General features: G+C 70.0%; 101 protein-coding genes (2 of these 101 cut by a window edge). 40 read left to right on the top strand and 61 right to left on the bottom strand.

The features are described 5' to 3' along the window. Positions 1 to 284, top strand: partial view of a hypothetical protein gene (locus tag PA27867_RS07375; RefSeq protein ID WP_066594888.1) — the 3' portion only. Its footprint begins 247 nt before the window's first position; only the last 284 of its 531 coding nucleotides appear in the window; its start codon lies off the left edge, out of view; its stop codon occupies positions 282 to 284. Positions 285 to 296: 12 nt separating this feature from the next. On the opposite strand, the gene uraH is transcribed toward PA27867_RS07375, so the two are convergent. Next, positions 297 to 641 carry a hydroxyisourate hydrolase gene (gene uraH, locus PA27867_RS07370; protein WP_066594886.1) on the bottom strand — a complete coding sequence of 115 codons (345 nt, stop codon included), beginning with the start codon at positions 639 to 641 and terminating at the stop codon, positions 297 to 299. Further along, positions 638 to 1,189 (bottom strand): 2-oxo-4-hydroxy-4-carboxy-5-ureidoimidazoline decarboxylase, encoded by a 552-nt coding sequence (gene uraD, locus PA27867_RS07365; RefSeq protein WP_066594884.1) that lies wholly within the window; start codon positions 1,187 to 1,189, stop codon positions 638 to 640. Before uraD ends, uraH begins: the two co-directional genes overlap by 4 nt. Positions 1,190 to 1,405: 216 nt before the next feature. Between uraD and PA27867_RS07360 the strand changes: the two genes are divergently transcribed. After that, positions 1,406 to 2,158 carry a nucleotidyltransferase family protein gene (locus PA27867_RS07360; RefSeq protein WP_066594882.1) on the top strand — a complete coding sequence of 251 codons (753 nt, stop codon included), beginning with the start codon at positions 1,406 to 1,408 and terminating at the stop codon, positions 2,156 to 2,158. Positions 2,159 to 2,292: 134 nt separating this feature from the next. On the opposite strand, the gene PA27867_RS07355 is transcribed toward PA27867_RS07360, so the two are convergent. The 5 genes from PA27867_RS07355 to PA27867_RS07335 all read right to left on the bottom strand — a co-directional run bounded on the left by PA27867_RS07355 (position 2,293) and on the right by PA27867_RS07335 (position 8,541). Next, positions 2,293 to 3,138 (bottom strand): MurR/RpiR family transcriptional regulator, encoded by an 846-nt coding sequence (locus PA27867_RS07355; protein WP_236900867.1) that lies wholly within the window; start codon positions 3,136 to 3,138, stop codon positions 2,293 to 2,295. Then, positions 3,135 to 4,472, bottom strand: a complete 1,338-nt coding sequence (locus tag PA27867_RS07350) for an allantoate amidohydrolase (RefSeq protein WP_066594876.1) — start codon at positions 4,470 to 4,472, stop codon at positions 3,135 to 3,137. Before PA27867_RS07350 ends, PA27867_RS07355 begins: the two co-directional genes overlap by 4 nt. Further along, on the bottom strand, positions 4,469 to 5,686 hold the full coding sequence (locus PA27867_RS07345; RefSeq protein ID WP_084020840.1) for a pyridoxal-phosphate-dependent aminotransferase family protein: 1,218 nt from the start codon (positions 5,684 to 5,686) through the stop codon (positions 4,469 to 4,471). The genes PA27867_RS07350 and PA27867_RS07345 overlap by 4 nt, the downstream gene beginning before the upstream one ends. 124 nt (positions 5,687 to 5,810) lie before the next feature. Further along, positions 5,811 to 7,466, bottom strand: coding sequence for an AtzH-like domain-containing protein (locus PA27867_RS07340; RefSeq protein ID WP_084020838.1), 1,656 nt, complete (start codon positions 7,464 to 7,466; stop codon positions 5,811 to 5,813). Further along, positions 7,459 to 8,541, bottom strand: a complete 1,083-nt coding sequence (locus PA27867_RS07335) for an acetamidase/formamidase family protein (protein ID WP_066594875.1) — start codon at positions 8,539 to 8,541, stop codon at positions 7,459 to 7,461. The genes PA27867_RS07340 and PA27867_RS07335 overlap by 8 nt, the downstream gene beginning before the upstream one ends. A 219-nt stretch (positions 8,542 to 8,760) precedes the next feature. On the opposite strand from PA27867_RS07335, the gene PA27867_RS07330 reads away from it, so the two are divergent. Continuing rightward, on the top strand, positions 8,761 to 9,477 hold the full coding sequence (locus tag PA27867_RS07330; RefSeq protein WP_335582786.1) for a YoaK family protein: 717 nt from the start codon (positions 8,761 to 8,763) through the stop codon (positions 9,475 to 9,477). 96 nt (positions 9,478 to 9,573) lie between these two features. Here the strand turns inward: PA27867_RS07330 and PA27867_RS07325 are convergent, their stop codons facing one another. Genes PA27867_RS07325 through PA27867_RS07315 form a run of 3 tightly spaced genes read right to left on the bottom strand, consistent with a single transcriptional unit; the run spans position 9,574 to position 13,847 of the window. Next, positions 9,574 to 10,218 (bottom strand): hypothetical protein, encoded by a 645-nt coding sequence (locus tag PA27867_RS07325; RefSeq protein WP_066594874.1) that lies wholly within the window; start codon positions 10,216 to 10,218, stop codon positions 9,574 to 9,576. Between the two features lie 17 nt (positions 10,219 to 10,235). Beyond that, the gene (locus PA27867_RS07320) at positions 10,236 to 12,326 is read right to left on the bottom strand and encodes a primary-amine oxidase (protein ID WP_066594873.1); all 2,091 of its coding nucleotides are present in this window, start codon (positions 12,324 to 12,326) and stop codon (positions 10,236 to 10,238) included. 45 nt (positions 12,327 to 12,371) lie between these two features. Continuing rightward, positions 12,372 to 13,847 (bottom strand): APC family permease, encoded by a 1,476-nt coding sequence (locus tag PA27867_RS07315; protein WP_066594867.1) that lies wholly within the window; start codon positions 13,845 to 13,847, stop codon positions 12,372 to 12,374. A gap of 225 nt (positions 13,848 to 14,072) precedes the next feature. Here PA27867_RS07315 and PA27867_RS07310 point away from each other — a divergent pair, with 225 nt between their 5' ends. Together PA27867_RS07310 and PA27867_RS07305 are read left to right on the top strand one after the other, a co-directional pair. Beyond that, positions 14,073 to 15,590, top strand: a complete 1,518-nt coding sequence (locus tag PA27867_RS07310) for an APC family permease (protein WP_236900866.1) — start codon at positions 14,073 to 14,075, stop codon at positions 15,588 to 15,590. Continuing rightward, positions 15,587 to 16,279: an IclR family transcriptional regulator gene (locus PA27867_RS07305; RefSeq protein ID WP_066594865.1), complete on the top strand. Its 693-nt coding sequence runs from the start codon at positions 15,587 to 15,589 to the stop codon at positions 16,277 to 16,279. The genes PA27867_RS07310 and PA27867_RS07305 overlap by 4 nt, the downstream gene beginning before the upstream one ends. Positions 16,280 to 16,383: 104 nt before the next feature. Here the strand turns inward: PA27867_RS07305 and PA27867_RS07300 are convergent, their stop codons facing one another. Next, positions 16,384 to 17,310 carry an HNH endonuclease family protein gene (locus PA27867_RS07300; RefSeq protein ID WP_066594863.1) on the bottom strand — a complete coding sequence of 309 codons (927 nt, stop codon included), beginning with the start codon at positions 17,308 to 17,310 and terminating at the stop codon, positions 16,384 to 16,386. Positions 17,311 to 17,384: 74 nt separating this feature from the next. Here PA27867_RS07300 and clpS point away from each other — a divergent pair, with 74 nt between their 5' ends. Together clpS and PA27867_RS07290 are read left to right on the top strand one after the other, a co-directional pair. Next, positions 17,385 to 17,669 carry an ATP-dependent Clp protease adapter ClpS gene (gene clpS, locus PA27867_RS07295; protein WP_066594861.1) on the top strand — a complete coding sequence of 95 codons (285 nt, stop codon included), beginning with the start codon at positions 17,385 to 17,387 and terminating at the stop codon, positions 17,667 to 17,669. An 82-nt stretch (positions 17,670 to 17,751) separates the two neighbouring features. After that, complete coding sequence (locus PA27867_RS07290) at positions 17,752 to 18,267, top strand: DUF2017 family protein (RefSeq protein ID WP_084020835.1); 516 nt, start codon at positions 17,752 to 17,754, stop codon at positions 18,265 to 18,267. Between the two features lie 88 nt (positions 18,268 to 18,355). Here the strand turns inward: PA27867_RS07290 and PA27867_RS07285 are convergent, their stop codons facing one another. From PA27867_RS07285 to PA27867_RS07270, 4 genes are all read right to left on the bottom strand, one after another. Continuing rightward, complete coding sequence (locus PA27867_RS07285) at positions 18,356 to 19,672, bottom strand: glycosyltransferase (protein WP_066594857.1); 1,317 nt, start codon at positions 19,670 to 19,672, stop codon at positions 18,356 to 18,358. Beyond that, a complete protein-coding gene (locus PA27867_RS07280) occupies positions 19,669 to 21,888 on the bottom strand; it encodes a glycosyltransferase (protein ID WP_066599336.1) in 2,220 nt (739 codons plus the stop codon). The genes PA27867_RS07285 and PA27867_RS07280 overlap by 4 nt, the downstream gene beginning before the upstream one ends. A 294-nt stretch (positions 21,889 to 22,182) precedes the next feature. Further along, positions 22,183 to 23,103, bottom strand: coding sequence for an SDR family NAD(P)-dependent oxidoreductase (locus PA27867_RS07275; protein ID WP_084020833.1), 921 nt, complete (start codon positions 23,101 to 23,103; stop codon positions 22,183 to 22,185). A 146-nt stretch (positions 23,104 to 23,249) separates the two neighbouring features. Continuing rightward, positions 23,250 to 24,626: a glutamate decarboxylase gene (locus PA27867_RS07270; RefSeq protein WP_066594856.1), complete on the bottom strand. Its 1,377-nt coding sequence runs from the start codon at positions 24,624 to 24,626 to the stop codon at positions 23,250 to 23,252. Between the two features lie 172 nt (positions 24,627 to 24,798). On the opposite strand from PA27867_RS07270, the gene PA27867_RS20940 reads away from it, so the two are divergent. Beyond that, on the top strand, positions 24,799 to 25,071 hold the full coding sequence (locus PA27867_RS20940; RefSeq protein ID WP_066594854.1) for a hypothetical protein: 273 nt from the start codon (positions 24,799 to 24,801) through the stop codon (positions 25,069 to 25,071). A 7-nt stretch (positions 25,072 to 25,078) separates the two neighbouring features. Next, positions 25,079 to 28,519 (top strand): DNA polymerase III subunit alpha, encoded by a 3,441-nt coding sequence (locus tag PA27867_RS07260; RefSeq protein ID WP_066594852.1) that lies wholly within the window; start codon positions 25,079 to 25,081, stop codon positions 28,517 to 28,519. A 27-nt stretch (positions 28,520 to 28,546) separates the two neighbouring features. On the opposite strand, the gene PA27867_RS07255 is transcribed toward PA27867_RS07260, so the two are convergent. Then, positions 28,547 to 30,883, bottom strand: a complete 2,337-nt coding sequence (locus PA27867_RS07255; protein WP_066594849.1) for a transglycosylase domain-containing protein — start codon at positions 30,881 to 30,883, stop codon at positions 28,547 to 28,549. Positions 30,884 to 31,207: 324 nt separating this feature from the next. Here PA27867_RS07255 and PA27867_RS07250 point away from each other — a divergent pair, with 324 nt between their 5' ends. Further along, complete coding sequence (locus tag PA27867_RS07250; RefSeq protein ID WP_066594847.1) at positions 31,208 to 31,801, top strand: hypothetical protein; 594 nt, start codon at positions 31,208 to 31,210, stop codon at positions 31,799 to 31,801. Positions 31,802 to 31,858: 57 nt separating this feature from the next. Here the strand turns inward: PA27867_RS07250 and PA27867_RS07245 are convergent, their stop codons facing one another. The 7 genes from PA27867_RS07245 to PA27867_RS07215 form a co-directional block, all read right to left on the bottom strand. After that, a complete protein-coding gene (locus PA27867_RS07245) occupies positions 31,859 to 33,679 on the bottom strand; it encodes a cellulase family glycosylhydrolase (RefSeq protein WP_084020827.1) in 1,821 nt (606 codons plus the stop codon). 171 nt (positions 33,680 to 33,850) lie between these two features. After that, the gene (locus PA27867_RS07240) at positions 33,851 to 34,336 is read right to left on the bottom strand and encodes an aromatic ring-opening dioxygenase LigA (RefSeq protein ID WP_066594845.1); all 486 of its coding nucleotides are present in this window, start codon (positions 34,334 to 34,336) and stop codon (positions 33,851 to 33,853) included. A 218-nt stretch (positions 34,337 to 34,554) separates the two neighbouring features. Continuing rightward, the gene (pflA, locus tag PA27867_RS07235; RefSeq protein WP_066594843.1) at positions 34,555 to 35,448 is read right to left on the bottom strand and encodes a pyruvate formate-lyase-activating protein; all 894 of its coding nucleotides are present in this window, start codon (positions 35,446 to 35,448) and stop codon (positions 34,555 to 34,557) included. A gap of 46 nt (positions 35,449 to 35,494) precedes the next feature. Further along, positions 35,495 to 37,762 (bottom strand): formate C-acetyltransferase, encoded by a 2,268-nt coding sequence (gene pflB, locus PA27867_RS07230; RefSeq protein WP_066594840.1) that lies wholly within the window; start codon positions 37,760 to 37,762, stop codon positions 35,495 to 35,497. Positions 37,763 to 38,024: 262 nt separating this feature from the next. Then, entirely contained in the window at positions 38,025 to 39,050 is a 1,026-nt protein-coding gene (locus PA27867_RS07225; protein ID WP_236900865.1) for a sucrase ferredoxin, read from the bottom strand. Continuing rightward, positions 39,047 to 40,294, bottom strand: a complete 1,248-nt coding sequence (locus tag PA27867_RS07220) for a cupin domain-containing protein (protein WP_066594835.1) — start codon at positions 40,292 to 40,294, stop codon at positions 39,047 to 39,049. The genes PA27867_RS07225 and PA27867_RS07220 overlap by 4 nt, the downstream gene beginning before the upstream one ends. Next, positions 40,294 to 40,548, bottom strand: coding sequence for a BatC protein (locus PA27867_RS07215; RefSeq protein ID WP_066594834.1), 255 nt, complete (start codon positions 40,546 to 40,548; stop codon positions 40,294 to 40,296). The genes PA27867_RS07220 and PA27867_RS07215 overlap by 1 nt, the downstream gene beginning before the upstream one ends. A 161-nt stretch (positions 40,549 to 40,709) precedes the next feature. On the opposite strand from PA27867_RS07215, the gene PA27867_RS07210 reads away from it, so the two are divergent. Genes PA27867_RS07210 through PA27867_RS07200 form a run of 3 tightly spaced genes read left to right on the top strand, consistent with a single transcriptional unit; the run spans position 40,710 to position 43,488 of the window. Beyond that, positions 40,710 to 42,170 (top strand): ferric reductase-like transmembrane domain-containing protein, encoded by a 1,461-nt coding sequence (locus tag PA27867_RS07210; protein WP_084020825.1) that lies wholly within the window; start codon positions 40,710 to 40,712, stop codon positions 42,168 to 42,170. Continuing rightward, complete coding sequence (locus PA27867_RS07205; RefSeq protein WP_066594833.1) at positions 42,167 to 42,682, top strand: FMN-binding protein; 516 nt, start codon at positions 42,167 to 42,169, stop codon at positions 42,680 to 42,682. Before PA27867_RS07210 ends, PA27867_RS07205 begins: the two co-directional genes overlap by 4 nt. Before the next feature lie 35 nt (positions 42,683 to 42,717). Beyond that, positions 42,718 to 43,488, top strand: a complete 771-nt coding sequence (locus PA27867_RS07200; RefSeq protein ID WP_157109156.1) for an FAD:protein FMN transferase — start codon at positions 42,718 to 42,720, stop codon at positions 43,486 to 43,488. Positions 43,489 to 43,491: 3 nt separating this feature from the next. Here PA27867_RS07200 and PA27867_RS07195 read toward each other — a convergent pair whose 3' ends face one another. Then, positions 43,492 to 44,880 carry an FAD-binding oxidoreductase gene (locus tag PA27867_RS07195; protein ID WP_208857309.1) on the bottom strand — a complete coding sequence of 463 codons (1,389 nt, stop codon included), beginning with the start codon at positions 44,878 to 44,880 and terminating at the stop codon, positions 43,492 to 43,494. Positions 44,881 to 45,103: 223 nt separating this feature from the next. After that, positions 45,104 to 45,841, bottom strand: coding sequence for a DUF72 domain-containing protein (locus tag PA27867_RS07190; protein ID WP_066599313.1), 738 nt, complete (start codon positions 45,839 to 45,841; stop codon positions 45,104 to 45,106). Between the two features lie 126 nt (positions 45,842 to 45,967). Between PA27867_RS07190 and PA27867_RS07185 the strand changes: the two genes are divergently transcribed. Next, entirely contained in the window at positions 45,968 to 46,927 is a 960-nt protein-coding gene (locus PA27867_RS07185) for a hypothetical protein (RefSeq protein ID WP_157109155.1), read from the top strand. A 58-nt stretch (positions 46,928 to 46,985) separates the two neighbouring features. Here the strand turns inward: PA27867_RS07185 and PA27867_RS07180 are convergent, their stop codons facing one another. Then, positions 46,986 to 47,831, bottom strand: a complete 846-nt coding sequence (locus tag PA27867_RS07180; protein WP_066594830.1) for an SDR family NAD(P)-dependent oxidoreductase — start codon at positions 47,829 to 47,831, stop codon at positions 46,986 to 46,988. 178 nt (positions 47,832 to 48,009) lie between these two features. Here PA27867_RS07180 and PA27867_RS07175 point away from each other — a divergent pair, with 178 nt between their 5' ends. Together PA27867_RS07175 and PA27867_RS07170 are read left to right on the top strand one after the other, a co-directional pair. Further along, positions 48,010 to 48,681 (top strand): GntR family transcriptional regulator, encoded by a 672-nt coding sequence (locus PA27867_RS07175; RefSeq protein ID WP_066594828.1) that lies wholly within the window; start codon positions 48,010 to 48,012, stop codon positions 48,679 to 48,681. Between the two features lie 89 nt (positions 48,682 to 48,770). Further along, on the top strand, positions 48,771 to 49,970 hold the full coding sequence (locus PA27867_RS07170) for an MFS transporter (protein WP_066594826.1): 1,200 nt from the start codon (positions 48,771 to 48,773) through the stop codon (positions 49,968 to 49,970). A 52-nt stretch (positions 49,971 to 50,022) separates the two neighbouring features. Here PA27867_RS07170 and PA27867_RS07165 read toward each other — a convergent pair whose 3' ends face one another. From PA27867_RS07165 to PA27867_RS07150, 4 genes are all read right to left on the bottom strand, one after another. Further along, entirely contained in the window at positions 50,023 to 50,427 is a 405-nt protein-coding gene (locus PA27867_RS07165; RefSeq protein WP_066594824.1) for a phage holin family protein, read from the bottom strand. 174 nt (positions 50,428 to 50,601) lie between these two features. Continuing rightward, positions 50,602 to 52,482, bottom strand: a complete 1,881-nt coding sequence (locus PA27867_RS07160; RefSeq protein WP_084020823.1) for a carbohydrate-binding domain-containing protein — start codon at positions 52,480 to 52,482, stop codon at positions 50,602 to 50,604. A gap of 75 nt (positions 52,483 to 52,557) precedes the next feature. Beyond that, complete coding sequence (locus tag PA27867_RS07155; protein WP_066594822.1) at positions 52,558 to 53,334, bottom strand: VTC domain-containing protein; 777 nt, start codon at positions 53,332 to 53,334, stop codon at positions 52,558 to 52,560. Then, positions 53,331 to 53,948, bottom strand: a complete 618-nt coding sequence (locus PA27867_RS07150; protein WP_066594819.1) for a DUF4956 domain-containing protein — start codon at positions 53,946 to 53,948, stop codon at positions 53,331 to 53,333. Before PA27867_RS07150 ends, PA27867_RS07155 begins: the two co-directional genes overlap by 4 nt. A gap of 203 nt (positions 53,949 to 54,151) precedes the next feature. Here PA27867_RS07150 and PA27867_RS07145 point away from each other — a divergent pair, with 203 nt between their 5' ends. Both PA27867_RS07145 and PA27867_RS07140 read left to right on the top strand, forming a co-directional pair. Next, complete coding sequence (locus PA27867_RS07145) at positions 54,152 to 54,433, top strand: hypothetical protein (RefSeq protein WP_066594818.1); 282 nt, start codon at positions 54,152 to 54,154, stop codon at positions 54,431 to 54,433. A gap of 77 nt (positions 54,434 to 54,510) precedes the next feature. Beyond that, on the top strand, positions 54,511 to 54,930 hold the full coding sequence (locus PA27867_RS07140) for a hypothetical protein (RefSeq protein ID WP_066594817.1): 420 nt from the start codon (positions 54,511 to 54,513) through the stop codon (positions 54,928 to 54,930). A gap of 87 nt (positions 54,931 to 55,017) precedes the next feature. On the opposite strand, the gene ppsA is transcribed toward PA27867_RS07140, so the two are convergent. Further along, positions 55,018 to 57,438 (bottom strand): phosphoenolpyruvate synthase, encoded by a 2,421-nt coding sequence (ppsA, locus tag PA27867_RS07135; RefSeq protein WP_066594816.1) that lies wholly within the window; start codon positions 57,436 to 57,438, stop codon positions 55,018 to 55,020. A 123-nt stretch (positions 57,439 to 57,561) separates the two neighbouring features. Between ppsA and PA27867_RS07130 the strand changes: the two genes are divergently transcribed. Next, positions 57,562 to 58,104, top strand: a complete 543-nt coding sequence (locus tag PA27867_RS07130; protein WP_066594812.1) for a GNAT family N-acetyltransferase — start codon at positions 57,562 to 57,564, stop codon at positions 58,102 to 58,104. Between the two features lie 23 nt (positions 58,105 to 58,127). Then, a complete protein-coding gene (locus tag PA27867_RS07125; protein WP_066594810.1) occupies positions 58,128 to 59,666 on the top strand; it encodes a maltokinase N-terminal cap-like domain-containing protein in 1,539 nt (512 codons plus the stop codon). On the opposite strand, the gene PA27867_RS07120 is transcribed toward PA27867_RS07125, so the two are convergent. Together PA27867_RS07120 and PA27867_RS07115 are read right to left on the bottom strand one after the other, a co-directional pair. Further along, entirely contained in the window at positions 59,663 to 60,454 is a 792-nt protein-coding gene (locus PA27867_RS07120; RefSeq protein ID WP_066594808.1) for an MIP/aquaporin family protein, read from the bottom strand. The two genes, PA27867_RS07125 and PA27867_RS07120, sit on opposite strands and share 4 nt — an antisense overlap. Positions 60,455 to 60,546: 92 nt before the next feature. Next, entirely contained in the window at positions 60,547 to 62,256 is a 1,710-nt protein-coding gene (locus PA27867_RS07115) for an AMP-binding protein (RefSeq protein ID WP_066594806.1), read from the bottom strand. 108 nt (positions 62,257 to 62,364) lie between these two features. Here PA27867_RS07115 and PA27867_RS07110 point away from each other — a divergent pair, with 108 nt between their 5' ends. Then, entirely contained in the window at positions 62,365 to 63,411 is a 1,047-nt protein-coding gene (locus PA27867_RS07110; protein ID WP_066594805.1) for an ATP-dependent DNA ligase, read from the top strand. A gap of 18 nt (positions 63,412 to 63,429) precedes the next feature. Here the strand turns inward: PA27867_RS07110 and PA27867_RS07105 are convergent, their stop codons facing one another. Further along, positions 63,430 to 64,488 (bottom strand): DNA topoisomerase IB, encoded by a 1,059-nt coding sequence (locus PA27867_RS07105; protein WP_236900904.1) that lies wholly within the window; start codon positions 64,486 to 64,488, stop codon positions 63,430 to 63,432. 304 nt (positions 64,489 to 64,792) lie between these two features. Here PA27867_RS07105 and PA27867_RS07100 point away from each other — a divergent pair, with 304 nt between their 5' ends. Next, the gene (locus tag PA27867_RS07100) at positions 64,793 to 66,058 is read left to right on the top strand and encodes a monooxygenase (RefSeq protein ID WP_084020821.1); all 1,266 of its coding nucleotides are present in this window, start codon (positions 64,793 to 64,795) and stop codon (positions 66,056 to 66,058) included. Here PA27867_RS07100 and PA27867_RS07095 read toward each other — a convergent pair whose 3' ends face one another. Further along, complete coding sequence (locus PA27867_RS07095) at positions 66,059 to 66,274, bottom strand: hypothetical protein (protein ID WP_066594804.1); 216 nt, start codon at positions 66,272 to 66,274, stop codon at positions 66,059 to 66,061. Positions 66,275 to 66,511: 237 nt separating this feature from the next. Here PA27867_RS07095 and PA27867_RS07090 point away from each other — a divergent pair, with 237 nt between their 5' ends. Then, positions 66,512 to 66,925 (top strand): ASCH domain-containing protein, encoded by a 414-nt coding sequence (locus PA27867_RS07090; protein ID WP_066594803.1) that lies wholly within the window; start codon positions 66,512 to 66,514, stop codon positions 66,923 to 66,925. Positions 66,926 to 66,952: 27 nt separating this feature from the next. On the opposite strand, the gene PA27867_RS07085 is transcribed toward PA27867_RS07090, so the two are convergent. Both PA27867_RS07085 and PA27867_RS07080 read right to left on the bottom strand, forming a co-directional pair. Continuing rightward, positions 66,953 to 67,387 (bottom strand): hypothetical protein, encoded by a 435-nt coding sequence (locus tag PA27867_RS07085; RefSeq protein WP_066594802.1) that lies wholly within the window; start codon positions 67,385 to 67,387, stop codon positions 66,953 to 66,955. A 9-nt stretch (positions 67,388 to 67,396) separates the two neighbouring features. Further along, on the bottom strand, positions 67,397 to 69,136 hold the full coding sequence (locus tag PA27867_RS07080; protein ID WP_066594801.1) for a PspC domain-containing protein: 1,740 nt from the start codon (positions 69,134 to 69,136) through the stop codon (positions 67,397 to 67,399). A 114-nt stretch (positions 69,137 to 69,250) separates the two neighbouring features. Between PA27867_RS07080 and PA27867_RS07075 the strand changes: the two genes are divergently transcribed. The 3 genes from PA27867_RS07075 (at position 69,251) to PA27867_RS07065 (ending at position 72,860) form a co-directional block, all read left to right on the top strand. Further along, complete coding sequence (locus PA27867_RS07075) at positions 69,251 to 70,615, top strand: ATP-binding protein (RefSeq protein WP_066594794.1); 1,365 nt, start codon at positions 69,251 to 69,253, stop codon at positions 70,613 to 70,615. Beyond that, positions 70,612 to 71,301: a LuxR C-terminal-related transcriptional regulator gene (locus tag PA27867_RS07070; RefSeq protein WP_066594784.1), complete on the top strand. Its 690-nt coding sequence runs from the start codon at positions 70,612 to 70,614 to the stop codon at positions 71,299 to 71,301. Before PA27867_RS07075 ends, PA27867_RS07070 begins: the two co-directional genes overlap by 4 nt. 104 nt (positions 71,302 to 71,405) lie before the next feature. Continuing rightward, positions 71,406 to 72,860 carry a CotH kinase family protein gene (locus tag PA27867_RS07065; protein ID WP_084020819.1) on the top strand — a complete coding sequence of 485 codons (1,455 nt, stop codon included), beginning with the start codon at positions 71,406 to 71,408 and terminating at the stop codon, positions 72,858 to 72,860. 3 nt (positions 72,861 to 72,863) lie between these two features. On the opposite strand, the gene PA27867_RS07060 is transcribed toward PA27867_RS07065, so the two are convergent. Then, on the bottom strand, positions 72,864 to 73,598 hold the full coding sequence (locus PA27867_RS07060; protein ID WP_066594782.1) for a glutamine amidotransferase: 735 nt from the start codon (positions 73,596 to 73,598) through the stop codon (positions 72,864 to 72,866). A gap of 187 nt (positions 73,599 to 73,785) precedes the next feature. Between PA27867_RS07060 and PA27867_RS07055 the strand changes: the two genes are divergently transcribed. After that, entirely contained in the window at positions 73,786 to 74,625 is an 840-nt protein-coding gene (locus PA27867_RS07055; protein ID WP_066594780.1) for a thymidylate synthase, read from the top strand. After that, entirely contained in the window at positions 74,615 to 75,160 is a 546-nt protein-coding gene (locus PA27867_RS07050) for a dihydrofolate reductase (RefSeq protein ID WP_269465867.1), read from the top strand. Before PA27867_RS07055 ends, PA27867_RS07050 begins: the two co-directional genes overlap by 11 nt. Here the strand turns inward: PA27867_RS07050 and PA27867_RS07045 are convergent. From PA27867_RS07045 to PA27867_RS07015, 7 genes are all read right to left on the bottom strand, one after another. Beyond that, the gene (locus tag PA27867_RS07045) at positions 75,157 to 76,170 is read right to left on the bottom strand and encodes a CPBP family intramembrane glutamic endopeptidase (protein WP_066594778.1); all 1,014 of its coding nucleotides are present in this window, start codon (positions 76,168 to 76,170) and stop codon (positions 75,157 to 75,159) included. The two genes, PA27867_RS07050 and PA27867_RS07045, sit on opposite strands and share 4 nt — an antisense overlap. Positions 76,171 to 76,221: 51 nt before the next feature. Beyond that, a complete protein-coding gene (gene ligD, locus PA27867_RS07040; RefSeq protein WP_066594777.1) occupies positions 76,222 to 77,250 on the bottom strand; it encodes a non-homologous end-joining DNA ligase in 1,029 nt (342 codons plus the stop codon). 87 nt (positions 77,251 to 77,337) lie between these two features. Next, entirely contained in the window at positions 77,338 to 79,233 is a 1,896-nt protein-coding gene (locus tag PA27867_RS07035; RefSeq protein WP_420480698.1) for an amino acid transporter, read from the bottom strand. A gap of 198 nt (positions 79,234 to 79,431) precedes the next feature. Further along, the gene (locus tag PA27867_RS07030; protein ID WP_157109154.1) at positions 79,432 to 80,154 is read right to left on the bottom strand and encodes a hypothetical protein; all 723 of its coding nucleotides are present in this window, start codon (positions 80,152 to 80,154) and stop codon (positions 79,432 to 79,434) included. A 9-nt stretch (positions 80,155 to 80,163) separates the two neighbouring features. Then, positions 80,164 to 80,604 carry a VOC family protein gene (locus tag PA27867_RS07025; protein ID WP_066594771.1) on the bottom strand — a complete coding sequence of 147 codons (441 nt, stop codon included), beginning with the start codon at positions 80,602 to 80,604 and terminating at the stop codon, positions 80,164 to 80,166. A 130-nt stretch (positions 80,605 to 80,734) separates the two neighbouring features. Next, positions 80,735 to 82,207, bottom strand: a complete 1,473-nt coding sequence (locus PA27867_RS07020) for a lipase family alpha/beta hydrolase (RefSeq protein WP_066594769.1) — start codon at positions 82,205 to 82,207, stop codon at positions 80,735 to 80,737. Positions 82,208 to 82,267: 60 nt separating this feature from the next. Continuing rightward, complete coding sequence (locus PA27867_RS07015) at positions 82,268 to 83,143, bottom strand: alpha/beta hydrolase (protein ID WP_066594768.1); 876 nt, start codon at positions 83,141 to 83,143, stop codon at positions 82,268 to 82,270. 217 nt (positions 83,144 to 83,360) lie between these two features. On the opposite strand from PA27867_RS07015, the gene PA27867_RS07010 reads away from it, so the two are divergent. From PA27867_RS07010 to kduI, 3 genes are all read left to right on the top strand, one after another. Then, on the top strand, positions 83,361 to 83,657 hold the full coding sequence (locus tag PA27867_RS07010) for a hypothetical protein (RefSeq protein ID WP_066594765.1): 297 nt from the start codon (positions 83,361 to 83,363) through the stop codon (positions 83,655 to 83,657). 75 nt (positions 83,658 to 83,732) lie between these two features. Next, complete coding sequence (locus PA27867_RS07005; protein WP_066594763.1) at positions 83,733 to 84,767, top strand: glutathione S-transferase family protein; 1,035 nt, start codon at positions 83,733 to 83,735, stop codon at positions 84,765 to 84,767. 59 nt (positions 84,768 to 84,826) lie between these two features. Next, on the top strand, positions 84,827 to 85,678 hold the full coding sequence (kduI, locus tag PA27867_RS07000) for a 5-dehydro-4-deoxy-D-glucuronate isomerase (protein WP_236900864.1): 852 nt from the start codon (positions 84,827 to 84,829) through the stop codon (positions 85,676 to 85,678). Between the two features lie 44 nt (positions 85,679 to 85,722). Here the strand turns inward: kduI and PA27867_RS06995 are convergent, their stop codons facing one another. After that, the gene (locus PA27867_RS06995; protein WP_066599293.1) at positions 85,723 to 86,484 is read right to left on the bottom strand and encodes an SDR family oxidoreductase; all 762 of its coding nucleotides are present in this window, start codon (positions 86,482 to 86,484) and stop codon (positions 85,723 to 85,725) included. 116 nt (positions 86,485 to 86,600) lie between these two features. On the opposite strand from PA27867_RS06995, the gene PA27867_RS06990 reads away from it, so the two are divergent. Both PA27867_RS06990 and PA27867_RS06985 read left to right on the top strand, forming a co-directional pair. Then, positions 86,601 to 87,503, top strand: coding sequence for a 3-methyladenine DNA glycosylase (locus PA27867_RS06990; RefSeq protein WP_236900863.1), 903 nt, complete (start codon positions 86,601 to 86,603; stop codon positions 87,501 to 87,503). Positions 87,504 to 87,543: 40 nt separating this feature from the next. Next, the gene (locus PA27867_RS06985) at positions 87,544 to 90,111 is read left to right on the top strand and encodes a cation-translocating P-type ATPase (RefSeq protein WP_066594753.1); all 2,568 of its coding nucleotides are present in this window, start codon (positions 87,544 to 87,546) and stop codon (positions 90,109 to 90,111) included. Between the two features lie 18 nt (positions 90,112 to 90,129). Here PA27867_RS06985 and PA27867_RS06980 read toward each other — a convergent pair whose 3' ends face one another. Beyond that, positions 90,130 to 90,834, bottom strand: coding sequence for an NAD(P)H-hydrate epimerase (locus PA27867_RS06980; RefSeq protein WP_066594751.1), 705 nt, complete (start codon positions 90,832 to 90,834; stop codon positions 90,130 to 90,132). 260 nt (positions 90,835 to 91,094) lie between these two features. On the opposite strand from PA27867_RS06980, the gene PA27867_RS20935 reads away from it, so the two are divergent. The 5 genes from PA27867_RS20935 (at position 91,095) to PA27867_RS06960 (ending at position 93,862) form a co-directional block, all read left to right on the top strand. Further along, positions 91,095 to 91,265 carry a hypothetical protein gene (locus PA27867_RS20935; protein WP_167550827.1) on the top strand — a complete coding sequence of 57 codons (171 nt, stop codon included), beginning with the start codon at positions 91,095 to 91,097 and terminating at the stop codon, positions 91,263 to 91,265. A 58-nt stretch (positions 91,266 to 91,323) separates the two neighbouring features. Continuing rightward, positions 91,324 to 92,286: a 1-phosphofructokinase family hexose kinase gene (locus tag PA27867_RS06975; protein WP_208857308.1), complete on the top strand. Its 963-nt coding sequence runs from the start codon at positions 91,324 to 91,326 to the stop codon at positions 92,284 to 92,286. Between the two features lie 21 nt (positions 92,287 to 92,307). Next, positions 92,308 to 92,622, top strand: a complete 315-nt coding sequence (locus tag PA27867_RS06970) for a hypothetical protein (protein ID WP_066594749.1) — start codon at positions 92,308 to 92,310, stop codon at positions 92,620 to 92,622. 97 nt (positions 92,623 to 92,719) lie between these two features. Next, the gene (locus PA27867_RS06965) at positions 92,720 to 93,226 is read left to right on the top strand and encodes a hypothetical protein (RefSeq protein ID WP_066594747.1); all 507 of its coding nucleotides are present in this window, start codon (positions 92,720 to 92,722) and stop codon (positions 93,224 to 93,226) included. A 3-nt stretch (positions 93,227 to 93,229) separates the two neighbouring features. Further along, positions 93,230 to 93,862: a TetR/AcrR family transcriptional regulator gene (locus PA27867_RS06960; protein WP_066594746.1), complete on the top strand. Its 633-nt coding sequence runs from the start codon at positions 93,230 to 93,232 to the stop codon at positions 93,860 to 93,862. A gap of 92 nt (positions 93,863 to 93,954) precedes the next feature. Here the strand turns inward: PA27867_RS06960 and PA27867_RS06955 are convergent, their stop codons facing one another. Further along, positions 93,955 to 96,198 (bottom strand): HelD family protein, encoded by a 2,244-nt coding sequence (locus PA27867_RS06955; RefSeq protein WP_066594744.1) that lies wholly within the window; start codon positions 96,196 to 96,198, stop codon positions 93,955 to 93,957. Positions 96,199 to 96,389: 191 nt separating this feature from the next. On the opposite strand from PA27867_RS06955, the gene PA27867_RS06950 reads away from it, so the two are divergent. Continuing rightward, positions 96,390 to 98,567, top strand: a complete 2,178-nt coding sequence (locus PA27867_RS06950) for a glutamine synthetase III (protein WP_066594742.1) — start codon at positions 96,390 to 96,392, stop codon at positions 98,565 to 98,567. Between the two features lie 74 nt (positions 98,568 to 98,641). On the opposite strand, the gene PA27867_RS06945 is transcribed toward PA27867_RS06950, so the two are convergent. The 7 genes from PA27867_RS06945 to PA27867_RS06915 all read right to left on the bottom strand — a co-directional run bounded on the left by PA27867_RS06945 (position 98,642) and on the right by PA27867_RS06915 (position 106,728). Then, entirely contained in the window at positions 98,642 to 101,212 is a 2,571-nt protein-coding gene (locus tag PA27867_RS06945) for an ATP-dependent Clp protease ATP-binding subunit (protein WP_066594740.1), read from the bottom strand. Positions 101,213 to 102,021: 809 nt separating this feature from the next. Then, positions 102,022 to 102,621 carry a lipoprotein gene (locus PA27867_RS06940; protein WP_066594739.1) on the bottom strand — a complete coding sequence of 200 codons (600 nt, stop codon included), beginning with the start codon at positions 102,619 to 102,621 and terminating at the stop codon, positions 102,022 to 102,024. 33 nt (positions 102,622 to 102,654) lie between these two features. Further along, entirely contained in the window at positions 102,655 to 102,972 is a 318-nt protein-coding gene (locus tag PA27867_RS06935; RefSeq protein WP_066594738.1) for a carboxymuconolactone decarboxylase family protein, read from the bottom strand. 212 nt (positions 102,973 to 103,184) lie between these two features. Further along, positions 103,185 to 103,970, bottom strand: coding sequence for an ATP-binding cassette domain-containing protein (locus PA27867_RS06930; protein WP_066594737.1), 786 nt, complete (start codon positions 103,968 to 103,970; stop codon positions 103,185 to 103,187). Next, a complete protein-coding gene (locus tag PA27867_RS06925) occupies positions 103,967 to 105,010 on the bottom strand; it encodes an ABC transporter permease (RefSeq protein WP_066594735.1) in 1,044 nt (347 codons plus the stop codon). Before PA27867_RS06925 ends, PA27867_RS06930 begins: the two co-directional genes overlap by 4 nt. Next, complete coding sequence (locus PA27867_RS06920; RefSeq protein WP_236900862.1) at positions 105,007 to 106,002, bottom strand: substrate-binding domain-containing protein; 996 nt, start codon at positions 106,000 to 106,002, stop codon at positions 105,007 to 105,009. Before PA27867_RS06920 ends, PA27867_RS06925 begins: the two co-directional genes overlap by 4 nt. Before the next feature lie 144 nt (positions 106,003 to 106,146). Further along, positions 106,147 to 106,728, bottom strand: a complete 582-nt coding sequence (locus PA27867_RS06915; protein ID WP_066594733.1) for a DinB family protein — start codon at positions 106,726 to 106,728, stop codon at positions 106,147 to 106,149. Positions 106,729 to 106,795: 67 nt separating this feature from the next. Between PA27867_RS06915 and PA27867_RS06910 the strand changes: the two genes are divergently transcribed. Further along, positions 106,796 to 107,281 (top strand): DNA alkylation repair protein, encoded by a 486-nt coding sequence (locus tag PA27867_RS06910; RefSeq protein WP_066594732.1) that lies wholly within the window; start codon positions 106,796 to 106,798, stop codon positions 107,279 to 107,281. On the opposite strand, the gene PA27867_RS06905 is transcribed toward PA27867_RS06910, so the two are convergent. The 6 genes from PA27867_RS06905 to PA27867_RS06880 all read right to left on the bottom strand — a co-directional run. Continuing rightward, positions 107,278 to 108,246 carry an NAD(P)-dependent alcohol dehydrogenase gene (locus PA27867_RS06905; RefSeq protein WP_066594731.1) on the bottom strand — a complete coding sequence of 323 codons (969 nt, stop codon included), beginning with the start codon at positions 108,244 to 108,246 and terminating at the stop codon, positions 107,278 to 107,280. The two genes, PA27867_RS06910 and PA27867_RS06905, sit on opposite strands and share 4 nt — an antisense overlap. After that, on the bottom strand, positions 108,243 to 108,509 hold the full coding sequence (locus PA27867_RS06900; protein ID WP_066594729.1) for a helix-turn-helix transcriptional regulator: 267 nt from the start codon (positions 108,507 to 108,509) through the stop codon (positions 108,243 to 108,245). The genes PA27867_RS06905 and PA27867_RS06900 overlap by 4 nt, the downstream gene beginning before the upstream one ends. Then, positions 108,503 to 108,901, bottom strand: a complete 399-nt coding sequence (locus tag PA27867_RS06895; protein WP_066594727.1) for a hypothetical protein — start codon at positions 108,899 to 108,901, stop codon at positions 108,503 to 108,505. The genes PA27867_RS06900 and PA27867_RS06895 overlap by 7 nt, the downstream gene beginning before the upstream one ends. Before the next feature lie 134 nt (positions 108,902 to 109,035). Further along, complete coding sequence (locus PA27867_RS06890) at positions 109,036 to 109,404, bottom strand: VOC family protein (protein WP_335582785.1); 369 nt, start codon at positions 109,402 to 109,404, stop codon at positions 109,036 to 109,038. A 33-nt stretch (positions 109,405 to 109,437) separates the two neighbouring features. Then, positions 109,438 to 110,286, bottom strand: a complete 849-nt coding sequence (locus PA27867_RS06885; RefSeq protein ID WP_066594722.1) for an alpha/beta fold hydrolase — start codon at positions 110,284 to 110,286, stop codon at positions 109,438 to 109,440. Between the two features lie 45 nt (positions 110,287 to 110,331). Further along, on the bottom strand, positions 110,332 to 113,507 hold the 3' portion of the coding sequence (locus tag PA27867_RS06880) for an ATP-binding protein (RefSeq protein WP_066594713.1). 292 nt of this gene lie beyond the right edge of the window; 3,176 of the gene's 3,468 nt are visible here — the last part of the coding sequence; its start codon lies beyond the right edge, outside the window — the gene reads right to left on this strand; the stop codon is at positions 110,332 to 110,334.

Raw genomic sequence — 113,507 nt, 5'->3', positions numbered from 1 at the left:
GGGCGCATCCGGCCACCCACATCACCGCCGCCGGGGTGTTCTGGACGGGTGTCGTCCTCACCCTCGCCGGCCTGTTGGTGGGAGCCTCCCTCGACAGCTGGATGAGCTCGCTCGTTGCGCAGGGACGCCCCAGCATCGCGCTCGACGCCCTCAACCTCGTGGTCAGTCCGCTGCGCAACGTCATCGTTCCGCTCGGGCTGGCCTTACTGCCCGCCTCCGTGCTGATGAAGAAGCTCGAGGCCCGGGTTCCGGCCGATGAGTCGGCCCGGGCGACGGCGGACTGACCGGCCGCCGGCTCAGCTGCCGCGGTACGTGGAGTAGGCGAACGGGCTCAGGAGCAGGGGCACGTGGTAGTGGGCGGACTCGTCGCCCAACTCGAAGACGATGGTCACCTGGGGGTAGAACGTGGCCTGGTCACGAGCGGCGAAGTAGCTTCCGGTGTCGAAGGTGATGCGGTAGCGGCCGGCCGACACGGCTTCAGGCCCGAGGTCGCCGATACGTCCGTCGGAGTCGGTCTGCGCCGACGCCAGATCATGCCAGTTGTCACTCACCTGTTGTTCGAGACGAACACCCACAGCGACGGCGGGCCGGCCGGTCACGGCATCGAGCACGTGGGTGGTGATGTGGCTGCGCGGACTCATCGGGGATCGCCCGATGGCGTTGCGGAGTCGGAGGCGTCGGTTTCGGGCACCGAGACATCCTGCCACTGCACGGCCAGAACTCCCAAACGGATGAGCGCGATGTCCCGCAGCTCGGAGCCGACGATGGCGGCCTCGGTGTCATCGTCCAGGTCCACCCGGCGGTGCAGTTCGGTCAGGATCTCCTGGCGGGTCCGCCCGGCGGCACGGATGAGGAACACCCTGTCGAACCGCTCCTCGTAGACGCGATTGCCCTCCGCGAGAGCCGCGGCGAGGCCCGCGTCATCCGCGTCTGCCGAGGCCTGCTCGCTGCGTGAGAATCCCGCGGCGCGCGAGGTGCCCCGCGGTTTCTCGCCGATCCGCGGATGCTCCGCCATGGCCTCGTCGATCTCGGCCCGGGTCAGCGGCGTGGCTGCGGTCCGCGCCGTCTCAACCAGGCCGGCGACCGAGCCGAACGGCGCTTGGGCGGCAACCTCGTCCACCCACCGGCCAACCGCCAGGCAGGCCCGGAGGATGTCGCGCAGCTCGTCGCCGGTGGGGATCGTGGTCATGGGTGCCTCCGGGCGGTGACGGTTCGGGTGGGAGCGGTGCGGGTGTGAGCTGTTCGGGTGGGAGCGGTGCGGGTGGGAGCTGTGCGGGTGGGGACAGCGCGGGTGATCGAAACGCGGGTGTAGACACCAGGGCGGGCACGGGTTGAGGTGGCGAGGGAGCGGTGATCGGATAGCAACCCGACCGGGTTCCGGTGCGCACCCCGTACCATGGCTGGCATGCAGACCGACAGAGACCGCCGGGTGGCGGGATTGCTCCTGGCCGCGGGCGCGGGCTCCCGGTACGGCGGACCGAAGGCCTTGGCGGTCGACGGAACCGGTGTGTCCTGGCTCGTCCGAGCCGCGCGTGCGCTCGAAGCCGGAGGCTGCGATCCGGTGCTGGTGGTTCTCGGCGCGGGCGGGGCCGAGGCCGAGGAGCTCCTGCGCGACTCCACCGCCCGGTTCGACAGCCCGGACCGACTGGTCGTCGTGCATGCCGACCGCTGGGCCGACGGGTTGGCGGCGTCGCTGGACGCCGGGCTGGCCGCGCTGCAGGAGTCCGAACCGGCGGTCACGGCCGTGGCGATGGTGCCGGTGGATGTTCCCGACCTCGACGCGGCGACGGTGGCACGGCTGATCGGCGAGATCGATGTGGCGGGGAGCTCCAGCACGGCGGCCTCGGGCACGAGCGCTGGCTCGGCACAGCCGATTCGCGCTGCGTCAGCGGGCGGGGCATCGACGGAGGGCGCAACCGCGTTCGCGGGCAGATCCGCTCGATCGGGTGGTGTGACGCCGCAGACCCTCAGGCAGGCGCACTTCGGCGGCCGGCCCGGGCATCCGGTGGTCATCGGCCGCAGCCACTGGGCGCTGCTGCGATCGAGTCTGAGCGGCGACACCGGCGCACGGCCGTACCTCGTGACCCACGGCGTGCTGGCGGTGCCCTGCGACGACCTGGGCACCGGCGACGACGTGGATACGCCGGAATCGGCGTAACGGCCACGCGAGGCACAGCGGAACCCCGCTCCCGTCACAAGCTCCGACACCAACGCCGACGCCATCACCGTCGGCCGGTCATGCTGCGTCGGCCGGTCATGCTGCGCCGGGCTCACGGTCTCACCAGGCGCACGTCACCACGGCGCTTCGAGTTCGTCGAGGTCCTCGTAGACGCTGGTGATCGCTGCGATCCGGGTTCGGCTCTCACGCACCTGCGCACCCATCGCTCCGGTGGCGAGCAGGTTCACCAGGCTCATCGCGGTGGCGTAGCTGTCGAACGCGGAGACCGAGTCGACCGGGCATTCGAGCCAGTGCGTGGCCTGGTCGGAGTATTTGCGCGCCGAGGAGTCCGCGATCAGCACCAGCGGCACGTCGCGGCGGCGGATCGCGGCCACGATATCGCCGAATCCGGCCACCCGCCGGCGAAAGCCCATCAACACCACCACGTCGCGCGGCCCGAGCCCCGCGAGTTCCTCGCCGAGCGACTGGCCGGGCAAGGGGGCCAGCCGCACGTGGTCGCGGGCCTGCACGAGCTGCTGGCGCAGGTGCAGGGCCAGCGGGTAGCTGTTGCGCAGCCCCACGATCACCACGTTCTGGGCCGAGTGCACCAGTCGGGCGGCGGCGTCCAGCCGGCCGTCCTCCAGGGTCAGCAGCAGGCGCCGCAGGTTGTCGTGTTCGGCCTCGGCGTGCGCCGCCAGCCGCGAGGGCGTCCCGGCGGATGCCCCTGGACCGCCGAGTGGGGCCCCCAAGCTGCGGAGGGCCCTGGCGTGCTCGCGCACCTCGGCCGAGTCCTGGAAGCCGAGACGGCGGAACAGCCGCGAGACCGTGGCCTTGGACACCCCGCTGAGGCGGGCCAGCTCCGACGCGTTGTACACGGCGAGATCGCTCATGTGGTCGAGGATGAAGTCCGCGGCGCGCTGTTCCTGCGGCGACAGCTCACCGTAGCGGCCGTCGATACGCTGCCCGATGTTCATGGTCATGCCTGCGCCTCGTGCCGTCCGGTGTCCTGCTCTCCGTCGTCACGCTGTCCGGCATCATGGTGCGCCGCCAGCTCGAGCACCGCCGCCTCGAAGGCGTCCAGTGCCCGGGCCACGTCCGCCTCGGTGACCGACTCGTCGGGGTGGTGGCTCACTCCCCCGGCGCAGCGCACGAACAGCATGCCGATCTCGGTGATCTGGGCGACGGCCATGGCGTCATGCCCCGCCATCGACAACAGCTCAAGCGGTTCGGGGTTCTCGGTCGACGCATCCGTGGCACGGATGCCGGCGGCGATGACCCCGCGCAGCCGGTCGCTGCAGTGCGCGGCGGGCGCCGCATGGGTCTGGTCGACCGCGACGTGCAGGCCGCGGGTCGCGCAGATCTCCTCCAGCAGGGACTCGATCTGCTGCCAGGCCCGGTCACGGTCGGCGTCGAACCGGCCGCGCAGGTCGAGACTGAACTCGACCCGGCCGGCGATCACGTTGACGGCGTCAGGGAACACCTCGAGGTGTCCCACCGTGGCGATCAGGTCCGCGGCGCGGGCGAGCTTCTCGATGGCCACGATGGCCTCGCTCGTCCCGGCGAGGGCGTCGCGGCGGTGCGTCCACGGTGTGCCCGAGTGACCGGCCTTGCCGGTGATGGTGATCTGGAAGCGTCGGGCGCCCGCGATCGAGGAGACGATGCCGAGCGGCTGGTCGTGCTCCTCGAGCACCGGGCCCTGCTCGATATGCGCCTCGAGGTAGCCGATGACCTCGTTCGAGGTGCGGGCGGCACCGCCGATGGCGGCCGGGTCCAGGCCGAACGCGACGAAGGCGTCGTGCAGGGTCGTGCCGGCCTCGTCGGTAAGCTCCCACCAGGCGTCCAGCCAGGTTCCGGCCAGGGCGCGGCTGCCCAGCAGAGCGGTGCCGAACCGGGTGCCCTCCTCATCGCCGAAGGCCACGACCTCCAGGGCGAACGGCAGGCTGCGGCCGCTGGACGCGATTCGTTCCACCACGGCGATGGCCGTGAGCACGCCGAGGATGCCGTCATACCGACCGGCCGACGGCACGGTGTCCAGGTGCGAGCCGAGCAGCAGCGCGGGAAGGCCGGGCGTGGCACCCTCGAGGCGGCCGCACTGGTTGCCCGCCGCGTCCTGCCAGCTGGTCATGCCGGCCTCACGCATCCAGCCGGCCGCGAGGGCGTTCACCGCGGTGTGCTCGGGCGAGAGGTAGACCCGCTCGATCAGGCCGTCGGGCAGGCTCGAAAACCCGGCCAGCTCGTCGCAGCGCTCCAGCACGGCGGCCGCGCTGGTGCGCTCGCTCCCGTTCAGGCCCGCACTGTCCCCCGGCCCGCTCATGCTGGCCCGGTCTCCGCAACGGATGCGGCTCGAGCCGCATCCTGGTAGACCTCGTAGGCGGCGCCGACCCCGCCACCACCGGTCACGCCGGCGCCGGCTCGGCGCAGCACCTGCTCGAGGGCGGCCAGGGTCGTGAGCACGGTGTCCTTGCGGGCGTTGTAGCCCATGGTGCCGATGCGCCAGACCTTGCCGTGCAGCGGGCCGAACGAGGTGCCGATCTCGATGCCGAAGTCGTTCAGCAGTTCGCCGCGCACGGCGTCCCCGGTCACGCCCTCAGGGATGTGCACGGCGACGACGTTGTTCATCCGGTGCTCCAGGTCGCCGAAGACGGCCAGGCCCAGCCCCTGCACCCCCGCGAGCATGGCGGCGCCGTGCAGCCGGTGCCGCTCCACGGCGGTGTCGATGCCCTCGTCCACGAGCAGCCGGGCGCATTCGCGGGCGCCGTAGAGCATGGTGGTGGCCTCGGTGTGGTGGTTGAGCCGCTTGGGACCCCAGTAATCGAAGATCATCGACAGGTCGAAGTAGTTGGAGCGGATCGGGTGCGCGCTCACGGCGTCGCCGGCCTCGCGGATGCCCGCTTCGATGCTCTTGCGGGCGTTGATCACCAGGGCCGCACGCGGGGAGAAGGTGGCGGGGGCCGAGCCGGAGGGGCCGCCCAGGCACTTCTGCAGGCCGGCGGTCACGGCGTCCAAGCCCCAGGCATCCGCCTCGAAGGTGTTGCCTGCCAGCGACGCGGTGACGTCGGTGTAGAAGAGCACACCGTGCCTCGCGCAGATGTCGCCGAGCTCATCGAGCGGCTGGGCGACGGTGGTGGACGTGTCACCGTGCACGATGGCCAGCAGCGCCGGCTTGGTCTCGCGGATAGCCTGCTCGATCTGGGCGGGCGTGAATACGGTGCCCCACTCGATCTCCCGCACGTGCACCTCGGCGCCGGCGCGTTCAGCGATCTCGCGCAGCAGATGGCCGAAGCGCCCGAAGATGGGCACGAGCACCCGGTCACCCGGGCTGATCAGCGAGACCAACGCGGCCTCGATGCCGGCCCGGGAGGTGCCGTCGATGAGCACGGTCTGTTCGTTGGCGGTCTTGAAGACGCCCCGGTACAGCTCCATGGTCTCGTTCATATACGCCGTCATGGACGGGTCGTACTGGCCCACGAGTTGGGCCGACATGGCGCGCAACACCCGCGGGTCGGCGTTCACCGGGCCGGGGCCCATCAGCAGACGCGAGGGCGGATTGATCGGAAGACTGGAAATGGCTGTTTCACCCCTCGGCAATTCTGAACCAAATGTTTCAGATCCCCAGTTTACGCAACAGGTGTTTCAGCCATGTTTCGCGCGGTCACCCACCCGCGGCCAATTCCGCCCCCACATCGACGAGGGCGAGGTCGCTGTATCGCGGACCCACCAGGCAGAGCCCCACAGGCTTGCCGTGAACCTCGAACAGTGGCACGGACAGCGCCGGATATCCGCCGATCCCGGCCAGGCTCGTCATGGTCAGCGTCGCCGTGCGGGTCGCGTCGATGGTGGCCGCGTTCGCGTGCCGCGACGGCGCCGTCGACGACGCCGAGGGCAGCAGCAGGATGCGTCCGTCGAGCACCGCGTCCAGCCGGGCGCGGGCGGCGGCCATCGCGACGCGAGCCTCGGCCTCGGCGGCCGGGTCGGTGCGGGACGCGATCTCGAACCGGCTCGCGACCGCGGCGCCGAGGGCGCCGGGGTGCGCGGTGACCCAGTCCCCGTTGCACCTCCACGCCTCTGCCGTCTGGATCGCCCGGAAGATGCGCAGGGCCTCGGCGAGGTCGCCCACGTCGACGAGGTCGGGTTCGGGCAGCAGCCCGGCCCGGATGAGGCGGTCCAGCCCGGTCACGAAAGCGGCCTGTACGTCGTCGTCGGCGGCGAAGACCAGCGCCGTCGACACGGCGAAGCGGGCCGGTGGATTCGTCAGTGCATCCTCCGGTGCGGCGGTCGGTGCGGCGGTCGGTACGAGGGCGACCTGCCGGGCGGGATCGAGCGACGCGGCGGCGGCGGCACGCAGCACGGCCGGGGTGCGGGTGAGCCAGCCGACGGTGTCGAAGGTCGGTGCCAGTGGCAGCAGGCCGGTGCGGTCGACGGCGTCGTGGGTGCTGCGGAGTCCCCAGAGTCCCTGGTACGACGCGGGCACCCGGATGGATCCTGCGGTGTCGGTGGCCAGACCGATGCTCGCCTGGCCCAGGGCGACGGCCGCGGCGGGGCCGCTGGACGAGCCGCCGGGCAGTCCGCCGGGCACCCGCACGTTGGGCGGGGTGCCGTAGTGCTCGTTGTCGCCGGCGATGCTGTACGCGAATTCGTCGGTCTGGGCGACACCCCGCACGCTCGCACCGGCGCCGAGCAGCGCGGCGACGGCCGGGGCGGTCACGGTGGCCGGCGTGGCCTCGCCGAGGTACGCCGGGTTTCCGGCGCCCACCGTGAAGCCGGCGAGGTCGAAGAGGTCCTTCACGGCAACCGTCTCGCCGGCGAGCGGGCCGGTGTCGGTGGCCGCGGGAACCAGCGGGGTGCCCACCAGGCGCCACACCGTGGGGTTGACCGCGGCCGGCGGCGCGGCCACCTGGGCCACCTCCACCCGCCAGGAGTCCGTGTCGCCCTGCACCCAGAGCTGGGTGACCAGGCCGGCGCCGCCGGCATCCGGGGTGTTCACCGACACGATCACGGCGTGCCGCGGGTCGATCACCCGCACGTGCAGCGAGCGGATGCCGCGGGCGAGCGTGCCGCTGCGCGCCCCGCGGAACCCGCTGATCGCGTCGTGGCCCACGAGCAGCCCGGTGGCGTCGCCGCGCAGTGTGCTCTCCCCCGGCGCGAAGTAGGCGTCGAGAGCCGCGAGGTCGTTGCGGGCGAGGGCGTCCTCGTAGCCGGTGAAGGCCTCGAGCAGTCCGTCGGGCAGGTCGCCGGTGACGCTCGTGGGCGTGACGGCGGCGGGCCCGGCAACAGCCGGCCCGGGAACGGTGGTGCGCGGCTCAGACATCGAAGTCCGCCACCCGGATGCGCGCGTGCACGCCGGCGACCAGGTCGACCACCTGCGAGATGTTGAAGTCGGTCGCCGCGCTCAGGTACGCGTAGGCGAGGGTGCGGTCCATCCCGAACCGCGCCGCGAGAAGGTCGATCGCCGCGCGCACGCATTTCCGCACGGCCTCGTCGAGGTCGGCGTCCATGCCGGTGGGCACCAGGAACTCGGCCGTCTCGGCGAGCGGCCCGACCAGCTCGCCGAACGCGGCCACGGCGTCGGCCTGCGTCACCACGTCGAACCGGATGGTCACCCGCAGCGACGCCTCCATGGCCGTGAGGGCCACCTCGCCGTCGCCCTGGGCGAAGTGCGGGTCGCCCACGTAGGCCAGCGCGCCTTCCACCTGAACCGGCAGGTACAGCGCCGAGCCCACGGTGAGCAGGTTGATGTCGATGTTGCCGCCGTGCGAACCGGGCGGCACGGAGTGTGGGCGCTCATCGCCGGCGACGGCGACGCCCATGATGCCGAGGAACGGCCGGAGCGGGAAGTGCACGCTCCGCTCCCCGCCCGGCACGAGCGGCAGGGTGCCCACCCGGCCCGCCGGGCCGTCCTCCAGCGCCGCGAACACGCTCACGTTGCCGTCGCCGAGCGGGTACTCCCCCGGCAGGGCGCCGCGACCGTGCCGGTTGGAGATCACGCCGTACGGCACCCGCGGGGTGGCCTCGAGCACGGTCATCTTGAGCAGGTCGCCCGGGCTGGCGCCGCGCACATGGATCGGACCGGTGACCAGGTGCGGCCCGTCCACCCGGGGGTCGCGCAGGCTGAACGAACCGGCCAGCCGCACGGCGTCGTCGAGCACCGCGGCTCGTTCCACGCCGTGGCCGGCGAAGAAGACCACCGGGTCACGGCCCTGGTCTTCGAGCACGCCCTCGTGGCTGACCGTGTCGATGGTGACCTCGGTGCCGCTCTCGATCACGAGCGCCGGCGCATCCGTGGCACAGGGCAGCCGCCCCCACAACACGGTGTCGGGCGTGGCGGGCAGGTACTGCGCGGCGCGGATGTGCCCGGTGCCGGGCTGCAGGATGTCGAATGGCATGGGACGCCTTTTCGGATCGAGGGTCGGGAACCGGTTCGGCGCCGGACGGCCGGCGCATCCCCGTTGGTCGAGAGTAGCGCCCGTTTTGCGCCCGCTCCGACCAGCCGCTACCGTGACAATTCCCGACCGGGCTCCGTTCCGTCCCGGGTGCGCCTCACCCCGGCACCCGTTCCCGAACCCATCTCGCACGCTCGCGTGTCCACACCGATAGGACCACTCGTGGCCTCCACCCCCGTCCTCCACCGCCTGCGCAGCAAGCCCGACCACCTGCACCTGGGCCTGATGCTCGCCCTCACCTTCTCCACGGGTGTGGCGGATGCCGTGGGTTACCTCGGCCTCGACAAGGTGTTCACCGGCAACATGACCGGCAACGTCGTGATCCTGGGCATGGCCATCGCCGGCGCCGACGACCTGCCCGTTGTGGGCCCGCTCATCGCCCTGTTCACCTTCATGGTGGGCGCCGCGATCGGCGGCCGGGTGCTGCGCCACGTGAAGTTCGGGTGGACCACCGAAGCCACCGCGCTGTTCGGCGCGGTCGGCGTGATCATGGCCGCGCTCGCGATCATCCTGTTCGTCGTGGGCGGCAAGCCGCCGGCGCCGTTCGACCTGTTCGTCACCGGCTTCCTGGCCGCCGTGATGGGTCTGCAGGCCGCCGTGGCGCGCCACATCGCGGTGAAGGACGTCACGACCGTGGTCGTCACCTCCACCATCACAGGCTTCGCGGCCGACTCCCGCTTCGGCGGCGCCAAGAACCAGCCCTGGTTCCGCCGCCTGGCGGCCATCGTGCTGATCCTGGCCGGCGCCGGCGTTGGCGCCCTGCTGCTCATGGTGCACATCGGCTGGGGCATCGCCCTCACCGCCGCGATCACCCTCACCGTGACCGCCATCGGCCACGCGGCCGGCCGCCCCCACCATGCCCCAGCGCCGGTTGCATAACTACTGCTCGATTCCCCACCGGGCCTGAAAGACAGCCGTTTCGGGCCCGTCGGTCGAGAATTGCCGGAGTTATGCTCCAGCCGGGGCGGGTGGCGGTCAGCCGAAGGGCATCACTGCCATCGCGGCCGTCATGACCGACATGCTCAGCAGGGTTCCGCGCTCCGGCCGGTTGCGCTGACCGACGAGCACCATGGCAGCGGCCGCGACCACGAAGAGGGCCCCGGCGACGCACACCACGGCGACGAAGATCGAGACCGAGTGCGGATGCGTCATGCCGCCCAGGCCCGGCGACGTGGCCGTTCCCCCGGCCATAGTGCCGCACAGGGCGATCTGGCCGGCCACCACCACCAGGCCGAGCTGGTGCAGCAGGTGCAGGTGGCGAGGTCCGTCGGTGGTGACAGCGGCCCGGGACTCGGTGGCCGTAGCGGCGGCAGCCGGGACGACAGCGGCAGGGTACGCGGTGGCCGGAACGGCGCCGCCCGGGCCGACCTCGTGGCCCACCGCCGCACGGCCTTCACGCCACCGCGCGGCACCCGCGGCCACCATCGCCCAACCCACCAGGATGGTGGTCCACACCAGCGGGGCCAGGCCGATCAGGCCAAGGGCGAGGTCGGCCATGGCCGCGGCCATGAGCACCGTGCCGCCCACGGCCGTGACCGACCGGGTGCGCCGGCTGCCGAGCACACAGCACAGGCTCGACGCCGCCGCCACGATCATGATCAGGTGCAGGGCCGAGATCACGGTGTGCTCCTTTCCGGTTAGGCGTCGTGGGCCGCGTGGCCGGCGCACGCGCAGGCGCCCGCCGCCGGTGCCGGGGCAGTCGATGCATGCGCCGCGTGTGACTCGGGCTCGCCGCCGTGCGAGCAGTGCGACACCGGCTCGCTTGCGGGCACGTTGAGAGTGGGGTTCCGGGCGAAGAAGCCGTACGGCTTGAGCGTGAACTTGGCGTAGTCCACCGGCATCACCGGCCAGTCCTCCACCCGCGGGAAGTGGGTGGGGCCGAAGGTGTGCCAGAGCACGATGTCCTCCCCGTCGATGGACGCGTCATCGGCGATGTACGTGGTGATGCCGTCGCCGCCCGGGTTCTGGTGCACGAAGTCGCCGGCGGCGTACTGCTCCGCCGGGTCGTACTGCGTCACGAAGAGGTGCTTGGTGGCGAACTCGGCCCGCTGGGCGATCGACGACTGCGGGTCGGCCATGAGAGTGGGGTTCGCCTCCGGCAGCAGGGCGTAGCCGGTGGGCCGGCCCATCCGGTTGGTCTTCTCGGTGTTCACGATGTGCCAGGACCGCGCGACGGAGGCATCGGCGACACGGCCCGAGCTTGCCTCGCCGGTGAGCCGGGTGCTCTTCATGGTGAAGGCGTTGCCGTGTTCGTTGCCCGGACCCATCGGCAGCCGAACGGCCTCGATCTCATCGACGGCGTTGGCCAGGCCGTCGACCGTCATGTCGAGCCGCGCGCTGAAGAGGTGCTGGTGGTACGGGGCACCGAGCCCCGGAGCGACCTCGCTGGCATACGGGTAGTCTGCTCCCGCATCGTGCGTGGAGCCAGGGGCGGCAATGCCGGGGTACGCCGACGTGAAGAGCACGCCGGTGAGCTTGGCCTCGCACTCGATGGTGCCGTCCAGCGACAGATACCAGTAGAAGCCGTAGTCGTAGTTGCCCACGGTGGTGAAGAAACTGATCACCAGGCGGCGCTGGCGGCGCACCTCATGGGCGCCGGTGAACAGGTCGCTGTGCTTCCACAGCGTTCCCACGTCCTCCTCGTGCATGCAGATGCCGTTGGGGATGGTGAACGGGTTGCCGAGTTCGTCGGCGAGCACGGCGTCGAAGTACTTGATCTCGCCCACACAGTCGCAGCCGAGCGCGAGCGAGTTGGTGTAGCGGCCGAAGAGGTACTCTCCGGTGTCGAAGTAGTTCTGCCAGAACCGCACCGGCGACGGGTCGCCATAGGGCACGAGCATCTCGTTGATCGACGCCCGGTAGATGATCGGGCGTTCCTCGCCGGCATCCGTGAACGACAGCTGACGCAGCACCAGTCCCTCGCGGGTGTCGAAGCCCACCTGGAACTTCCAGTTCGCCCAGGTGACCCACTCGCCGTCAACGGCGAAACTCGGCCCCTCCGGCTGGCTGATCACGATGGGCTTGAGGGTGGTGAGAGGTTCGCCCTGCACGGCCGGGTCGTTGAAGTTGCCGCCCTCGGCCGGGATGGCCACGGTGGCCGCGTCGATCAGCCGGGTGATGGTGCCCGCCGCCGTGTCCACATAGGCGCAGAGGCCGTCGACGGGGTGCGCCCACGGGTGGTCTGTCGGGTAGTCCTGGCGGAACGCCAACACCCGCACGATCCGGCGGCCGATCTCCTCCGGCAGGTCGTAGTAGCCGGCCGAGAGTGGCACGACGACCACCTCGTCGATGGTCGTGCCCCGCTCGGCCAGCGCCGCGACCCAACGCGGGTCGGCGTTGACGATGCCGGCGATGGCCTCGAACTCGGTGTCGAGGATCGGCAGTTGCCCGGCCGAGCCGTCGAGCACGTGGGTGCTCTCGATCACGCCGGCGCCCAGCGACACGATGTTGTCGGTGGAGCGACCGGTCGCCATGTCCAGCAGCATCACCCGGGCCTTCCGGTCGGGCAGCGGCCCGGTGCCGGCCTGCCAGGCGAGCACGTCCCGCTTGTGCGGTTCGGCCAGGCCCACATAGGCGAACCGGGTCGTGTCGGTGAAGTCGTCCGCGTTGATGACGATGTCGCGGATGGCGGTGAATTCGGCCATCGTGAGGCTGCCGAGCGGATGCGGCGCGGCCGGGACGGTGCTGGCACCTGAAACTGTGTGCAGGGAAACGTCGGAGAGAGTCATGCTGGGTCCTGTCTGGTGAGGCGGTGGAGGGGTGAGAACGGCAGGTCAGGCGCCGATGGCCTCGGTGATCTGGGCGTACACGGCAGGGCGGTTGCGCCGGAGCCAGAGGGCCTGCAGGAGTCCGGCCAGCGGGAAGAGCACGATCAGGCCGAGCAGCACCGCGGTGAGCACCCCGAAGGCCGGCTCGCCGGCGGCGTTGACGTCGCCGATCAGGAACGGGAAGTTCAGGCCGATCATGGTGGCCGACACGAGCAGGCCGACGAAGCCGAGCGACGGGGCGATGACCGTGTTCCAGAGCCGGCGGTCCCGCTTGGTACGGGCGAAGTACACCACCACGGCGATGCTGGTCACGGCCATCAGCAGCGCCACCGACAGGGTGGCCACTCCGGAGAACCAGGTGAAGACCTGCAGAATCGGGTCAAGGCCCAGCAGCGCGAAGAGCACCACGAGCAGGCCGGCGGTGACGGTCTGCACGACCGAGGACACGTGCGGGGCGAAGTGCTTGGGATGCACGGAGGAGAGTACGTCCGGCAGCACCTTGGCGGTGGACATGGAGTGCTGGTAGCGGGTGATGACGTTGTGGAACGACAGCACACAGGCGAGCATGCTGGTGATCAGCAGCACGTTCATGACGAGCTCGCCGACCGAACCGAGATACTTCAGGGTGGTGATCAGGATCATCGCGCCCGGGTCTTCGGCGGCCTGGGCCACCACTCCGTCGGGGCCCCACGCCATCACGAGGGCCCAGGAGGCGAGCGTGTAGAAGACGCCGATGCCGACCACGGCCACGTAGGTGGCCCGCGGGATCGTGCGGGCCGGGTCCTTGGCCTCGTCGCGGAAGATCGCGGTGGATTCGAAGCCGATGAAGGCGGCGATGGCGAACATCAGTCCTACCGAGGGCGAGCCGCTGAGCACGTTGTTTGGTTCGAACGGGGCCAGCGAGAGACCGTCGGCGCCGCCGGCGATCACCACGGCCGCCACGAGCACCAGCACGATCCCGACCTCGCCGATCAACAGCACGCCGAGCACCTTGGAGCTCAGGTCGATGTGGCGGTAGCCGAGCACGCCCACGAGGGCCACGACGGCCAGGGAGTACAGGTACCACGGCAGGTCGGGCCCGCCGACCCCGGTGACGGTGACCGAGAGGATGTAGCCGACGTATCCGTGCACCGACACCTGGATGGTCGTGTAGGTCAGGAGGGCCAGGAACGCTGTGGCCAGGCCGGCGGGCTTGCCCAGGCCGTAGTTGACGAAGGTGAAGAAGGCGCCGGGCTTGGGTACGTGCCTGGTCATCGCGGCCAGACCCACCGCGAAGAACAGCAGCACGATCGCGGCGATCGCGAACATCGCGGGGAACCCGACGCCGTTGCCGAGCAGGATGCCCAGCGGCGCCGCTCCCCCGATCACGGTCAGTGGTGCTGCGGCGGCGACCACCATCAGCACGATGGCGGTGACGCCCAGCGAGCCGGTGAGCGCGCGCGGCGGAATGGTTCCGGCGGTGGTTTCTTTCGTTGCGGTCATGTCGACTCCAGACTGGGTGGATGCGGGTATGCCCAGCCTGACCGCGGCCTGTTGCCGCCTCGTCACCCGGAGGTAAAAGGCAGCGAGCGGCCGAATGAGACCACGCGTCGCGGGTTGTCTCATTTGGGCGATACACCCCGGAAACACCGGCGTCGCGGCGCGGCAATCGCGGCTGGCTAGCGTGGGGTCCTGCGCATTCTGGCGCAGTGGACGATGAGGTGAGGCATGAGCGCCACGGAGATGTCAGCCCTGGGGCGGGCGATTGAGAACCCGCAGCCGGTGGCCGGGATCGAGTCCCGCTCCCCGGTTGACGGCCTCGACCGGCGCAGCGTCGGTTTCATCGACGTGCTCTCCCAGTCGGTGTCCGCCGTCGCACCCTCAGCCGCGGCCACGACCATGCCGCTGCTCGTCGCCACCGTCGCCGGCGGCGCCACCGTCTGGGCCCTCGGCGCGGCGATGCTCCTGGCCCTGCTCGTGGCCGGCACGGTCAACCAGTTCACCCGCCGGATCGCCGCCACCGGATCGCTGTACACCTTCGTGGCCCACGGCCTGGGTACCACGGCGTCCTTCGTCACCGGAACGGCGTTGCTCGTCGGCTACGGCTTCGTGGCCATGTTCGCCCTCGGTGGGGCCGGGTACTACCTCGCTATTCTCGCGGCACGGCTGTGGCCCGCTCTCACGGGGAGCCTGCTCGTGCCCGTGCTGCTGATCCTGGCCATGGCCGTCGCCTGTATGGTCCTGCTGGCCAGGGGTATCCGGGTGTCGACCCGGGCGACGCTGCTGGTGGAGTGTGTCTCGGTGGTGATCATTCTCGCCCTTGTCGTGGCGCTGCTGGTGGTGCAGGGTTCTGCGCTCGACTGGTCGGTGCTGGACATGTCAGAAGTGCGACCCTCCGATTTCGCCGTCGGCGCCGCCCTGGCGCTCACGGCGTTCGTCGGATTTGAGAGCTCGGCCACGCTGGGGGTCGAAGCCCGGCGTCCGTACGCCACGATCCCCCGCGCGGTGACCTGGACCGTGATCGGCTCCGGCGGCCTGTACCTGCTGGCCGCGCTCAGCCAGCTCGTCGGGTTTGCCTCGGTGGGCGGCAGCATCACGGCCAGTGCGTCCCCGGTCAACGACCTCGCCGCCGCGTACGGCATCGACGCACTGGGGCTGCTGCTCGACGTGAGCATCGCCGCGTCGTTCCTGGCCTGCGCGATAGCGTCGATCACGGCGCTCGTGCGGGTGTTGTTCTCGATGGGCCGGGAGGGGGTGCTGCCGAGCGCGTTCGGGCAGAGCCACCGGCGGCACCGCACCCCGTTCATCGCCATCGTGGTCACGGTTCCGGTGCTCACCACCGGCCTGATCGGCACTATCCTGCTCACGGGCAGCGTCTGGCGGGCGATGGAGATCTTCATCGTCGGCGCGGCCGGCGGCTACATCGCGGCCTACATCCTCGTCTGCGTCGCGGCCCCGGTGTTCCTCTGGCGCATCGGCGAGCTCACTCCCTGGCCGGTGCTGCGCGCCGGAGCCGCTGCCGTACTGTTGAGCGCCGTGCTCGTGGTGTACCTCGTCGTGGAGATCGGCTCTGCCCGGTTCGCCGGCGTCTGGGTGTTCCTGGCCGTCATGCTCGTGGGCACCCTGTTTGCGGTGGTTCGCCGGATCCGCCGGCCCTGGCTGCGTGACACCGTCGGCGTCTACGACGTGCCGGTGTCGACGGACATCCTCGGCGCCGCCCTCGCCGACAACCGGGCCGCCCCGTGAGCGGCGAGGCCGCAGACCTGCGGGCACGCCAACCCAAGGCCATCCACAGCGCCCTCACCGTGCTCGAGGAGGTCGCCCGGTGCGGCGCCGGTGTCACGGCACGGCAGGTGTCCGACAACCTCGGCCTCCCGCGAGCGACGGCCTACCGGCTGCTCAACCTGCTGGTGCAGGACGAATACCTGGTGCGGATGCCCGACCTGCGCGGCTTCGCCCTCGGCCGGAAGGTCGCGGAACTGGCGAAGTTCGTGGCACCGCCCCGGCCTCCGGAGGCTGTGCGGCTCATCGTCACCGACCTCAGGGAGCGCATCCGCGGCGGCGTGCACCTCGTGCGCTATGACGGGAACGGCCTGCAGGTGATCGACCCGGACCCGGACTTCCCCCCGACGCTCCCGGCCACAGGCCACCGGCCGCTGCACGAATCGGCCATGGGCCGGCTGCTGCTGGCCGAGCGGCACTCCCCCGGGGCTCTGGAGCCCGGGGTGACCGAGGTGCAGGAACAGGGGTTCGCCCGCCAACTGGATACGTTGAGCACCGGATTCGGCTGCCTCGCGGTGCCGATCCGGGACCGGGACGGCACCCTGGTGGCCGCGCTGTGCCTGGCCGCGCCGCGGGCCCGCATCGAAGAGCCCGGCGAGCACCTGGTCCTCCTCCGGCAGGCCGCCGTCGCCCTCGCCCCGCTCCTGGCCTAGCCTCGTTCCTGCAGATTTCCGGCAGCACCGCCGATTCGGCCTGTGTCAGGCCGTTCCCGCCGAAATTGCAGGAGTTGCTCACGGGGCGAAGGCGGCGGGCGGGATCAGGCGGGGCAGGTCTCCAGCACGGCCGTCATCGCGGCGCGGTCTTCGGGGGTGACACCGAGGTCGTAGGCCACGAAGACCGGAACGAGCTTGTCGATGTACCAGCACTGCAGGGTCGTGTCGGCGGGCAGGTCGTCCCAGACCACGCGCTGCCCCAGGTCGTGCCGGTCGGAGACGTCGGGGTAGAAGCCCGGCAGCCAGTCGCTCGGCAGCGAGTCGGACTTCGACGAGTTCTCGGTGCCCTTGACCGCCAGCAGGTTCACCGGGTCGTTGGCCAGGGCCTGCCGCTTCTCGGCAGTCCAGGACTCTCCCCCGGTGGCGTAGACGGCCTTGAGCGGCAACAGGTGGTCGATCTGCACCAGGGCCGAGGTGTCCTGCCCGCGCACGAAGTCGATCGTCTCGCCCGTGTATGGGTCGGTGAGGGTGCCCGTGTACACCCGGCAGGTCGCCGGGTCGACGTCTGCGGCGACGAGGTCGCGGGTGAGGATGTCGTTGCGGGTGTCGCAGCCGTTCTGGTCGAAGTCGAACGCCCAGGCATCGCCGAACAGGGCCGTGCGGTTGCCCGCGTAGCTGCCGTCGTCGCTCCAGACGGCGTCGGGCAGAGCCGCCACCAGGGCGAGGGCCTCGGTGCCGGAATAGGTCGGCGCGCTGTTCGACGGTGCCGCGCTGACCGGCGCGGTGTTCGGGGGCACGGTGCTCTTGGGTGCACGGTCGCCGCCGGCGGGCTGGGAGGTGGCCTGCGCATCCGGGGCCGCAGTGTCCCAGCCGATGGTGGGAGCGGCCTGGCCGGTGGAGACGTAGCCGACGGCCCAGGCGATGGCGATCGCCACGACCAGGGTGATCAGCAGATTGGGGGTGCGGCGGGTCCAGCGTGGACGGCGGCGGGGTCGGCTGATGCGGGGACTGACGGTGGGGCGGCGGCTCATTGCGGGTGTCTCACGATGTCCCCATCCTGCCATGGGGTGGTGGAACTCTCGGCCCGCACATGTGAGGCTTAAGTGTGCCCACCACCGACGAAAGACTGCTCACCCGAGAGGCCGTCTCCCTGGACCGGCCCTGGGTCACCGTGGTCTGGGACGACCCGGTCAACCTGATGTCCTACGTCGCCTACGTCTTCCGCAGCTACTTCGGGGTGCCGGCCGCCGAGGCGGAACGCCTCATGCTGCAGGTGCACAACAACGGCCGCGCGATCGTGGCCACCGGCAACCGGGAATCGATGGAGCGGCACGTGGAGGCCATGCACGGTTACGGGCTCTGGGCCACGCTGGACCGGGCCGACGAGTGAGCATCGAAACTCACAACCGGGGTGAGCGTCTGCGCCCGGTCTGCGCGAAGACGCGCGCCGCGCGCCGCCGGACGGTGACCTGATGGACTTCCGCCGCGAGGACTCCGGCATGGTCTCGGCGATGTTGGAACCCGTCGAAGCCGACCTGCTCCGCCAAGTGGCCGGGCAGCTGATCAGAATGCTCGAGAGCATCGACACCGACGACCCCGGTTCGTTCAGCCTGACCAATGTGAGCCGGCTCCTGCCCGCCGCCTACCCCGATGACCCCGAGGCCAGCGCCGAGTTCCGCCGGTTCACGGCCGACGGCCTGCTCGAGGGCAAGATCGGCAACGCCCGCTCGGTCATCGCCCTTCTCGGTGCCGAAGCGCAGGATGCGCCGGGGCACGATCCGCTGCCGGTTCCCGTGGTGCTCGACCCGGCCGGCGTGCAGTCGTGGCTGCGCACCCTCACCGACCTCAGGCTGGTGATCGCCGAACGCCTGCAGGTCGACGACCGGGGCATCCCCCGGCTGCACGACGACCAGAGCGGCTTCCTGGGCGAGGTCTACGACTGGCTCGGCATGGTGCAGGAGTCACTCGTGTACGCCATCGACGCCTAGGACCCGGCAGCTACTCCGCCGAGTACCCACGCGGAGGACCCGACGCGGAGGACGAAGCGTCGAGATGCACGACGGGTCCCGTACCGCGTCAGGCCGCGCGCGGCACCGTCTGCAACGCCGTGTAGGCGCGCTGCGGCCCCGCGCCACCGGACAGCGCCGCGCTGAGCGCCTGCAGTCGCTCCTGGGGTTCGCCCGACAGCCCCAGCAGCGTCACGGCGGCCTGCCGCAGCGCATCCGGTCCGGCCGTGTTGGGGTCGAGGGAGAGCCCGAAACCGGCGTCGTCGAGGGCCGCGGCTCCGGCGAACTGGTCGGTGGAGAATGGCAGCACAAGCAACGGCACACCGGCCGTCATGGCCTCGGTGACCGAGTTGTTGCCGCCGTGGGTGACGGCCAGGGCCGCGTGCCCGAGCACCGTCACCTGGGGCAGGAACGAACGCACCAGCCAGGAATCCGGCAGCGGGCCCAACTCGGCCGCGTCGGTGGAGCCCACGGCGATCGCCACCCGCACATCGAGACCGCGCAGGGCCTCCGCCACGCGGGCGAGGACGTCGCCGCGCACCGACAGGAAGCTGCCGAAGCTGACGTACACCAGCGGGCGGTCGTCGCCGGAGGCCAGCCAGGCGGACACTTCTGGGTCGTCGGCCTCCGAACGCACCGCGGAGCCGAGGAAGGCGTGTTCGGGCAGAAGCGCGGTGCGCTCCGCCGAGTGCAGCTCGGCCGGATAGTTCAGCAGGAGCACGTCTCCGGTCTCGGTGAAGGCGTCGCCGCTGGGCGGGGCCGTCGGGTCCAGCTGCAGCAGGGCATCGTTCCACTGCAGCGTGAAGTCGTCGCGCACCCGTTCGCAGAGCAGCCGTAGCTGCACGAGCTCGAGCGGGTCCGGGGTGAACGCCTCCGGCCAGGCCGACGGGTAGCCGTAGACCTCGTCGCCCACGGGCAGGGCGGTGGGATGCCCGAGAACGACGTCGGCGTGCCGCACTCCGGCGCTGATCAGGGCGAGCCGGGCGCTGAACGCCAGGTGGTCGACGATCACCTGGTCGGGCTGCACCTCGGCCACGATGCGCTGCACCTCGCGGGCCACGGCCACGGGGTTCCAGAGCAGGTCGCTGCTGCGGGCCTCGGCCTGGAACCGGAGGGTTTCCACCAGGCCCACCCGGGTGGCGTCGAAGAAGCCGCGCAGGGCGTCGTCCTCGCCGGTGGGCTGGTCCTCGGCGCGGATGGTGCCGGGGTTCGACCCGCGGCCCAGCTGCAGGTTCACGCGTTCGAAGCCGAAGTCGGCCACGATCCCGGCCGTGGCCGGTCCGCTGGCCACCACCACACGCTCACCTCTGGTGCGCCAGGCGGTGCCGAGGGTCGCGAGCGGGAACAGGTGCGACGCGTAGTCGGGGCTGATGATCAGGAGGGTCATGAAGCGCTCAACGCCCAGTCGAGGGCCTGCTGCGCTTCGGCCACCGCGTGGTAGACCTCCGCAAGAGTGCCGGCCATGGCCTGGATGGCGAAGGTCCCTGCAACCATGTCGGCGGCGCGCTGGGCGAATTCCTCGCCGAACGGGCCGGCTGCGAGATCGAGCGCCTGGGTGATGCCGTCCGAGAGCTGGGCAGCGTCGGCGGTGTTCACCAGGATGCCGGTGGTGCCGTCCTCCACGTAGGTCGCCGGTCCGCCCGCGTCAGGCGCCACGACGGTCAGTCCCGTCGCCATCGCCTCGAGCAGCGCGATGCCGAACTCTTCCTTCATGCTCGCGCACACGTAGACACCGTTCGGCGCCGCCAGTCCGGGCCGGCCGTAGCGGGCGGCGGCCAGCCAGCGGGCCACCGCGTCGTTGGCCCGGTGTCCGGCAAGCAGCAGACCGTGTCCGGCTGCGGCGTCCAGGGGCACCGCGGTGCCGATCAGGTTGAGCTGTCCGCGTTCGTCGAACGACGGGTTCTCGAGATCGCCGCCCACGATCAGCAGGTTGCACCGCTCGCGCAGGGCCGCATCGTCGGCCCAGGCGTGCACGAGAGTGGCCATGCCCTTCACCCGGTGCAGCCGGCCCACCGTGACCGCGAGCGGCAGGTGCCGCCGGTGCTCGGGCAGCGTGGCCAGCAGGGCGTCGAGGTCAGCGAAGTCGGCCGGGTCAGCCGTGATCGCCGTGGCCACCGACCGCTCGATCACGGTGAGGTCGATGCCCTCCGCGACCACGGAGTGACGCTCGGGGTGCGCCGTGATGTCGATGCCCACGAGTTCGCGCATGTCCCGCTCCAGTTCGGGGCGCGGGAAGAGCACGGTGTGCGCGGCGTCGGCCGCGATCCGCTGCACCAGCCGGGCCCGGAACCAGAAGTGTTCGACCTCGTCGACGGCGCCGAAGTTGGCGCGCGTGAGCGAGCCGGCGGCATCCATCGCGTTGATCACGCTGTGCGGGTCTGGTGCCACCGTGAAGACCACCGGGATCTCCAGTTCACGAGCCACGGAGGAGGCCGCAAGGGTGCCCACGTCCGCCATCCTGAGGTGCAACACGTCGACGCTGCCCGCGGCGCGCAGAATCCGGCGGATGCCGCGCTGCACTGCCACGCGCCGCGGCCAGGCATCGGCCGAGGAGATGGGCGCCCCGAGGAACGGGACGGTCGCGAAGGCGTGCCCGGAGAGCGTCGAGCTCACCTCGGGCAGGCAGGCCAGGGCGTCGGCGGGGCCGCCGCGCGACAGGGTCAGCACGCGGTCGACGCTGCTGCCGGTCCGGTCGCTGTCGAGCTGTACTGAATCGAGCGGGTGGGCATCGACCTGGTTGGCCGGGGAGTAGGCCGCGCCGCCGCCGGCCACGAGGGCGTCGCCCAGGCGCACCAGCAGGGTGGCGATTCCGCCGTTGTCACCCGAGCCCACCTGGCTGAGTTCCCGGTCGATGTCAGCGTGCAGGAACAGCTGAGCCACGGTCTGCCCGCTGCTCCACGGCGCGCGCGGGTAGGCGGGCACGGTGAGGTCCAGCAGGGCGAGGCGGGCCACGTCGGCGAGGTCGTCGTCGCCGCGGGCCAGGTCGGTCACGACGGCGACGTTGGCGTCGGTGGCCGGGGAGTCGCCCAGGGCGGCCACGGCCGCGGCCCGGGGGTCGAGGGCCTCGGTCGGGTCGGCCGCGATGCGGCGCAGCATCCGCTGCGGGATGCGGCCGCCGATGAGGCCGATCGTCTCGACGAGACGGGCACGGGCGGCCGGCTCGGCGACACCGAGCATGGCGCCCTCGGCGGCCAGGGCCACGTGGTCGGGGGCGGACGCCGCCCACTGCTCGAGGGTGCGCTGGGCGATCATCCCGGAGAATCCACCGGCCACCACCATGCGGAACAGCCCGGCGATGGCGTCAAAGCGCGGCAGCCGGGTGCCGAAGGCCCAGGCGGCGTGCTCGCGCAGGAACGCGGAGTCGTGCTCGAGCAGGGAGACCAGCACGTCGTCGGCGGATTCGTCGAAGACCTGAGCCAGGGCATGCACGGCCGCGATGGCGGTGAGCTGGTCGGTCGGATCGAGCGCGGCCTGGGCCAGCAGCCTCACGGCGCGGTTGCCGCCGTCGCGGGTCGCGGCGATGGTGAGGTCGTCCGCGCAGCGGATACCGGCCAGGATGCCGCCTGCCTGTCGCATCGAATCCAGCGTCGTGTGAGTTCCCACGGTGTCTCCCTCTTGGCGGCGGGCCGCCATCATCGGGCGCAACAGGGCCCGCGCCGGTTGTGAGGCACCGGGGTGGCAACGCTGCCCTCCGTGGTGACCCGTCGATTTCTCACGTCATCGATCATGCCGATCGAGTGGTTCGTCTTCTGTTCGGAGCCGTCCCCGAAAGAGGCTGCCCCGGAGCGATATTCTGCCACGTTGCCGGGGTTCGCGAGCGGTCGAATCCAATTGATCAGGGCATTGGCAGGTTGCCCGCCCCACGGCCGGGAATCGCACGGAGGAACCGACCTTGCTTCAGAACACGATTCCGGCCGACGCCGTCAGGCCGCCGTCCACCGCGAGGGTCGTGCCCGTCACGTACGACGCCGCCGGCGAGAGCAGGAAAGCTATGACCGACGCGACCTCGCGGGCATCCGCGAGCCGGCAGAGCGGGATGCGCCGCGAGAAATCCCGGCCGAAGATCTGATCGGACAGGTTCTCGTCGCCGAGGTCCGCCCGCACCAGGCCAGAGGCCACATTGTTGATACGGATGTCGCGGGCGGCATAGGTCAACGCCGACGACCGCACGAGGTCGATCATCGCGATTTTCGAAGCGTGATAGGCCCAGTTGCCCGGATCCGCGAGCAACCCGGCCACGGAGGCCGTCGCAACGATGCTGCGGTGCCCGTCGAGCGAGAACCCCTCGACGGCCGCCTGGATACCCAGTGCGATGCTGTTGAGGTTGCGGGCAAGCAGATGCTCGCCCTCGGCGATGGAGCCGGGCATCTGCAGCGTGCGGGAGCTTCCGATGTCGGCCAGGAGCACGGCCGCATCGAGCCGGCCGAAGGTCTCGATTGCGTGGGATACGGCGAGGCGAGCGTCGCGCTCGGTACCCATGTCTCCCACCGACACCACGTGCCGATCACCCAGGAGCGCGGTCTCCTTGGCGTCGACTCCGGCCACTGCGTAGCCGTTCTCCAGCAGCCGGGCGACCACGGCACGGCCGATGATCGAGCCGGCTCCGGTGACAAGGGCCACCGGAGCCGGGGGCGTGGATTCCTCGTCGGTCGCGCTGACCGTACCCGGTGACGTGACGCGTGCGGCTTGGGCGACCGGTCCGGCCGAGGCGGCAGTCCGTGTCTCTGTCGGGGACTCCGCCTGGTCCTGGGTCTGAGTCTGGGACTCCGCCTGGGGCTGCGCCTGGGCCTGGGCCTGGGTCTCGCTGTCGATTGTCATGTGTACCTTCCAACAGGGCTGCTTGGTACTCGGTGCGCCCTAGAGAAAATGCTACGCCGCACCAGCTGAGAGTGGGGTCAGGTGGCACAGATAGCGAGTAGGCCGGTCACAACGATTCGGTACGTCTGAGGTTCGGCCCCGCCGGGTCAGTGGGTGAAGCCGGGCTGGTGTTCCTCCACGGGCATGGGCCCGTCCAGCCGGTCGAGGTACGCGGTCTCTTCGCTGATCGCGGTCAGCAGCCGCGAAGCGAGGTCGAGACTCAACCCGTTCCGCACCACGATGCGCTGCACGATGCGGTCCGACAGGTCGTCGGGCATCGGGTACGCGGGCACCAGCCAGCCGCGCGCGCGCAACCGGTCGGACAGGTGGAAGAGGTTCCACTTGTCGGTGTGCCCCTCGGCCAGCCGCCACGCGAACACCGGGATGTCGGAACCGTCGCTCACCAGGGTGAACGCACCGTGCTCTGCGATGCCCTTCGAGAGGTACATCGCCACGTCCTGGGAGGCCTGTTGCACCAGCCGGTAGCCCTCGAAGCCGAGCCGCAGGAACAGGTAGTACTGCAGCAGCACCTGGGCTCCGGGCCGCGAGAAGTTGAGCGCGAGGGTCGGCATGTCGCCGCCCAGGTAGCTCACCCGGAAGATCAGGTCCTCCGGCAGCAGGTCGGGGCTGCGCCAGACCACCCAGCCCAGCCCCGGGTAGACCAGGCCGTACTTGTGCGCCGAGGTGCTGATCGAGTGCACCCGCTCCAACCGGAAGTCCCACACCAGGTCCGGCTGCAGGAACGGGGCGATCATGCCGCCGGATGCCGCATCCACGTGGATGGGAACGTCCAGTCCCGTGCGCGTCTGGATCTCGTCGAGGGCCGCGGCGATCTCTTGCACCGGCTCGTAGATGCCCGTGTAGGTCACTCCCATGATGGCGACGACCCCGATGGTGTTCTCGTCGACATAGTCGGCCAGGTCGTGGCCGTCCAGGCACGGATGCTCGTCCGTCACCGGTACCAGACGCATCTCGACGTCCCAGTAGTTGCAGAACTTCTCCCAGCAGACCTGCACCGCACTGCTCATCACCAGGTTGGGTTTCTCCGTTGAGAGCCCGGCAGCGCGACGGGCCTGTTGCCAGCGGCGCTTGAAGGCCAGCCCGCCGAGCATGCAGGCCTCCGACGACCCGATCGTGGAGGTGCCGATGGTGGTGCGCGGCTCTGGCGCATGCCAGAGGTCGGCGATGATGTGCCAGCAGTAGTCTTCGATGGCCGCCGTCTGCGGGTACTCGTCCTTGTCGATCATGTTCTTGTCGAAGGACTCGGTGTACAGCCGTCTGGCCTGGTCGTCCATCCAGGTGCTCACGAAGGTGGCCAGGTTGAGCCTGGAGATGCCGTCGAGCTTGATCTCGTCGTGGATGATCTGGAAGGCCGTGTCCGGCCCCATCATGGTGTCACCGAGCGTATATCGCGGGGCGAGCGTGGCCTCCCCCGGCCGGGCGAACAGTGGGTTGACCTCGAGGAACTCTGGATTCGTCGACATGCAACATAGAGTGCCCCCACCCCGCCGCCCGGTCTACCCCGAACCGGCATCCTGACCGGACCGGCGTGCCCGACCTGGCCCGGCCGGCCGGGTCCGCTGGCATGTGTCGGAGGAGTGACGTACACTCCGATTGTCGAACATTTGTTCGAGCTTCCAGTTTCGAAAGGCTGCCATGCCCCAGATCATCGACACCGCGGTGCAGGTCGAACTCTCCGCAGACGGCGACCCCCTGGCCTTCGTCTGGGATCGATTCGAACACACCATCATCGGCCAGCCGCAGGCGGTCTTCACCCGCACCCGCTGGTGGGAGGACGCGGGCACCCCCACCCGGATCGACACCGAACTCTGGCGGGTGGATGCCGCGCGCGGCGGCGAGGACCAGCACCGTTACGACCTGCGCCACGATGCCGACGGCACCTGGGTGCTCTCGCTCGACTGGGGGTGATGCGGCCGTGAGTTTCCCGCACCTGCACGTCGCCAGCGCCTACTCCACCCACTACGGGGTGACCCTGCCCGAGGCCCTCGCCGGGCAGGCCGCAGCCGACGGGGCGACCTTCCTGGCCGTCACCGACCGTGACGGCCTCTACGGAGCGGTGAAGCATGTGCGCGCCTGTGTCGCGGCGGGCATCAGCCCGGGCCTCGGCGCCGAGCTCGCGGTGCACCACGACGACGACCTCGGTGCGCTCGGCCGGGTCGTGGTGCTCGCGCACGGCGGCGGCACCGGGCGCGGCTACGCGGCCCTGTGCCGGGCGGTGTCCAGCGCCCACGAGACCCCGGTACGGCTGGCGGGCCAGCCGCCGAGCATCTCCCGGCGCCGGCTGGCCGAGCTTGCCGGCCTGAACTCACTGACGGTGCTGCTCGGCCCGCTGTCGGATGTGGGCTTGGCGGTGGGACGCCGGGACACCCCGCAGGCCCGGGCCGGCCTGGCCGACTGGGTGCGCGAAATGCCGCCCGGGTCGCTCGTCCTCGAGGTGGTCTGCCACCTCGCCGAGCCGGGCACCCCCGGCAGCGTCGCGCCAGCCACCCGCATGCTCGCCCTGGCCGAGTACGCCCAGCTGCCGGCGGTGCTGAGCAACGCCGTGCGCTACGGAACGCCCGACGAGGCGGTCACGGCCGACCTCGCCGACGCCGCCCGGCATCTCACCCCGCTCGCCCAACTCGGCGGGTCGCAGGACACCGAGCTGCAGGTGAACGGGCAGGCCTGGCTCAAACCCGCCGCGGCCATGCGCCAGGTGGCCCGTATGGTGGTCGACGCCGGCCAGCACAGCGACGGGGCCCTGGCCCGGCTGCTGCGGGACACCCACGACCTGGCCGAGCGCTGCGTGCTCGACCCGGTCGCCGACATCGGTCTCGGCCGCCCCCGGATGCCCGAGGCGAGCGTCATCGGCATCACCGGAGACCCGCTCACCGAGCTGTGGGCGCGCGCCCGGAGCGGCATCGACGAACGGTACACCGATGCGGGCCGGCCGGCCCTCGGCGCCGCCCACGACAGGCTCGCCCACGAGATGGCCACCGTCGAGAGTCTCGGTTTCGCCAGCTACTTCCTCACCGTCGCGAAGGTGGCCGACATCGTCCGCGGCATGGGCATCCGCATCCAGGCCCGCGGTTCCGGGGTGGGCTCGGTGCTCAACTACGCCCTGCACACGTCCTCGGTCGAGCCCATCGGCAACGGCCTGCTCTGGGAACGCTTCCTCTCCCCCGAACGCCAGACCCTGCCCGACATCGACCTCGATGTGGAATCGTCCCGGCGGCACGACATCTACCGCACGATCTTCCAGACCTTCGGCGGCGCCCGGGTATCGCTCATGTCGATGACCAACGCCTACCGCGGCCGCGGAGCCGTGCGTGACGCCGGGCTGGCGCTCGGCATGCCCGACACCCAGGTGGCCACGATCGCCAAGCAGATGTGGCGATTCAACGCCCGGGACTTCCGCGCGGCGCTGGCCGAGAAGCCCGAGCTCGAGGAGCTGGCCGCCGAGGTGCGCGAGTCGGCCCAGCTCGACCTGCTCGTCGACCTCACCGCCCGGCTGGACCGGCTGCCCCGGCACATCTCGGTGCATCCGTGCGGGGTCATCCTCTCCGACGCCTCCCTGCTCGACCGCACCCCGGTGCAGGCGTCGGGCATGGGACTGCCCATGTCACAGTTCGACAAGCACGACATGGACCCGATGGGCCTGATCAAGCTCGACATCCTAGGGGTGCGCATGCAGTCGGCCATGGCGCACGCCGTCGAGGAGCACCACCGGCTCACCGGCGAGCACATCGACCTCGACCGGGTGCCGCTGGACGACCCGGCCACCTTCGAACTCATCCGCTCCACGCGCACCCTGGGAATCTTCCAGATCGAGTCGCCCGGCCAGATGGAGCTGGTGGGCAAGCTGCAACCCGAGGAGTTCAACGACCTCACCGTCGAGATCTCCCTGTTCCGGCCCGGCCCGATGAAGAACAACATGCCGCTGAAATACCTGCAGGCCCGGCACGGCGAGGTCGCCCCGGACTACATCCATCCGCGCTTCGAGGCCATTCTGCGGGAGACCAAGGGCGTCGTCATCTTCCACGAGCAGGTGATGCGCCTCTTCCACGAACTCACCGATTGCGGCCTCGGCTACGCCGATGTGCTGCGCCGGCATCTCGGCCGGCCCGAACAGTTGCCCGTCATCGAGGCCTACGTGCGCGAACGGGCCCTCGCGCGCGGATTCGACACCGTGACGATCGACCGGGTCTGGACGGTCCTGGCCGGTTTCGGCAGCTTCGGCTTTGCCAAGGCCCACGGTGCAGCGTTCGCCCTGCCCACCTACCAGTCGGCCTGGTTGAAGACCCATCATCCGGCTCCCTTCCTGGCCGGACTGCTCACCCACGATCCAGGCATGTGGCCCAAGGACCTGCTGGTGGCGGAGGCCCGGGTGCTCGGCGTGCCGGTGCTCGGTCTCGACGTGCAACACAGCGCCCTGGACTACCGGGTGGAATCCGTCGGCTCGGGCCAGGGCATCCGGATGCCGTTGCCGGAGCTGTCTGGTTCGAGCGAGGCCGAACGCGCCCGCATCGTTCGGCACCAGCCGTTCAGCTCGCTGCAGGACTTCCGCGACCGGGTGCGTCCCCGCCGGCGCACCTTCGAAGCCCTGGCCCGGATCGGCGCGCTTGACAGCTTCATCGACCACGACCGCACCCGTCGGCACGAGCTGCTCGCGCACATCCAGTCGCTGCGGGGTACGGCCATCACGATCGCCGACGACCAGCTCGCCTTCGAGGTGCCGTTGCCGGTTCTCGACTATGAGGGCGCGCGGTTCGACGCCGTCACCTCCCTCCAATTGCGCGGACGCACCCAGAGCGACCTCGAACTGCTCGACACCGGGCTGGCCGTGGCCGACCACCGGATGCGCAAGTTCTACCCCTTGTTCGCCGAGCTCGGGGTGACCCCAGCGTCGGCGCTGGCGACGCTGCCCGGGGGAACCGATGTGCTGCTCGCGGGCGTGCGCCGGGCCACCAACACCCCGCCCATGCGGGGCGGACGCCGGGTGGTCTTCGTGAGCCTGGACGACGGGACCGGACCGGTGTCCAACGTGGTGTTCTTCCACGACGCCCAGGAACGCATCGGCGCCGGGGTCTTCCAAACCGAGCTGATGCTGGTGCGCGGCCGCACCCGTCGGTCGGGAGCCCGCGGGGTCTCGGTGACCGGCGAGGGCATGTGGGACCTGGTCACGGTGGCGAGGGACAAGGCCAGGGAGCGTGCCCAGGCGGCCAAGGCGGCCCGGGCTAGCGCCCTGCTCGACGGCCACGCCGACACCGCGCCGGCCAGCGGGGACGCTGCGGCGGCGGCCGGAGCGGAGCGGGCCCGGCCGGCCCGAACGGCCGGGATCGCACCGTTCGACCTGTGGTCGACGCAGACCGCCTAGAGGTCAGCCGGGCCTCGATCGGACACCTCAGCCGGACGGCGCCGGAACCGGGGCCTCCGGGGCCGGCGGTTCGGGTGCCGGGGGTTCGGGCGCGGGCGGCTCGGGAGCGGGCGGCTCCGGCGCCGGTGGCTCGGGGGCCGGCGGCGCGGGAGGAGCGGGCGGCGCGGGCGGATCGGGTGTGACGGGGCCGGGATCCACGGGACCGGTGCTGTCGTTGTTTTCGGTGTCCGTCGGCTCCGGTGCGACGGGCACCCCGGCGAACGGGTCACCACCGTACTTCGCGTTCGCGACCGACATCACGTCCGGCCACATCCGGTGCCGCGCCGTGGCGGCGGGCCCGCTGGCGAACCGGATCGCCCGCTGGTTGGCCTCACCCGTCACGGTGACGACGCCCACCACGGTGGCCACCTTGCTGCTCGCACCGCTCATCCAGGTGTTCTTCGCGTTGTCGGTCGTTCCCGTCTTGCCGAACATCGGCACCCGCGGCGAGGTGGCCGAGTTCGATTGCACAGCCGTTCCCTCGGTCATCACCCGGCTCAGGGCCGAGATCATCTGCGTCGCCGTGCCCGGGGTCACCGACGCCGTGCACTTCGGCAGCGGGATGGGGACCTCGGCGCCGTCCGAGCCGACCATCCGGTCGATCACGAGCGGGCTGCAGGTGACCCCCTGGTTGGCGATGCCCGCGAAAGCCACGGCCATGGTCAGCGGCGCGATCTCGTTGGTGCCGATCACCGATGCGGCGCTCTGGCTCAGCGGGTCGCCGTCGGCGCGGTGCACCCCGAAGGCCTCGGCCATCTTGCGGATGCCGCACAGGTCGAGGCGTTTGGCCATGCCGATGAAGCCCGTGTTGATCGATCCGATGGTGGACTCGAGCGCGCTGTAGTTGCCACCGGACTCGTCGGCGTCGTTCTTGGGGCTCCAGCCCTCCGCGTCGTAGTTCTGCGGGCCCAGGCAGCTGTCGGTGAAGGTGCCCCAGCGCGACTTGGGCGCGGAGTCGACCCGTTCGCTCAGCGAGTGGCCGGTGTTCAGCCACTCGGCGAGGGTGAAGACCTTGTAGGTCGATCCGGGTTGGAACCCGCTGGAGCCGCCGGCGTTGAAATCGGTGTTGTAGTTCACGCTGGTCCAGTTGTCGCCCGTGGCCAGCACCTCGGGGTCCTGGCTGTAGTCCTTGTTCTGCGCCATCGCGAGCACCCGGCCCGTGCCCACCTGCACGCTCGAGATGACGCTGCCCACGTCCCAGCCCGCCACCGACTTGGGCACATTGGCGTTCAGGGTCGCGACCGCCGCACTCTGCAGGTCGAGGTCGAGGGTCGTGTAGACGTCGAAGCCGCCGCGACGGATGTTGGTGATGCGGGCATCCGCGTCGTCACCGAAGACGGGGTCGTTCGCCAGCACATAGATGACGTAGTCGCAGAAGTAGGCGTTGGCCAGGGCGGTCTGGCAGCCGGTGCTTGGCTCGTGGATCGTGGGCTCGATGGGCGCCGCGACGGCCTCGTCGTAGGCGGCCTGGGTGATCTTCTGGTACTTGAGCATCGCCCCGAGGATGTAGTCACGCCGTTGCCGGTTGTCGCTGTAGCCGTTCGCGGCCCCGTTGGTCTCGCTCTCCGGCTTGTCCAGGCGGAACTTGTCCGGGTTGTTCACGATGGCCACGAGGCTGGCCGCCTGGGAGAGGGTGAGGGTGGCCGCCGTGCTGCTGTAGTAGTAGTCGGCCGCCGCCTCGATGCCGTAGACCCGGCCGCCGAAGCCCGCGATGTTCAGGTACTGCCGCAGGATGTCATTCTTCGCGTACTTCTTCTCCACCCCGATGGCCAGCCGCATCTCCTTGAGTTTGCGCGCTACCGACGTGACCGTGGCCTCGTCGTAGCAGCTCTGGATCTCGTCGTCGGTGGGCAGCATCTCGCACTTCTGCACGAGCACGTTCTTGACGTACTGCTGCGTGATCGAGGAGCCGCCCTGCACGTTCCCGTGCAGGGTCGTCGTGACCGCGCCGCGCACCGTGCCCTGAAGGTCGACACCGCCGTGTTCGTAGAACCGGGGATCCTCTCCGGCGACCGCGGCGTCTTTGACGTTCTGGCCGATGTCGTCCCAGCCCACCTCGACCCGGTTTTGGTCGTAGAGAGTGGCCAGCAGCACGGGGCTGCCGTCGGAGTTGGTGGCGTAGATGTTGCTGCGCTGGGCGAGCGGTTCGATGTCCAGGTAGTCGGGCAGGGTCTCGAAGACGCCGATGGTGTTGGTCGCGGTCATTCCGGTCAACGCCACCACCGGGGTCAGACCCACCGTGACCAGCAGACCGGCTATCGCACTCGTCGCGATGAGCCCCACGAATCCGCCGAACACTCCCCCGACCGTGCGTGGCGGGGTCACCCCGGTTCCATTGGTTCCGTCCGTCCCATTCGACACCATAGCCGTCGAGTCCTGCCCTTCCGCCTGCCACGTCTTACGCCTGCAACGGCTCACGCCGCTGAACCTGCCCGAACCACCACCCAACCGGGCCGGAGAGCCAGCGAGCACCGGTAGCCCCACTCAAAGCCGAGCGTCGTCCGGGCGCTAGGGGCTTGCCGAACCCCCCTGAACGGGGCACCATACGGCTCCGCACAATCGGATGTCGACGACGTGCGGCAGGCCCACCGGCACGACCGGGATGCGCCCCGCGAGTTAGAGTGGCGTGTCAGGTTCTCAGGAGGAAAAATGGCCGGTCCCGCTATGCCCAATGTGCCCACCAGGCGAAACGTCAAGCTGCTCACCGACGCGATCGCCACTCTGGAGTCGGGCAGCTCGGTCAGCGCGATGTTCCTGACCAAGCGGTACGGCGCCTTCACGATCGAGGGAACGGCCTTCATCTCCGCCTCGGTCAAGACCCTCACCATCGGTGGTCGCTCCATCGAGCAGAACCTCAAGCCGCACAAGTCCCTGCAGGCCCTGACGGCGACGCCGGAGGCCGACTCCCCCGAACCTGTGGACGGTGAGTCGGAACCCGATGCGACCGGTGCAGAGGCGCCCGCCGCCGAGTCAGGCGAAAGCCCGGCCGTGCAGCACGGCGACCTCATCTCGGCCCGATTCGTGGACCCGGCCTACGGGCAGTTCACGGTCACCGGCGTGGGCGTGGCATCCACGGTCAGCGATGTGGTTCTCGTGGGCGGCTGGTTCGTGAGCCAGGCCGGCACGACCGCTCCCCGCCTGGTGGATCTCGAGATCCTCGCGGAGAACGGCACCCACGAATATCCGCTTCCGCCGCGGATCGCGAGCTGGGGCGACGACTCAGAGGGCGCCACCGAGTACTAGTCCCGACAGCACCGCTCGGCACCCACCCGGACGGTCCTGGCTAGCCGGTCGTCACCACTATCGGGTCGTCACCGTGAGCACGGGTGAGACCGGAGCGGCGCCGGCGGCCACCTGCACCCCGACGCGTGCCGTCTGGCCCGCAGGGACCGCTGCTGCCCAGTCGGAGCCGGTGCAGGTTATCGAGGTCTTGGCCTTGAGCGTGCAGGTCATGCCCCAGGCGTTGACGATGCTGGTGGCCTTGGTGTCTGGCCAGGTCGCCGTCCAGCCCTTCACCCCGGTGGTGCCGGTGACGAGGAGCTCGGTGACGTAGCCGGCGCTCCAGGAATTCTGCAATTGCCACGCCACGGTGGCTCCGGCAGCGGCGGTCGGCGCGGTCGTGGGCTTCGGCGTCGCCGTCGCCGTCGCCGTCGCCGTCGCCGTCGCCGTCGCCGTCGGGGTAGCTGAGGGCTTCGGGGTGACGGTGGGCTTCGGCGTCGCTGTGGGCTTCGGGGTGACAATGGGCTTCGGCGTCGCCGTCGGCGTGACGGTGGGCTTCGGCGTGGCTGTGGGCGTCGGGGTGACGGTGGGCTTCGGCGTCGCGGTGGGCGTGGCGCTGGCGGTCGGAGTGGGTGCCGGTGCCGGGATCGGCGTGGTGGCGCCACTCGTCAAGAGCGGCGCGAGGGCGGCGAGCTTTGTGGCCTGCGGGGTGACCCAGTCGTCGGCGACGATACCGCCGGTGTCGCCGCTGTTGGGATTGAACGACCAGTAGGCGAAACTCGTCTTGTTCGCGGCCAGATAGCCCACGATCGCGCTCATCCACTGTGTGTCTGAGGTGGTCTCCAGCTTGCTGCCGAACTCCCCCACCAGCACGGGCGCGATGCCGTTCTTGCTGATGTAGCCCCAGTTCGCGTCCCAGACCGAGGTGAGGTTGGCCGGGTAGGTGCTGGCGCTGAACCACTTCTGGGCGTAGACGGATGCCGGGTAGTCGTGGGGCGAGTACACCACGCGGTTCGGCACCGTGAGGGTGACGGGTTTCGCAGCGACGCCGCTCAGGCCACCGCCCCACCAGGTGGAGGTGCCGGACGCCTGGTTCTCGATTCCTTCGACCAGGATCAGCAGGTTGGGGTTCACGGCCAGCACGGCGTTGCCGCCGCGAGTCGCCGCGGCCTGCCAGTCGGTGTCGGGGTTGCCGCAGCCCCAGCAGGCAGGTCCGTGCGGCTCGTTGTGCAGGTCGACGCCGATCACGGTCGGGTCGTTCCGGTACCGGGTGGCCAGCGCCTGCCAATCGGCGATCCAGCGTGCCTCGCTGTACTGCGCGGTGTACCAGAGCTCCGACTGGGCGCCGGAATCAGGCCGGTGCCGGTCGAGGATGACGGTGAGTCCGGCGGCCGCGGCTTTGCTCACGACGATGTCGAGCAGCTCCTGCGGCGTCTTGTCCACCAAGTCGGGATTGACCGCGTAGTTGATCGAGCTCGTGGCGGGCGCCGCAAGGCACTCATTCGAGAACGGCAGCCGCAGGGTCGTGAATCCCATCGCCTTGATCTGCGCCAGTCCGGACGCGAGCGAAATGGTCCAGAGGCCGTGCGGGGCGCAGTTCGACGTCTCCATGCCGAACCAGGACACGCCCTTGATCACGTAGGGAACGCCGGAGGCGGTCAGGATGGTGCCACCGGACGTGTGCAGCCAACCGGACGTCGTGGGGGCGGCCGCCGCAGAAGCGACCGACGTGGAGATCGCGGAGGACGCCGCATCGATGACACGCGCCGCTGCCGGCGAGGCTGCTGCGGGTGAAGCTGTGACGGGTGAAACGGATGCGGCCGCCGTACCGGCCAGCAGGACGGCGCCGAGAACCAGCGCGACCAGACCGGTTCGCGCGCGTGAGTGAAGGTTCTCGCTCATGGGTCCCCCAAAAGTGATGCCCAGGTAGTGGTGCCGAGGATCGGGGGTGTCCCCTCGCTCACACTAGGGGCTCGAACCGCCCCACGGCAACGGCCGGCGCCGGTCGTTGCGGGCGGAAACGACGAACGACCCGGCAGCCGAGGCTGCCGGGTCGTTGACGAGGTGTGACGACTACGCGCGAACGCCCGTGGCCGTGGTCTTCTTGGGCCAGGCCGGAGCGAGGGTCAGGATGGCCCAGCCGAAGAGGCCGGACAGGAGGCCCATGCCCATGGCGAAGGCCGAGACGCCGAACGAGACGACCGAGGTGAACAGCGAGGTCCGCAGGAACGAGGCGTTCATGACCGTCGCGCGCAGCGGGTCATCCTGCTCGAGCTCGGCGTACGTCTTGTTGTCGGCCATCGCGAGGGCGTGGTGGTTGATGATGGTCGCCTGCGCGTAAGCGGAGAACGGGCCGACCACGGGTGCGCCGGCGAGGAACTCGGCGTCCTCGGAGACGGTGATGTTCTCGGCGGCGAGCTGCGAGCTCACGACGCCCCAGACGACGCCGCCGCCGACGATCATGACGATTGCACCGAGAATTCCGGCCCAACCAATGAGCTTGACGACCTTGGTCTTGGTGGCGCTCAGGGCCGTGGCCGGAACTGTTGCTGTTGACACGATGTTGCCTTTCGTTGTGAATCTGAAGATATCCACAGTCTGGCAGCAACCTGTTTTCCCAGTCAGGGTACAAAGTCCCTGGCTTCAAATTCGTAACACTATTTGTGCTGGTCAAAGGCAAATCGGCTTCACGCATTTATATGCGTAAAGCCGATATTCGCCGTGTGTCGCGGGCGCCGGGCCCGTGTCGCCTGGCAGAAGAGCGCAGAAGCGGAAGCCTAGAAGACGGTCAGTCCCCGGGCTTCGAACTGGCCACGCACGCGGTTCAACAGCTCGTTCTCCGGCGGGTGCACGCCGTGCAGGGGGTACGGGATGCTCAGGCGGTCCCACTTGTCCTCGCCCATCTGGTGGAAGGGCAGCACCTCCACACGCTGCACATTGGGCCAGCTCTTCACGATGTCCACGACGGCTTCGACGTTGTCGACGGCGTCGGTGAGTCCGGGCACCAGGACGAAGCGCACCCAGACCGGGATGCCCCGCTCGGCGAGCCGGTCGCCGAAGGCGATGGTGGGCGCGAGTTCGCGGCCGGTGACGGTCTTGTAGGTGTCGGGCAGGCCCGACTTCACGTCGAGCAGAACCAGGTCGACGTTGTCGAGGAGTTCGTCCGAGGCGCTCTTGCCGAGGTAGCCGGAGGTGTCCAGGGTGGTGTGCACGCCCAGGGCGTGCGCTTCCTTGAACATCCGCTTCACGAAGGCGGGCTGCATGAGCGGCTCGCCGCCCGAGATGGTGAGGCCGCCGTTGGTGGCCTTGAAAACGCCGAGGTAGCGGGTCATCCGGGCGACGAGTTCGTCGATGGGCGTGACCAGGCCGTCGCGCATCTTCCAGGTGTCCGGGTTGTGGCAGTACTGGCAGCGCAGCAGGCAGCCGGAGAGGAACAGGGTCATGCGGGTGCCGGGGCCGTCGACGGCGGTCACCAGCTCCCAGGAGTGCACACTGGCGACGGTGCCTTCCCGGATCGCCTTCATTTCGAGGGTGTGCAGTTCGGCCTTGCGGTCGGCGTCGTTGAGGGCGCTGACGTCGTCGGAGACGGGCGCCGACAGGTCGACGTGCTCTCCGGAAAGTTCTACAACAGGACAGGCAACGCTAGGGAAGCCGAGGTTGATCGCGGTCATGGTCTCGTCCTACCTAGCGTTGCCGGTCATGTGTTAAGGGTGTTCTTTAGTGCGAGTGGAACGTGCGGCTGATGACATCCATCTGCTGCTCGCGGGTGAGGCGGACGAAGTTCACGGCGTAACCGGAAACACGGATCGTCAGCTGCGGGTAGTTCTCCGGGTGCAGCATGGCGTCTTCGAGGGTCTCTTTGTTGAGCACGTTGACGTTCAGGTGGTAGCCGGTGGCCGACGTGAACGCGTCGAGCAGGCCGACCAGGCTGGTGATCTGCTCGTCCTTGGTGTGGCCGAGGCCGCTCGGAACGACAGTGTTGGTCAGCGAGATGCCGTCCTGCGCTTCACTGTACGGAAGCTTGGCGACACTGAGTGCCGACGCGAGCATACCGTGTGTGTCGCGGCCGTTCATCGGGTTGGCGCCCGGTGCGAACGGCTCACCCTTGCGGCGACCATCGGGCGTGTTGCCGGTGGCCTTGCCGTAGACCACGTTGGACGTGATCGTCAGGATCGACTGGGTGTGGATCGCGTCGCGGTAGGTCGGGTGCTTGCGGATCATCGTCATGAAGCGTTCCATGACGTCCACCGCAATGACGTCGACGCGGTCGTCGTCGTTGCCGAAGGTGGGGAATTCGCCCTCAACGGTGTAGTCGACAACCAGGCCGGTCTCGTCGCGGACCGGACGGACCGTGGCGTACTTGATGGCGGACAGCGAGTCGGCGACCACGCTCAGGCCGGCGATGCCGCAGGCCAGGGTGCGGATGATCTCCTTGTCGTGCAGTGCCATCTCGAGGCGCTCATACGCGTACTTGTCGTGCATGTAGTGGATGCAGTTCAGCGCGGTGACGTAGGTCTCGGCGAGCCACTCGAGGGTCTCGAGGTAGGCCGGGAAGACGGTGTCGTAGTCGAGGATCTCGTCGGTGTTCGGCGCGGTGGCCGGGGCGATCTGCTTGCCGGACACCTCGTCCTTGCCGCCGTTGATCGAGTACAGCAGCGCCTTGACGGCGTTGACGCGGGCCCCGAAGAACTGCATCTGCTTACCGACCCGCATCGGGGAGACGCAGCACGCGATCGCGGCGTCGTCACCCATCTCGTTGCGGATGAGTTCGTCGGACTCGTACTGGATGGCCGACGTGTCGATCGAGACCTGGGCGCAAAAGCGCTTGAAGCCCTCGGGCAGCTTGTCGCTCCACAGAACGGTCAGGTTCGGCTCGGGTGCGGGGCCCACGTTGTACAGGGTCTGCAGGAAGCGGAACGCGGTCTTGGTGACGAGCGGGCGACCGTCTTCACCGATGCCGGCGAGCGACTCGGTGACCCAGGTGGGGTCTCCGGCGAAGATCTCGTCGTACTCCGGGGTGCGGAGGAACCGCACGATGCGCAGCTTGATGACGAGGTCGTCGATGAGTTCCTGGGCACCGGACTCGGTCAGGGTTCCGGCGGCGAGGTCGCGCTCGATGTAGGCGTCGAGGAAGGCCGCGTTGCGGCCGAACGACATTGCCGCACCGTTCTGCTCCTTGACCGCACCGAGGTACGCGAAGTACAGCCACTGAACGGCTTCCTTGGCGGTGGTGGCGGGCTTGGAGATGTCCGAGCCGTAGCTGGCTGCCATCTGGGCGAGTTCCTTGAGAGCCCGGATCTGCTCCGAGTTCTCCTCGCGGGCACGGATGATGTCCTCGGTCGAGGGCTCCATGTCCAGCTCGGCGCGGTCGTTCTTCTTGCCGGCGACCAGGGCGTCGATGCCGTACAGGGCCACACGACGGTAGTCACCGATGATGCGGCCGCGGCCGTAGGCATCCGGCAGGCCCGTGATCAGGTGGCTGCTGCGCGCACGACGCACACCGGGAGGGTAGACGTCGAAGACCGCGGTGTTGTGGGTCTTGCGGTAGTCGGTGAAGATCGTCTCGAGCTCGGGCGACACGGGGTAGCCGTAGGTCTCGAGCGAGGTGGCGACCATGCGCCAGCCACCGAAGGGCATGATCGCGCGCTTGAGCGGCGCGTCGGTCTGGAGGCCGACGATGACCTCGTTGTCCTTGTCGATGTAGCCGGGCTTGTGCGCGGTGATGGACGAGGGCGTCGTGGCGTCGATGTCATAGACGCCCTTCTCGCGCTCGACAGGGAACATCGCGGACAGCTTGGCCCAGATGCCTGTGGTGCGCTCGGTGGGGCCTTCGAGGAAGCTTGCGTCGCCGGTGTACGGCGTGTAGTTGCGCTGGATGAAGTCGCGCAGATTGATCGAGTCCTGCCACGGGCCGCTGACGAATTCAGCCGGGCCTGCTTCTGCGAGACCGCGCTGGTCGCTTCTGATGCCATCTGTAACGGTCATATGGATTGCTCTCCTTGTAGGATCGAGGCTTTCCCGCTGACTGGGTGTTTATCCCACCAGTCGGGCCACGAGAGCAGGACCACGAGGTACCAGCTAGTGCCACGGTGCCGGTGGTTCGCCCTCTGTTGTGAACATTACTCTCCGGTTCGGCGCCTGAACCGGGACCTTGGTCCCGTATTCACCTCCCCTTGGGGGGTGCCGCCAGCGGGTATGCGCGCGGTCGCGCGCGCGACCATGCGGGCCCGTCGGAGCAGCCGTCGGGCTACTCGACGGGTGGTTCCACCGGCGTCTCCAGGGGCGGCTCGGGTGCCGGCACGGCACGGTCGATGGAGTCCAGCCGGAACTGGCGCACCGGGCGCGCCGTGGTCGCGGCGCAGGTGCTGAGGAGCGGCTCGGAGAGGGTCTCGACGACGCGGACGGTGACCGGCTGGACGGCCGACGCGGGTGCGGGCCCTGCGGATGCGTGATCGAAGTAGACACTGTGCACTCCGGCCGACTCCGTCCAGGACCTGTAGGCGAAGGCGTCTACACGGTCGTCACCGAATTCCCGGGCGGCGAAGGCGGCCGCGGCCTGCACGACGTTCGGCAGCGAGCTGCGCCCGCGGAAGCGGCCGGGTTCGATCAGTCCGGCCCGATACCGGTCGATGAGTGCTGGCGCCTCCTGGGCGCTCATCCGGCCGTAGTACAGGCCGTGCGGGAAGAGGATGAGCGTGGCCGCGAACCTGTCGCCGCCCAGGTGGGAGCATTCCCAGGTGGCGTCCGGGTGGGCCAGGGCGAGGGCTGTGACCACCGGGCGCCCGCGCACGGCGCAGCACTGGTCGTGGCGTGCGTGCGTGCACACGCAGATGAGCGGCTCGGTCGACGGCTCACCGCCGGCCCCGTCCAGCGGCACCGTGAGGAGCTCCGCGGGGTCGGACACCGCGCCCCAGCGGATCTGCTCGTGGCCGGGCCGGGCATCCACCGCGGCCCACCGCCAACTGGCCTGGGCCCGCCGCTCGTGGGCGGTGCGGCCGGTGCGGCGGATGGCCAGTGGCCGGATACCGGCGGACTCGATCCGGGTGACCAAGGCCCGGCCGAGCGCCGGTTCGAGCGGGGACTGCAGGAACGCATGGGTGCCCCACGCACCGTCGATCTCCACGAGGAACCACCGCTCACCGTAACCGGCGGTGCCGGGCAGCGGGTCGTCGCGTTCGAGGGACCTGTCGCTGCAGGGCAGCCAGCCACGGGCCGGTTCGATCACCCGGGCCGCGTCGACCGGTTCGGTCGGCCCTCCCGCCGGCTGGCTCACCGCACGACCAGAACGCCCTCGCGCACGAGGCGCCGGGCGACGACCAGGGACGACGCCGAGTCCAGCCCGGCCAGACCGCCGGCCTGCGTGGTCTGGCCCGTGAGCACCTGGGCCAGGGCGTCGCTGGCCTCCGCCGGCAGCGTCACGCGTTTGTCCGGCAGCACCAGCGACACGGTGCCGGCATCCGTCCCGTGATCGAGCCTGGCATCGAGCTGGCGGCGCAGGCTCACCGTCGTGGCCTCGTGCAATGCGGCCGCAGCAGCGCTCGTGGCGAGCGGGGCGATCGGTTCGGGCCTGGCCGAGTCACGCACCCTCGTGTGCAGGCGCCGCCCGACGGTGTCGCCCAGGTCGTGGTGCTCACCGTGGGCGTAGCGGGTCAGGTCGTCGACGGCGGCGCTCACCAGCGCGGCGACCGTCGCGGCATCCGTCAGGTCGACGCCCACCGGCAGCGCCGCGCGCAGCGTCTCGTCGGCGGTCGCGCTGGCCAGGGCCTCGCGCAGCACGTCGTGCCGGGTGAGGGCGGCAACCCCGATGGTCAGGTGGATGGAGGTGCCGCCCAGAGCCGTCGCGGAGTGGATCCAGCCGCGCGGGAGGTAGAGCACGTCACCGGGCCGGAAGACCTCGTCAATGGCCGGCACCTTCTCTGCCGCACCCTCGACCGCGGCGCGATACCCGGTCCACGGCTGATCGCGAAGGGGCCGGGCATGAACGGGCGGGTGGATGCGCCAGCGCTTCTCCCCCTGCACCTGGATCACGAAGACGTCGTGCACGTCGTAGTGGGGATCGAATCCCCGCTCGGCGGCCGGGGTGATGTAGGCGTTCACCTGCACCGGATGGCCCAGGTCGGCGGCGAGGGCGCGGGCGAATTCGGCCAGCGGCGGCCACGTGCGATGCAGCCCCTGCAGGACCAGGGTGGCGCCGCCGCTAAGTTCGTCGAGCACCTTGTCGGCGCTCACCTGGTCGGCGATCTCGGCGCCCAGCCCGCCGGGCGCCGTGTAGCGCGCGGGGTCGAGCAGCACGCCGGCCCTGGCCATCCGGGCGAACGGGGTGCGAAGGCCCCTGCGGGTGACGAGGTCATCGACGGCGTCGGCGCTGAACAGGTCGCCGAGCCCGTCGCCCAGTTCGGCGGCGCGGGTGAACAACGCCGTCTGGTCCCAGTACTCGGCCGCGAACGCGTCCGGCGAGATGGGCAGCAACCGCGCAAGCGCGGGCCGATCGCTCGGCCCGCGCTGCCCGGCGCTCATCAGGCGGATCCGTCGGCGCCGCCGTCGTGCCCTTCCGGGTTGGCCCCGCCGTCGGCAGTGCCCTCTCCCGATGCGGAGCCGTCGGCTCCGCCGTCGTGACCGGAGGGGTTTGCTCCCCCGTCCGCGGTGCCTTCGCCGGCGTCCGCCGAACCGTCGGCGCCGCCGTCGTGGCCCTCAGGGTTGGCCCCGCCGTCGGCGGTGCCCTCGTTCGGGTCCAGGCCAGATGTCGTGATGTCGTCGTCGTTGATGCCCACTGCAAACCTCCATAGCCAGTGCAGGGCGCCGGCTGACGCCCACTCGCGATAGTACGTCGCCGACCGGGCCTACGGCTAAGAAACTTCGAAGAATCCCGCGGGAGTGTTGTGGTGTGCCCGAGATCGCCACGAGCGTGTTGCCCACCGAAACGAGAAGAGCCATGACCGTTCACCAGTCCAGTGCCGACACCGGCGCACCGACGACCCGCGTGCCGGACGGCGCCAGGGGGGCCGGCCGGGGCGCTCCGGCGCCGGTGGCACGGGCGCGCCGGATCCGCACCCGGCGCCGGCTTCGCGCCGCGGACATCCTGGTCACGGCCCTGGTCACCTCGGTCGCGCTTGCCGTGGCGCTGTACCTGGCGTACGGCGGTCTGAACGACGTGACGGATGTGGCATCCGCCGTGACCGCACTGGGCATCGTGACCGGGCTCGTCGGCACCGACCTCATCCTGATCATGCTGGTGCTGGCCGCGCGCATCCCGCTGATCGACCGCACGGTCGGTCAGGACGTGGCGATGGCGCTGCACCGGCGGCTGGGCAAGCCGGCGCTGTACCTGATCCTCGCGCACGGTGCGCTGCTCACGCTGGGGTATGCGCTCAGCAGCGGTGTCGACGTGGTCGCCGAGACGGTCACCCTCTTCACCACTCCCGATATGGCCTTCGCCTACCTGGGCGTGGGGCTGCTCGTGGCCGTGGTGATCTCGTCCCTCGTCGCGGTGCGCCGGCGCTTCCCGTACGAGGTCTGGCACGCCATCCACCTGCTCAGCTACGCCGCGGTGCTGGTGGCACTCCCCCACCAGCTCAGTGCCGGCGGGGTCCTGGCCGACGGCACCGTGCAGCGGGTCTACTGGCTGGCGCTCTACGTCCTCGCCTTCGGGGCGATCGGCTGGTACCGCTTCGTGCTGCCGGTCATCCGCTCGTACCGGCACGGGATCACGGTCTCCGGCATCGAGACAATCGCTCCCGGTGTGGTGTCGATCCACCTGACCGGCCGCGACCTCGACCGGCTGCAGACGGCGGGCGGCCAGTACGCCATCTGGCGGTTCTGGACGGCCGGCACCTGGTGGCACGCGCACCCGATCTCGTTCTCAGCGGTGCCCACGCGCACCAGCGCCCGCATCACCGTGCGGGACCTGGGCCGCGGCAGCCGGGAACTCGGACGGGTGCCGGTGGGCACGCGGGTGTCGATCGAGGGCCCGTACGGCCTGTTCACGGATGCCGCCCGCACCTCCCCGCACCTCGCGGTCGTGGCGGCCGGCATCGGCATCACGCCCATCCGTTCGTTGCTCGAGCACTCCCCCCTCAGTCGGGGCGAGGCGACGGTGCTGCTGCGCGGAACCGACGAGTCGCAGAGCTACCTGTGGAACGAGGTCGGCGCGCTGTCCCGCACGGCGGGCTCGGCCATCTACTCGATGATCGGACCCCGGCCGCGTGGCGTGGACACCTGGATGAGCGCCGAGGCGATCAGTGCCGGGGTCACCATCTCGAGTGTGTTCCCGCGGCTGACCGACTCCGACCTCTACGTCTGCGGCCCGCAGGCCTGGACCGATCTGGTGGTGCGGGACGCCAAGGCGGCCGGGCTCGCCGACCGTCAGATCCACGTGGAAAGGTTCGACTGGTGAGAAAACGCGCTATTGCCGCAAGCATCCTGTCGTCGGCTGCCGTGCTCGTGGTGGGCTGGCAACTCGGCGCTCCCAGCGCCTTGATGACGTCGGTTCCGTCCGCCTCCTCCGGCGGCGGCACCAGCGCCGGACCGTCCACCGCCGGCTCGTCGACGGCGACCGGTCCGTCGTCCGGCGGCACGTCGAACGGTTCGGCGCCCGCGGCCACCGCCGCGCCCGCTGCGCCCGCCGCGCCTTCCGGCACGTTCACGGGCAGCAGCACCTCCACCCGGTTCGGGTCGGTGCAAGTGCAGATCACCGTGGCCGGGGGCGCCATCACCGACGTCGCCGCCCTCAAGCTCACGGATGCCGACGGCAGGTCCGTGCAGATCAGCAACCGGGCCGCACCGGTGCTGCGCCAGGAGGTGCTCGCGGCCCAGTCCGCCCAGGTCTCCACGGTCTCCGGCGCCACCTACACGAGCGAGGCCTATCTCACCTCGTTGCAGTCGGCCCTCGACCAGGCCGGGCTCTGACCGTGTCCACGGTGGTGTTTCCCACCATGGGGACCATGGCGAGCCTGCGCTTCCGGGATGCGCCGCCCGCACCGGATCGCTCCGGCGGTGACGTGTTGCAGGCCGTGCGCGACAATTTCGAGGAACTCGAACAGCGGTTCAGCCTCTACCGGGCCGATTCGGAGATCAGCCGGATCAATGACGGGTCGGAGCGCCTGACCCGGGCCAGCGCCCCGATGCTCGCCGCCTACGAACTCGCCCTGCGCTGGCGGGACGACACCGCGGGCGTCTTCACCCCGCACCGCCCGGACGGTCTCCTCGACCTTTCCGGCGTGGTCAAGGCCCTGGCCATCGAGGACGCCGGTCGGCTCCTGCACGAGGCCGGCGTGCGGGACTGGCTGGTCACCGTGGGCGGCGACACGCTCTCGGACGGGCAGGAAGCCGAGGCGAACCTGCCCGACGGGACGCCGGGGGCGGGGACGGCGGGGCTGTGGACGGCGGGGATCGTCGACCCGCTCGACCGCAGCGCCCTGCTCTGCGTCGTGCCCTTCACCGGCGGCTGGCGGGCCATAGCCACCTCGGGCACCTCGGAGCGCGGCGAGCACATCTGGCGCCGGCCGGAGTCCGGCGACCTCGTGCAGGTCAGCGTCCTGGCTGCGGGAATCGTCACGGCCGACGTCCTGGCGACAGCGATCCTGGCCGGCGGATCGGAGACGCTCAACCTGGTCACCGAGCGCTGGGACATCGACGTGCTGACGGTCGACGCCTCCGGAGGCCTCGCGATGACTCCCCGGCTGAGGGAACGCTACCTCTCCCCCGCCCGCTGATCCCTAGAGCTTCTTGCCGGGGTTGAGGATCCCCAGGGGGTCGAAGGCCGCCTTGACCCGCAGCTGCAGGTCGCGCAGCACCGGGCCGAGCTCGTCGTCGAGGTGCGCACGCTTGAGCACGCCGATGCCGTGCTCCCCGGAGGCCGAGCCGTCCAGCGAGATCGCCAGGCCGATCACCCGGGCGAACGCGACGTGGGCCGCCTCGAGCTCGGCGGGGGCGGCGGGGTCGTAGCCGATGACGGGATGCAGGTTGCCGTCCCCGATGTGGCCTCCGGTGCTGATCGGCACGTCGAGCTCCCGGGAGATCTCGGCCAGGCCGGCCAGGAGCGCCGGCAGCTGGGAACGCGGCACCGTGATGTCTTCGTTCAGGCATCCCCCGCGTACAGCCTGCACGGCCGGGTGCAACAAGCGCCTGGCGCTCATCAGCCGGTCGAGGGATTCGGCGTCATGGGCGATCACCACGTCGTCGGCTCCCGCGGCCCGCAGCACGTCGGCGTAGGCCTCGACGTCGTCGTGCGCCTGGCCGATCTGGTCGGACTGCACGAGCAAGAGGGCGCCGGCGCCCCGAGGCAGCGCGGAGGCGGGATCGAACGCGTTGATCGCTTCGATGCAGGCGCCGTCGAGGAACTCCAGCACGCTCGGCCGGCGGCTGCCGGCAACGATGGTGTTGGCCGCGGCCAACGCATCCGTCGCGGTGGAGAACGTCGCTGACACGCCGGAGGGACTGGCCGGGGCGGGCAGCAGGCCCACCGTGATTTCGGTGATGATGCCCAGGGTGCCCTCAGACCCCACCAGCAGCGCGGTGAGGTTGTAGCCGGCCACACCCTTGATGGTGCGTTGCCCGGTCTTCACGATCGACCCGTCGGCGAGCACCACCGTGAGCTGGCGCACGAAGTTGCCCGTGACGCCGTACTTGACGCAAAGCATGCCGCCGGCGTTCGTGGCCACGTTGCCGCCGATGGTGGAGGCCCGCCAGGAGCCGGGGTCGGGCGGGTAGAACAGGTTGACGGCCTCGGCGGCGCGGGCGAGGGCGATGGTGCGCACGCCGGCCTGCACTGTGGCGGTCTGGTTGGCGGCGTCGACCGAGAGGATCTTCTTGAGCCGGGTGGTGCTGAGCACGATGGCGCCGGCGATGGCGTTGGCCCCGCCGGCGAGGCCGGTTCGGGCTCCCTGCGGCACGATCGGGATGCGATGCGCGGCGGCGATGGTGACGACGGCCGCGACCTCCTCGGTGCTGGCCGGGAAGACCACCGCGAGCGGTTCGCCGCTGAGCGTGCCCTCGGACTGGTCGCGACGATTGCTCTCGGTGCGCGGGCCGGTGACGATCTGGGCGGCTGTGAGCACCGCTGCGAGTTCGTCGAGAACGGGAGACGCGACGTCGGTCATGGTCATGGACACCTCTGCTGGACATGCACCCGATCGGGTGCCTCATCGACGCGGTGACTCGTCAGACCGCGTCCGGGGCCACAATTCTATGCAGGCAGATGGGGCGTGACCGGCTGTTTGGCGAGCTCGCCCGGCCGATAATCGGCTGGTATGCCGGTTTGCATATCCCACCTCCGGTCCGCGCGCTAGGGGCATTGTGCGGGGTTTCTGTCCTCCTGCTCACCAACGCTCAGACTCCCACCAGGTCCCGCAGGGTCCAGGCGTTCCGCACCGCGTTGCCGTCGCCGTCGTTGTTGAAATAGGCGAACACCTCCCGGCCGCCGGCCTGCCACTCGCGGATGCGGTCGGCCCACCAGCGCAGATCCGTCTCCGAATACGACCCGGCATAGAGCGCGTCGTGGGCGGGCCCGTGCAGGCGCACGTAGACGAACGGCGCGGTGGCGCGGAGCACACAGGGCAGCCCGGCTCCGCTCATCACACAGTAGGCGGCCCCGTGCCGCTCGAGGATGGCGAACACCTCCTCGACGTGCCAGCTGTCGTGCCGGAATTCGACGGCCACCCGGACCCACGGCGGCAGGGCGCCGAGGAAGTAGTCCAGCCGGGCGTCGTCGCGCTCGTGCCGGGGCGCCAGCTGCACCAGCAGGACGGCGCGACGCTCACCGAGTTCGTGCCAGCCCGCCTCGATGCGGCCGGCCCACACCTCGGGTTCGTAGAGCTTCCGCGCATGGGTCAGCCCGCGGGGCGCCTTCACCGACATGAGGAATCCGGCCGGCAGGCGCCGGTTCCACCCGGCGAACACGTCCGGGCGTGGCCACCGGTAGAAACTGGCGTTGAGCTCGACGGTGTCGAAGGCGCCCACATAGTGGGCCAGTCGCTTCGCCGGCGGCAGGCCGACGGGGTAGAGCACGTTCTCCCAGTGGTCGTAGCTCCACCCCGAGGTCCCGATATGGATCGCCGGTGTCGTCATCGACGACATACTGCCCGAGTCGACTGCCGGAGGGTACGGGCGGGAGCACGGAAGTTTCCCCGCCCGTAACATGCTCCCGATAAACTGGCCACCGGAAACCGGCGACCGGCCGGCCAGGCGAAGCGGGTGGGGCGAATTCCAGGGGACGAGCGGCAGGAAGCAGCCGGGTCGGCGCGCGCCCCGCAGAACGGTGGCCGTGTCCGCGGCCTCCGGATGCGGGGCAGCCGCCGCACCGGCATCCGCACCGGCATGCTGGTGGCCGCCGGAACCCTCGCGCTGCTGCTTGTCGCCGGATTCGTCGTTCGCACCATTTCGGTGTCCGAGGCCCAGAACGCCTACGACGCCGCGGCCCAGGCCTTCCGTGCCGAGCAGTCCACGGCCGTGGACACCGTGAGCACCGGCGAGAGCGCCCTCGACGACGCGATCGCCCTGCTCGACGAGAGCGCGGGCAAGGTGCTCGACGAGCAGCCGCGCGCGGACCTCGCCGCCGCCATCGACACCGTGACCCTGCGCCTGAGCTCGGCCGCTCAGGAGCTCACGGCCGCGGAAGTCGCTGCTGATGCCTCGACGACCCGGAGCGCCGTGTTCGAGCTGGGTCCGGGCATCCGTGACGACGCGAAGGCACTCGCGGCATTCGACTTCACGGCGGCGTCGGGCGTGCAGGGCGTGGCCGACGACCTGGCCGCTCCGGTGGCCGCCGTCGTGCAGGCCATGGCCGACTGGCAGGCCGAACAGGACCGGATCCTGCGCGAGCGGTACACCAACACCGTGCACGCCACCGGGTGGACGCCGGAACTCGACGAGTGCATCGGGTCGGTGGACGTGACCGCGCACTACCAGAACGTGCCCACCATCGCCGAGCACTGGTCGTGCGGCGGCAAGGATTTCCCCGACGACGCGGGCACCGTGATCACGCTCGCCGGCGTGCACGCCGGCACCTACCGGGTCGACGGGATCGTGGCCATGCTCAACGCCGACCGGGACAGCACCGCGGACATCCCGCGCGGCTACGACCTGCTCTACCAGACCTGCCAGAACGGCTACTCGGGGACCATGTCCTTCACGGCCCTCACGCGCATCTCCTGACGGGGATCACCGCGCCCTGGCCGCCCGTCGTGCCTGCGACAACTGGACCCGCTGCGGGCTAGGAGGCGTGGTCCTGCGGCAGCAGGTCGGTGGCGACCATATCGGCGCTGCGTTCCCACAGGGCCGTCGCGAGCCCCGCATCCGCGGCCTGCCTGTTGGCGGTCTGCACGCGGCGCTTCTCGTAGAACTCGCCGGACTGCCAATCGACTCCGGCCGCCGTGCTGGCCAGCCAGATCAGGGTGTCGGCGCCCTTCTCCGGCGTGATCAGCATGCGCTTGAGGGCGGTCTGGTAGATGAAACGCATGACACTGGTCGAGCCGGTGGAGAAACTCGTGGCGACCACGCCGGGGTGGAAGGCCGCAGTGACCAGGCCGAGCGCGTTGTAGCGCCGGTGCAGCTCGCGGGTGAAGAGGATGTTGGCGAGCTTGGCATCGCCGTAGGCCTTGTTGGCCGAGTACTTGCGTTCGTTGTCGAGGTCGTCGAGGTTGATGCGACCGAACCGGTTGGCGGCACTCGAGGTGTTGATCACCGCGGCCCGGCTCGCGAGGAGGCGGTCCATCAGCAGCGTGGTGAGCAGGAACGGGGCCAGGTGATTGACCTGCATGGTCTTCTCGTGACCGTCGACCGTGAGCTCCCGGTCCCCCATGATGCCGCCGGCGTTGTTGGCCAGGACATCGATGCGCGGGTACCGCTTGAGCAGATCGGAGGCCAGGGTGCGTACCTCGGCGAGCCTGCTGAAGTCGGCGATGAAATGGTCGGCTCCGAGTTCGGCCGCGATGGCCTGGGTCCGCTCCGGCGAGCGCCCCACGATGACCACCCGGTTGCCCGAGCCGCTGAGCGCTCGAGCCGCAGCAGCGCCGATTCCGTCGCTGGCCCCGGTGATCACAATCGTTCGTTCGCTCATCAGTCGTTCTTCCACTCAGGCCGGATCCGGCTCTGGCCGTCTCCGGCGGATTCCGGGGCGAGGCATCGTCGGCTCACGGTGACTGCACTCTACTGCCGGGTCGCCGTACCTCCCCGCTGATCACACCGCCGAGCCCTGTTGAGGTTATTGATGCATTTATCAGCGCTACGATGAGAACATGCAGTCGTCGACTTCCGCCCGCCCCCTTTCCAACGGGCCGTCCGCGGTCGATCGCGCGTACTCCCACGTGGCCGACGCCATCATCTCGGGCACGCTCGCGGCGAGCGCCCTCATCACCGAGGGCGACGTGGCCCACACCCTCGGACTCAGCCGCACCCCCGTGCGCGAGGCCTTCCTCATGCTCGAGTCCGCCGGCCTGTTGCGTCTCTTCCCCAAGAAGGGCGCCGTGGTCACGGCCGTCGACGACGCGGAGACCGCAGACCTGCTCCAGGTGCGCATGCTCCTGGAGACCAAGGCCGTGCAGTTGATCGGTGGGCGTCCCCACCAGATCGAGGCCGTCGACGCCGAGCTGCGCGCCCTCATCCAAGCCCAGACGGATGCCGCCGTGGCGGGCGACCTCCTCGCCTACGCCCGCGCAGACCACAGGTTCCACTCCCGCATCGTCGACGAGACCGGCAACCGGATCATCGACGACATCTACGCCCGCCTGGGCCCCCGGCTCGAACGGCTTGTACACCGGGTGGCGGCCCGCGACCCCGACAGCATCACCGTGCTCATCGACGAGCACACCGTGTTGGCTGACCACCTGCGCGCCGGCGACACCCTCGCCTATGACGCGGCCTTGCGCCTGCACCTGGAAACCGGGCACCGCGTGCACCGGTCGCTCTAGCCCGGCGCCCCGCCCGCTCTCCCCGGACCTTCTACCCCACCCGTCCCCACCCGTCCTCGCCTCGTCCGCCCTCCCGACCGAAAAGACCCATGTCTCCCCGCACTCCCCGCGTCATTCCCCCGTGGCAGCTTGCCGCCCCCGCACTCTTCGTGATGGCCTGGGGCGGCAACCACTTCACCCCTCTGCTGCACATGTACGAGACCCTCGGCCACTACTCCACCGTGACGGCGGATCTCTTCCTCGGGCTCTACGTGGTCGGCCTGGTCCCAGGCCTCCTGCTCGCGGGTGCGCTCTCCGACCGGTACGGACGCAAGCCCCTCGTGATCGCGGGCGTGGTCGCCGGCATCACGGCCAGCGTCCTGTTGGGCCTGGGCTTTTCCAGCGAGGTGATCATCTGCCTGGGCCGGTTCCTCGCCGGTCTGAGTGTGGGCGTGGCCATGTCGGTGGGAACAGCCTGGCTCAAGGAGCTCTCCAGCGCCCCGTTCGACCTGGTCGCCCGCCCCACGGCCGGCGCGCGGCGGCCGGCGCTCACCCTGACGATCGGTTTCGGACTGGGCGCCGGGGTGTCCGGGGTTCTCGCTCAGTGGGGGCCGCTGCCGACTCTGCTGCCCTACGCTGTGCACATCCTGCTCAGCCTGGCGATCCTGCCCGCCCTACTCCGCACCCCGGAGTCCGTGCCCCGCAGCCGGGTGCACGGCTCCCTCTGGCTCGACCTGCAGGTGCCCCTCGCCGGGCACCGCCGCTTCCTCCGCGTGGTGCTGCCCACGGCGCCCTGGGTGTTCGGCGCCGCCGGCATCGCGTACGCCATGATGCCCAAGCTCGTGGAGGCGCAGCTCGGCGAGCTGAACCTCGCCTTCGCCACCCTCCTGACCGTGGTGACCCTCGGCACCGGCGCCCTCGTGCAACCGCAGGTGTCGCGCCTCAACTCGATCACCCACGGCCGGGCGCTCCTGGTGGGGATGGGACTCATGGTGGTGGGCGTGCTCAGCGCCGTGGCCACGTCGCTCACGCTCTCCCCCGCGCTGGCCCTGGGAACCGGGATCCTGCTCGGCGCCGCCTACGGCATCACGGTGGTCGCCGGGCTGGTCGAGATCCAACGCATCTCCACGCCGACCGACCTCGCCGGCATCACGGGCGTCTACTACAGCCTCACCTACGTGGGCTTCCTGCTGCCCGTCGCCTTCGCGAGCCTGAGCGGCTTCGTCGGTTACCCGCTGATGCTCTCGCTGCTCGCAGTCGCCTGCGCCGGCTGCCTGGCCCTGACCGCCGTGGGCCTGCGGCGCACCTGATCGGGCAGGAACGAGACCCCGCGACCTGCGGCACCTCACCCCGGTCGTACCTCTACGGCGTGCGACCGGCCGCGTCGGTGCGCTTGTTCTTCGCCTCGCGCAGGAGCAACAACGGCAGCAGCAGGGTCGCCAGGGCCGTGACCAGCCACACCACCAGAGCGGCGAGGATCCAGGTCTGCCAGCCCACGATGGTGAGTCCGCCGGGAAACAGCGACGCGATCCACAGCGCAACGAAGGTCGACACCAGCCCGATCCCGCCCAGGAAGGCGGGCGCGCCCCGGGCGATGACCTTGGCCAGGAACGGCGAGAGCACGCTCTGCGTCACGGCGAAGACCACGACGGCCGTGATGAAGCCACTCGGAGTGACCGTGAGGTCGGGCAGCAGAAGCGAGGCCACCCACAGTCCCAGCGCCGCCGACAGCAGGAAGATCAACGCGCGCAACAGGATGCGAATCATGCCGCGATGGTAGCGCCGGGCAGGTGCCCCGTCATCCCCCGCCGCGGGCTTCCCGTCCGGTCGCAGCGTGTGAACAGCGTCACAGCGGGCGAAAATGCTCGCAGCGGGTGAAAAGGGGGTCATTTTCACCCGCTGCGAGCATCTTCACGAGCTACGAGCATCCCGGGGAACCGGTTAGCGCGGGCCGCCTCCGCCGCCGCCCATCGTTCCCGTTGCCGCCACACCGGCGGTGACGGTTGTCGCGTTCGTCGCCGCCGAGTAGTCGCCGTCGGCGTAGACCCCGTCCGCGATCTCGCCCGAGGCCGATCCGCCCACGTAGACGGTGTACGTCTCGCCGTCGGTCAGCTCGTCGGAAGAGAGCACCACGGACTGGAAGTCCTTGATCGATTCGAAGGCCATCACCACGTCGCCAGAGCCGTCCACGAGCTGCACCGTGCTGCCGGCGTCCTGCACCGAATCGAGCGAGATCGCCACGAAGGTCTGGCCGGAGCCGGTTTCGGGCGACACCGCCATCCCGGCGCTTCCGGCGGCCACCAGAGTGCCGCCGGTCATGGTGAAGGTTCCGTTCACGTCGAGCGCACCGTTGCCGTCGTTGGTGGGACCGTTCACCACGAGGGTGCCGCCGCTCATGGTCGCCGACCCGTTGGAGTCGAAGCCGTCTCCCCCCGCGTCGATGACCGTGCTGCCGCCGGTGATGGTGATGGTCTCCCCACCGTCGGAGTCCATGCCGCCACCGCCGCCCTGGGCGGTCGTGGTGCTGCCGCTGGAGGCGTTGAGGCCGTCGTCGCTGGCGGTGACCGAGACGGTACCGTCCCCGATGCTGATGGCCGTGCTCTCGAGTCCCTCGTAGGAGGTGGTCACTGTGGTGCTGCCGCCGATGATGTCGAGCGCCGTGTCGGCGTGCACCCCGTCGTCGCCGGCTGCGAGGGTGACCTCGCCCGAGGCGATCCGCACGGTTCCGTCGGAGTGCAACGCGTCATCCGCCGCATCGACGGAGAGGGTGCCGCCGTCGACGACCGTCACCACCCCGGACTTGAGGCCTTTGGCCGAGACGTCGTCTGCGCCCGTGGCCGTGTGGCCGCCGCCAGACCGCACGGTGACATCGGCGCCGGAGAGCACCACGTCCGTGACGGCCTGCATGCCGTCTCCCGCGGCCGTCACGTCGATGGTGCCGCCGGTCAGTGAGATGTAGCCGCGGGTGACGTCCTCGGCGTTGTCGGACTTCAGGCCGTCGCCGCCGGCGGTGACAGTGACCGTGCCGCCGTCCACCACCACGTAGTCCTTGCCGCGGATGCCGTCGTCCACCGCCGTCACCGTGACGGTGCCTGAGTTGATGATCAGGCCATCCGTGCTGGTGATGCCGTCGTTGCCGTTGCCGGTCACGTCGAGCGAGCCCGTGCCCGTGATGGTCAGGTCGGCCGCACTGTAGAGCGCCGCGTTGGCGTCGGCGTCCTCGGCGTAGCTGTCGGTGTCGGAGAGGGAGTTGCTCGAGCCGTCGGCCAGCACGATCATCGCCTCGTCGGCCTCGGAGACGACCAGGGCGGCCCCGGTGGAGTTGCTCACCTCGACGCCGTTGAGGATCAGGCGCACGGTGCCCTCACCCGCGGAGGCGACGACGATCTGGCCGTCGTCGAGGGTGCCGCTGAGCTCGTAGGTACCTGCGGCCGTGATGGTCACGGTGCTGCCGGAGACGGTCACGGCCCCGGTGTCTTCGGAGGGGCTGTCTTCGGTTTCCGTGTCGATTGAGGCGCCGTCGCCGTCGAGGGTGATCGCCACCACGTCGGCGTCGTCCCACTCGTAGTCGGTGGCGTCGTCGTGGGTCTGCTGGTTCGCGGCCAGCACCTCGGCGGCGGTGGTGGACGTGTCCACGGCGACGGCGGCCGTGGCGGAGGCGCTGGTGCCGCTGGTGCCGGTCGACTCGGCGGCCCCGGCGACGGCGGTGCATCCGGTCAGCAGGGCCGCGGTGACGAGGAACGGCAGCACTCGGTAGGTACAGGCCTGCACACCGAAGCGGCGGGTGCCGGGCGCGGATGGCGCGGCGGGTGATTTCTTCATGGGGGTACTCACAATCGATGGGTGTCCGCGCTGGGGCGGAGGTCAGGAGGTGGGGAGTGCCGGCGCGAGGGGCGCCTAGCGGAAGTACCGGCGCAGGACGGGGGCCCACTTGTTGCCGGGGAGATCGGTGCGAAGAGCCGCCATGCCGGTGCCGTACTTCGAGATGCTGGCCGGCCGGTGCCCGTGCGCCCAGAGGATCCGGTCGACCGCGGAGGCACGCGAGCCGGACTTGGTCTCCACGATCGCCAGGTGCGGCCGGTCCAGCCGGAGCGGCCCGGTACCGGTGGGCACCGCGGTCCAGGACAGGCCCGTGTCGATCGTGGCCCGGCTGCTGGACTCCGGAACGAACAGGGTCGTGCGCAGGTAGCGGGTGGTGAGAGTGGGCACGAGTTCCTGCCCCTCCGCACCGCGGATCTCAGCCTCGTCCAGCACCGTGTCGGTGTACCGGCGGCCCTCGCTGGTGAGGGTGTCCCGGTCGTCGATCCCGTACGGCAGGCGGTCCTTGACGGTCACGCCCCGGCCACCGCGGGTCTTCACCTCGAGGTAGCTCTGGGCGGAGTCGACGTAGGTGCGGGTGCGGATCTTGAATCGCCGCCGACGCGGATGCGCCGCCATGAGGAAGCTGGTGAGCTCCGGGGTGTCGAAATACACCGATTCGTACGCCGACGACCGCACCCCGTCGATGTCCAGCACCCGCACGCCGGGGTCGAGGTCGGCCAGGACCTCGCCGAGCTCGCTCCGCGGCAACACGTACTTGCGGTCGACCCGGGTGAGCAGTCCCGCGCGGTCGGTCAGTTCGGCCAGGTCGATGGTGCCGAGGCCGTCGAGCGGCAGGTCGAGCACGGTGCTCATCGGTTCGCCTCCTGCAGGAGCGTGACACCGGTGCTGGGCCGCGGAGCCAGGGTGGGAGCCGAGGAACGCTGGGCGCCCACCTGGTACCGCACGTCGACGACAGTGGTGTCGTTGACCAGGTCGAGGCTGCGCACGTGCACGCCGTGCACCCGGGCGCCGAGCAGTCCCTCGAGATGGGCGATGAGGGCGGACTCGTCGGGCATCGCCGCATCCAGCACCACGGTCTGCTGTCGGTAGCTGCGGAACAGCCGGGGGTTGTCGCCGAAGTAGACGACGGCCACGATGAGGGCCATCAGCACGACGGTGAGCAAAGAGGGCTCGGTGCTCAGGCCGGCGAGCAGTCCCATGGCGAGGGCGGCGAAATAGTAGGCCACTTCGTGCTGCTCGATCTCGCTGGAGCGCAACCGGATGATCGAGAGCACACCGAAGAGGCCGAGGCCCAGGCCCACACCCACGGTGCTCGACGCGAGCACCTGGGCCACGGCCAGTACTCCGACATTGACGATGAGGTACGCGACGACGAGGTCTCGACGGCGGTGACGCGGAAAATACAGCCCGAACGTGAGCAGGCTGATGAAGAGCAGATCGATCAGGATGATCGCGGCCTGCAACATGGTGTCCTCCAAATGAACTATCGGTAACGCAACGATGTCCATTGAGCCGGAGGCGCCTATCAGCCGGCTATGCCCGGGTTATGAGCCGCTGCTGAGCCGGCCGGCCGGGCCCGGGCACCCCGATCACGGCATCCGGGTCTCGTAATGTCGGCGGGCGTGCAGTAAACTTCGAACATATGTTCTACAAGTCGAGGTGATGCCCCATGAGTGTGATCAATGAGACCGTTGCGGTCTGGGTGACCCCGGAGGGCTCCCCCGTGCGACTGGTCTGGCGAGCCCGCCGGTTCCGGGTGACCGACACCCCCACGCCGTTGACGGCATCGGCGTCGCTCCCCGACGAATTGCTGCATTTCCTCACCCATCCGCCCAAACCCGTGGCGGCCTGGCGGTGCCAGGGCACCGCCGATGACGGCACCTCGCTGGTCTTCGACATCCAGCACGACGACGGCCGGGGTCGCTGGCAGCTCTTGCGCACCTTCGAGTAATGGGCGTGGGCGTCGCCGGCGCCTCCATTCCGCCCGGCCGGATGCGGCGCTAGGCTCCCACCGACAAGGGAGGCGCCGTGAACGTCGAGAGCAATGACACCGGCAGCAGCAACACCAGCAGTACCGGCACGGGCAGCGCCGGGCCGGGCAGCACCGGGCACGCGGATACCGCCGGCATCGGGCACAGCGTGCAGCCGGTTCCGCCACCGCCGCCGAACCCCCGCCAGCAGTGGGAGGCGCGGATCACGTTCCTGCGCAGCCGGGCCGCTGTCGCGCGGGCGGAGGTCGCGGCCATCGAGGCCCTGCACCGCGACCCCGACACCCTGGAGGACCTGTTGTCCAATGCCTCTCCCGAGGAGGTGGCCATGGCCGAGGCCGTGGAGCACCGCATCAGTGAGCGCGTCATCGCCGCCCGACAGGTGGCCGACGCCGCCGAGGTGGACTACGAGCGAGCCCTGCTCGACGGAGCAGACCAGAGCACGGACGACTCGGCCTAGGAGTCACCCGCAGCGGGGTCCCGGCCGCGGGGTCCCGGCCGCGGGGTCCCGGCCGCGTCGACCTGCCGGCCGGGCCCGCGGCGCCGGTTACGTCGTCACGCGCGTGAGCGTCGGCCAGGTGCCCGCCGCCGCCGCTGTCTCGGCCTCCTTGATCAGGTGCACGGTCTTCAGGAAGGAATCCGGGTTGAGCGAGATCGAGTCGATCCCCTCCCCGACGAGGAACTGGGCGAAATCCGGGTAGTTGCTGGGCCCCTGCCCGCAGATGCCGATCTTGATGCCCGCGGCGTGCGCCTTCTCGATGGCCTCGCTGATCATCCGGGTCACGGCCTCGTTGCGTTCGTCGAAGAGGGCCGCCAGGTCGCCGGAGTCCCGGTCGACACCGAGCACCAGCTGGGTGAGGTCGTTGGAGCCGATGGAGAACCCGTCGAACCGGGTGGCGAACTGCTCGGCCAGGATCACGTTGGCCGGGATCTCGCACATCATGTAGACCTGCAGGCCGTTCTGGCCGCGGACCAGGCCGTTCTCCGCCATCACCGCGAGCACCTTGTCGGCCTCGGTCGTGGTGCGGCAGAACGGCACCATCACGATCACATTGCTGAAGCCGATCTGCTCGCGCACGCGCTTGAGCGCCCGGCATTCCAGCGCGAACCCCTCGGCGTACTTCGGGTCGTAGTACCGGGAGGCACCCCGGAAGCCCAGCATCGGGTTCTCCTCGCCCTGCTCGAAGACGTCGCCGCCGATCAGGTGCGCGTACTCGTTCGATTTGAAGTCGCTCAACCGCACGATCACCGGATGCGGGTAGTACGGCGCCCCCAGCTTGGCGATGCCCAGGGCCAGGGTGTTCACGAAGTACTCGCCGAGGTCGTCGTACCCGCGGGTGAGCTCGGCGATCTGGCGCAGCACGGCCGGATCGGTCACGCGCTCCGGGTGCACGAGTGCCATGGGATGGATCTTGATGAGGTTGTTGATGATGAACTCCATCCGCGCCAGCCCCACCCCCGCCGTGGGCAGCCGCCACCATTCGAAGGCGGCGGCCGGGCTGGCGATGTTGACCATCACCTGGGTGCGGGTGATCGGCACCGCGCCCAGGTCGATCTGTTCGGTCTCCGAGGCCAGGATGCCGGCGTACACGAAGCCCTCATCACCCTCGGCGCAGGAGATCGTGATGGGCGCGTTCTCGGTGAGCACCTCGGTGGCGTTGCGGGTGCCGACCACGGCCGGCACGCCGAGTTCCCGGCTGACGATGGCGGCATGGCTGGTGGGGCCGCCGTGGTCGGTGATGATCCCGGCCGCCCGCGTCATGATGGGCACCCAATCGGGGTCGGTCATCTCGGTCACCAGGATCGCGCCGTCCCGGAACTTCTCGATGTCGGCGGGGTCGCGGATCACGCAGGCCGTGCCGGAGGCGATGCTGTCGCCGATGGCGACGCCGGACACCAGCACCGGCCCGCTCTCGATCAGGCGGCTCACCGAGAACCGGGTGAGGCTCTTCTGCGAGTGCACGGTCTCCGGCCGGGCCTGCACCAGAAACAGTTCACCGGTGATCCCGTCCTTGGCCCACTCCATGTCCATCGCCCGGCCGTAGTGGTCCTCCACGATGTGCGCCCAGCGGCCCAGCTGCACGATCTCGGCGTTGTCGAGCACGAAGGCCCGGCGTTCGCGCTCCGGGGTGTCGATGACCCGGGTGCGCGCGCTGCCGCCTTCGGCGTACGTCATCTTCCGGTCCTTCCGCCCCAGGGTCTTCTCGATGATCGGTTCGCAGTCGGGTTCGGCGAGGAGCGCCTTGAAGACCAGGTACTTGTCGGGGTCCACCGCGCCCTGCACCACGGTCTCGCCCAGCCCCCAGGCGGCGCTGATCACCGCGGCGCCCGGGAAGCCGGTGTCGGTGTCGATGGAGAACATCACGCCGGACCCGGCCAGGTCACTGCGCACCATCCGCTGCACGCCGATCGACAGGGCGACCTCGAGGTGGTCGAAGTCCTTCACCTCGCGGTAGCTGATGGCACGGTCGGTGAACAACGACGCGTAGCAACGGCGGCAGGCATCGAGCAGGTCCCGCTCGCCGCTGACGTTGAGGAAGGTCTCCTGCTGGCCGGCGAAGCTCGCATCCGGCAGGTCTTCGGCCGTGGCGCTGCTGCGCACGGCCACGGGCAGGTTGGGCACCCCGGCCTCGGTCGACAGCGTGCGGTAGTACACCCGGATGTCGTCGGCTATCGCCGCGGGGAACTCCCCGGCCAGGAACGCCTCACGCAACCACAGACCGGTCTCCCTCAGCGTGGATCGGCCGGAGTGATAGCGGTCGATCTGTTCGCGGATCACGCTCTCGAGCCCGTTGGCCGCGACGAAGGCGCGGTACGCGTCGGCCGTGGTGGCGAAGCCGTTGGGCACCCGCACACCGCGGGCAGCCAACGAGCGCACCATCTCGCCCAAGGATGCGTTCTTGCCGCCGACCTGAGGAACGTCCGTCAGTCCGATGGTGTTGAACCAGACAACTTCGCGACCACGCATGAGTCCTCCCGAATTCAGAGCCGGCGCCGAATTCGCCGGCAGCGGCAACCTACTGCGCTCCAGCGGCGGCGGCTAGGAGCGTGGCTGCGGGACGGGCCGGGGCCCATCGATTATCGTCGGAGGATGAACTCCACGCTGCCCCCGGTGTCCATTCGCCCCGTGCTCGACACGGACACCGCCCAGTTACTCGAACTCAACAGCGCCGCGGTGCCGGCCGTCAACGACCTCGACATCGACGAGCTCACGGCGATCCTCGGGGCCAGCCACAGCGCCGTCGCCGTCACGAGCGATACCGAACCGGGTACCGTGCTGGGCTTCGTGATCCTTTTCGCCGCCGGCGCCGACTACGCAAGCGAGAACTACCGGTGGTTCTCCCGCCGCACCGACTCCTTCCTCTACGTCGACCGCATCGTCGTGGCGCCGGACCACCGCGGCCTCGGCCTGGGCGCGCACCTCTATTCGGCGGTCTTCGACGCCGCGCGGGCCCTGGGCACCGACGTGGTGTTCTGCGAGGTCAACCTGCGGCCGGCCAACCCCGAGTCGTTGGCCTTCCACGACCGCCTGGGCTTCACCGAGATCGGCCAGCAGGCCACGAAAAATGATTCCGTGCTGGTGTCGCTGCTCAGCGCCGACGTCTCGCAGGTGCGTTCGGCACCGCCCGAGTAGCCGGCCGGGATACGCTGAGCCACATGAAGCACGCCAGCGCCGGCACCGGCATCGACCTTCCGCCCGGCCTCGACGGCTGGGCGGGCGGGCAGCGCTGGTTCGCAGGGAAGGGCCACAGCCCGCTGCTGACCAGCATCGGCCAGTGGGCCCTGCCCAGCACCGAGCCGGGTGTGCGCATCCGGTGCCATCTGGTGCTGGACACCGCCAGCCGGTTCTCCACGGTGTACCAGTTGCCGCTGACCGAGCGTGCGGCTCCGCTTCCCCAGACCGGACCGCGCGGAACCGGACCTCGCGAGTCCGTCTCTCCGGCCCTCATCGCGCAGGTCACCGGCCCCGACGGCCTCCCCCGGTACGTGTACGACGCCACCCACGATCCCGCCTACGCGGCGGCGCTGCTGGACTTCGTCCTGTCTGGCGGGTCGGCACCGGCCGGCGACGATTCCGGCGTGAACGCGCGGGGCGAGACGATTCGCACGCCGGCCGCCGGTGGCCTGCGCGGGCTCACGGTGGTGGCCAGCCGGGTCCTCAGCGGGGAGCAGTCGAACACCTCGATCATCGTCGAGCTCGCCGGCGCAGACGGCCGGCCCGGCCGCCCGGTGATCTGCAAGGTGTTCCGGGTGGTGGCCGACGGCCAGAACCCGGATGTGTCGGTGCAGTCCGCCCTCGCCCTGGCCGGATCCAGGTTCGTGCCCGAGCCCGTGGGCGCGGTGTGGGCCGAGTGGACGGGTCCGTTCGCGGCGACCCGGAGCAGCGGCCACCTGGCCTTCGTGCAGGAGTTCCTGCCCGGGGTCGAAGACGCGTGGCGGGTCGCTCTGGGCGCAGCGGCCGCCGGCGAGGACTTCTCCGGCCCGGCGCGGGCCCTGGGGGCGGCCACGGCGGCGGTGCACCGGGACCTGGCCCGGGTGTTCCCCACGGTCGAGTCCACGCCCGACGTCGTCGACCAGCTCTGCTCGACGATGCGGGAGCGGTACCGCCTGGCCGCGCGTGAGGTGCCGGAACTGGCCCGGCACAGCGAGGCGGTGGCGGGCGTGTTCGCCCGCGCCCAGGCGGCGTCCTGGCCACGCCTGCAGCGCATCCACGGCGACTATCACCTCGGTCAGGTCCTCGACGCGCCCGGGCGCGGCTGGGTGCTGATCGACTTCGAGGGCGAACCGCTGCGGCCGCTGTCCGAACGCACCCTGCCGGACATGCCGCTGCGGGACGTGGCCGGCATGCTGCGGTCGTTCTCCTACGTGGGCGCGACCATCGCCAGCCGCGACCCGGCGGCCGGTCCCGCAGCGCTGGCCTGGGCCACGACCGCCCGGGCCGCGTTCCTGCAGGGGTACCGTGAGCTGGACGGCGATACATTCACCGGCCAGGAGCCCTTGCTGGCCGCGTTCGAGCTCGACAAGGCCATCTACGAGAGCGTCTACGAGTCCCGGAACCGGCCGTCCTGGCTGCCCATCCCGCTGCTGGCCGTCGCCGGTCTGGTCGACGACGCCGCGGGCATGCCCCTCACCCTGGAGGGCGTGCCCCTCGAACCGCACGCCCCGCAGCAGCAAGCCACCCGCCGCACGCCCTAACGGTCGCCCTCCGACACCTCGGTGAACAGGGCGCCCTGGGCCGCGGCAGAACCGGATGCGCCGCCACCCCGGCCGCGCAGCAGGAACGCCAGGCCCACGGCGGCGACCGCTCCGGCGAGGGGGCCGGCCAGGTACACCCAGTAGTCCGTGAAGTCCCAGCCGACCAGGTCGGGTCCGAAGGTACGCGCCGGATTCATCGACGCCCCGGAGATGGGGCTCCCCCAGAGACCCGCAAGGACGATGTAGGCGCCGACGCCGAACGCGCCGAACAGGCCCACGTTCTGGGCGCCGGACGCGGTGCCGAGGATCACGCTCACCAGGCCGAGGGTGAGAATGGCTTCCATCCAGAAGGCGGCCCAGGTGGAGTAGCCGCTGGCCGGGTAGTTGGACCCGGCGGTGGCCGACACCCCGATCACGGCCTTGAGCACGAGGGCGGCGAGAGCGGCTCCGGCCAGCTGCACGACGATATAACCCGGAACCCGCCACCACGGGAAGTCACCGCGGAGCGCGAAGGCGATGCTGACGGCGGGATTGAGGTGGGCGCCGGACACCTTGCCCATGAACAGGATGACCCCGAGCACCATCAGCCCGGGTGCGGTGACGGCCGCGCTGCGATCGATCACGCCGGGGAACGCCTGGCCCATCATGCCGCCACCGGCCGCCACGAGCACGAGGAGGAAGGTGCCGTAGAGCTCGGCGAAGAGCCGGCGCCACTCCTGTCGGGGATCGGAGAAGTCCTGGATGCGGGTGAGAACGGATTTCGGAACGAGTTCGGTGGTCTGGCTCATCTGCTGCTCCCGTCAGCGGGCGGAGCGGACCTCCGCACGCTGGGGAACATACCCGCCGTGGGGCCGGAGCGCGAAGCCCCGGCCCCGCCGGATCAGGACCGCTTCTTGAGCTCCGGGAACTGGTCGTCGCGCCATTCGTCGGCCAGCCGCACGTTCGCGGCCGCCGCATCGTTCTCCCTGGCCCGCAGCTCCACCCGGCGGATCTTGCCCGAGTTGGTCTTGGGCAGCTCGAAGAACTCCACCCGGCGCACCCGCATGTACGGCGGCAGCCCGTTGCGGGCGTGCCGCAGCACGGCCAGCGCCGTCTCGGCATCCGGCGCCCACCCGGCCGCCAGCGCCACGTAGGCCTTGGCGATGTTCAGACGGGTGTCGTCGGGCGCGGGCACGACGGCGGCCTCCATCACGGCGGGGTGTTCGATCAGCACGCTCTCCACCTCGAATGGCGAGACCTTGTAGTCCGACGACTTGAAGATGTCGTCGGTGCGTCCGATGAAGGTGAGGTAGCCGTGTTCGTCGCGGTTGGCGACGTCGCCGGTGTGGAAGAACCCGTCCCGCAGTACCTCGGCGCTGCGCGCGATGTCGCCGTGATAGCCCGACATCAGGTTCACCGCCAGTGAGGTGAGGTCCAGGCAGATCTCACCCTCTTCGGTCAGCTCCCCCGTGATCGGGTCGACCAGGACGACGGCCACTCCGGGCAACGGCAGCCCCATCGACCCGGCCTTCAGGCGCGAGCCGGGCACGTTGCCCACGATCGCCGTGGTCTCGGTCTGGCCGTAGCCGTCCCGGATGGTCAGGCCCCAGGCGCGCTGGATCTGACTGATCACCTCGGGGTTGAGCGGCTCCCCGGCCGAGAGGATCTCCCGGAGGTTCGCCGGCTTGGCGCCGACATCCGACTGGATCAGCATCCGCCACACCGTCGGCGGCGCGCAGAACGTGCTCACGGCGGCGCGGTGCAGCTGGTGCGCCAGAGCGGCCGGATCGAACCGCGAGTAGTTGTAGATGAAGACCGTGGCCTCGGCGATCCACGGTGAGAAGAAACAGCTCCAGGCGTGCTTGCCCCACCCCGGCGAGCTGATCGCCAGGTGCACGTCGCCGGGACGCAGGCCCAGCCAGTACATGGTGGTGAGATGCCCGACCGGGTACGAGGTCTGGCTGTGCACGACCATCTTGGGCTTGCTCGTGGTGCCCGAGGTGAAGTAGATCAGCGACGGGTCGTCGGAGGAGACGGGGACGTGGACCTTGCCGCCGGCCGCCCGCAGGGAGTCGGCATAGTCGGTCCAGCCGTCGGCCGGCTCACCGACGCAGATGCGGGAGTACGTGCCATCGACGCCGTCGAACTTCGCGGTGTCGGCGGTGTTGGCGATGACGTGGTGCACGTCGGCGCGCAGCACCCGGTCGGCCAGGTCGGTCGTGCCCAGCACCGTGGAGGTGGGCAGGATGACCGCGCCCACCTTCATGATGGCGAGCATGGTCTCCCACAGCTCCACCTGGTTGCCGAGCATGAGCATCACGTGGTCACCCTTCTGCACCCCGTGGGTCAGGAGCCAGCTGGCGACCTGGTCGGAGCGGGTGACCATCTCGTCGAAGCTCACCTTGAGTTCGCGGCCGTCTTCTTCGACGATCCACAGAGCGGTCTTGTCGTTTCCGGTGCCGATCACGTCGAACCAGTCGACTGCCCAGTTGAAGCTGTCACCCACATCAGGCCAGACGAAGGCGGCGGATGCGCCCGGGTGATCGCTGCGCAGCTCGAGGAGCTGGTCGCGGGCGCGGCGGAAGTTGGTCGTGCTCGTGCGCTCAGTCATCCCTCCATCATCCTCACCGATGGATGCCTGCAGCGGCATGAACGACCAGGCTTCCTGAGAATTCGTGCAAGAGCTTGCATTCGGGCCCGGGCGGGTGAGACTCAGGACATGGCAGTCGCAGCCCCCGTCTCTCCCATGCTCGCCCGCGCGGTGGACACCGTGCCCGAGCCGGACAGCGTGCCCGGCGGCCTGAGCTACGAACCCAAGTGGGACGGCTTTCGCAGCATCGTGTCCTTCGACGGCTCCGTGAGTGCCATCGGCAGCCGCGGGTCCAAAATGCTGACCAGGTATTTCCCCGAACTCACCTACGCGTTCGAGGAGCTGCTGCCCGAGCCGTGCGTGCTCGACGGGGAGATCGTGCTGCGTACGGGCGAACCCGGCGCAGAGCATCTGTCCTGGGAGCAACTCTCCCAACGCATCCACCCGGCCGCGAGCCGGGTGCGGCGCCTCGCCGACGAGACCCCGGCCACGTTCGTGGCTTTCGACGTGCTCGCCCGGGGGTCCACCAGCCTGCTGGACACGCCATTCGAGCAGCGCCGCGCCATCCTTGAAGACCTGGTCGGCAGCCTGGGTGACCCGATCCACCTCACCCGCACCACGCGCGACGCGGCACTGGCCCGGCGCTGGCTGGTCGAGTTCGAGGGTGCCGGCCTGGACGGGGTGGTCGCCAAGCCCCTCGCGGCGGCGTACGCGCCGGGCAAACGGCTGATGTTCAAGGTCAAGCACCACCGCACGGCCGATGTGGTGCTGCTGGGGTACCGCACGCACGTGAGCGGCCACGGGGTGGGGTCGCTGCTGCTCGGCCTCTACGACGCCGACGGCGAGCTGCGCAACGTGGGTGGCGCATCCGCGTTCAGTGACGCCCGCCGTCTGGAGCTTGTCGAGGAGCTTGAGCCCCTGGTGCTGCACGATGAGACGGGCGAGGTGGTCGCCGGCGAGACCGAACGCAACAGGTTCTCGCAGAACAAGGACACCTCGTATGTGCGGCTGCGGCCCGACCGGGTGCTCGAGGTGCGCTACGACCACATGGAGGGCGAGCGGTTCCGGCACACCGTGCAATTCGATCGGTGGCGGCCCGACCGGGAACCGCGCTCGTGCACCTTCGACCAGTTGGAGCGTCCGATCGCCTACGACCTCGGCCAGGTCCTGGACTAGAGACCGGGGTCGTCCACGTCAGTCCAGCAGCAGCCGGCGCACCTCCGATTCGGCTGACGCCGCGCGGGCCGGGTCGATGGTCCGTCCCATGTTGTAGGCGTCCACCACGCGCGGATCCACGTAGCTCGACCGGGCGATGGTGGGCGTGTTGCCGAGGACATCGGCGGCGGCGTTCATGGCCGTCGTCAGGGCGCGACTGCGGGCTCTGGCGGCCGTTTCGGCGCCCGTTCGGGCCAGGCTCACCGCCGCGGCCACCGTACCGCGCAGGGTGCGGAAGTCCTTGGCGGAGAAGTCACCGCCCGTGCGATCCTTGATGAACTGGTTCACGTCGGAGGCTGACACCGTGCGCACAGTGTCGTCGTCGATCCAGGTGAGCAGTACCCGCTCGGGGTCATCGACGTAGTCGGGATCCACCGAACCGAGCAGACGGTCTTGGTCACGCACGTAGCCGGCCACGTCGGCATCCACCAAAATACTCGACCAGGACTGTCCACTCTTCGCGGGAAACTCGAAAACCACCGTGTCGCCGGTCACCCGCACATGCGAGCGGAGCAGCGTGGACAGCCCGTGGCTGCCGTTCTCCTCGGCGTACCGCTCGCTGCCGATCCGCAGGGCACCCTGATCGAGGATGCGGAACGCGGCGGCGAGGGCCCGGTCCCGGGACTCGTCGGCCGAGGACGGGGTGCGCCGGAGGCTCCGGGTGACGTAGCCGCGCGCCGAGGGCAGCGACTGGGCCAGCTCGAGCGCGCGGGCGAACTTCACCCGGTCCTGCCGGGTGTGCCAGTCGGGGTGGTACTGGTACTGACGGCGGCCGGCGGCATCGACGCCGGTGGCCTGGATGTGGCCGTTGGGATACGGGGCGATCCAGACATCCGTCCAGGCCGGCGGGATCACGAGCGCGGCGAACCTGGCGCGCAGTTCGGGGTCGGTCACCGTGCGGCCGTCGGCGTCCCGGTAGCTGAATCCGCGGCCTGAGCGGCGCCGGGTGTACCCCACCCCAGCTGTGTTGCTGCGCCGCAGGCGCACCAGCCGCTTCCGGCCAGAGGCGGCCTGGACAACCTGCATGTTCGACGACATCGTCAGCACCCACCCACTCCTGCCGTGCCCGGTCACGACGCCCATTCAGGCTAAGCGAGGGCGGGCCTCCGGGCAACCCGGCCGCTGTCCGTGCCCTCCGACGTAACTTCCGGTCGTATTCCGGTGCCGGCCACGGGTGCTGTCTAGGGTTGCAACACCTCGACCGAATCCCCCACCCCGTGGCGTCGACACGCTCGCAGCGGCCCCCGCCGGCCGCTTCTTCGTGGTGCCCAGGACGGGCCGGGACCGGCGAGAACACGGCACCATCACCGAACAGCACGATCACCGAACAGAAGGAGACATCATGACCCACACCGAGCAGCTCGGCGTCAGCACCGCTCCCACCGACGGCTCCTCCGCCGGCCGGTGGACCGGCTCGCCGCAACCGTCATCGGCAGAGGAGTGGCTGGCCCGGGCCAGGGAGGTCTCGGACATCCTGATCGTCGACGCGGTCGACCGTGACCGCGCCAATCTGACGCCCCATGCCGAGGTGCGCCTCCTCAAGGACTCCGGCCTGGTGACCCTGCTCGGCCCGGTCGCTCACGGCGGCGGCGGTCAGAGCTGGGAAATCGCTTACCAGGTGATCCGGGTCGTCGCGCGTGGGGACGGTTCCATCGGCCAGTTGCTCGGTTATCACTACCTGTGGGCGTGGGCCGCCCGCCTCGTCGCCACCGACGAGCAGATCGCGGCCGTCGAGGAGCTCTACACCAGGAACAACTTCCTGTTCGGCGGCGCCGTCAATCCCCGCGACTCGGACCTGTCCGTGCGGGAGGACGGCGAGGAGCTGGTCTTCTCCGGGCACAAGTCGTTCTCCACCGGGGGCGAGGTGGCCGACCTCACCGTTCTGGAAGGGGTTCTCGAGGGCACCGAGACGCACATCTTCGCGATCGTGCCCACCAGCCAGCCCGGGATCGTCTTCGGCGGAGACTGGGACAATCTGGGCCAACGCCTCACCGAGTCCGGCTCGGTGGAGATCCGCCAGGTGCGGGTGCCCTGGTCCGACGCCGCCGGGTTCGTCGGAAAGGTCTTCCAGCCGCTGGTCTACAACACGCTCAACGTGCCGGCCATCCAACTGGTCTTCACGAACTTCTACCTGGGCATCACCCAGGGCGCCCTCGAGACGGCGGCGGAATACACCCGCAGTTCCACCCGCGCGTGGCCGTACGGCGGCGACAACAAGGAGCGGGCGACCGACGAGTGGTACCTCCTCGAGGGCTACGGCCAGCTGCAGTCCAAGCTCTGGGCGGACGAGGCCATCGCGGACCGCGCGGGCGCCGAGATCAGCCGGGTGTTGCACGAGCCGCGGGAGGACCTGACCCCACGCCGTCGCGGCGAGATCGCCGTGCTCATCGCCGCGGCCAAGCTCCGCGCCATCGAAGACGGCCTGGAGACCACGAGCAAGATCTACGAGTTCACCGGCGCACGGGCGTCGGCGAACGCGGTGGGGCTGGACATCTTCTGGCGCAATCTGCGGACGCACAGCCTGCACGACCCCGCCGCCTATAAGAAGCGCGAGGTGGGCCAGTACGTGCTGCTCAACGAGGTGCCCGAACCGAGCTGGTACACCTGATCAGTCCTTGCGGCCACCGATGAAGTAGGCGATCGGGCCGGCGTAGTTGATGGCGATCACGGCCGCCCACACCCCCTTGGGCCCATTGACCTTCTTGGCCGGTCGATGGGCCAGGTCGCTCCAGGCCAGGCCGGCGAGGACCAATTGCACGATGCCCCCGGCCACCACACCGAACCGCTGGGCTCCGCTCATGTCGCTCCACTTTCGCGATGCCATGGTGCTCTCCCGTCGTCGTCGCGTCTGCCTCGGTTGGCGGCCCGCGCTCCTCGCATCATGGCACCGGCACGGCCGTCCGGCGAGGCGCGCGACGGCGCGGCCGGGACGCCGGCGTCGACGGCGACCGACGGGTGCCGGAGAGCAGGAGTGTCGTCGTCGGGCAGCCCCGCGTGCCGCCTAAGCTGGATCTCCCCACCACGCGCGAACGGACGCGGGTGCCCGTGAAAGAAAGCCACCATGCACGCCGAGATCACCACGCTTCCACCACTCGTATTTGGCGAACCGGGCGAGTTCCGCGAACTCATGGTGGCCCTGGTCATGAGCGGCGCGAAGACCGGCTCATCCAACCTGCGCGTCGCCTACGAGATGACCGGTGAGGCGCTGCCCGAAGCCGGGTCACGGTACGCGCTGGTCGATTCGGGTGATTTCAGGGTCGCCGTGATCGAGGTTCTCGAGGTGGTCGAGACCACCGCAGCCGAGGCCACCCTGGAGTTGGCCCGGCACGAATCCCCCACACTCGAACACTGGCGCACGGTGCACCGGGACTACTGGGAAACGCTGGTTCCCGCCATCCGCACGTACCTCGACGACCCGGACTGGCAGCTGACGGATGCCGAACCCGTGATCAGCAAGGTCTTCAGGGTCGTCTGATCCCGGCGGAGTCGCCGCACGACGCCTCTAGCCGGCCCGCCGGGATGCCGCGGCGATGCCGGCCACGACGAGCAGCAGACCGATACCCACCACGGCGGTGAGCAGCCAGGTGACCAGGTCGAGTTCGCCCGGCACCAGCTCGCGAGCCGCGACGAAGGCCGCCAGGGCGAGCATCAACGCGCCCCACAGCATGGTCGAGAACAACGGCCGGCGCCGGGGCGCGGATGCTGCCGCCGCAGGTGCCGCCGGCTGGGGCGCCGGAGCGGCGTCTGTGGGCGCCGTGCCGGTCGGCGTCGTGCTGGTGGAGGACGTGCCGTACGCGGCGGTGTCTGGCTCCGAGTCCGCGGATGCGTGCACATCCGGGTGGGCAGCGATGCTCGGGCTGCCGGCCGGGATGTCGTTGGGGCTGCTGTCGGGGGTGCTGTCAGGAGTGTTGTCGGGGGTGTTGTTGAGACTGGTCATGGTGTTCTCCTACCGTTCTACCGGCTGGTTGATGGTGACCTGGCCGAAGAGCGTCCAGACCCGGACCGTGGTCACGCCGGTTCCGGCGCCCTCAGCCACCACCCGCGAGTCGTGGAAGAGCACACCGCCCCGGTCGAGGTCGTTGCTGGTGCCGTAGTCGATCCCACCGGCGAGGCTGCTGGCCTCCACGGCCATGGTGCGGTTGTCGGGAAGTACGAGTTCCACGTCGCCGAACGCGGTCCAGACGTCGACCTCGCGGGAGGTGCCTGACGGCGCGGTGTCGAGGTCGGTGAGGTCGATGGTGGGTGCGCCGGCGATCATCGCGAAACCGGTGGGGCTGTCGGTGCTGTACTGCCAGGTGGGGTCACCGAAGGTGGCCACGTCGGTTCCGGCAGGAATGAATGCCGTCCAGGCCAGGGAGACCGCCAGCACGATGCTGAAGAAGGTCAGCCAGCCGCCCTCCTTGCCGCGGACTCCGGCGATCACGATTCCCAGGGCGATCACGGCGAGCGCGGCGGACGCGCCCACCAGGAAGGCGCTATTCGACCAGGAGCCGTCTGCGACGAACGAGGCGGCCACGGCGCCGACGCTGAGGGCGATTCCGCTGACGACGGCGATGTAGCCGGCGCCCAGGTGCTTGCGGCGGTGCAGCGCCCGGTACCGGTCGGGGTCGAAGGGCCGCGCGGTGTCTGCGGCACCGTAGCCGGCAGCCCCGGAGCCGGACCCGTATCCGCCGGAGCCGGACGTGGTCGCCCCGTACGGTGCGGACCCAGACGGTGCGGCTCCATAAGGTGCGGATCCGTACGCTGCCGATCCGTAGGGCGCGGTTCCACCGGACGTCGGTGCTGCCGGCACACCGCGGCCGGTCAGGTCATCCCAGAGCGAGGGGCCCGCCGGCGGCGTGCTCCCGGGGACGGGCGGCACCGGGACCGTGGGGGGCGTGGCCGAAGCGGTCGCGGCCGGTGGCTCCGGCACCGGCGGGATGGGTGGCACGAAAGACGCGGTGGGGCGGGCGGCGGGGTATGCGGAGGGCGCGGCGTCGGACGGGAATTTCTGGGCCGGCTGGGCAGTCGTTCCGGCGCCGGCGGTCGCGTCGGATGCCGCGCTGGGCTGGGGTGCGCTGCCGGGCTGCGGTGTGCCGCCGTACTGCGGTGCACTGCCGTACGGGGGTGCACTGCCGTACCGCGAGGGCTGCGGGGACGCGCTGCCGTAGCCCGTGGTGGGCCGGCCGCGCGGTGACGGCACCCGCTTGGCGATGTAGATCACCAGGAGAATGATGCCCACCGTGAGCCCGATGGCCCAGCTGGTGCGCAACAGCACCTCGAGCCATCCGGGCATGCCCCAGACCTCGGGCGGGCCCTGCCACCAGATGCCTTGCATCCAGGGGACGAAGGTGAAGAACAGGAGCACGCCGACGGCGATCATGGCCGGCTCGAACACCTGGCGTACGGCCTGCTCCACCAGGCTTCGCCCGGATTCGTCGGGCATCAGGGCCCAGCCGACGGCGTAGAGGAAGAAGATCGGCCCACCGAGGATCGCGATCACCACGGCGATGCCGCGCACGACCAGCGGGTCGAGACCGGTGCGGGACGCGATCGCCCCGCACACGCCGGCCAGCCAACGGTCCCGGCCGCGCACGAAACCGAGGCCTCGCACCCAGTCGAAGAACGCGGCGCCGCCGGGCGGCTTGGGCTGGCCGGTGTTTCCGTAGGCGGAACCCGATGTGGTGGTGGACCCTGCTTCTGTCATGGCTTCATACTCTCGCGCCCTGCGGCACGGCGGCCATGGGGGAAGACCCTGATTGCACCCTGAGCCTGCGAATCAGGGTGCGACCGGCAACTCTGGGCGTGCTTGGATGGACCTGTGACCACCGTGCGTCCCACCGGACCCCGCCTCAGCGGGCAGCTTGTGCGGCCACGCCTGCGCATCATCGCCGGCGTCTGCGCCGGGTTCGCCCGGCACTCCGGCCTGCCGGTCACCTACGTGCGCACTGTCGCCGTCGTTCTGGCCCTGTGCGGCGGCGCCGGGGTGCTGCTGTACGGCTGGCTGTGGGCCACCACCCCCGACGAGTCCGCGCACCCCCTGGGTGACGCGGGCCGCCCGGACCTGCCCAAGGCGGTCCTCACCCCGGCCGGCACGGCGACCGGCAGGGCAGACGGGGAGGCAGACGGTGAGGCCGCCGCCTCCCGGCAGGCACCGGTCACCGAGATCCTCCTGGGCCTGGCGCTGGTGACCACGGCGGGCGCGCTCATCGCCAACCGGCTGGGTGCCGCGCTGCCGGTGGATGCCATCATCCCCGCGATCGTCGCCCTGGCGGGCACCGGGCTGGCCTGGCGTCAGTTCGCCGAGCTCCGCAGCGGAGCAGGGCCGCGGAGCTCCGGCACGCTCGTGCGCGCCCTGGGCGCGCTGGTGCTGGTGGCCCTGGGCATCCTGCTGTTCTTCGTCACCAGTGACAACCCCAACATCTGGACCGTCGTCGTGGCCGCCCTGTCGGTGCTCGTGGGGGTGGCAGTCGTCGTCGCCCCGTGGGCGGTGCGCCTGATGCGCGATCTGTCCGACGAGCGTGCCCTGCGCGAGCGGGAGTCCGAACGGGCCGAGATGGCCGCTCATCTGCATGATTCGGTGCTGCAGACCCTCGCCCTCATCCAGCAGAAGGCCGGACCGCACTCCGATGCCGCGCGGCTCGCCCGCGCCCAGGAACGCGATCTGCGCGAGTGGTTGTTCACCGGCTCGGCGACCGGACCGGTGGATCTGGCCGCGGAACTGCGCGGCATCGCGACGACAGTTGAGCGCGACTTCGCCGTGCACGTGGACGTGGTCGCGGTCGGCAGCATCGACCGGGATGTGCCGGAAGCCCTCCTGGCGGCCGCGCGGGAGGCCATCCTCAACGCGGCCAGGCACGCCGGCGGCCGGGTGTCCGTCTACGTCGAGTCCTCGCCCACCGCCATCGACGTCAGTGTCACCGACCGGGGCCCGGGTTTCGCGCTCGACCAGATCCCCGCCGACCGCATGGGGGTGCGGGAGTCGATCCTGGCCCGCATGCGACGGGCCGGCGGCACCGCCGTGGTGCAGGCGGGCCCGGGCGGCACCGGTACCGAGATCCGGCTCACCCTCCCCCTCGACGGCCAGTCCGACCACGACCAGCCGGAGCAGGCCCCGGCCCCGGCCGACCAGGCTCTCCCCGACCGGAGCGCCCCGCACCCCGACCCCCAGGACGGCACCACATGACCGACCAGACCGCCCCGTCCGACACAGCGCCCGGCCCCGAGCTCACCGTGGTGATCGTGGACGACCACTCGATCTTCCGGTCGGGCCTGCGCTCCGAGCTCGACCCGGCACTGCGGGTTGTCGGCGAGGCTGCGACCGTCGACGAGGCCATCGCCGTGGTTCTGGCCACCCAGCCCCGCGTGGTTCTGCTGGACGTGCACCTGCCCGGCGGCACCGGCGGGGGCGGCGCGGAGGTCATCCGGGGCGCGGCCGCAGAGGCCCCGGCCACCGTGTTCCTGGCCCTGAGCGTGTCGGATGCGGCCGACGACGTGGTCACCGTCATCCGGGCCGGTGCCCGCGGCTACATCACCAAGAGTTCGTCGGGAGCCGAGGTCTCCGACGCCGCCCGCCGGGTGGCTGGCGGAGATGCTGTCTTTTCGCCGCGTCTGGCCGGATTCGTGCTCGACGCTTTCGGCGCCGTCACCGGCGAGACCGCGGCGACCAACGACGAACTCGATCGGCTCTCCGCCCGGGAGCAGGAGGTCATGCGCCTGATCGCACGCGGGTACGCCTACAAGGAGGTGGCGAGCGCGCTCTTCATCTCCCCCAAGACCGTGGAGACGCATGTATCCGCCGTTCTGCGCAAGCTGCAGCTCTCCAGCCGGCACGAACTGACCGCCTGGGCCACGGCCCGCAAGTTGCTCTGACCGGCGTGGGCTTGCTGCCGGCGCTTAGCGGATGCTTGAGCGCCCCATAGGGAAGCCATAGGGCGCTCTGGTGGGGTGGGAATTCCCTACCGGAAGGCCCCATCGTGCGTCAGCCCCATCCCGCCGGCCAGTCAGGCCGCTCCTCCCGATCCGCCCGATCGTCCCGTCGCTCCCGTGCAGCCGCCACACCCATCGCCGCGGTCGTGATCGGAGTTCTCGCCCTCGGCGGTCTGACCGCCTGCGACTCCACCGGGGCGGTCACCTCCTCCTCGTCCCTGACGGCTGAACAGGCGGCGGCGCTGGTCGGCGCAGACTTCTACGACACCGGCCTCGTTCATTCCGTCACGATCGACTACGACGAGGCCGACTACCAGGCGATGCTCGCCGCCTACACCGCCACCGGCGACAAGGGCTGGATCTCGGCGACGGTGACCATCGACGGCACGGTGTTCGAGCAGGTCGGGCTGCGTCTGAAGGGCAACTCGAGTCTGCGCGGGATCGGGGATACCGCGGAGTCCGACGATGACACCGCGACCGGCACCGACGCCCCGGCCGACACGAGCGACGGATCGGTGGATACCGACTCCCCGGAGAGCCTGCCCTGGCTGATCCGGCTCGACAAGTATGTCGACGGGCAGTCCTACCAGGACCGCACCGAGTTCGTGGTGCGCGGCAACACCACCGAATCCTCTCTCAACGAAGCCGTGGCCCTCGAACTGATCGGGCTCAGCGGGCTGGAGACCGAGAAGTCGGCCGCGGTGCGCCTGAGCGTCAACGGCGGCGACGATGCCCTGCGGCTGGTGATGGAGAGCATCGACGACGACCTGTGGAACGAGGACACCTTCGAGAACGACGGCATCACCTACAAGGCCGAGTCCGACGGGGACTACAGCTACCGCGGCGATGACCCGGCCGACTACGTCGACGTCTTCAACCAGAAGACCGGGGAGGACGACCTCACCCCGCTGATCGCGTTCCTCGACTTCATCAACAACTCCGACGATGCCACCTTCGCCGCCGAGCTGGGCAATTACCTCGACCTGGAGTCCTTCGCGACCTATCTGGCCGTGGAAGACCTGACCGACAACTTCGACGACATCGACGGTCCGGGCAACAACTCCTACCTGCGCTACGACAGCACAACGGGCCTGATGACCGTCGTGGCGTGGGACGCCAACCTCTCGTTCGGCACCCTGAACGGCGGCGGCGCAATGGGTGGCATGGGCGAGGGCGGCCCGGACGGCGGCGACCGCGGTACCCTGCCGGACGGCACCGCACCCACCGGTGCTGCGCCCGACGGCGCAGCCGGCGGCCAGGGCGGCGGCTTGGGCGGCTACAACATCCTCGCCACCCGGTTCCTGGCTGACAGCACCTTCTCGGCTCTTGTCGACACGGCGACGGCATCGCTCAGCACGAGCCTCTATGCCAACGGCGACGCGCAGGCGGTCCTCGATCGGTGGACCGCGCTGCTGGCCGACCAGGCGGGTGACCTCATCGACAGCGGCACCCTGCAGAGCGAGTCCGATGCCATCGCCAGTTACTTCACGGGCGACAAGTGACGGTCAGGGTGTGCCGAAGCGCTCCACGAAGGCCTTCATGATGGTGGCCGGTTCGGTCACCGCGGCGGCGGCGATGGCGGCCATGACCTCGTCGTAGGCCTCCGGTTCGAAGTAACCGTTGTCGCTGTAGACCCGCAGGCGGGTGAGGATGCCGGCCTGGGTGAGCTCCGGGTGGAACTGGGTGGCGTAGACGTTCTCGCCCACCCTGAACGCCTGCACCGGGCAGTTCTCCCCCGTCGCCAGCAACACGGCGCCGGTCGGCAGCGCCGTGCAAGCCTCCTTGTGGCCCACGAACGCCTCGAAGTCGGACGCCACCATGCCGAAGAGTTGGTCGGTGCGACCCGCCGCGGTCAGGCTCACCATGATGGGGCCGGCCGGCTCCGACCAGGTGTCATCGACGACGCCGTCGAGGTAGCTGGTGAGCAAGCCGATGCCGTAGCAGGCGCCGAGGAAGGGGAAGTCCCGGGCGACGACCTGGTCGAGCAACCCGGCGAGTTCCCGTTCGACACGGCGTTGCACCGACGACTTGGTGTCGTCGGGATCGCTGGCGTTGAACGGGCTACCGCCCACGATCACCCCGGAGTAGTCGCCGAGAGCGATCAACGGCAGAGGCGCGGCCTCCAGCCGCACTCGGTGCAGTTGGTCGGGCGTCAACCCGCCGGCGGCGAGGAAGCCCGCATACTCGTCGTCCGCGGCCTCGTCCTCGGACCGGGTCGCCAGCAGCAGAAAGGGCTTCACGGGCCCATGTTACCGATCCTGGGCGCCAGCCGGCGGGATGTGACAGGGCGCGCCCGGCCGCCATCGGCGTGAGGCGCGGAAGGCATCCCTGCACCATTGACGCCGCTGCCCGCTGTGCCCGGGGTGGCCGTTTCGGCAGTACGAAACAATGCTCCGGAGTCGGCCGGCACCGGGTAGATTTGAGCCAATGAACACTCAGCCGGACCCCAGCCTGAGCGACGCCACCGCGATCGCCACCCCGTACGAGGACCTGCTGCGCCTGGTGCTCGAAACCGGAGCGAACAAGGCCGACCGCACCGGAACCGGAACCCTGAGCGTGTTCGGCGCGCAGCTGCGCTTCGACCTCAGCCAAGGCTTCCCGCTGATCACCACGAAGCGGGTGCACTTCCCGTCGCTCGCGTACGAACTGCTCTGGTTCCTCCGCGGCGAGAGCAATGTGGGCTGGCTGCAGGAGCACGGTGTGCGCATCTGGAACGAGTGGGCCGACGAGCAGGGTGAACTCGGACCGGTCTACGGCGTACAGTGGCGCTCCTGGCCGACGCCGGACGGCGGCCACATCGACCAGATCGCCCAGGTCATCGAAACCCTCAAGACCAACCCGGACTCCCGGCGCATCATCGTGTCGGCCTGGAACGTCGCCGACATCCCCGACATGGCGTTGGCGCCGTGCCATGCCCTGTTCCAGTTCTACGTCGCCGACGGCAAGCTCTCCTGCCAGCTCTACCAGCGCAGCGCCGACCTGTTCCTCGGCGTGCCATTCAACATCGCCAGCTACGCGTTGCTCACGCACCTCGTTGCCGCCCAGACCGGTCTCGAATTGGGCGACTTCATCTGGACCGGCGGGGACTGCCACATCTACTCCAACCACATCGAGCAGGTCACCGAGCAGCTCAGCCGCACGCCGTACCCGGCACCGACGCTGAAGATCACCACCGAACGGGACAGCATCTTCGACTACGAGTTCGAGGACCTCGAAGTCGTGGACTACCAGCACCACCCCGCCATCAAGGCCCCCGTTGCCGTCTGAGAGCGGGGCGCCCGCGACAGCGCCGTCCAGTGGGACGGTCGCCGCCCGGATCGGCCTGATCTGGGCAGAGGCCCAGGGCGGGGTCATCGGCGACGCCGGCAGCATCCCCTGGCACCTGCCGGAGGACCTGGCGCACTTCAAGGAGATCACCCTCGGCGGCGCCGTGATCATGGGCCGCCGCACCTGGGACTCCCTGCCCGAACGCTTCCGACCCCTGGCCGGCCGGCACAACATCGTCATCACCCGGCAGCAGCACTGGCAAGGCGAGGGCGCCACCGTCGTGCACTCCCTCACCGAGGCGCTGTCCGCCGCGGCCCCCGACCCGGTCTGGGTCATCGGCGGCGGCGACATCTATCGGCAGGCGATGCCGCTGGCCGCCCGGCTCGAGGTCACCGAGGTTGATCTCGAGGCCAGGGGTGACACCGTCGCCCCGACCGTGGACGCGAGGTTCGCGCAGGTCGACGCGTCCGAATGGCTCACCTCACGCACGGGCCTCCGCTACCGCTTTCTGAGCTACGAGCCGAGCGCCCGCTAAACCCCGGCGGGACCCGACCCGGGCACGACCGCCGCGGCAGGGTCGATGCGCGGCCGGCGCTCCAACCTGGGCTGGATCCGGAACTGACCGGTCAGCACCAGCACGCCGATCACCACGGCCATCACGATCCAGGCCACCCAGCCCAGCGGGCCGAGCGCGGCCGGGTCGGCAGAGGTTCCGGCGGCGGCCACCAGGATCAAGAAGCCGGCCGCGGCGTTGAAGGCACCGTGGGCGAAGACCGAGGGCCAGACCGACGCGGTGCGGAGTCGCAGCCAGCCGATCAGGATGCCGTAGAACACGCATCCACTGATCATCAGGGCCACGCCCAGCAGGTTGGGTTGCGCGAAGTTGTAGCCGAGCAGGATCACGGGACTGTGCCAGAAACCCCAGACCGCGCCGCTGACCAGCAGCGCCGGCCAGGTGCCGAGGGGACGCAGGCTCGGCAGCAGCCATCCGCGCCAGCCGAGTTCTTCGCCCAGGGCGAAGAAGCCGTTGAAGATCGCCGCGACCGGGATCGTGAGCAGCTGGATCAGCACCACCAGGCCCACGGGAATCGGCGACGAGGTGGGGTTGGCGGCGTCCAGGATCTGCGCGAAGCCGGAGAAGGCGACCAGGTCCAGCTGAACGAGGCCGAGAGCCGCGGCCAGGAAGACCCCCGCGATGACCAGGAGCACGCTGCCGAAGATGCCGAAGACCGTCATCCAGATGGTCCGCTTGACGGGGCGCAGCGGCCACAGCCCGAGGTATTCGGGGATGGATGCGGGGCGCGGGCGCTGCACCATGAACACCACGAACAGGGCCGCAACAGCAGGCGTGAACGTCATGACGGGCAGGAGCAGGGCCGCGAGCGGGTTGGCCAGGCCGCTGCCGTCGAGCCAGAGCGGGAGGACCACGAGCCAGGCCAGTGCGCAGGCCATCACGACGAAGACCACGACAGCCGTCCACGGCACCCGCTCCACAAGCGGGGTGGCGGCCGGGGTGGGATGCTGGCTGGTGCTCGGTGCGCTCATGACTGCCACGTTAGCCACCCAGAGAGCGGAGGGCATCCCCCGGACGACGGACTAGTCGTCGGGGTCGTGTCGGGCGCGGCTGGGCTGCACGCGGGGCGGCTCCCCCGGCATCTTGGGATAGTCGGGTGGGAACGGCAGCTCGCCGAGGCCGGCGTCGAGGTCGCGTCGCCACCAGCCGAGCAGGGTGTCGATGCGGCCGGGCTCCGCGTTCATGCTCGCCCACGGGTCGCCGGTGGCGCGCAGCCGGGCCGGCACGGTCTCGACGGTGAACGTCGTGGGGTCGACGTCCTCCAGCTCGTCCCACCCGATCGGGCAGGAGACGGGTGCGTGGGCGAGCGCCCGGGGGCTGTAGGCGCCGGCCATGGTGCGGTCGCGGTTGGCCTGGTTGAAGTCGACGAAGATCCGGGCTCCGCGCTCTTCCTTCCACCAATTCGTGGTCACGGTCGTCGGCAACCGTCGCTCCACCTCGCGGGCGGCGGCGATCACGGCGTGCCGCACCACCTGGAATTCCTCGACGGGTTCGATGGGGGCGAACACGTGCAGGCCGCGGTTACCCGAGGTCTTCACGAAGGCTGGGAGGCCGGCCTCGGCCAGTACCGCGCGCAGCTCCTGGGCCACCGGAATGGCGTCGTCGAAATCAGTGCCGGGTTGCGGGTCGAGATCGACGCGCAGCTGGTCGGGATTGTCGGTGTTCTCCGCCCGGGAGGGCCAGGGATGGAACACCACGGTGTTCATCTGCGCGGCCCAGACGGCGCCGGCCGGTTCGTCGATCACGAGTTGCGGATGGGTGCGCCCGCTCGGGTAGACCACCGGCACCGCACGCACGAAGTCGGGCGCCCCCTTTGGCGGGTTCTTCGAGAAGAATTGTTCACCGTCGATACCGCCCGGGAAGCGTTGCAGTGACACCGGCCGGTCGCCGTTCGCGGCCACGAACGCCTCCCCCACGTCCACCAGGTACCGGGCCAGGTCCAGCTTGGTGATGCCCAGCTCCGGCCAGAGCACCCGGCTCGGGCTCGAGATGCGCAGTGTGCGGTCGCCGTGGGGCCCGGCGACAGTCAGCTCCGTCGATTCGCTCGCCATACCCCCAACCTAATCCCCCTTCCGCGAACTGTGACTAAAGCCCCACAAACGCGCGTTCCGGGACTTTTCTCACAGGTCGCGGAGGGGTCAGCCGCCTCCGACGTGGATGGCGGGGCGCCGGGCCGCGTCAGGTTCGATCTCCCGCAGGATCTCCCGCACCACGGGCGCCGTGTCACCCTGCCCGAGCAGAAGGTAGCGCAGCAGATGCCCCACCGGGTTGCCCTCCGACCATTCGAAGTACGCCTGCGGACGCACCCCGCTGGCATCCCGGAGGGCGAGCAGGATCGCCGCGATCGCGTTAGGTGCCGCCGGGCTGTGCGCGCGCAACACCCGATAGTCGCCCACCTCCACGCCGCGCACGTGCAGCACATCGCTGAACCCCGACGGATCGATCACCTCGATCTCGAGGAAGAGCACGTCGGCCGCGCCCGGAACCGGGTTCATGCCGCGTTGCTCGGACTCCTTCTCGGCGTACTCGGCCTGGTCCCCGGTCTTGCGCTTGTTGGCCACCACGTCGAGGGCGCCGTCGAAGGCCAGGGAGTCGGCGATGAACTGTCGGGCCTGCTCGTCGAATTCGACGCTCTCCACCCGCAGCTCTGTCGTGCGCGACACCCGGGATACCAGCGACACCAGGATGATCCCGGCGATGAACAGCGCCGAGATCATGATGCCGTCGGGCTTCTCGATGATGTTCGCCCCCAGGGCATAGAGCAGCACTCCCGATAGCACCCCGAACCCGATGGCAGCCCGGCGCCGGCGCCTCCGCCCCGCCGAGATCGTCACGGCCACGGCGCCCGAGACCATCATCACCAGGATGCCGGTGGCATACGCTCCGGCTTGAGCGTCGACGCTCGCCTTGAACCCGATGGTGATCAGGATGCTCACCCCCGTGTACACGAGCACGACCGGCCGCACCGCCCGGCTCCATTCCGGCGCCATCCCGTAACCGGGCAGGTACCGCGGCACGATGTTGATCAGGCCGGCCATGGCGGATGCGCCGGCGAACCAGAGGATGAAGATGCTGCTGATGTCGTAGAGATTGCCGAACCCGTTGCCGAGATACTCGTGCGCCAGGTACGACAGCGCCCGGCCGTTCGCCGGTGCGCCGTCGTCGAAGGCGTCGGCCGGGATCAGGACCGTGGTGACGATACTGCTGGCGATCAGGTAGACGCTCATGATGCCCGCGGCAAAGGTGAGCAGCTTGCGGGTGTTGCGCACCCGAGATACCAGGCGGTCCTCGGCCGTCCGTCCGGTCGAGGCCACGAGCGGCATCATGCTCACCCCCGTCTCGAAGCCGGACAGCCCGAGCACCAGCAGCGGGAACGCCAGCAGCACCGGCACCAGGATGTCGCCCGGCCCCGCCCCGACGTTGGCGACGGCGGACAGCCACCCGGTCAGCGCATCCGGTTGGGTGAAGACCTCGAACAGTCCGACCACGATGACGGTGCCGTTGAGCAGCAGGAACAGGGCCACGAGCGGGATCGCGACGGACACCGCCTCCCGGAAGCCGAGCAGGAACACCCCGCCGAGCACGAGCAGGAAGAGCACGGTGACCGGCACCGCCTGGTCTTCCAGGAAGTCGGGCGCGGCCGGGTTCTCCAGGAGGTGCACCGTCGCATCCGCCGAGGAGAGCGTGATCGTGATGATCCAGGAGGTCGCGACGAAGCCGAGCAGCACGAGCACGAACACCTTGCCGCGCCAGAACGGCAGCAGTCGTTCGAGCATGGCCACGGAGCCCTGCCCGTTCGGGCTCTCCACGGCCACCCGGCGATACATCGGCAACATCCCCAGCAGGGTCAGGAGCACGATGAGCACGGTGGCCAGAGGCGAGAGCACCCCGGCGGCGACCACGGCGATGCTGGGCAGGTAGGACAGGGTGGAGAAGTAGTCCACGCCGGTCAGGCACATCACCTTCCACCACGCGTGCGTCGAAACGCCCAGGTCGGCGGATTCCGGTCCCACCGGCTGCACGCGGTCGCGCATCAGCCAGGCGCCGAAGCGTCCGGATGGCGGCGGCACGGTGAGCGGGCGGGTCACCCGCGCCGGGATTCCGGATGGGTCCGCTCGGTCCACCGGGACTGCCTCCTCCTTCGCCGGGGCTCGTCGAATGCCCGGGTCCACACGTCCCGGTCTATCCCTCCGGTGGGGGCTCGGCTAGGGGTACCAGCCGGAACGCGCCCGTCAGTTCTCGAAGTTGGGCGACGGTGCCCGGAACTCGTTGAGCTCACCCGACGGATCCGGTGCGATCAGCCAGACGCTGAAGGTCAGTTCCCCGGCCTCCACACTGTCCCGGGCCGGCAGACCGACGGTGTCGACGTTCACGTCCAGGCGTTCCGGCCCGCCACCCACACTGATCCGGGTCGCGCCGTCGGGATAAGCGGCTTCGAGCGCCGGTGCCGAGTCGCCCACCTGAATGCCGTCCACGGTCTGCAGATCCACGTTATTGAGCGATGCGGCCGTGACGGCAATCCAATATTCGCTTTCGAAGGGCGCATTCCCCTCCGTGTCGGGATCGGTGATGACCACCCCCGGCCAGGTATAGGTTGTGCCCGGCCCGGTCTCCCGCTCCGGCACGACATCCTCCACAACTGGATCCGAGCCGAACGCTACGGTGAGGGCATCGATCGTCGTCTGCGTGTCATCGAAATAGCCGTAGGTCTCGCTTGAGCCGTCCGTGCGGCCCAGGTCAATTCCCTCCGACCTCACCACAAGGCTGTCCACCGTCACCGCGGGGGCCGGAGCCGGCGTCTCGCTGGCCGGCGGCCGCGTGGCGGAGGGTGTGGCGGCGACGGCCGTGGACCCGCCGGCGCCGGGGTCAGCGGCCCCGGCACATCCGGTCAGAAGCACAGCCGCAAACATGAAGATTACTGATGAAGCCCGATAATTCCCCCGAGTCTGGCGCATGCATCGAGGCTACTCCCCGGCGGTCTGCATCTGGGGAGCCCCGGCGATGTTGACCAGCCAGGCCACCCCGAACTTGTCGACGCACATGCCGAATTTGTCTCCCCAGGGCGCGACCTCCAGCGGCATGGTCACAGACCCGCCGTCGATGAGTTTTGTCCAGTAGCCGGTCAACTCCACGTCGTCCACGTTCTCACCACTGAGCGAGACCGAGTAGTTGTTGCCGGGGGTGTATTCCATCGCGTTCGGAGTGTCGGCCGCCATCAGCGACAGGCCAGAGGGCGTGGTCAGCGCCGCGTGCATGGTCTTCTCCTGCTCACTCGGATCTTCGCTGGCGTGGAATTCGGCGAACGTGCTCCGGGTCAGCTCGCCGCCGAAGACCGACTGGTAGAACTCCATGGCTTCCTTGGCGTTGTCGCGGAAGCCGAGGTAGGGATTCAGGCGGATGCTCATGGTGTTCTCCTCGCTGCACGGACCGCACTGCCCGCGCCGTCGGTTGTGGAAGGTTCGTCTGCGTGCCTGGTGCGATTATCGACCGGTTGCGGCGGATGCGCGAGGGGCGCGGCGAGCCGCGACCGGTCGATCAGGTCCAGTGTGTGACGGCCAGTTCCAGGCTGGCCTGATCGCCCACCAGCCGCGCGGCCACGTTGGGCAGTGGAATGACCGGGTGCCAGCTGCCGTCGGCGCTCCGCCCCGATTGCCAGTCCAGGGTGTTGGAGAGTTCCGCCACCCCGGGGCGCTCGGTGAGGGTGCTGTTCCACTCCCACAGGATCCGGGTGAGCGCGCCGTCTTCGCTGAGAACCACCTCCACGATCAGCGAGTCCTGCCAGTCGCCGATCTGTTCCAGATGTTCGCCGAACCCGAAGATGCCGCCGCGTTCCACCAGCGACAACAACGTCACATCCAGGGCGTAGCGCGCCACATTGTCCGGGTTGGGGATCAGGAAGGCCGTGATCAGCGGCACCGGAGACATCGGGGTGGGGATGCGCTTCGCCTCGGCGTTCAGGTCGACCGGGCAATAGTGCGCGGCGGTCTGCTCGTGGATGAGGACGGGCAGTTGCCGGATCGCCAGCCGCACCTCGGCCTGCCAGACCCTGGCCTCCTCGAAGGCCAACCCGCGCAGGCCGATCTCCACCCGCAGAGTGCCGAAGAGGAACCGTTTCAGGTTCTGATACACCTCCTCCGAGTTGACCAGGCCGTACCGGCCCGAGTGCGACCGGTGCACATAGGCGCGCGCCGAGCCCACGACGTAGGCATTGCGGATGGCCACCAGTCCGTCCGACTGCACGCCCATGATCGCGCTGGACAGGCCCAATGCCACGTCGTAGTCGCGGGCGTCGGTGCCCACGATGCTGAGCACCCGGTCGGCAGTGAAGGCACCGCTCAGCCGCCGCGTGTCCCCGTTGGCCGGGCCGGGCGCATCCGCCGGGTAGAGGTACTCGCGCATGTATTCCGGAGCGAAGATGCGTGAGCCCTGCGGCCCGAAGGTGTTGAGGATCCACCCGCCGATCGGGCCGCCCAGTTGCGGGTCGATGCCGCCGTGCGGGGTGCCGATCGTGCACAGTTTCGAGACGGATGCGCGCGGGTCGGGGAGGTTCACCTGCAGCGCGGTGCGGCAGATCAGGCCGCCCATCGAGTGCGCCACCAGGTACACCGGCGGGTGCCCGGCCGATTTCTCCCGCACCAGGGCGATGAAATCGGCCAGGCCCTGGGCGGCCGTGACGATGTCGTAGGCCTGGGCGGGCGTGCCGAAGGTACCGGCCGCGGCATCGTAGAACCGGTAGATCCACACCGAGTCGGCGCGCAGGGTGTTCGGTTCGGCGTCGAGCAGAACCCGCTGCTGACTGCCCTCGATGCGCACGTCGTAGCCCTGTTCCTTGACCAACCGGATCAGCGGCCCCTCGTACTGGTAGAACTGCGGGGTGCCGTTGGCGCCCACCCGCACGTGCACGGATCCCTCGTTGAGACCGTAGAACGGGTCGTCTGCGGCGGCATCGATGGCACCCTGGCCGCCGGCGAATCCCCGCACGTAGATGATCGGCAATCTCTCGCCCATGCTCTGCTCCCGTCTGCCCTGACGTGCTCTGCTGTGCCACCTGGATCTGTGGCACCTGGATCAGTCCACCGGTGCCCGGTCGAAGCGTTGCACGAAGGCGAGAGCCGGCTCGGCCACGTCGCGCCATCCGCTGTCGATGACCAGGGAGTGGCCGCGGCCGGGGATCTCGGTGATCTCGGTGATGCCCGCGTTCTTCGCCTGCAACTTGTAGCTCGCCCGGGTGATGGCAAGGGGCACGGTGTTGTCGTTCTCGCCGGCGAGCACCAGCAGGGCACCGCGATCAGGGTTTTTCGTGTCGACCCTGGTCTCACCGCCGAAGGGATTGAAATTAGCCACGGCGGCCTGGAACAAGGGTGCGCCGGATGCCGGCACGTGGTACTCGGTGTAGAGATGCCGTGCCTCGGACTCGTCCAGGTTGTTCGCCCAGCCGTACTGGAACTGCTCGAAGGTGAGCGAGATCGCCTTGCCTCGGTTGCCCGGGTTGCCCAGCACCGGTGCCGCCGACTTGAGCGCGGACGCCGGGAGCGGGAGCACGCCCTTGAACGGCGCGTTGTCGATCGAGACCGTGGCGAAGGCCACCCCCTCCCCGGCCAGTTTCTGGGCGATCAGCCCGCCGAACGAGTGGCCGATCAGCGCGGGCCGACGGGTGAGCCGGGAGATCGCTTCGAGGTAGTGGTCGGTGACCTGTTGCACCATCTTGTGCGCGAAGGCCTCCGGTGCCTCGTAGGCGTCGGCCACGGTGCGGGGGTCGTCGGGCCAGCCGGGCGCGATGGTGGTGAACCCGTTCGCCTCGAACAGGTCCCGCCACGGCTTCCAACTGCTGGAGAGCAACCAGAGTCCATGCACGAAGACGACGGGGGTGAGCCCGGATGCATTGGCTCGGTCGATCTCGTCGACCTCCCACTGCGCGAGAGTGGGCGCTTCGGTGTCGGCCATGTCGCAGGTCCTTTCTGTTCCTGAGTGCGCGGTCGTGTGAGGGTCGGTCGTTCACAGGCGCGGCGGTATCCGCTGAGGTTGTGAATAGCCGGGTCCGGCGGTGCGCGCAAGGCCCGGTTCCGCAGCGGGCCGGGCTCGGCTGCGAGGGTGGAGGTCAGGTGTTGATCGGCTACGCTGGCGCTCACCCGCGCCCTGCCCCTGCCATCGAAGGACACCCATGGACCATGTCGCCACCATCGTCGCCGACGTGCACCTCACCAAGCCGGAGGCGTTGACCGTGATCGCCGCGACGCTGGATGCGGAGGTGGTGGGCGCCCACACCGCTCACGCCTTCGTCGCCCTGCCGAACGGCGGCCGGGTCGAGGTCGAGATCCCCAAGTTCGGCGAGGCGCCGCCGCTGGCCGTCGACGTGTACGACTCCCGCGGTGACGCCGAGGCCCTGGCTGCCGCCCAACGCCTGCTCGAGCTGCTCGCCGGCACCGCGGGCTGGCCGGTGCATCACCTGCACGAGTGACCGATGCCGTGCCGCCCAGGCGCGGAACCGGCTGATTCCATGCGTACGCACGGGTTTTTCCCGTAGCGTGGACGCATGAGCAATGTGACCCCCAGCGCCGCCGACAGCGCCCTGACTCCCAGCTACGTGGAGCCCGGCAAGGACTTCAACCGTGACACGAACTACATCGAGGACCGCATCACGCGTGACGGCCGCGACGGTTGGCCGGTCGAGGCCGGCCGCTACCGCCTGGTGGCGGCTCGTGCCTGCCCGTGGGCGAACCGCACCGCGATCGTGCGCCGCCTCCTCGGGCTCGAGGGCGTCATCTCCCTGGGCCTGCCCGGTCCCACCCACGACAAGAACAGCTGGACCTTCGACCTCGACCCGAATGGCGTCGACCCGGTCCTGGGCATCGAACGCATCCAGGAGGCCTACTTCGCCCGGTTCCCCGACTACCCGCGCGGCATCACCGTGCCGGTGATCGTGGATGTGCCCTCCGGCAAGGTCGTCACGAACAACTACCCGCAGATCACCCTCGACTTCGAGACCGAGTGGGTGGAGCACCACCGGCCCGGCGCCCCCGACCTCTACCCTGAGGCGCTGCGCGCGGAGATCGACGAGGTTGCCGAGCTGATCTTCCACGACGTCAACAACGGCGTGTACAAGTGCGGCTTCGCCGGCAGCCAGAAGTCCTACGAGCGGGCCTACGACACCCTCTTCGCCCGGCTCGACTGGCTCGAAGAACGCCTGGCCGGCCAGCGCTACCTGGTCGGCGACACCATCACCGAGGCCGACGTGCGGCTCTTCACCACCCTGGCCCGCTTCGACGCGGTCTACCACGGCCACTTCAAGTGCAACCGCAACAAGCTCAGCGAGATGCCGGTGCTGTGGGCGTACGCCCGCGATCTGTTCCAGACGCCGGGCTTCGGGGACACCATCGACTTCGACCAGATCAAGAAGCACTACTACGTGACGCACAGCGACATCAACCCCACCGGCATCGTGCCGAAGGGTCCGGATGCGTCGGTCTGGCTCACCCCGCACGGACGCGAGGCCCTGGGCGGCCGCCCGTTCGGCGACGGCACCGCCCCGGACGCGCCGCTCGAGAGCGAACGGGTGCCCGCGCTCTAATCCACGCAGGGCTAGGCTGTCTAGTGGAACTTAGTTCCACTAGACGGCACGCCTGAGGCGTGTCAGAGAGAAGACCGATCATGCAGGTGCGGCACTCCACCAACCCGGCCCAGATCCGCTCATTCGACACGCAGGCGCTCCGCGAGAACTATCTCGTTGACGACCTCTTCGCCGACGACGAATTCCGTGCCACGTACAGCCACGAGGACCGCGTGGTACTCGGCGGCGCACGGCCGGTGACCGGCAGCATCCGCCTGCCCAGTTTCGACGTGCTGCGCACCGAGAACTTCTTCGGCAACCGCGAAGCCGGCATCGTGAACGTGGGCGCTCCAGGCACCATCACCGTCGACGGTGTCGACCACGCCATGGATACCGGATCCTGCCTGTACGTGGGTCGCGGTGCGGTCGAGGTCACCTTCGCCAGCGCGGCGGCGGCCGCACCCGCCGCCTTCTACCTCTTCTCGGCGACGGCGCACCGGAGCTATCCCACCACCCTGGTGCCGCACGGTCAGGGCACCGTGCGCCGGCTCGGCGCCCAGGAGACCTCGAACGAGCGCACCATCAACCAGTACATCCACCAGGACGGCGTGCGCAGCTGCCAGGTGGTGATGGGCGTCACCGAGCTCGGCTTGGGCAGCATGTGGAACACCATGCCCGCGCACACCCACGACCGCCGCACCGAGTGCTACCTCTATTTCGACCTGGCGCCCGAGCACCGCGTCGTGCACCTGCTCGGCGAGCCCACCGAGACCCGCCACCTGATCGTGGCGAACCAGGAGGCCGTGATCTCGCCCAGCTGGTCGCTGCACAGCGGCTTCGGCACCGGCAGCTACTCCTTCGTCTGGGCCATGGCGGGCGAGAACCAGCCGTTCGACGACATGGACCACGTGCAGGCGGCCGAGCTGCGCTGAGCCCGGGTCGCGGGCCGGCGCGCTGCCGCGTTGTGGGCGCGCGGCTACCGGCCGAGCCAGCCGCCGTCGACGGGCAGCGTGATGCCGTTCACGTAGTCCGAGGCGCTGCTGGCCAGGAAGACCGCGGCGCCGGCCAGGTCGGACGCCTCGCCCCACCGGCCCGCCGGGATGCGCCCCAGGATCGCGGCCGAGCGGACCGCGTCATCGCGGAGGGCCCGGGTGTTCGCGGTGGCGATGTACCCCGGCGCGATCGCGTTCACGTTCACGCCCGACCCGGCCCACTCGTTCGACAGGGCCTTGACCAGGCCGACGATGCCGGACTTGGCCGCCGTGTAGCCGGGCACGTTCACCCCGCCCTGAAAGCTGAGCAGGGACGCCGTGAAGATGATCTTGCCGCGGCCTCGGGTCACCATCCCGGCGCCGACCGCCCGGCTGAGCACGAACTGCGACGACAGGTTCACCGCGATCACCTCGTCCCAGAAGTCGTCCGAGTGCTCGAGGGCCGGCGCCCGACGGATGGTGCCGGCATTGTTGACCAGGATGTCCGGTCGACGCCCGGCCAACTCGGCACCGAGGGCGGTGACCGCCGCACGGTCGGCGAAGTCCGTCCGAAACGGCGTGAACCGGCGGCCCAGGTCCTCCACCCGGCGAGCGACCTCGCTGCCGGTGTCGGGCAGGTGGCCGCTGACCCCGATGATGTCGGCGCCGGCGGCCGCCAGCCCCTCGGCCATCGCCAGGCCGATGCCGCTGCTCGCCCCCGTCACGACCGCGAGGCGTCCGGTGAGATCGAAGGCGGTAGTGGGCATGGTGGGACTCCCCTGCATCAACATGTTCTGCTGGGCGGAATCCTGTTCCGCTCCGGTTCCAGCCTAGACCGTGCCGGACGGTGGCAGGGCGTCGGGTCGCCGAGTACTCTCGTGGGGTGCCCGGATACCCAGCGTCGACAGCGTTCGACGGCGCAGTGTTCGACACCGCGGACTGGCAGGCCCGCGAGGCACTGCACCAGGACCGTGCCGACGCCCTCTCCCTGGAGCGGAGGGAACGCGCCGCCGGCGGTCGCACACATCCGGTCGACGACTTCCTGTTCACCTACTATCCGTTCCGCCCCGGGCTGCTGCGCCGCTGGCACCCGGGCTCCGGGGCGCGCCTGCGCGGAGCGGCCGGCGCCGAACGTGCCGGGTGGAAGTGGTACCGCACGGAGGGGGACGACGTTCTCGTGGACGACGCGGCCTTCCGCGACAGGAATGCGCGCAGCATCCGGTTCATCGTGACCCTGCTCGACAAGACAGCTGCGCGACCGGCCAACTTCAGCTGCTTCGGACTGCACGAGTGGGCGATGGTCTACCGGCAGGACGAACACCGGCATGTGGCCCCGCTGCGCCTGGGCCAGGGCGATACGGATGACGTCGTCGACGCCCACAACATCTCCTGCAGTCACTTCGACGCGTTCCGCTTCTTCACCCCGGCGGCGCTCACGCACAACGCGCTCCAGCCGACCCGCGAGAACCAGCCGCGCCTCGAGCAGCCCGGTTGCCTGCATGCGGGCATGGATGTCTACAAGTGGGTGATCAAACTGGGGCCGCTGATTCCCGGGGAGCTGCTGCTGGACAGCTTCGAGCTGGCGCGCGACATCCGCCGTCTCGACATGCAGGCCTCGCCGTATGACCTCTCCGAGTGGGGGTATGCCCCGGTCGCCATCGAGACGCCGGCGGGCAAGGCCGAATACGTACGCCGCCAGCGCGACCTGGCCGAGCGCAGCAACGCGCTGCGGGCCCGAGCGGTCACGGCCGTCGGCTCGCTGCCGCCGGAGGTGCCGCGGGTGTAGTTTCCCCCTAGCCGAGGAAGGGCGAGGGAAGGAGGGCCTTGTGACACGGGCGTCCGGGCTCAGCTCGGAGGAAGCCGCCCGCCGGCTCGCCGCGGACGGACCCAATGTGCTGCCGCGCCTGGCCCGGCCGTCCGCGCTGCGGGCCCTCGTGCGGCAATTCACCCACCTGCTCGCCCTGCTGCTGTGGGTGGCCGCCGGGCTCGCGCTGCTGGCCGGCACGCCCGCTCTGGCGATCGCCATCGTGGTGGTGATCGTGCTCAACGCGTTGTTCGCGTTCTGGCAGGAACACCGGGCCGACCGGTCGGCCGAACGCCTGCGCGACCTGTTGCCCACCGAGACCCGGGTGCGCCGGGACGGCGCCCAGCGCACCATCGACGCGGCCGAACTCGTGCGCGGGGATGTCGTGCTCCTGCGCCTGGGCGATCGCATCGCGGCGGATATGCGTCTCCTCGAGGCGCACGCACTCACGGTGGACGAATCGATGGTGACCGGGGAGAGCGAGGCCGTGCACCACGAGGCCGGGCAGACGGCCCGCGCAGGCACCTTCGTGGTGCAGGGTGACGCAGAGGCCGAAGTGACGGCCACCGGATCGGGAACGACCCTCGCCGAGATCAGCGCGCTCGCCCGCGCGGCGACCCGGCCGACCAGCCCGCTCACCCTCCAGCTCAACCGGGTGGTGCGCGTCGTGGCGATCATCGCCGTCGCGACAGGGGTGGGTCTCGGTCTGGCGGGGCTCGGCATCGGGCTGCGGCCGGCCGAGGCATTCCTGTTCGGTGTGGGGGTGGCGGTGGCACTGGTTCCGGAAGGCCTGCTGCCCACGGTCACGCTCTCTCTGGCGCGGGGCGCTCAGACCATGGCGGAGCAGCAGGCCCTGGTGCGCCGCCTCGATGCCGTCGAGACGCTCGGCGCCACGACTTTCATCTGCACCGACAAGACCGGAACCCTCACGCAGAACAAGATGTCGGTGGTCGAGGCCTGGACGCCTCGGGGCGTGGTCACCATCGACGGGGCCGGCTACGGGCCCACCGCCACGGTTTCCGGGCCGCCGGACGCGACCGCTCTGCTTCCGGAGCTGGCCGAGGCGGCCGTGTCCTGTGTGACCGGGCGGGCCGTGCTGCGTGACGGACAATGGCGGCCGGAGGGTGGTCCGTTGGATGCGGCGATCACGGCGCTCGCCCACCGCAGCGGTTGGACCGAGGACCTGCACCAGTCCATTCGGCGGCTGCCGTACACCGCCGACCGGATGATGAGCTCCGCCGTGGCGGCCGGTCGACTGAGCACGCTCGGGGCGCCGGAGAGCGTCTTCGCCCGGTGCACCGACGTGCCGGAGGCGGCCCATCGCGAGTTGGCCAGGATGACCGCCCGCGGTCAGCGGGTGATGGCGGTCGCCGCCCGGGACTGGCCGGCCGACACGGTGACCCTGGGGGCCGAGTCCGGCCTCCGTCTCTGGGGACTGCTCGGGCTCGAGGACCCGCCCCGGCCCGACGTGCACGAGGCCCTCGAGGATTGCCGCACCGCCGACATCCGGGTGATCATGGTCACCGGCGATCACCCCAACACCGCCGAGGCGATCGCCCGGCAGGTGGGCCTCCTCGGGCCGGGCGGCACCGTGCTGGGGCCCGGGCTGCCGGAATCCGACGCCGAACTCGGCGCGCTGCTCGACCATCCGGATGGCGCGGTCGTGGCCAGGGTGACGCCGGCCGACAAGCTGCGGATCACCCATGTTCTGCAGGCCCGCGGCCACGTCGTGGCGATGACCGGCGACGGGGTGAACGACGCGCCAGCGCTGCGGGAGGCAGACGTGGGCGTGGCCATGGGCCTGAGCGGCAGCGACGTGGCGCGCGAGGCCGCCGACCTGGTGCTGCTGGATGACCACTTCGGCACGATTGTCGCGGCCGTGCGGCTCGGGCGGGCGACCTTCGCGAACGCGCGCCGGTTTCTCACCTATCACCTCACCGACAATGTGGCCGAGCTTGCACCCTTCGCCGCGTGGGCGCTCACCGGCGGCCAGTTCCCGCTCGCCATCGGCGTGCTGCAGGTGCTCGCCCTCGATATCGGCACCGACCTGCTGCCCGCCATCGCGCTCGGTGTCGAGCCGCCCAGCGCCCGGGTGATGCAGGGCCGCACCCGCACCCGCACCCTGATCGATCGGGTCCTGCTCTGGAGGGCCTTCGGCGTGCTCGGTCCGGTCGAGGCCGTGGTGTCGCTGGCGGGATTCGCGGCGGTCCTCGTGGCGGGCGGCTGGACCTGGGGGGCGTCGGTGCCGCCGGGGCTCCTCGCGGCCGCCTCCGGCACGGCATTCGCCACGATCGCGGTGGCCCAGATGGCCAATGCCTTCGCCTGCCGCAGCGAGACGGTTCCGGCGTGGCGGCTGCGCCTGGGCGGCAACCGGGCGCTCCTGGCCGCCGTCGGTGCCGAGCTGGTGCTGCTGGTCGCGTTCCTCGGCATCCCGTTCGTCAGTGCATTGCTCGGCGGCAGCTGGCCGCCGCTGGCCGCGTGGGCCTTCCCGCTGCTGGCCGCGGTGCTTCTCGTGCTGGCCGACGCCGGGCTCAAGCTGCTGCGCAGCAGCCTGCGGCGTCGCGCCCAGCCGAGCCCGCAGCCCGCCTAGGAGCAGGCCGGGGGCAACTCAGACGAGGTCCCGGCGGCGGATACGCTCCAGTTCGGCGCCGATACCGATGTCGGCCACGACGACCCGGCCCGCGTAGCCGGACGCGGGGCGGGTGAGCAGCCCCGCCTTGCACCCGCCGAAGGTCACCGTGAGATCGGCCGGCAAGACCGTGGGGTCGGGCACGCTGCCATCATCGACGCCGATACCGCTGGGCAGGTCCACGGCGACCACCAGAGGCGGATGCTCGCCGGAACGCACCGGAAGAATCGCCGCGACGACGCTCCGGGCCGCACCGCGCAACGCGGGCGCACTGCTGGTCCCGGTGCCCAGGATGCCATCGAGGATCAGGTCGGCTGCCGCCGCGAGCCCGGCGATGACCTCGGCGGGCTCGTCGGTGGGCCGCAGGTCGGCGCCCTGCGCGAGAGCCGCTTCGAGCGCCTCCCGGTGCAGGTGCTCACTCGTCGGCAGGATGCACAGAAGCGCGCCTCGGTGCGCCAGACGTTCCGCGGCGTAGAGCGCATCCGCTCCGTTGTTGCCCGAGCCGGCCAGGACCAGCACCCGGGCACCCGCCACTCCCCCGCGCCGCGCCTCCAGGAGAGCACCCGCCTCGTGCGCCAGGGACTCGGCCGCCCGCTGCATCAGCGGCACGCCGCGCTCGAGGAACGGGACCTCGGCCTCGCGCACCTGGGCGGCCGTGTACGTCTGCGGTGGATTGTTCGGCACGCGGCCACCTTACGCCGCACCGGCCAGCCGGCCCAGCTCGCTCCCTCGGCGCAGGTTGACTCTCGCGGCAGGTGAAAATGCACCATTTTTCACACGCAGCGAAACACTTCACACGCAGCGACACCGATCCCCCGCCGTGAGGCCACACCGCCGATCCGTCACGCCCAGCATCCGGTCAGACTCAGCTATACCCCATGGGGTATCCTGAGGACTTCAGGGAAGCTAATCCAGCCACCCTCAACCTGATCCAAGGAGACCCCATGTGCCGAGCCGTGACCTGCCGAACCTGCGGCAAGACAACCTGGGCCGGCTGCGGCCAGCACGTCGACCAGGTGATGCGCGGGGTGCCCCGCGCGGACCGGTGCGCCGGGCACGAGAACGAGCCCTCGACGGGCGGCGGCTTCTTCTCGCGGCTGTTCTCCGGACGCTGACACCACCGCCCAGACCCGCATCCCCCGGCGGAGCGCCCGGGAGTCCTACGCTGGGTCCATGGATGCCTCCAGACCGACAGCGCTGCGGCCGATACTCACACTCACCGTCAATCCCGCCCTCGACGTCAGCACCTCGACACCGAACGTGGTCGGTGAGCACAAGCTGCGGTGCGGGCGCTCCCGCCTCGATCCGGGTGGCGGCGGCATCAACGTGTCGCGCGTCATCCAGCGGCTCGGCGGTCAGACCCTCGCGATCTACGCCGCCGGCGGACCGACCGGTGACGCCTACCGCAGGCTGATCGAGGCAGAGGGCATCCCCACCCTGGTCGTCCCCATCGCCGGCAGCACCCGCGAGAGCTTCACGGTCGACGAGACGGCAACGGGGAAGCAGTTCCGCTTCGTGCTGCAGGGCCCCGAGCTCACTGAGCGCGAATGGCGCGCCTGCCTCGACCGGGTGGCGGAGTCCATCCCCCAGCACGGCTATGTCGTGGCGAGTGGAAGCTTGCCTCCGGGGGTGCCCGACGATTTCTACGCCCGGGTGGCACGTTTGGCCCGCGAGCACGAGGCACGCTGCATAGTGGATGCGTCGGGTGACGCCCTGGCCGAAGCCCTCACCGAGGGCGTCTTCCTGGTCAAGCCCAGCGCCCGCGAGCTCGGGGAACTGCTCGGGCAATCGCTCGACAGCGAGGAGAGCCAGATCGACGCGGCGAGCACCTTGGTGGATCGCGGCTCCGCGGAGCATGTGGCGCTCACCCTCGGCGGTGCCGGAGCGGTGCTCGCCTCCTCCGGAGAGGTCCTGCGCCTGCCGGTCCCCCGGGTCCTGGTGCAGAGCACCGTGGGAGCCGGGGACAGCTTCCTCGGAGCCTTCGTATTGCGCATCGCCCAGGGCCTGGACACTCGGGCGGCGTTCCGCGCCGCGGTGGCCGCCGGCAGCGCCACCGCCATGACGCCGGCCACCGAGCTCTGCCACCGCGTCGACGTGGAGCGACTGGAGGCCGAACTCGCCCTGCTTCCGGCCTGAGCCGAAGTTAGGCTGGTTCTCATGAAGCTGACCAAGATCGACCCGCCCGGTCGGAGCTTTTCGCGCTGGCTCACCGATGACGAGGTGGGCCAGGTGCTGGCCGCGAGCCGCGGCTGGCGGCTGGGCGGCGACGGCAGCGTCGTCGCCGGCACACTGCGAAAGTCCACCATCGCCCCCTCGCTGGCCGCCCTGGGCGCCGCAGCGGCGGCCAACCGCTGGATCAGCCGCCCGGCCGTGGCCGGCAGCGACGGCAGCGGACCGACCCACATCATGTGGGGCGTCTTCGACGCACGAACGGATGCCGAGGTGGCGACCCTGGTGGCCGCCGCAGGCTGAACGGGTCCCAGACCCTATTGACCGAGTGGTCATTGACCGGGTGATCAATATAGGCTGAACGTATCGAGCTCGACCCGTCCCCCACGAAAGCCGCACCATGAGCAGCCGCACCGCGCCCAAGGCCCACCCGCACACCCCGCTGCCGACCTGGTCCCGGGTTCTCCGGACCACCTTCCGGATCGTGCTCGGCGTGTTCCTCCTCCTGGCCGGGATCAGCCACCTCACCGTGAACCGGGAGGCCTTCCTCGCCCAAGTGCCCACCTGGTTACCGGTGGACGGCGACTTCGTCGTCCTCGCATCCGGTGTCGTCGAGATCATTCTCGGTGCGTCCCTGGTGGCCTTGGGCCGATACCGGGTCTACGTCGGCTGGATCGTCGCCGCGTTCTTCGTCGCGATCTTCCCCGGCAACATCTCCCAGCTGGTCACCCACACCGACTCGTTCGGGCTGGACACCGATCTCCAGCGCACCATCCGGCTGCTCTTCCAGCCGGTCCTGGTGCTCTGGGCCCTGTGGTCCACGGGCGCCTGGCGGGCCTGGCGCGGCTACCGCGCCCAAAAGCGTGCCGAGCAGAGCGCCGCGCCGCGCTCAGGGACGATCGGCTGACCGATGGGTGGACCCAAACGACCCGAGCAGGAACGCGTCGAGGAGATCCTCGCGACCGCGTACGGGATCGCCCTGGCCGACGGCCTCGATGCGGTCACCGCCCGGCGGGTCGCCACGGCCGCGGGCATCTCCCCCGGCCTGGTCTTCTTCCACTTCCAGTCGAAGGACGGCCTGCTCCTGGCCCTGCTCGACGTGCTGCTGGACGGCACACTCGACGCCCTGACCGCCCCCGGCCTCGCCGCGCTTGCGCCGTGGGACCGCCTCGAGCGGATGGTGCGGGGCGAGCTCGAACGCCTCGCCGAGTACCACGCCGGCGTGGAGTTGCTCTTCGCGTTCTACTTCTCCCGCCGCGACGACCTCTTCCGCAGTCGCATCGAGAGCTCGTTCGGCAGGTACCTGGAGGCCTTCCTGCCCGTGTGCCGCGAGGTCGCCGCCGCGGGCAGCGGCCAGGACGGCATCCAAGGATCGGCGTCGGGCAGCGGCGGCATCCAGGGTCGGGCGACGGGCGACGACCTTGCCGCCACCATCGTCGCGCTCATCCAGGGCGCCTCTATCCAGGCGATCCGCGCGCCGGCCGCCTTCGACCCCGAGGCGCTCCTCGCCACCATGCAGGCCTTCCGGCCGCCCTCCGACTAACACAGACCGCCCGCCGCCGCGCCCGTCACCGACTTGCGCCGAACTGCCCCCTCAGCACCCCCGAGAGAGCACTTTGCCCGAAGTCGCGAGGGTCAGGCCCGGTCGTCGAGTCCGGCCGGCAGCGGGCCGCCGCTCACGAGGTAGAGCCGCTGGGTGGCGCGGGTCATCGCCACATAGAGGGCCCCTGCGCCGCGTTCGGATGCGGCCACCACGCCAGCGGGGTCGACGACGACCACGGCGTCGAACTCCAGCCCCTTGGAGTCCTGCGGGGTGAGCAGCGCCACATCGCGCAGCAGGCCGAGCGCTCCCCGGCCGACGATGTCACCGAACTCCGCCTCCAGCTCCGCGGCGAGGGCCTCGATGTGCTCCTCCACCACGATGACCGCGACGGTGCCGCCCACACCCAGCGCGCGTTCGCGGCGCACGGCGTCGAGCGCATCCGTGAGCACCTCGACGGGCCAGTCGCTGGCCCGCACCGTGCGGGATGCGGTGATCGGCAGGCCGTGCGCCACCGCCATCTTCTCGGCCGCCTCGGCGATCTGGCTGGGCGTGCGGTAGTTCACCGTGAGCTCCTCCAGGCGCCAGCGGTTGGCCTCGAAGGAGGCCTCCAGCACTGGCGCGAGGGCCTCCCGCCAGCTGTCTGCCGCCGCCGCGGCGGCGGCCTGGGCGATGTCGCCGACGATGGTGAACGAGCGGCGCGGGCCGCGGCGCATGAGCAACCGCCACTGCATCGGCGAGAGCTCCTGCGCCTCGTCGACGATCACGTGCCCGTAGGTCCAGCTGCGGTCCAGCGCTGCCCGTTCGGCCGTCGTGGCCCGGTCGCCGAGCTCGGCGAAGTTGTCGGCGAGGGCCTTCGCGTTCACGAGGCCCTTGACGTCCATGTTCTTAATGGCCAGTTCGGCGTTCTCGATGTCGCGCTTCCGCTGCTCCTTGGCCTCGCGCTTCTGGGCGGCGTCGACCGCGCTGTACTCGCCGAGGTACTCAGCCGCCTCGTCGAGCAGCGGGATGTCGGCGATCGTGAACTCGGCGTCCCGGGTGCGGTAGAGCAGGGCACGCTGGGCCGCCCGCCAGCGCGGGGTCAGCTCTTCCAGCCACTGCGGCCGGGCGTAGAGGTCCTGCACGAGCTTCTGCGGGGTCAGCGGCAGCCAGGCCGTGTTGAGCGCCACCCGCACGTCGTCGGCCAGGCGCAGGTCTTCGCGCAGCATGGGCAGATCGGTGTCGTCCATCGACCGGCCCTGCTTCTGCAACTGCTCGAGCCATTCCCGGGCCAGGGAGTTGAGGGCGTGCTTGACGAAGACCACTCGGGCCTCGTTGTGCGGCTTGCCGCCCGCGCGCGCCCGGTGGATGGCGGACTCGATCAACTGCGGCTTGAGCAGGAGCGTGTCGCCGTTCACGAGCAGCTTCTGGTTGCCGGCCGGCACCTTCTGCCGGCTCTTCACGGCGCGCGCGATGAGGTCGGCCATGAACGTCTGGCCCTTGAGCGCGGCGACGGCCGGCGCATCCTCGTGGCTGGCCTCGACGCCGGGGAACAGCTGGCCCACCGACGCGAGCACCACGCCGGTCTCACCGAGCGACGGCAGCACCGCCTCGATGTACTGCAGAAACGAGGTGGACGGGCCCACGATGAGCACTCCGGCGTTCTGCAGCCGGTCGCGGTGCGTGTAGAGCAGGTAGGCGGCGCGGTGCAGAGCCACGGCGGTCTTGCCGGTTCCGGGCCCGCCCTGCACGACGAGCACGCCGTTCAGCTCCGAGCGGATGATGCGGTCCTGCTCGGCCTGGATCGTCGAGACGATGTCATTCATGTGGCCGGTGCGCTGGGCGGTGAGGGCCGAGAGCAGCGCTCCTTCGCCCTGGTGCAGGCCGGCGGTGTCGCCCTCGAGCAGCGCGGCATCCAGGATCTCGTCTTCGATGCGGATGATGCGGCGGCCGCTGGAGAGCAGGTGCCGGCGGGACCTGGCGCCGAGCGGGGTGGCGGCGGTGGCCTGGTAGAAGGCGCTGGCCTGCGGCACCCGCCAGTCGAGCAGGATCGGCTGCAGGTTCTCGTCCCGCAGGCCCACCCGGCCGATGTACCGGTACACGGGGGTACCGTCGTCGTCCTCCGGGGCGGTCTCCAGGCGGCCGAACGCGAGCCGGTCGTCCACCTCGCGCAGCTGCACGATGCGGTCCTCGTAGGTGCGGGCGAAGGTGTCGCGCTCAGACCGGGACTGGTGGTTGCCGCCGACGTCGAGCATCCGCACGGCCTTCAGCTGGGCCTCGGCCTCGCGCTGCAGCGCGTCGAGTCGCGCGTACAGCGTGGCGACATAGTCCTGTTCCCGCGCGAGCTCCTGGTCGACCACTCAAACACCCCTCAAATCAAACGACCAGTTTAGCCGCTGGCGGTGCGCGTCGGTTTCGTTCCCCGATCGGGAGAGGGCGGAGACCGAGTCCGTCATGCGTCCGAAATGTGACCGGCATAGAAGCTCCCTACATTTGGAGCACCGGATTCCGTAACTAGTCGCGGAAAGAGCCCGAATCAAAGGGGTATTAAATGAGTGGAAATGCCATGCGCCTGCAGGCGATCAGGGACGTTGAGGCCTATGTGCCTCCGGCCGTCAGCTTCACCGACACCGAAACGCCCGGCCAGATCTTCGGCGAGAACGTGTTCAGCAGCGTCGTCATGCAGAAGCGGCTGCCGAAACTGGTCTACAAGTCGGTCATGGCCACCATCGAACACGGCGCCATGCTCGACCCCCTGGTTGCGGATGCCGTCGCCAGCGCCATGAAGGACTGGGCGATGGAGAAGGGCGCGTCGCACTACGCGCACGTGTTCTACCCGTTGACCGGTCTGACGGCCGAGAAGCACGACAGCTTCCTCGAACCGGTCGGCGACGGCACGGCCCTGGCCGAGTTCGCGGGCAAGACCCTGGTGCAGGGCGAACCCGACGCGTCCAGCTTCCCCAACGGGGGCCTCCGCAACACCTTCGAGGCCCGCGGCTACACCGGCTGGGATGTCACCAGCCCCGCCTACGTGCTGGAGAACCCGAACGGCAACACCCTGTGCATCCCCACGGTCTTCGTCTCGATGACCGGAGAGGCCCTCGACCACAAGACCCCGCTGCTGCGCTCACAGCAGGCGATGGGCGAGCACGCCGAACGCATCCTGCGCCTGTTCGGCCACGACAAGCCAGCGAAGGTCGTCTCGTTCTGCGGTCCTGAGCAGGAGTACTTCCTGGTGGACCGGCACTTCTTCCTGGCCCGCCCCGACCTGCTGAACTCCGGCCGCACCCTGTTCGGCGCCAAGCCGCCCAAGGGCCAGGAGTTCGACGACCACTACTTCGGCGCCATCCCCGAGCGGGTGCTCGGCTTCATGATGGACACCGAGCGGGAGCTGTTCAAGCTCGGCATCCCCGCCAAGACCCGGCACAACGAGGTGGCGCCCGGCCAGTTCGAGATCGCTCCGATGTTCGAACGCGGCAACATCGCGGCCGACCACCAGCAGCTGCTGATGACGACGTTCAAGGCCATCGCCAAGAAGCACGGCATGGAGTGCCTGTTCCACGAGAAGCCGTTCCAGGGCGTCAACGGGTCGGGCAAGCACGTCAACTTCTCGCTCGGCAACAACCAGCTGGGCAGCCTGCTCGTTCCCGGCGACACCCCGCACGACAACGCCCAGTTCCTGGTCTTCTGCGCCGCGGTCATCCGGGCCGTGCACAAGTACGCGGGCCTCCTGCGGGTCTCCGTGGCCTCGGCCACCAACGACCACCGGCTCGGCGCCAACGAGGCCCCGCCGGCGATCATCTCGATCTTCCTCGGCGACCAGCTGGCGGATGTCTTCGAACAGATCAAGAACGGCGCCGCCACCTCCTCCAAGGGCAAGGGCAGCATGATCATCGGCGTCGACACTCTCCCGGTGCTGCCGACCGATCCTGGAGACCGCAACCGCACCAGCCCGTTCGCGTTCACCGGCAACCGGTTCGAGTTCCGCGCCCCGGGCTCGATGCAGACCGTAAGCGGCCCGATGGTCACCATCAACACGATCATGGCCGAGTCGCTGGACTACATCGCCACCGACCTCGAGGCCGCCGTCGCGGCGGGCACCGACTTCGACGAGGCCGTGCAGTCGCTGCTCACGCAGATCATCACCGATCACGGCGCCGTCGTGTTCAACGGCGACGGGTACTCGGATGCCTGGCCGATCGAGGCCGAGAAGCGGGGACTCGCGAACCTGCGCACCACGCTCGACGCCCTGCCCGAGCTCATCACCGAGCCGGCCATGGACCTGTTCGAGAAGTACAAGGTCTTCAATCACCGGGAGATGCACAGCCGGTACGAGATCGGCCTGGAGCAGTACGCACTCACGATCGGCGTGGAGGCCCGCCTCACCCTGGAAATGGGCACCACGCAGATCCTCCCGGCGGCCGTGCGGTACCAGACCGAGCTGGCCGTCAACGTCGGGGCGCTGTCGGCCGCCGGAGTGGACGCCGACACCGCGCCGCTCCTGGCCGTGACGGGCCCGGTCGGCGAGCTGCGGAGCGCCCTGGCCGGCCTGAAGGCCGCGCTGGATGCCGAGACCGGCCATGAGGCGCTGGCCGAGGCCGAGCACGCCCGGGATGCGCTGCTGCCGGCCATGGCCGCCGTACGCACGGCCGCGGACGCGCTCGAGGACCTCGTCGCGGACGACCTGTGGCCGCTGCCGACCTACCAGGAGATGCTCTTTATCCTGTAGCCCTCGACGGAGGACACGACAGAGCCCCCAGCCGGAACCCGTGTGGGTTCCGGCTGGGGGCTCTCGTGTGCCGTTTAGGCGGCCAGCGGCATCCGGGCCGGCTCGCCCGCCACTCGGAGGGCGCCGTCCTGCACGCTCACCGCGACTATGCCGCCGGTCCCGAGGGCCGAGGCCACCAGCAGGTCGGCGATCCGGTCGTCGACCTCGCGCTGGATCACCCGGCGGAGCGGCCGGGCGCCGTACTCGGGCTCGTAACCGTGCTCGGCGATCCAATCGATCGCCTCGTCGGTCACCGTGAGGGTGTGGCCCTGGGCGTGCACCCGGTTCTCGGTCTGGCCGAGCAGGAGCCGCACGATGCGGCGCAGCTGGGTCTGTTCGAGCTTGCGGAACAGCACGACCTCGTCGATCCGGTTGAGGAACTCGGGCCGCATCGCCTCACGGAGCTTGGCCATCACCCGGTCGCGCAACGCCTTCTCCGAACCGAAGCCGTTGCCGGCGCCGTCCAGATCGGCGGTGAAGCCGAGCGCGCCGCTGCGGCTGGCCAGCACCTCGGAGCCGATGTTCGACGTCATGATCACCACGGTGTTGCGGAAGTCCACCGTGCGACCCTGACCATCGGTGAGCCGGCCGTCGTCGAGCACCTGCAGGAGCAGGTTGAACACGTCCGGGTGCGCCTTCTCGATCTCGTCGAGCAGCACCACCGAGTAGGGGTTCCGCCGCACGTGTTCGGTCAGCTGACCGGCCTCGTCGTAACCGACGTAGCCGGGAGGGGCGCCGACCAAGCGGCTCACGGTGTGACGCTCGCTGAACTCGCTCATATCGAAGCGCAGCATGGCCTTCTCGTCGCCGAAGAGCGACTCGGCCAGCGACTTGGCCAGTTCGGTCTTTCCCACCCCGGTGGGGCCGAGGAAGAGGAAGCTGCCGACCGGACGGTTCGCGTCGCCCATGCCGGTGCGGTTGCGCCGCACGGCCTTGGCGATCACGGTCACGGCGTCGTCCTGTCCGATGACCCGCTCGTGCAGGTCGTCCTCGAGCCGGGCCAGGCGCTCCCGGTCACCGGCCGTGAGGCGGCTGGCCGGGATGCCGGTGGCCCTGGCGATGATCGCGGCGATCTCGGCCTCGTCCACCACGGCGGACGGACCGGAGTCCTCGCCGCCCTGGCTGATGACGGCCGCATCGATGGTCGCCGCGATCGTCTCAGCCTCGTCGCGCAAGCGGGACGCCTCCTCGTACTGCTCGGCGGCGACCGCGTCGGCCTTCGCCGACTCGAGTGCCGCCTGCTTCTCGCGCAGCCCGTCGACGTCCACGCGGGAGCCGAGAGCCAGGCGAGCCCGGGCGCCGGCCTGGTCGATCAGATCGATGGCCTTGTCCGGCAGGAACCGGTCGGGGATGTACCGGGCGCTCATCTCCACGGCGGCGCGGATCGCGGCATCCGTGTAGCGCACCGAGTGGTGCTCGGCGTACCGCTCCTGCAGGCCGGCGAGGATCTGCACGGCATCCTCGATGCCGGGTTCCCCCACCCGCACGGGCTGGAAGCGTCGTTCGAGGGCCGGGTCCTTCTCGACCTTGCGGTACTCGTTCAGGGTGGTGGCGCCCACGACGTGCAGCTCACCGCGCGCCAGGCGCGGCTTGAGGATGTTGCCGGCGTCCATGCCGCCCTCGCCGGAGCCGCCGGCGCCGACGACGGTGTGCAGCTCGTCGAGGAACACGATGATCTCGTCGCTATGAAGGCTGATCTCATCCATGGTCTTGGTGAGGCGCTCCTCGAAGTCGCCGCGGTAACGGGTTCCGGCGAGCATGGCGGGCAGGTCGAGCGCGATGACCCGCTTGCCCCGCAACTGCTCGGGCACGAGGCCGTCGACGATGGCCTGCGCAAGGCCCTCGACCACCGCGGTCTTGCCCACGCCGGCCTCGCCGATCAGCACCGGGTTGTTCTTGGTGCGCCGGGAGAGGATCTCGACGGTCTGCTCGATCTCGTCGCTGCGGCCGATCACCGGGTCGAGCTTGCCGGAGCGGGCGCGCTCGGTGAGGTCGACGCCATAGGTGTCGAGCATCGGGGTGTCGGAGGTGCCGTCGCCGACCGGGTTGCCGGCTGCGGCCTGGGCCTCGTCGGCCTCGGCCTGCTGGGCTCCGGCCTGCAGGGACTCGGCGGTAACGCCGGCGGCGGCCAGCACCTGGGCGGCCGGGGCGTCCTGGTTCACGACGAACGCGAAGAACAGGTGCTCGGGGTCGATGTAGGTGGAGCCGAAGGCGCGGGCGACCTGGTGGGCGTCGAGCAGGGCGCGCTGGGCCGACGGAGTTAGCGCGGGCGCCGAGGTGGCCTGCTGGTCACTCGACTCCGGCAGTCGCTGATCGGCGGCCGTCACGATCGCGGCCGGGTCGCCACCGGCCCGGCGGATGGCCGACGCGGCGGGTTCCTGCTCCACCATGACGCGCAGCAGGTGCAGGGCGTCGACGTGGGCGTGGTCGTGGTCGACGGCGAACTGCGCGGCCTGCACGAGGAGCTCGTGGGTGCGCCGGCTGAGCAGTCGGGTGATCTCAATGGGTCGACCGGACTGCGCGGAGCGCTGGCCCTGCAGGTAGCGGGCCAGGAACTCGTCGAAGGAACCGTTCTCGGATCCGGCCGGGCCGAAGTATGTAGGCAATGCAACCTCCTGGGAGTCAAAACGAGGAGGGATCCCGAAAGTTGAGCGCCCTCGACTCAAGTCAACGCCTGGGGGCGTTTTTCATTCCCGTCCGAAGCTGGGACTCCCCTGAGTCCGCCGAGATCGCCGACCACGACGGTCGAGCCCCTCAACGGCGGTCGAGCTTGTCGAGACCCGGTGAGACGGCCTGCGCTCGCGCCCACCTCGGCGGTCGAGCTTGTCGAGACCCTGTGAGTAACGTCGCCAACGCGTTCGGCTCACGGGATCTCGACAAGCTCGATCAACGCACGGGTGACGACCATCCCAGGCCTCGCGTCGGTCGAGCTTGTCGACACCCGGTGAGACGGCCTGCACTCGCGCCCACCTCGGCGGTCGAGCGTGTCGAGACCCTGTGAGTAACGTCGCCAACGCGTTCGGCGCACGGGATCTCGACAAGCTCGATCAACGTATGGGTCACGACCACCCCAGACCTCGCGTCGGTCGAACCCGTCGAGACACCGTGAGACGGCCTGCGCTCGCGCCTACCTCGGCGGTCGAGCTCGTCGAGACCCGGTGAGACGGCCTGCGCTCGCGCCCACCTCGGCGGTCGAGCTTGTCGAGACCCGGTGAGACCGTCTGCGCTCGCGCCCACCTCGGCGGTCGAGCTTGTCGAGACCCGGTGAGTGACGTCGCCAACGCGTTCGGCTCACGGGATCTCGACAAGCTCGATCAACGTATGGGTCACGACCAGCGGACGGGTTTCGATCAGCGGACGGGTCGCCACAGCGGACGGGTTTCGATCAGCGGATTGGTCGCGACCGGGGGGCGGGCTAGGAGGTGAGGTCGGCGCACTCCGGGGCCGCCCGGAAGGCCTGGCCGAGGGTGCTCGACGTGTCGTTGATGGCCGTGGTGACGGTCTGCACGGTGCCGGCGACACTGTTGAGCACGTCTCCGGTGTCGCCGACCACTGTGGCCAACGCGTCTACAAGGGCGGCCCCCGTCGTGCCCTGCACCTGGCTGGCGCTCGCCTCCAAGGTCTTCAGGGACTGGTCGACCTTGTCGATCGAGTCCTGCACGGCGAGGAGTTCCGGATCGTCGCCCAGGTTCTCCGGCGGCGACTTCACGGTGTCGACCAGGTCCGTGGCCGACGCCGAGACCGTGTCCATCTGCTTGGAGATGGCCGTTCCCACCGAGTCCCCACCGGTGGCCGCGGCGGCGGCCAGGCCCTGGACATCCGTCTTGAGCGTGGTGATGTCGCTGCAGACCGTGCCCGCCCAGGTCACCTGGGCCGCGGTCGGCGGGGAGGCCGTGGACCCGGCCGTGGCAGTCGGCGAACCTGTCGCCGTCGGGCTCGGCGACGCGGAATCGCCGCCGGCCGTGCAGCCGGTGAGAAGCACCAGCAGCACCATGAACACGATGGGCTTCTTCACGGGGGTGCTCCTCACTCGGTTGTCGGTCACTGACTACTGCGTGTCGTCTTCGCTTCCCAGCTCGATGGCCAGGTCGAGGGCTTCCGCGATCTTGCGCGCCGAGGACATCAATCGCGGGGTACCCACGATGGGAGCCACGGCGACGAGAACATCCTGGACGTCATCGACCGTCAGCCCTACCTCCGCGGCCGGTCCCACGTGGAGGAGGTACGAGGCGACGGGTGCATCGACCGCCGCGAGGGCGGCGATCCTGGCGATCATCAGGGTGCGTGGGTCGAGCTCGGTGCGGGCCAGCGACACCGCGTTGATCTCGGCCGCCGCATCGAGCACCGGGGTTGTTCCTCTAGCCATGGGTATCACTCCAATTCCAGGGCATCGCCCTGCTGTCGTCGATTCCTACCGATGCCGGAGCCACGCTGTCGGGTTCAGCTCTCTCGCCCGGCAGACGCGACTCATCGGCCTGTCGCCCCAGACGGTAGCAACCTATGTCGCCGAGGCCGATGGCCGGGCCGTGGAATCCTCCGAAACGGATGACACCGGATGGGCGCCGGCCGGCGCCTGGATCAGCCGCGCTCGATCTCCCGGGCCAGTGAATCCAGCTCGGCGCCGCCGGCCATCAACCGGGTGAGTTCCTCGATGGTGATGCCGGCCTTGTCGAATTCGCCCAGGCTGGCGCCGCGGTTGAGCACCAGGAACCGGTCGCCGACCGGGTAGGCGTGGTGCGGGTTGTGGGTGACGAACACGACGCCGAGCCCGTTGTCGCGGGCCTGTGCGACGTAGCGCAGCACCACCCCGGCCTGCTTGACGCCGAGCGCGGAGGTGGGTTCGTCGAGGATGACCACCCTGGCGCCGAAGTAGATGGCGCGGGCGATCGCCACCGACTGCCGCTCGCCCCCGGAGAGGGTGCCGATGGGTTGATCGACGTCACGCAGGTCGATGCCCATCCGGTCCAGTTGTTCCAGGGTGATCGCCCGCATCTCGGCGACCCTGAGCCGGGAGAACGGGCCGACGCCGGCGCTCAGCTCGGCGCCGAGGAAGAAATTGCGCCAGACCGGCATCAGGGGCACGATCGCCAGGTCCTGGTAGACGGTGGCGATCCCGGCGTCGAGGGCCTGACGTGGGCCGGCGAAACGCACATTGGTTCCGTCGAGGAGGAGTTCGCCCGAGGAATGCGGGTGCACTCCGGCGAGGATCTTGAGCAGTGTCGACTTGCCCGCGCCGTTGTCGCCCAGGACACAGAGCACCTCGCCCGCCGCCACCGAGGTGGAGATGTCGCTGAGCGCGATGACCGAGCCGTAGACCTTGCCCACCCCGCGCACCTGCAGGATGGCCGTCTCCACAGTGCTCATTGGCGCACCCCGGCCTGGCGGCGGACCGAGAGGTTGACCAGCACGGCGAGCAGCAGCATCCCGCCCAGGAACGCCTTGAGCCAGTTGTTGTCCCACTGGGCGAAGACGATGCCCTGCAGGATCATGCCGTAGATGAGCGCGCCCAGTGCCGCGCCGACGGCGGACCCGTAGCCTCCCGTGAGCAGGCAGCCGCCCACGACGGCGCAAATGATGTACACGAACTCCTGGCCGATGCCCGTGGTGGCCTGCACGGTCGCCACGTCGAAGAGCGAGAGCATGCCGACGAGCCAGCCGGCCGCGGCCGTGCCCATGAACAGGCCGATCCGGGTGCGTCGCACGGGAACCCCGGTCTGCACGGCGCTCTGCAACGCCCCGCCGATGGCGAAGATCCAGTTGCCGTAGCGGGTGCGGAGCAGGATCCAACTGGCGACGAGGGTGAGTCCGAGCCACCAGAAGACCGACACCTTGAGGTTCAGTCCGGCGACCGGGATCGTCGACCCGAAGATCACCTTGCCGGCGTCGAAGCCGGGCACCAAGCTCATGCCCTGGATGGCGACCTGGCCGGTCACGAGCTTGGTGCCGGCGAGGTTGAGGCCTTGCAGGATGAAGAAGGTGCCAAGCGTGACGATGAAGCTCGGGATGCCGGTACGCACGACGAGGAACCCGTTGAAGGCGCCGACCGCGAGGGCGATGAGCAGGGCGAGCACCATGGCCAGCCAGAGGTTCATCCCCCACTGGGTGGTGAAGGCGCCGACGAGCAGTCCGGTGGTGCCGGTCATGGCACCGGCCGACAGGTCGAACTCGCCGCCGATCATGAGCATCGCCACGGCGACGGCCATGATGCCGAACAGCGACGCCGAGTAGAGCCAGGTGGCTGCGCCGGCCGGGGTGAGGAACGAGGTCGTGGCCAGGGAGAAGTAGCCGAAGATCGCGGCGGCGGCGACCAGCGCGCCCATCTCGGGGCGGCGCAGCAGGCGCACCACGGGGTGCGTCGCGGCGAGCCTCTCGTCCCGGCGGGGTGGCGCGGCCAGCTGCGTCATCGCGTGCCGTTGCCGGCGAACCCGGCCACCTGGTCGGCGTTCTCCTGGGTGACGAAGCCCGGCCCGGAGTAGACCGGCAGGTTGCCGCCGACCACGTTGCCGTTCGTGTAGAACAGCTCGAAGAAGCTCACCGGCAGGTAGCCCTGCAGGTAGGGCTGCTGATCGACGGCGAAGAGGATACTGCCGTCGCTGATCAGCCCGGTGACATCGGCCGAGACATCGAACGTGCCGATCTGGGCGTCGCTGCCGGCCTCGGTCACGGCCTGTGCCGCGGCGACTCCCACCGCGGAGTTGAGGGTGAGGACACCGTCGATGGTGGGGTCGGCCAGCAGCGCGCTCTTGATGGTGTTCTGGGCATCCGCGACGTTGGCGATGTCGACCTGCAGATTGGTCATGCTGCCGTCGAGGGTGTCCGCGGCGCCGCGGCACCGGTCTTCGAGTCCGGCATTGCCGGCCTCGTGGATGACGCAGATGACCTTGCCGGCGCCGGCCTCGGTGAGTTTGGTGCCCGCCCCCTGCCCGGCCAGGTACTCGCTCTGCCCCACGTGGGTGAGGGCGCCGACCGACGCGGACTCCTCGGCGCCGGAGTTGATGGTGATCACCGGGATGTCGGCTGCGGCGGCATCCGCGAGGGCGCCGCGCAGGCCGTCCGGGTTGGCCATCGACACGATGATGCCGTCGACCTGGGCGGCGATGGCCGTTTCGATCAGTTGGCTCTGCTTCTGCACATCGGGGTCGCCCTGATACGTGATCGTGGCCCCGTAGAGCGAGCCGGCCGCCTCAGCGCCGGACTTGACGACATCCCAGAACGCGTCGCCCGGAACGGAGTGCACCACGAGGGCGTAGGTGCGGTCGGATGCGCCGGCGGCGGCACCGGCCGTCCCCGCGGACGTGATCGGCTGCCCGGTGCAGGCGGCGAGACCGGTGACGGTGAGCAGGGCGAGGGCGGCAGCCGCGCCGGAGCGGGCCCAGCGGGCAGGGATTCTCGACACGGTGCTTTCGTCCTTCGGTGTGTGCTGGCGGTGCGGTCTACCGGAGTGTTCCCCTGGGGAGAGTCCGGGTGTTTGCGTTGAGGGGCGTCGTTACGGGGCGCAGTCCACTTTAGGCCGCGGGCGGCGCAGGTCACAGCCGGGGCGTCAAGCCTGACGGGCGGTCTGCTCCAGACCGGCCCGGTAATCTGCCCACCACGCAGGGCCGCCCGACGGCAGGTTGTCGTTGAGGGCACGCAGCCCGGCCGCCCCGTCGATCAGCTCGCGCACGATGTCGGCATGACCGGCGTGCCGGTGAGTCTCGCTGATCAGGTGCACCAGGATGCGGTGAAGGGTCACCGTGTTGCGCTCGGCCGGCCACCACGCCACCCGGCCGGTTCCGTGCAGCGGCACGTCGGCGATGGTGGCGTCGGAGTGCGCCCACACCCGCCGGTACAGGTCCACCAGGCCGTCCCGCGTTTCGTCGAGGGTGGCCCACATGTCGGCGTTGTCCTCGGCGCCGTCGTCCATCCACGGCATCGGCTCGGGGAACGGCCGGCCGAAGGTCGCGCCGAGGTATCCGGCCTCCACGCCGGCCATGTGCTTCACCAGACCCAGCAGGTTGGTGCCGGTCGGCACCAGGGGCCGGCGCATGTCGTAGGGGCTGAGCCCGTCGAGCTTGAAGACCAGGGCCTCCCTGGCCTCCTGGAGATAACGGCGCAGGTCTCCGGCGTAAGCGTCTTCGGTCATGCGCTCCAGCCTTCCAGATCACCGCGCTGCGCGACAGTCAGGGAGAACAGGCAGGGAGAATAGAACCATGACTGCAGCGGGCGAGTTCGTGGACGCCACCCTGCAACGCGAGAGCTCCTGGGAACGCGCGGAGGCCGAACGGGCCCGCCTGGGCGGGACCCTGGCCTTCTACGGCGCATCCGTCGGCGCGGTCCGCGGCACGGTGCGCGACGCCGGCCGGCGCTACCCCGCCCTTGACCACGACGACATCACGGCCCTGAGCAGCGAGCTCTGGGCCCTGCCCGTGTTCGAGAGACGCCTCGCAGCCGTCGTGCTTCTGCAAACCCATGTGCGGATGCTGCGTGCTTCCGACCTCACCCGCATCGAGGGGTTCCTACGCGAGGCCCGGCTGCCCGCCCTGGTGGATCCTCTCGCGGTCGACGTGGTGCGCCCCCTCGTCGCCGGCCTCACCGGAGCGGCCAGGGGCCGCGCTCAGGTGGTGCTCGACCGGTGGGCCGCGGACCCCAGCGACAGCCTTCGCCGCGCCGCCGGGCTGCTCGCCGCCGCCGACTAGATCGTGACCACGAGCTTGCCGCGGGGGCTGCCATCCGTGAGCCGGCGCATCGCGGTGGCGGCCTCGGCGAGGGGGTAGACGCCGTCGATCACCGGGGTGATCGCTCCGCTCTCGAGTAGCCCCGCAAGGATGTGCAGGTCGCCATGCCGCACGACCGACGTGAGGCCGGTGAGCTTCTGCGGCACCAGGGGCGAGAGGATGAGCGCCCGGAGGGCCCGTTCGAACCCGCCGGTGAGCCTGCCGCCGCCTTCGCCGCCCACGATCACCAGGGTGCCACGTGGCGCGAGCAGCCGGCGCAGGGACGAAACCGACCGGTTGCCCGCAGTGTCGAGCACGAGGTCATAACGCTCACCCGACCGGGTGATGTCCCCGCGCGTGTAGTCCACGATCACGTCTGCCCCGAGCGAGCGCACGTAGTCGGCCTTGCCCGGGCTGCAGACTCCCGTGACGTGGGCGTCGAAGGCGTGCGCCAGCTGCACGGCGAAGCCGCCGACCGCGCCGGATGCGCCGATCACGAGAACCCGCTCCCCCGCGCCGGCCGCGCGCACCGAAGCCAGTCCCTGCAGGGCCGTGACGGCCGAGACGGGCACCGCGGCCGCCTGTTCGAAGCTCAGGCCGGCCGGCTTGGGCTCGAGGGTGCCGGCCCGGGCCACGGCGTACTCGGCCAGTGACCCGTCGCAGACCCCGAAGACCTCGTCGCCGGGCTGGAACCGGGTGACTTGGGTGCCGACGGCCTCGACCCGACCCGCGACATCCATGCCCCGCACCCGGTTCTTCGGGCCGCGCCGCCCCGCGGCGAGGCGCAGCAGCAGGGGGAGCCCCGTCATCATGTGCCAGTCGCCGATGTTGAGACTGGCGGCCCGCACCGCGATGAGAACCTCGTCGTCGCCGGGCGAGGGCCGGTCGATCTGGGCGGGGTGGAGCACGTCGGCCGAGCCGTAACGATCCTGCACGATGGCTCTCATGAGCGTCCTCCGGGTGTTGGCGGTGCGGGGCTGGCGGGCGGCGTGGGGCCGGCGGGGTACTGGAATACCTCGTCGAGTGGTCGATTGAACACCCGCGCGATCTGGAACGCCACCTCGAGCGAGGGCGAATACCGGCCCTGTTCGATGGCGATGATGGTCTGCCGGGTCACGCCGACCTGCCGGGCCAGGTCGGCCTGGGTCATCTCGCCGTGTTCGAATCGCAGCCCGCGGATGCTGTTGGTGATACTGGTGGCCTTCACCATGACTGGAACCCGCGACGGTACGCGACGATCCGGGCCACGGAGGCCAGGACCGCCGAGAGCACGAAGCCCAGGTAGATCACGTTGGCGATCCAGAACGGATCGAGCTCGGCCAGGGCGAACAGCAGGGCCAGCACGGCGCCGAGGATCACGAAGGACTGCCCGATGTACTGACCGGTCCGGTGGATCTCGGTGTCACGCTGGTCGGTCACGGTCGCCTCGCGGGGCGAGATCAGGCCCGCGCCGATATTGAGCACGATGGTGCCCAGAATGGCGCCACCGATGCTCCAGAGCATGAGTGCGGCGTACGGCACCTCGGTGAGGGGTCCCGTCCGGGTGCCCCCGAGCAACAGACCCAGGTAGATGCCGTACGCCAGGATCGTGACGCCAGCCATGATCCAGGCGCGTTTCTCTTCGTGTGCCACGTGGGCCGCCCGTCTAAGAGTAAAGAATTATTGACATCAACAATGTATGCCGAAGCAGACACCGTGTCAAACTTTTTTTACTCCGTGGGTCAGTGCCCAGTGGGTCAGAATGTCGTGGCTGAGATCTGCTGCAGTGCCCAGCTGTTGCCGTGCGGGTCGCTGAAGTACGCGTAGCGGACGCCGCCCATGTCACTGACCGTCGAGACGTCCACATCGTTGTGCAGCAGGGTCGCGCGAACGGCGTCGAGATCGTCCACAACGAGGTGCAGGTTCAGCACCGGCGCGGCATCGGGAGCGCTGATGCCCACCCCGATCACGATGGAGCAGGCCGATCCGGGTGGTGTCAGCTGCACCACGCGCATCCCGTTGCCGGGTGACACATCGTGATCGAGGTGAAACCCCATCTGGTCGACGTAGAACGCCAGGCTGCGGTCAACGTCACTCGCCGGCAACGGCACCAATTCCAGTCGCATCTCCATAGTGGTCCCATCTTGGCACCCAGGAGCTCAGGAGTGAGCCAGCAGCCAGTCCAGAACGGCAGGGCACTCGTCGAGGATCGAGATGTGGCCGTCGTCCGGGTACTCCCAGAATTCGGCCTGGGTGCAGGTGCGGGCCAGCCACGCTCCGTGAGCGGGCGGAACCACCCGGTCCCGGCCCCCCTGCACGATCAGCACGGGCACCATTACAGCGGCCGGGTCGAAGCCCCAGGGCGTCACGAACGCCAGGTCGTCGTCGATGAGGCCGTCCGGGCCTGCCGCCGACGCCTCCCCCACGTCGTCGCCCAATGAGGCCCAGTCCCCGGCCAGCGTGGCGTAGTCGCGTTCCACGAAGCTAGCCGGGTCGAACTCGGCTGTGGCCTCGTAGTGTTCACGGGCGGCGCGGCCGGCCAGCGCCGACCGCAGCGCGCCGTCCGACGCCATCCCGGCGAAGAAATCCAGGTCCTCGGCGTCGATGGGAGCGAGCGAGGCCAGGCAGGCGGCGCCGATCACACGGTCGGGCAGCAGTGCCGCGCAGGCCAGGGCGTGCGGGCCGCCGCCCGAGGCGCCCATCACCGCGAACCGGTCGAGGCCGAGGGTGTCGGCGATGGCCGCCACATCCGTCGCCGCGGAGGCAACCGAGCGGCCGGGCCTGGGCATCGACCCTCCGTAGCTAGGCCGGCCGTACGAGACCAGGCGGATGTCCCGCTGGGCGGCAGCCGTCAGCAGCGGAGCGAGCAGCGCTCCGGTCTGCGGCGAACCGTGGTGCCACAGCACCGTGAGCCGGGGCCGGGCCGCGTCGCCGCCGGGGCTCTCGGCGCTGTCGTGCACCCTGAGCACCCGCCCATCGGGCAGTCGCAGATCGTGCACGGACACCATCGGGCCAGCGTAAGCCGGATTGCCCCGCCCGGCCAGAGCGGCGCCTCAGCCGAGCGCCGGTTCCGCCTCTCGCGACTGGGCCGGGGCCTGGGTCGGCTCGGGCGACATCGACTCGGGCGTCATCAGCGGGGTGATGTAGGAGAAGCCGGTGGCGCTGTTCTTCGTCATCGAGAGCACCAGGTCCATGTACGGCTCGAGCGCGGTGACCTTGTCGAGCGGAGACCCCACGATCAGCTGGAACCCGAGGCCCTTCCACGCTGCGACGGCCCGGCCGGCGAACTCGGAGTCGGACTTCACGAACCCCTCGTCGAGGAATACGGGCGCGAACCTCGGCCGGGTGCGGCTCTCGTCGCCGAGCTGGAACCGCAGGGCGGCGCCGACCACGAAGGCCACTAGTTCCTGCGATTCGCCGCCGCTCTTGCCGCCGAGGGAGGAGTACGTGCTCACTTCGACGCCGTCCGGGGTGGTGCGCACCGCGGTGATCTCCACGTGCCGGCGCACGTCCAACAGCAGGTCGCGGTCGGACTCGCCCTTCATCGCCGAACGGCCGCCCGCGCGCCCCGCAGCTGCGCCGTCGAGGTCGTCTGGCCGGCGGATCAGGTTCATGAACGCCTGCAGCCGGGTGAACCGGCTCTCGGTCTGTTCGTCGGTGAATTCCTCGGTCGACCCGGACGAGAGCAGCTTGAGTTCCTTACGGAACGCCGTGGCGTCGTCGCGGTGCAGACGGCGCAGGGAAATCTGCAGACGGTCCCGACCGGCGCCGAACGGCAGGGTCCTGAGGATCTCGTTGATGGGCCGCAGGCGGTCCTCGATCTCCTCGATCGATGTGGTGAACGCGCCGACGAGCGGCACCAGGTCCTGGCCGCTCCACGCGGAGAGGCGACGCTTCCACTCCTGCCGGCGCTCGTAGAGGCCCAGCGTGTACACGGCGTCGAGAATGTCGTTGTAGCTGGAGTACGACTCCATCCCCACGCCGATGTTCGGGTCGGGCCACCGGCTCTGGAAGGTCTCGAAGATCCCGATCAGGGTGTCCCTGGCGTTGCGGGCGGTCTCGCGGTCCTGGCTCGACTGCTCGGTGAGACGCTCGCGCAGCCGCTTCACCCCGCCGGCGAAGCTGGCGAGGTCGGCGCTGTCGCCCACTGCCGCGAACTGCGCGTCCAGGTGGGCGGAGTGCTCGTCGGTCAGGGTGACGGTCTCGTCGGCCTGGATGCGCTCGAGCCGCACGTTGACGATGTCCTGGCGGTCCACGATCGCGGCGTGCTCGTCGCCGAGTTCGGCGGCCGCCCGCTCGGTCTCGTGCTTGCGCTTCTGGGTGTCCTCCAGCTCGCTCGACAGGCGCGCCTCCTCGTCCTGCAACCCGCGCAAGACATCGCTGCCGGCGAGCAGGCGTTCCCGCTCGGCTTCCTTGGCGCCGATCCGGGCCTGGGCCCCGGCCACGTCGATGGTCGCCCAGACGGTGTCGATCAGGTGCTGATGGGCATCCTTCAACCGGCGGAGCGTCATGATGCGGCCCGCCATGGTGGAGGCCTGCTGGGCCAGGTCGTCGGCACGCGCCTTGAGCGCGGCCAGTTCGTCGGTGATCTCGGCCAGGCGCACCCCGCTGGAGAAGCCGATGATGGAACGCTGGTCCTTGTTCCAGCCGTGCGCGCCGCGCTTGCCGTTGCGGATCTGCCCGCTCTGAGTGACCCGGGAACCGTCCCCGGCCAGCTCGGCCGGTCCGGCCACGCAGAGCGCGTCGATGGCGGGAGCCTGCACGCGGTCCTGCACCCAGCGGCTGAACGGCGAGTCCTTGAAGACGAGCTTGCCGGAGACGTACCGCGGGTCGGGTCGCACCTCCTGGTGCGGGTGCAGGGCGACACCCTCGAAGTGGATGCGCACCGGGATGTGCAGCGGGTCGATGGCCTCACCGAGCGCGCGCAGTCGGGTCTCGTCGACGAGCAGCACCCGCACGACCGATGAGAGGGTGACCTCGGCGGCCTGGCGCCAGGCGTCTTCCCCGGGCGCGATGTCGATGAGCTCGGCCACGAACGGCAGCTCGTCGGCGGGGATGCCCGCGGCCTCGGCGATCATCAGGCGGGCGTTGTGCAGGTGCTGCGGCACCAGACTGGCGCGGCCGGTGAGGAAGCCGTGCTCCTGCTTGAGGGTGCGGATCTTCTCTTCGATCGGGTACGCGGTGCGCTGCAGGCCCACCCGTTCGAGGTCGAGCTCCTGCTCGGTCGCGGCGAAGCCGGCCACGAACTCCTCGGCGCGCAGCTGGGCGGCGGCGAAGTCGTCGGCCGAATCGATGGTCGCGTCGACCAGGCTGATCCGGTCGCCGAACCGGGCGCGTTCGGCGGCGACGTCGTCGCGGCGGGCGGTGAGCACGTCGAGTTCGTTCTGCAGGCCGGCGAGGACGTCGCCGCCGTTGTCGCGCTGCTGGTGCTGCAGGTCGGCGACCCGGCCCTTCAGCTCGGTTTCGGCATCCCGGGCGGCGCTGAAGGCGGCCTGGTTCTCGCGCCGGCGGGCGCGGTTGGTGTCGGCGGCGGCGTCGAGCAGGCCGTGCTCGGTGAGCAGCTGCCAGAGCACGAACGGGGTGTCGCCCTCGCGGTGCACCCCGAACCGGTCGATCAGGTCGGCCTTCTCGGTGGCGGACTCGTAGTCCCGGTGCAGCTCGGGCAGGCGCTCGAGCACCTTGGCCTTCTGCGCCTCGGTGACCATGGCGCCGTAGGAACGCTCCAGGTCTTCGAAGTGGTCGACGGCCTTGTCGGCCGCGGCGTAGGTGGCGGGCTCTTCGAGCACCATGGACTTGTAGAGACCGTCGACGGTCTTCACCTGCTGGCCGGCCTGGATGCGGGCGAGCAGGCGCAGGGCCTTGCCGCCTTCGCCGTTGGCGCCGATGCCGAGCCGCGTGTACAGGGTCTGGGAGAACGCGGCGTAGGTGTCGAACACGTCGAGGTCGCTGAACCGGTTCTTCAGGGCACGCTTGTCGAAGCGGGCCTCGGTCACGTCGGCGAGGTCGCGCAGGTCGAGCCGGCCGTCGCGGGTGGCCATCTTCATGGTGACGTCGGCGAACTTCGTGGCGCCGCGCGGCACGAAGTAGGCCCGCAGCACGGTGAAGCGGCGCTTGTTGTCGTCGATGAAGGTCATCGCCACGGCGCCCCAGGTGGCTTCGTCGGCGCCGCGGAGAACCTGGTCGTGCATTTGGCCGGTGTCGGCCTCTCGCGTGGAGTCGGTCTTGCCGC

Source organism: Cryobacterium arcticum, from assembly GCF_001679725.1.
GTDB classification, from domain to species: Bacteria; Actinomycetota; Actinomycetes; order Actinomycetales; family Microbacteriaceae; genus Cryobacterium; species Cryobacterium arcticum_A.
Note: the sequence above shows the minus strand (reverse complement) of the source record. Positions and strands in the feature narration are given on the sequence as shown.

Bases quoted from the DNA above. Each gene is read 5' to 3' on its own strand.
- PA27867_RS06960 (WP_066594746.1), top strand. From the start codon at position 93,230: ATGGGTGGACCCAAACGACCCGAGCAGGAACGCGTCGAGGAGATCCTC.
- PA27867_RS07210 (WP_084020825.1), top strand. From the start codon at position 40,710: ATGACCGTTCACCAGTCCAGTGCCGACACCGGCGCACCGACGACCCGC.
- PA27867_RS07155 (WP_066594822.1), bottom strand. From the start codon at position 53,334: ATGAGCACCGTGCTCGACCTGCCGCTCGACGGCCTCGGCACCATCGAC.
- PA27867_RS20940 (WP_066594854.1), top strand. From the start codon at position 24,799: ATGCCCCAGATCATCGACACCGCGGTGCAGGTCGAACTCTCCGCAGAC.
- PA27867_RS07245 (WP_084020827.1), bottom strand. From the start codon at position 33,679: ATGAGCGAGAACCTTCACTCACGCGCGCGAACCGGTCTGGTCGCGCTG.
- PA27867_RS06900 (WP_066594729.1), bottom strand. From the start codon at position 108,509: ATGGTGAAGGCCACCAGTATCACCAACAGCATCCGCGGGCTGCGATTC.
- PA27867_RS07115 (WP_066594806.1), bottom strand. From the start codon at position 62,256: ATGACTGAGCGCACGAGCACGACCAACTTCCGCCGCGCCCGCGACCAG.
- PA27867_RS07110 (WP_066594805.1), top strand. From the start codon at position 62,365: ATGGCAGTCGCAGCCCCCGTCTCTCCCATGCTCGCCCGCGCGGTGGAC.
- PA27867_RS07020 (WP_066594769.1), bottom strand. From the start codon at position 82,207: ATGGGCGAGAGATTGCCGATCATCTACGTGCGGGGATTCGCCGGCGGC.
- PA27867_RS07150 (WP_066594819.1), bottom strand. From the start codon at position 53,948: ATGTTGCAGGCCGCGATCATCCTGATCGATCTGCTCTTCATCAGCCTG.
- PA27867_RS07025 (WP_066594771.1), bottom strand. From the start codon at position 80,604: ATGAGCATCCGCCTGAATCCCTACCTCGGCTTCCGCGACAACGCCAAG.
- PA27867_RS07300 (WP_066594863.1), bottom strand. From the start codon at position 17,310: ATGAGCCGCCGCCCCACCGTCAGTCCCCGCATCAGCCGACCCCGCCGC.
- PA27867_RS07080 (WP_066594801.1), bottom strand. From the start codon at position 69,136: ATGACAGAAGCAGGGTCCACCACCACATCGGGTTCCGCCTACGGAAAC.
- ppsA (WP_066594816.1), bottom strand. From the start codon at position 57,438: ATGCGTGGTCGCGAAGTTGTCTGGTTCAACACCATCGGACTGACGGAC.
- PA27867_RS06995 (WP_066599293.1), bottom strand. From the start codon at position 86,484: ATGCCCACTACCGCCTTCGATCTCACCGGACGCCTCGCGGTCGTGACG.
- PA27867_RS07190 (WP_066599313.1), bottom strand. From the start codon at position 45,841: ATGACGACACCGGCGATCCATATCGGGACCTCGGGGTGGAGCTACGAC.
- PA27867_RS06975 (WP_208857308.1), top strand. From the start codon at position 91,324: ATGGATGCCTCCAGACCGACAGCGCTGCGGCCGATACTCACACTCACC.
- PA27867_RS07310 (WP_236900866.1), top strand. From the start codon at position 14,073: ATGAGCGCCACGGAGATGTCAGCCCTGGGGCGGGCGATTGAGAACCCG.
- PA27867_RS07200 (WP_157109156.1), top strand. From the start codon at position 42,718: ATGGCGAGCCTGCGCTTCCGGGATGCGCCGCCCGCACCGGATCGCTCC.
- PA27867_RS07005 (WP_066594763.1), top strand. From the start codon at position 83,733: ATGAGCAATGTGACCCCCAGCGCCGCCGACAGCGCCCTGACTCCCAGC.
- PA27867_RS07170 (WP_066594826.1), top strand. From the start codon at position 48,771: ATGTCTCCCCGCACTCCCCGCGTCATTCCCCCGTGGCAGCTTGCCGCC.
- PA27867_RS07130 (WP_066594812.1), top strand. From the start codon at position 57,562: ATGAACTCCACGCTGCCCCCGGTGTCCATTCGCCCCGTGCTCGACACG.
- PA27867_RS07195 (WP_208857309.1), bottom strand. From the start codon at position 44,880: ATGACCATGACCGACGTCGCGTCTCCCGTTCTCGACGAACTCGCAGCG.
- PA27867_RS07315 (WP_066594867.1), bottom strand. From the start codon at position 13,847: ATGACCGCAACGAAAGAAACCACCGCCGGAACCATTCCGCCGCGCGCG.
- PA27867_RS07220 (WP_066594835.1), bottom strand. From the start codon at position 40,294: ATGAGCGCCGGGCAGCGCGGGCCGAGCGATCGGCCCGCGCTTGCGCGG.
- PA27867_RS06885 (WP_066594722.1), bottom strand. From the start codon at position 110,286: ATGGTGTCCGTGCACGATCTGCGACTGCCCGATGGGCGGGTGCTCAGG.
- PA27867_RS07340 (WP_084020838.1), bottom strand. From the start codon at position 7,466: ATGTCTGAGCCGCGCACCACCGTTCCCGGGCCGGCTGTTGCCGGGCCC.
- PA27867_RS06895 (WP_066594727.1), bottom strand. From the start codon at position 108,901: ATGGCTGGCGTCACGATCCTGGCGTACGGCATCTACCTGGGTCTGTTG.
- uraH (WP_066594886.1), bottom strand. From the start codon at position 641: ATGAGTCCGCGCAGCCACATCACCACCCACGTGCTCGATGCCGTGACC.
- PA27867_RS20935 (WP_167550827.1), top strand. From the start codon at position 91,095: ATGTGCCGAGCCGTGACCTGCCGAACCTGCGGCAAGACAACCTGGGCC.
- ligD (WP_066594777.1), bottom strand. From the start codon at position 77,250: ATGGCGAGCGAATCGACGGAGCTGACTGTCGCCGGGCCCCACGGCGAC.
- PA27867_RS07095 (WP_066594804.1), bottom strand. From the start codon at position 66,274: ATGGCATCGCGAAAGTGGAGCGACATGAGCGGAGCCCAGCGGTTCGGT.
- PA27867_RS07085 (WP_066594802.1), bottom strand. From the start codon at position 67,387: ATGACCAGTCTCAACAACACCCCCGACAACACTCCTGACAGCACCCCC.
- PA27867_RS06925 (WP_066594735.1), bottom strand. From the start codon at position 105,010: ATGACGCAGCTGGCCGCGCCACCCCGCCGGGACGAGAGGCTCGCCGCG.
- PA27867_RS06965 (WP_066594747.1), top strand. From the start codon at position 92,720: ATGAGCAGCCGCACCGCGCCCAAGGCCCACCCGCACACCCCGCTGCCG.
- PA27867_RS07010 (WP_066594765.1), top strand. From the start codon at position 83,361: ATGGACCATGTCGCCACCATCGTCGCCGACGTGCACCTCACCAAGCCG.
- PA27867_RS07100 (WP_084020821.1), top strand. From the start codon at position 64,793: ATGACCCACACCGAGCAGCTCGGCGTCAGCACCGCTCCCACCGACGGC.
- PA27867_RS06935 (WP_066594738.1), bottom strand. From the start codon at position 102,972: ATGGCTAGAGGAACAACCCCGGTGCTCGATGCGGCGGCCGAGATCAAC.
- PA27867_RS06970 (WP_066594749.1), top strand. From the start codon at position 92,308: ATGAAGCTGACCAAGATCGACCCGCCCGGTCGGAGCTTTTCGCGCTGG.
- pflB (WP_066594840.1), bottom strand. From the start codon at position 37,762: ATGACCGTTACAGATGGCATCAGAAGCGACCAGCGCGGTCTCGCAGAA.
- PA27867_RS07355 (WP_236900867.1), bottom strand. From the start codon at position 3,138: ATGACCATGAACATCGGGCAGCGTATCGACGGCCGCTACGGTGAGCTG.
- PA27867_RS06950 (WP_066594742.1), top strand. From the start codon at position 96,390: ATGAGTGGAAATGCCATGCGCCTGCAGGCGATCAGGGACGTTGAGGCC.
- PA27867_RS07275 (WP_084020833.1), bottom strand. From the start codon at position 23,103: ATGACAATCGACAGCGAGACCCAGGCCCAGGCCCAGGCGCAGCCCCAG.
- PA27867_RS07350 (WP_066594876.1), bottom strand. From the start codon at position 4,472: ATGAGCGGGCCGGGGGACAGTGCGGGCCTGAACGGGAGCGAGCGCACC.
- PA27867_RS07045 (WP_066594778.1), bottom strand. From the start codon at position 76,170: ATGAGCGCACCGAGCACCAGCCAGCATCCCACCCCGGCCGCCACCCCG.
- uraD (WP_066594884.1), bottom strand. From the start codon at position 1,189: ATGACCACGATCCCCACCGGCGACGAGCTGCGCGACATCCTCCGGGCC.
- PA27867_RS06890 (WP_335582785.1), bottom strand. From the start codon at position 109,404: ATGCGACTGGAATTGGTGCCGTTGCCGGCGAGTGACGTTGACCGCAGC.
- PA27867_RS07105 (WP_236900904.1), bottom strand. From the start codon at position 64,488: ATGTCGTCGAACATGCAGGTTGTCCAGGCCGCCTCTGGCCGGAAGCGG.
- PA27867_RS07125 (WP_066594810.1), top strand. From the start codon at position 58,128: ATGAAGCACGCCAGCGCCGGCACCGGCATCGACCTTCCGCCCGGCCTC.
- PA27867_RS07165 (WP_066594824.1), bottom strand. From the start codon at position 50,427: ATGATTCGCATCCTGTTGCGCGCGTTGATCTTCCTGCTGTCGGCGGCG.
- PA27867_RS07090 (WP_066594803.1), top strand. From the start codon at position 66,512: ATGCACGCCGAGATCACCACGCTTCCACCACTCGTATTTGGCGAACCG.
- PA27867_RS07030 (WP_157109154.1), bottom strand. From the start codon at position 80,154: ATGCGCCAGACTCGGGGGAATTATCGGGCTTCATCAGTAATCTTCATG.
- PA27867_RS07285 (WP_066594857.1), bottom strand. From the start codon at position 19,672: ATGACCCTCCTGATCATCAGCCCCGACTACGCGTCGCACCTGTTCCCG.
- PA27867_RS07360 (WP_066594882.1), top strand. From the start codon at position 1,406: ATGCAGACCGACAGAGACCGCCGGGTGGCGGGATTGCTCCTGGCCGCG.
- PA27867_RS07290 (WP_084020835.1), top strand. From the start codon at position 17,752: ATGGACTTCCGCCGCGAGGACTCCGGCATGGTCTCGGCGATGTTGGAA.
- PA27867_RS06930 (WP_066594737.1), bottom strand. From the start codon at position 103,970: ATGAGCACTGTGGAGACGGCCATCCTGCAGGTGCGCGGGGTGGGCAAG.
- PA27867_RS07270 (WP_066594856.1), bottom strand. From the start codon at position 24,626: ATGTCGACGAATCCAGAGTTCCTCGAGGTCAACCCACTGTTCGCCCGG.
- PA27867_RS07320 (WP_066594873.1), bottom strand. From the start codon at position 12,326: ATGACTCTCTCCGACGTTTCCCTGCACACAGTTTCAGGTGCCAGCACC.
- PA27867_RS07120 (WP_066594808.1), bottom strand. From the start codon at position 60,454: ATGAGCCAGACCACCGAACTCGTTCCGAAATCCGTTCTCACCCGCATC.
- PA27867_RS07345 (WP_084020840.1), bottom strand. From the start codon at position 5,686: ATGGGCCCCGGCCCGGTGAACGCCGACCCGCGGGTGTTGCGCGCCATG.
- PA27867_RS07035 (WP_420480698.1), bottom strand. From the start codon at position 79,233: ATGCGCGACCGCGTGCAGCCGGTGGGACCGGAATCCGCCGACCTGGGC.
- PA27867_RS06915 (WP_066594733.1), bottom strand. From the start codon at position 106,728: ATGACCGAAGACGCTTACGCCGGAGACCTGCGCCGTTATCTCCAGGAG.
- PA27867_RS07250 (WP_066594847.1), top strand. From the start codon at position 31,208: ATGGCCGGTCCCGCTATGCCCAATGTGCCCACCAGGCGAAACGTCAAG.
- pflA (WP_066594843.1), bottom strand. From the start codon at position 35,448: ATGACCGCGATCAACCTCGGCTTCCCTAGCGTTGCCTGTCCTGTTGTA.
- PA27867_RS06910 (WP_066594732.1), top strand. From the start codon at position 106,796: ATGACTGCAGCGGGCGAGTTCGTGGACGCCACCCTGCAACGCGAGAGC.
- PA27867_RS06905 (WP_066594731.1), bottom strand. From the start codon at position 108,246: ATGAGAGCCATCGTGCAGGATCGTTACGGCTCGGCCGACGTGCTCCAC.
- PA27867_RS07015 (WP_066594768.1), bottom strand. From the start codon at position 83,143: ATGGCCGACACCGAAGCGCCCACTCTCGCGCAGTGGGAGGTCGACGAG.
- PA27867_RS07160 (WP_084020823.1), bottom strand. From the start codon at position 52,482: ATGAAGAAATCACCCGCCGCGCCATCCGCGCCCGGCACCCGCCGCTTC.
- PA27867_RS07070 (WP_066594784.1), top strand. From the start codon at position 70,612: ATGACCGACCAGACCGCCCCGTCCGACACAGCGCCCGGCCCCGAGCTC.
- PA27867_RS07175 (WP_066594828.1), top strand. From the start codon at position 48,010: ATGCAGTCGTCGACTTCCGCCCGCCCCCTTTCCAACGGGCCGTCCGCG.
- PA27867_RS07335 (WP_066594875.1), bottom strand. From the start codon at position 8,541: ATGCCATTCGACATCCTGCAGCCCGGCACCGGGCACATCCGCGCCGCG.
- PA27867_RS07055 (WP_066594780.1), top strand. From the start codon at position 73,786: ATGAACACTCAGCCGGACCCCAGCCTGAGCGACGCCACCGCGATCGCC.
- PA27867_RS07180 (WP_066594830.1), bottom strand. From the start codon at position 47,831: ATGAGCGAACGAACGATTGTGATCACCGGGGCCAGCGACGGAATCGGC.
- PA27867_RS07145 (WP_066594818.1), top strand. From the start codon at position 54,152: ATGAGTGTGATCAATGAGACCGTTGCGGTCTGGGTGACCCCGGAGGGC.